Origin of the sequence: Leifsonia naganoensis, assembly GCF_013410615.1 — a bacterium.
GTDB classification, from domain to species: domain Bacteria; phylum Actinomycetota; class Actinomycetes; order Actinomycetales; family Microbacteriaceae; genus Leifsonia; species Leifsonia aquatica.
Genome location: NZ_JACCHJ010000001.1, coordinates 2816084 through 2929675, shown reverse-complemented (window position 1 = coordinate 2929675; position 113592 = coordinate 2816084). Strand labels below are relative to the sequence as shown.

101 protein-coding genes, 2 tRNA genes and 1 riboswitch (2 of these 104 only partly in view) are annotated in these 113592 nt (G+C 70.5%); of the genes, 41 read left to right on the top strand and 62 right to left on the bottom strand.

Going from position 1 to position 113592, the window contains the following annotated elements; translation table 11 throughout:
* The 4 genes from HNR14_RS14155 to HNR14_RS14140 form a co-directional block, all read right to left on the bottom strand.
* Positions 1 to 889 carry the 5' portion of a glycoside hydrolase family 35 protein gene (locus HNR14_RS14155; protein WP_179701542.1) on the bottom strand. 884 nt of this gene lie to the left of the window's left edge, so only the first 889 of its 1773 coding nucleotides appear in the window; it begins with the start codon at positions 887 to 889; the stop codon falls past the left edge of the window.
* Between the two features lie 72 nt (positions 890 to 961).
* The gene (locus tag HNR14_RS14150) at positions 962 to 2308 is read right to left on the bottom strand and encodes an ABC transporter substrate-binding protein (RefSeq protein ID WP_021757601.1); all 1347 of its coding nucleotides are present in this window, start codon (positions 2306 to 2308) and stop codon (positions 962 to 964) included.
* 64 nt (positions 2309 to 2372) lie between these two features.
* Entirely contained in the window at positions 2373 to 3311 is a 939-nt protein-coding gene (locus HNR14_RS14145) for a carbohydrate ABC transporter permease (protein WP_179701541.1), read from the bottom strand.
* Complete coding sequence (locus HNR14_RS14140; protein ID WP_039920940.1) at positions 3311 to 4243, bottom strand: carbohydrate ABC transporter permease; 933 nt, start codon at positions 4241 to 4243, stop codon at positions 3311 to 3313. The genes HNR14_RS14145 and HNR14_RS14140 overlap by 1 nt, the downstream gene beginning before the upstream one ends.
* Positions 4244 to 4387: 144 nt before the next feature.
* On the opposite strand from HNR14_RS14140, the gene HNR14_RS14135 reads away from it, so the two are divergent.
* Both HNR14_RS14135 and HNR14_RS14130 read left to right on the top strand, forming a co-directional pair.
* Positions 4388 to 5443 carry a LacI family DNA-binding transcriptional regulator gene (locus tag HNR14_RS14135; protein WP_179701540.1) on the top strand — a complete coding sequence of 352 codons (1056 nt, stop codon included), beginning with the start codon at positions 4388 to 4390 and terminating at the stop codon, positions 5441 to 5443.
* A gap of 218 nt (positions 5444 to 5661) precedes the next feature.
* The gene (locus tag HNR14_RS14130; RefSeq protein WP_179701539.1) at positions 5662 to 7320 is read left to right on the top strand and encodes a thiamine pyrophosphate-binding protein; all 1659 of its coding nucleotides are present in this window, start codon (positions 5662 to 5664) and stop codon (positions 7318 to 7320) included.
* An 83-nt stretch (positions 7321 to 7403) separates the two neighbouring features.
* On the opposite strand, the gene HNR14_RS14125 is transcribed toward HNR14_RS14130, so the two are convergent.
* Positions 7404 to 8798, bottom strand: a complete 1395-nt coding sequence (locus HNR14_RS14125; RefSeq protein ID WP_179701538.1) for an MFS transporter — start codon at positions 8796 to 8798, stop codon at positions 7404 to 7406.
* 91 nt (positions 8799 to 8889) lie between these two features.
* Positions 8890 to 10950, bottom strand: a complete 2061-nt coding sequence (locus HNR14_RS14120; protein WP_179701537.1) for an acyltransferase family protein — start codon at positions 10948 to 10950, stop codon at positions 8890 to 8892.
* A 241-nt stretch (positions 10951 to 11191) separates the two neighbouring features.
* On the opposite strand from HNR14_RS14120, the gene HNR14_RS14115 reads away from it, so the two are divergent.
* Entirely contained in the window at positions 11192 to 11857 is a 666-nt protein-coding gene (locus HNR14_RS14115) for a GntR family transcriptional regulator (protein ID WP_179701536.1), read from the top strand.
* A 54-nt stretch (positions 11858 to 11911) separates the two neighbouring features.
* On the opposite strand, the gene HNR14_RS14110 is transcribed toward HNR14_RS14115, so the two are convergent.
* Entirely contained in the window at positions 11912 to 12445 is a 534-nt protein-coding gene (locus HNR14_RS14110) for a phosphotransferase-like protein (RefSeq protein WP_179701535.1), read from the bottom strand.
* Between the two features lie 163 nt (positions 12446 to 12608).
* Here HNR14_RS14110 and HNR14_RS21190 point away from each other — a divergent pair, with 163 nt between their 5' ends.
* The gene (locus HNR14_RS21190; RefSeq protein WP_179701534.1) at positions 12609 to 14570 is read left to right on the top strand and encodes a cellulose binding domain-containing protein; all 1962 of its coding nucleotides are present in this window, start codon (positions 12609 to 12611) and stop codon (positions 14568 to 14570) included.
* Here the strand turns inward: HNR14_RS21190 and HNR14_RS14100 are convergent.
* From HNR14_RS14100 to HNR14_RS14085, 4 genes are all read right to left on the bottom strand, one after another.
* Positions 14537 to 14713 carry a hypothetical protein gene (locus tag HNR14_RS14100; RefSeq protein WP_021763187.1) on the bottom strand — a complete coding sequence of 59 codons (177 nt, stop codon included), beginning with the start codon at positions 14711 to 14713 and terminating at the stop codon, positions 14537 to 14539. The two genes, HNR14_RS21190 and HNR14_RS14100, sit on opposite strands and share 34 nt — an antisense overlap.
* Before the next feature lie 77 nt (positions 14714 to 14790).
* On the bottom strand, positions 14791 to 16692 hold the full coding sequence (locus tag HNR14_RS14095) for an FAD-dependent monooxygenase (RefSeq protein WP_179701533.1): 1902 nt from the start codon (positions 16690 to 16692) through the stop codon (positions 14791 to 14793).
* Between the two features lie 133 nt (positions 16693 to 16825).
* Positions 16826 to 16901 (bottom strand) — tRNA-Thr (locus HNR14_RS14090).
* A gap of 60 nt (positions 16902 to 16961) precedes the next feature.
* Positions 16962 to 17855 carry a DsbA family protein gene (locus tag HNR14_RS14085; protein WP_179701532.1) on the bottom strand — a complete coding sequence of 298 codons (894 nt, stop codon included), beginning with the start codon at positions 17853 to 17855 and terminating at the stop codon, positions 16962 to 16964.
* 299 nt (positions 17856 to 18154) lie between these two features.
* On the opposite strand from HNR14_RS14085, the gene HNR14_RS14080 reads away from it, so the two are divergent.
* Both HNR14_RS14080 and HNR14_RS14075 read left to right on the top strand, forming a co-directional pair.
* Positions 18155 to 19249 carry an ABC transporter ATP-binding protein gene (locus tag HNR14_RS14080; RefSeq protein ID WP_021763190.1) on the top strand — a complete coding sequence of 365 codons (1095 nt, stop codon included), beginning with the start codon at positions 18155 to 18157 and terminating at the stop codon, positions 19247 to 19249.
* 105 nt (positions 19250 to 19354) lie between these two features.
* On the top strand, positions 19355 to 20656 hold the full coding sequence (locus HNR14_RS14075) for a DUF4032 domain-containing protein (protein WP_179701531.1): 1302 nt from the start codon (positions 19355 to 19357) through the stop codon (positions 20654 to 20656).
* A gap of 256 nt (positions 20657 to 20912) precedes the next feature.
* Here the strand turns inward: HNR14_RS14075 and HNR14_RS14070 are convergent, their stop codons facing one another.
* Positions 20913 to 21899 (bottom strand): LacI family DNA-binding transcriptional regulator, encoded by a 987-nt coding sequence (locus tag HNR14_RS14070; RefSeq protein WP_179701530.1) that lies wholly within the window; start codon positions 21897 to 21899, stop codon positions 20913 to 20915.
* Between the two features lie 182 nt (positions 21900 to 22081).
* Here HNR14_RS14070 and HNR14_RS14065 point away from each other — a divergent pair, with 182 nt between their 5' ends.
* The 4 genes from HNR14_RS14065 to HNR14_RS14050 are packed head-to-tail and all read left to right on the top strand — an operon-like array spanning position 22082 to position 26445.
* Positions 22082 to 23749: an amidohydrolase family protein gene (locus HNR14_RS14065; protein WP_179701529.1), complete on the top strand. Its 1668-nt coding sequence runs from the start codon at positions 22082 to 22084 to the stop codon at positions 23747 to 23749.
* A 41-nt stretch (positions 23750 to 23790) separates the two neighbouring features.
* Positions 23791 to 24687 (top strand): ABC transporter substrate-binding protein, encoded by an 897-nt coding sequence (locus HNR14_RS14060; protein WP_179701528.1) that lies wholly within the window; start codon positions 23791 to 23793, stop codon positions 24685 to 24687.
* On the top strand, positions 24671 to 25666 hold the full coding sequence (locus HNR14_RS14055; protein WP_179701527.1) for an amino acid ABC transporter permease: 996 nt from the start codon (positions 24671 to 24673) through the stop codon (positions 25664 to 25666). Before HNR14_RS14060 ends, HNR14_RS14055 begins: the two co-directional genes overlap by 17 nt.
* A complete protein-coding gene (locus HNR14_RS14050) occupies positions 25663 to 26445 on the top strand; it encodes an amino acid ABC transporter ATP-binding protein (protein ID WP_281371292.1) in 783 nt (260 codons plus the stop codon). Before HNR14_RS14055 ends, HNR14_RS14050 begins: the two co-directional genes overlap by 4 nt.
* 78 nt (positions 26446 to 26523) lie before the next feature.
* Here the strand turns inward: HNR14_RS14050 and rlmB are convergent, their stop codons facing one another.
* The 5 genes from rlmB to HNR14_RS14025 all read right to left on the bottom strand — a co-directional run bounded on the left by rlmB (position 26524) and on the right by HNR14_RS14025 (position 35003).
* Positions 26524 to 27537 (bottom strand): 23S rRNA (guanosine(2251)-2'-O)-methyltransferase RlmB, encoded by a 1014-nt coding sequence (gene rlmB, locus HNR14_RS14045; RefSeq protein WP_179701526.1) that lies wholly within the window; start codon positions 27535 to 27537, stop codon positions 26524 to 26526.
* On the bottom strand, positions 27534 to 28967 hold the full coding sequence (cysS, locus tag HNR14_RS14040; protein WP_179701525.1) for a cysteine--tRNA ligase: 1434 nt from the start codon (positions 28965 to 28967) through the stop codon (positions 27534 to 27536). The genes rlmB and cysS overlap by 4 nt, the downstream gene beginning before the upstream one ends.
* Positions 28968 to 29001: 34 nt before the next feature.
* Positions 29002 to 30171 carry a 2-C-methyl-D-erythritol 4-phosphate cytidylyltransferase gene (ispD, locus tag HNR14_RS14035; protein ID WP_179701524.1) on the bottom strand — a complete coding sequence of 390 codons (1170 nt, stop codon included), beginning with the start codon at positions 30169 to 30171 and terminating at the stop codon, positions 29002 to 29004.
* A 66-nt stretch (positions 30172 to 30237) separates the two neighbouring features.
* Complete coding sequence (locus HNR14_RS14030; RefSeq protein WP_218875048.1) at positions 30238 to 34308, bottom strand: glycoside hydrolase; 4071 nt, start codon at positions 34306 to 34308, stop codon at positions 30238 to 30240.
* Between the two features lie 212 nt (positions 34309 to 34520).
* Positions 34521 to 35003, bottom strand: a complete 483-nt coding sequence (locus HNR14_RS14025; RefSeq protein WP_021763858.1) for a CarD family transcriptional regulator — start codon at positions 35001 to 35003, stop codon at positions 34521 to 34523.
* Positions 35004 to 35182: 179 nt separating this feature from the next.
* Here HNR14_RS14025 and HNR14_RS14020 point away from each other — a divergent pair, with 179 nt between their 5' ends.
* The gene (locus tag HNR14_RS14020) at positions 35183 to 35749 is read left to right on the top strand and encodes a hypothetical protein (RefSeq protein ID WP_343064491.1); all 567 of its coding nucleotides are present in this window, start codon (positions 35183 to 35185) and stop codon (positions 35747 to 35749) included.
* A 76-nt stretch (positions 35750 to 35825) separates the two neighbouring features.
* Here HNR14_RS14020 and HNR14_RS14015 read toward each other — a convergent pair whose 3' ends face one another.
* A complete protein-coding gene (locus tag HNR14_RS14015) occupies positions 35826 to 36509 on the bottom strand; it encodes a response regulator transcription factor (protein WP_021763856.1) in 684 nt (227 codons plus the stop codon).
* Positions 36506 to 37657: a sensor histidine kinase gene (locus HNR14_RS14010; RefSeq protein WP_021763855.1), complete on the bottom strand. Its 1152-nt coding sequence runs from the start codon at positions 37655 to 37657 to the stop codon at positions 36506 to 36508. The genes HNR14_RS14015 and HNR14_RS14010 overlap by 4 nt, the downstream gene beginning before the upstream one ends.
* A gap of 195 nt (positions 37658 to 37852) precedes the next feature.
* Between HNR14_RS14010 and phoU the strand changes: the two genes are divergently transcribed.
* Positions 37853 to 38509, top strand: coding sequence for a phosphate signaling complex protein PhoU (gene phoU, locus HNR14_RS14005; RefSeq protein WP_021763854.1), 657 nt, complete (start codon positions 37853 to 37855; stop codon positions 38507 to 38509).
* Positions 38510 to 38598: 89 nt separating this feature from the next.
* Here phoU and HNR14_RS14000 read toward each other — a convergent pair whose 3' ends face one another.
* A complete protein-coding gene (locus tag HNR14_RS14000) occupies positions 38599 to 39348 on the bottom strand; it encodes a phosphoglyceromutase (RefSeq protein ID WP_179701522.1) in 750 nt (249 codons plus the stop codon).
* Positions 39349 to 39388: 40 nt separating this feature from the next.
* Between HNR14_RS14000 and HNR14_RS13995 the strand changes: the two genes are divergently transcribed.
* Positions 39389 to 40207: a class I SAM-dependent methyltransferase gene (locus tag HNR14_RS13995; protein WP_179701521.1), complete on the top strand. Its 819-nt coding sequence runs from the start codon at positions 39389 to 39391 to the stop codon at positions 40205 to 40207.
* Positions 40208 to 40300: 93 nt separating this feature from the next.
* On the opposite strand, the gene ygfZ is transcribed toward HNR14_RS13995, so the two are convergent.
* The 3 genes from ygfZ to HNR14_RS13980 all read right to left on the bottom strand — a co-directional run bounded on the left by ygfZ (position 40301) and on the right by HNR14_RS13980 (position 42543).
* The gene (ygfZ, locus tag HNR14_RS13990) at positions 40301 to 41434 is read right to left on the bottom strand and encodes a CAF17-like 4Fe-4S cluster assembly/insertion protein YgfZ (protein ID WP_179701520.1); all 1134 of its coding nucleotides are present in this window, start codon (positions 41432 to 41434) and stop codon (positions 40301 to 40303) included.
* The gene (locus HNR14_RS13985) at positions 41434 to 42030 is read right to left on the bottom strand and encodes a heme-binding beta-barrel domain-containing protein (protein ID WP_179701519.1); all 597 of its coding nucleotides are present in this window, start codon (positions 42028 to 42030) and stop codon (positions 41434 to 41436) included. The genes ygfZ and HNR14_RS13985 overlap by 1 nt, the downstream gene beginning before the upstream one ends.
* 144 nt (positions 42031 to 42174) lie before the next feature.
* Complete coding sequence (locus HNR14_RS13980; RefSeq protein WP_246311573.1) at positions 42175 to 42543, bottom strand: hypothetical protein; 369 nt, start codon at positions 42541 to 42543, stop codon at positions 42175 to 42177.
* A 90-nt stretch (positions 42544 to 42633) separates the two neighbouring features.
* Here HNR14_RS13980 and HNR14_RS13975 point away from each other — a divergent pair, with 90 nt between their 5' ends.
* From HNR14_RS13975 to pstB, 9 genes are all read left to right on the top strand, one after another.
* Positions 42634 to 43326, top strand: coding sequence for a response regulator transcription factor (locus HNR14_RS13975; RefSeq protein ID WP_179701518.1), 693 nt, complete (start codon positions 42634 to 42636; stop codon positions 43324 to 43326).
* Between the two features lie 92 nt (positions 43327 to 43418).
* Positions 43419 to 45617: an RNA degradosome polyphosphate kinase gene (locus HNR14_RS13970; protein WP_179701517.1), complete on the top strand. Its 2199-nt coding sequence runs from the start codon at positions 43419 to 43421 to the stop codon at positions 45615 to 45617.
* A complete protein-coding gene (locus tag HNR14_RS13965) occupies positions 45614 to 46552 on the top strand; it encodes an NUDIX domain-containing protein (RefSeq protein WP_179701516.1) in 939 nt (312 codons plus the stop codon). The genes HNR14_RS13970 and HNR14_RS13965 overlap by 4 nt, the downstream gene beginning before the upstream one ends.
* 118 nt (positions 46553 to 46670) lie before the next feature.
* On the top strand, positions 46671 to 47480 hold the full coding sequence (locus HNR14_RS13960) for a hypothetical protein (RefSeq protein WP_179701515.1): 810 nt from the start codon (positions 46671 to 46673) through the stop codon (positions 47478 to 47480).
* Between the two features lie 68 nt (positions 47481 to 47548).
* A complete protein-coding gene (locus HNR14_RS13955) occupies positions 47549 to 48424 on the top strand; it encodes a L,D-transpeptidase (RefSeq protein WP_179701514.1) in 876 nt (291 codons plus the stop codon).
* Between the two features lie 164 nt (positions 48425 to 48588).
* Entirely contained in the window at positions 48589 to 49683 is a 1095-nt protein-coding gene (gene pstS / locus HNR14_RS13950; protein WP_179701513.1) for a phosphate ABC transporter substrate-binding protein PstS, read from the top strand.
* Between the two features lie 97 nt (positions 49684 to 49780).
* A complete protein-coding gene (gene pstC, locus HNR14_RS13945; protein WP_179701512.1) occupies positions 49781 to 50728 on the top strand; it encodes a phosphate ABC transporter permease subunit PstC in 948 nt (315 codons plus the stop codon).
* Positions 50728 to 51831: a phosphate ABC transporter permease PstA gene (gene pstA / locus HNR14_RS13940; protein WP_021762529.1), complete on the top strand. Its 1104-nt coding sequence runs from the start codon at positions 50728 to 50730 to the stop codon at positions 51829 to 51831. Before pstC ends, pstA begins: the two co-directional genes overlap by 1 nt.
* Positions 51832 to 51877: 46 nt before the next feature.
* The gene (pstB, locus tag HNR14_RS13935) at positions 51878 to 52657 is read left to right on the top strand and encodes a phosphate ABC transporter ATP-binding protein PstB (protein WP_179701511.1); all 780 of its coding nucleotides are present in this window, start codon (positions 51878 to 51880) and stop codon (positions 52655 to 52657) included.
* Between the two features lie 109 nt (positions 52658 to 52766).
* Here the strand turns inward: pstB and HNR14_RS13930 are convergent, their stop codons facing one another.
* The 3 genes from HNR14_RS13930 to HNR14_RS13920 form a co-directional block, all read right to left on the bottom strand.
* On the bottom strand, positions 52767 to 53552 hold the full coding sequence (locus HNR14_RS13930) for an anti-sigma factor (protein WP_179701510.1): 786 nt from the start codon (positions 53550 to 53552) through the stop codon (positions 52767 to 52769).
* Positions 53549 to 54109, bottom strand: a complete 561-nt coding sequence (sigK, locus tag HNR14_RS13925) for an ECF RNA polymerase sigma factor SigK (protein ID WP_021762532.1) — start codon at positions 54107 to 54109, stop codon at positions 53549 to 53551. The genes HNR14_RS13930 and sigK overlap by 4 nt, the downstream gene beginning before the upstream one ends.
* 204 nt (positions 54110 to 54313) lie before the next feature.
* Complete coding sequence (locus HNR14_RS13920) at positions 54314 to 54946, bottom strand: DNA-directed RNA polymerase subunit beta (RefSeq protein WP_179701509.1); 633 nt, start codon at positions 54944 to 54946, stop codon at positions 54314 to 54316.
* 59 nt (positions 54947 to 55005) lie between these two features.
* On the opposite strand from HNR14_RS13920, the gene HNR14_RS13915 reads away from it, so the two are divergent.
* A tRNA-Lys gene (locus tag HNR14_RS13915) sits at positions 55006 to 55078 on the top strand.
* A gap of 51 nt (positions 55079 to 55129) precedes the next feature.
* Here HNR14_RS13915 and HNR14_RS13910 read toward each other — a convergent pair.
* Both HNR14_RS13910 and HNR14_RS13905 read right to left on the bottom strand, forming a co-directional pair.
* The gene (locus HNR14_RS13910; RefSeq protein ID WP_343064490.1) at positions 55130 to 56407 is read right to left on the bottom strand and encodes a chloride channel protein; all 1278 of its coding nucleotides are present in this window, start codon (positions 56405 to 56407) and stop codon (positions 55130 to 55132) included.
* A 22-nt stretch (positions 56408 to 56429) separates the two neighbouring features.
* Positions 56430 to 57068, bottom strand: a complete 639-nt coding sequence (locus HNR14_RS13905) for a DUF4232 domain-containing protein (RefSeq protein WP_179701508.1) — start codon at positions 57066 to 57068, stop codon at positions 56430 to 56432.
* 120 nt (positions 57069 to 57188) lie between these two features.
* Here HNR14_RS13905 and HNR14_RS13900 point away from each other — a divergent pair, with 120 nt between their 5' ends.
* The gene (locus HNR14_RS13900; protein ID WP_179701507.1) at positions 57189 to 58298 is read left to right on the top strand and encodes a calcium:cation antiporter; all 1110 of its coding nucleotides are present in this window, start codon (positions 57189 to 57191) and stop codon (positions 58296 to 58298) included.
* A 51-nt stretch (positions 58299 to 58349) separates the two neighbouring features.
* Here HNR14_RS13900 and HNR14_RS13895 read toward each other — a convergent pair whose 3' ends face one another.
* Positions 58350 to 58931 carry a TetR/AcrR family transcriptional regulator gene (locus HNR14_RS13895; protein ID WP_179701506.1) on the bottom strand — a complete coding sequence of 194 codons (582 nt, stop codon included), beginning with the start codon at positions 58929 to 58931 and terminating at the stop codon, positions 58350 to 58352.
* An 86-nt stretch (positions 58932 to 59017) separates the two neighbouring features.
* Between HNR14_RS13895 and HNR14_RS13890 the strand changes: the two genes are divergently transcribed.
* A complete protein-coding gene (locus HNR14_RS13890) occupies positions 59018 to 59722 on the top strand; it encodes an SDR family oxidoreductase (protein ID WP_179701505.1) in 705 nt (234 codons plus the stop codon).
* Here HNR14_RS13890 and HNR14_RS13885 read toward each other — a convergent pair.
* Both HNR14_RS13885 and HNR14_RS13880 read right to left on the bottom strand, forming a co-directional pair.
* On the bottom strand, positions 59701 to 60636 hold the full coding sequence (locus HNR14_RS13885; RefSeq protein WP_179701504.1) for an aldose 1-epimerase family protein: 936 nt from the start codon (positions 60634 to 60636) through the stop codon (positions 59701 to 59703). The genes HNR14_RS13890 and HNR14_RS13885 overlap by 22 nt on opposite strands.
* A 9-nt stretch (positions 60637 to 60645) precedes the next feature.
* Positions 60646 to 61437, bottom strand: a complete 792-nt coding sequence (locus HNR14_RS13880; protein WP_179701503.1) for a DeoR/GlpR family DNA-binding transcription regulator — start codon at positions 61435 to 61437, stop codon at positions 60646 to 60648.
* Between the two features lie 81 nt (positions 61438 to 61518).
* Here HNR14_RS13880 and galT point away from each other — a divergent pair, with 81 nt between their 5' ends.
* The 4 genes from galT to HNR14_RS13860 are packed head-to-tail and all read left to right on the top strand — an operon-like array spanning position 61519 to position 65268.
* Positions 61519 to 62712 (top strand): galactose-1-phosphate uridylyltransferase, encoded by a 1194-nt coding sequence (gene galT / locus HNR14_RS13875; protein ID WP_179701502.1) that lies wholly within the window; start codon positions 61519 to 61521, stop codon positions 62710 to 62712.
* Positions 62709 to 63869 (top strand): galactokinase, encoded by a 1161-nt coding sequence (gene galK / locus HNR14_RS13870; protein ID WP_179701501.1) that lies wholly within the window; start codon positions 62709 to 62711, stop codon positions 63867 to 63869. The genes galT and galK overlap by 4 nt, the downstream gene beginning before the upstream one ends.
* Before the next feature lie 58 nt (positions 63870 to 63927).
* Complete coding sequence (locus HNR14_RS13865; protein WP_179701500.1) at positions 63928 to 64743, top strand: MBL fold metallo-hydrolase; 816 nt, start codon at positions 63928 to 63930, stop codon at positions 64741 to 64743.
* A gap of 9 nt (positions 64744 to 64752) precedes the next feature.
* A complete protein-coding gene (locus HNR14_RS13860; RefSeq protein WP_179701499.1) occupies positions 64753 to 65268 on the top strand; it encodes a gamma carbonic anhydrase family protein in 516 nt (171 codons plus the stop codon).
* A gap of 1 nt (position 65269) precedes the next feature.
* Here HNR14_RS13860 and HNR14_RS13855 read toward each other — a convergent pair whose 3' ends face one another.
* The 3 genes from HNR14_RS13855 to glyA all read right to left on the bottom strand — a co-directional run bounded on the left by HNR14_RS13855 (position 65270) and on the right by glyA (position 68083).
* Positions 65270 to 65788 carry a YbaK/EbsC family protein gene (locus HNR14_RS13855; protein WP_179701498.1) on the bottom strand — a complete coding sequence of 173 codons (519 nt, stop codon included), beginning with the start codon at positions 65786 to 65788 and terminating at the stop codon, positions 65270 to 65272.
* Entirely contained in the window at positions 65785 to 66666 is an 882-nt protein-coding gene (locus tag HNR14_RS13850; RefSeq protein ID WP_179701497.1) for a bifunctional methylenetetrahydrofolate dehydrogenase/methenyltetrahydrofolate cyclohydrolase, read from the bottom strand. The genes HNR14_RS13855 and HNR14_RS13850 overlap by 4 nt, the downstream gene beginning before the upstream one ends.
* Before the next feature lie 91 nt (positions 66667 to 66757).
* The gene (gene glyA / locus HNR14_RS13845; RefSeq protein ID WP_021765119.1) at positions 66758 to 68083 is read right to left on the bottom strand and encodes a serine hydroxymethyltransferase; all 1326 of its coding nucleotides are present in this window, start codon (positions 68081 to 68083) and stop codon (positions 66758 to 66760) included.
* A 33-nt stretch (positions 68084 to 68116) separates the two neighbouring features.
* Positions 68117 to 68215: riboswitch (ZMP/ZTP riboswitch) on the bottom strand.
* A 133-nt stretch (positions 68216 to 68348) separates the two neighbouring features.
* On the opposite strand from glyA, the gene HNR14_RS13840 reads away from it, so the two are divergent.
* Positions 68349 to 69860: a family 20 glycosylhydrolase gene (locus HNR14_RS13840; protein ID WP_179701496.1), complete on the top strand. Its 1512-nt coding sequence runs from the start codon at positions 68349 to 68351 to the stop codon at positions 69858 to 69860.
* Between the two features lie 25 nt (positions 69861 to 69885).
* On the opposite strand, the gene HNR14_RS13835 is transcribed toward HNR14_RS13840, so the two are convergent.
* Positions 69886 to 71127 carry a hypothetical protein gene (locus HNR14_RS13835; protein ID WP_246311572.1) on the bottom strand — a complete coding sequence of 414 codons (1242 nt, stop codon included), beginning with the start codon at positions 71125 to 71127 and terminating at the stop codon, positions 69886 to 69888.
* Between the two features lie 60 nt (positions 71128 to 71187).
* On the opposite strand from HNR14_RS13835, the gene HNR14_RS13830 reads away from it, so the two are divergent.
* From HNR14_RS13830 to HNR14_RS13820, 3 genes are all read left to right on the top strand, one after another.
* Entirely contained in the window at positions 71188 to 72159 is a 972-nt protein-coding gene (locus tag HNR14_RS13830) for an ROK family protein (RefSeq protein WP_343064489.1), read from the top strand.
* Between the two features lie 24 nt (positions 72160 to 72183).
* Entirely contained in the window at positions 72184 to 73344 is a 1161-nt protein-coding gene (gene nagA, locus HNR14_RS13825) for an N-acetylglucosamine-6-phosphate deacetylase (protein ID WP_179701495.1), read from the top strand.
* Positions 73345 to 73615: 271 nt separating this feature from the next.
* Positions 73616 to 75745: a sigma-70 family RNA polymerase sigma factor gene (locus tag HNR14_RS13820; protein ID WP_179701494.1), complete on the top strand. Its 2130-nt coding sequence runs from the start codon at positions 73616 to 73618 to the stop codon at positions 75743 to 75745.
* Here the strand turns inward: HNR14_RS13820 and HNR14_RS13815 are convergent.
* The 3 genes from HNR14_RS13815 to HNR14_RS13805 form a co-directional block, all read right to left on the bottom strand.
* On the bottom strand, positions 75726 to 76940 hold the full coding sequence (locus HNR14_RS13815) for an MFS transporter (RefSeq protein ID WP_179701493.1): 1215 nt from the start codon (positions 76938 to 76940) through the stop codon (positions 75726 to 75728). The two genes, HNR14_RS13820 and HNR14_RS13815, sit on opposite strands and share 20 nt — an antisense overlap.
* 131 nt (positions 76941 to 77071) lie before the next feature.
* Complete coding sequence (locus tag HNR14_RS13810; protein ID WP_179701492.1) at positions 77072 to 77620, bottom strand: isochorismatase family protein; 549 nt, start codon at positions 77618 to 77620, stop codon at positions 77072 to 77074.
* On the bottom strand, positions 77617 to 79101 hold the full coding sequence (locus HNR14_RS13805) for a purine-cytosine permease family protein (RefSeq protein ID WP_179701491.1): 1485 nt from the start codon (positions 79099 to 79101) through the stop codon (positions 77617 to 77619). The genes HNR14_RS13810 and HNR14_RS13805 overlap by 4 nt, the downstream gene beginning before the upstream one ends.
* A gap of 84 nt (positions 79102 to 79185) precedes the next feature.
* On the opposite strand from HNR14_RS13805, the gene purU reads away from it, so the two are divergent.
* Genes purU through nagA (HNR14_RS13790) form a run of 3 tightly spaced genes read left to right on the top strand, consistent with a single transcriptional unit; the run spans position 79186 to position 81597 of the window.
* Positions 79186 to 80061 (top strand): formyltetrahydrofolate deformylase, encoded by an 876-nt coding sequence (gene purU, locus HNR14_RS13800; RefSeq protein ID WP_021763983.1) that lies wholly within the window; start codon positions 79186 to 79188, stop codon positions 80059 to 80061.
* Positions 80062 to 80083: 22 nt separating this feature from the next.
* A complete protein-coding gene (locus HNR14_RS13795; protein ID WP_248616277.1) occupies positions 80084 to 80443 on the top strand; it encodes a YrdB family protein in 360 nt (119 codons plus the stop codon).
* On the top strand, positions 80443 to 81597 hold the full coding sequence (gene nagA / locus HNR14_RS13790; protein ID WP_179701490.1) for an N-acetylglucosamine-6-phosphate deacetylase: 1155 nt from the start codon (positions 80443 to 80445) through the stop codon (positions 81595 to 81597). The genes HNR14_RS13795 and nagA (HNR14_RS13790) overlap by 1 nt, the downstream gene beginning before the upstream one ends.
* Positions 81598 to 81682: 85 nt before the next feature.
* Here nagA (HNR14_RS13790) and nagB read toward each other — a convergent pair whose 3' ends face one another.
* The 12 genes from nagB to HNR14_RS13730 all read right to left on the bottom strand — a co-directional run bounded on the left by nagB (position 81683) and on the right by HNR14_RS13730 (position 94946).
* Positions 81683 to 82468, bottom strand: coding sequence for a glucosamine-6-phosphate deaminase (gene nagB / locus HNR14_RS13785; RefSeq protein WP_179701489.1), 786 nt, complete (start codon positions 82466 to 82468; stop codon positions 81683 to 81685).
* Positions 82461 to 83363: an ROK family protein gene (locus HNR14_RS13780; protein WP_179701488.1), complete on the bottom strand. Its 903-nt coding sequence runs from the start codon at positions 83361 to 83363 to the stop codon at positions 82461 to 82463. The genes nagB and HNR14_RS13780 overlap by 8 nt, the downstream gene beginning before the upstream one ends.
* The gene (locus HNR14_RS13775) at positions 83360 to 84898 is read right to left on the bottom strand and encodes a glycoside hydrolase family 3 N-terminal domain-containing protein (protein ID WP_179701487.1); all 1539 of its coding nucleotides are present in this window, start codon (positions 84896 to 84898) and stop codon (positions 83360 to 83362) included. Before HNR14_RS13775 ends, HNR14_RS13780 begins: the two co-directional genes overlap by 4 nt.
* Positions 84895 to 85794, bottom strand: coding sequence for a carbohydrate ABC transporter permease (locus HNR14_RS13770; protein ID WP_021762937.1), 900 nt, complete (start codon positions 85792 to 85794; stop codon positions 84895 to 84897). The genes HNR14_RS13775 and HNR14_RS13770 overlap by 4 nt, the downstream gene beginning before the upstream one ends.
* The gene (locus HNR14_RS13765; protein ID WP_039922186.1) at positions 85791 to 86759 is read right to left on the bottom strand and encodes a carbohydrate ABC transporter permease; all 969 of its coding nucleotides are present in this window, start codon (positions 86757 to 86759) and stop codon (positions 85791 to 85793) included. The genes HNR14_RS13770 and HNR14_RS13765 overlap by 4 nt, the downstream gene beginning before the upstream one ends.
* Positions 86760 to 86855: 96 nt before the next feature.
* Entirely contained in the window at positions 86856 to 88202 is a 1347-nt protein-coding gene (locus HNR14_RS13760) for an extracellular solute-binding protein (protein WP_021762939.1), read from the bottom strand.
* A gap of 98 nt (positions 88203 to 88300) precedes the next feature.
* Positions 88301 to 89584 (bottom strand): ROK family transcriptional regulator, encoded by a 1284-nt coding sequence (locus HNR14_RS13755; RefSeq protein WP_246311571.1) that lies wholly within the window; start codon positions 89582 to 89584, stop codon positions 88301 to 88303.
* Between the two features lie 106 nt (positions 89585 to 89690).
* The gene (gene nrdF, locus HNR14_RS13750) at positions 89691 to 90665 is read right to left on the bottom strand and encodes a class 1b ribonucleoside-diphosphate reductase subunit beta (protein WP_179701486.1); all 975 of its coding nucleotides are present in this window, start codon (positions 90663 to 90665) and stop codon (positions 89691 to 89693) included.
* A 62-nt stretch (positions 90666 to 90727) separates the two neighbouring features.
* Positions 90728 to 92809 carry a class 1b ribonucleoside-diphosphate reductase subunit alpha gene (nrdE, locus tag HNR14_RS13745; RefSeq protein WP_218875631.1) on the bottom strand — a complete coding sequence of 694 codons (2082 nt, stop codon included), beginning with the start codon at positions 92807 to 92809 and terminating at the stop codon, positions 90728 to 90730.
* Positions 92810 to 92880: 71 nt separating this feature from the next.
* Entirely contained in the window at positions 92881 to 93279 is a 399-nt protein-coding gene (gene nrdI / locus HNR14_RS13740) for a class Ib ribonucleoside-diphosphate reductase assembly flavoprotein NrdI (protein WP_179701484.1), read from the bottom strand.
* A gap of 7 nt (positions 93280 to 93286) precedes the next feature.
* A complete protein-coding gene (nrdH, locus tag HNR14_RS13735) occupies positions 93287 to 93523 on the bottom strand; it encodes a glutaredoxin-like protein NrdH (protein WP_021765659.1) in 237 nt (78 codons plus the stop codon).
* 205 nt (positions 93524 to 93728) lie between these two features.
* On the bottom strand, positions 93729 to 94946 hold the full coding sequence (locus tag HNR14_RS13730) for an NADP-dependent isocitrate dehydrogenase (protein WP_021765660.1): 1218 nt from the start codon (positions 94944 to 94946) through the stop codon (positions 93729 to 93731).
* A 146-nt stretch (positions 94947 to 95092) separates the two neighbouring features.
* Between HNR14_RS13730 and HNR14_RS13725 the strand changes: the two genes are divergently transcribed.
* The 3 genes from HNR14_RS13725 to HNR14_RS13715 all read left to right on the top strand — a co-directional run bounded on the left by HNR14_RS13725 (position 95093) and on the right by HNR14_RS13715 (position 96380).
* Positions 95093 to 95545, top strand: coding sequence for a GNAT family N-acetyltransferase (locus tag HNR14_RS13725; protein WP_021765661.1), 453 nt, complete (start codon positions 95093 to 95095; stop codon positions 95543 to 95545).
* Positions 95529 to 95870: an MGMT family protein gene (locus HNR14_RS13720; protein ID WP_179701483.1), complete on the top strand. Its 342-nt coding sequence runs from the start codon at positions 95529 to 95531 to the stop codon at positions 95868 to 95870. Before HNR14_RS13725 ends, HNR14_RS13720 begins: the two co-directional genes overlap by 17 nt.
* Positions 95871 to 95954: 84 nt before the next feature.
* Positions 95955 to 96380 (top strand): hypothetical protein, encoded by a 426-nt coding sequence (locus HNR14_RS13715; protein WP_179701482.1) that lies wholly within the window; start codon positions 95955 to 95957, stop codon positions 96378 to 96380.
* Positions 96381 to 96389: 9 nt separating this feature from the next.
* On the opposite strand, the gene HNR14_RS21395 is transcribed toward HNR14_RS13715, so the two are convergent.
* The 3 genes from HNR14_RS21395 to HNR14_RS13700 are packed head-to-tail and all read right to left on the bottom strand — an operon-like array spanning position 96390 to position 99222.
* Complete coding sequence (locus tag HNR14_RS21395) at positions 96390 to 98180, bottom strand: sensor histidine kinase (RefSeq protein WP_343064488.1); 1791 nt, start codon at positions 98178 to 98180, stop codon at positions 96390 to 96392.
* Between the two features lie 5 nt (positions 98181 to 98185).
* Positions 98186 to 98869 (bottom strand): response regulator transcription factor, encoded by a 684-nt coding sequence (locus HNR14_RS13705; RefSeq protein WP_248616302.1) that lies wholly within the window; start codon positions 98867 to 98869, stop codon positions 98186 to 98188.
* A 5-nt stretch (positions 98870 to 98874) separates the two neighbouring features.
* Positions 98875 to 99222, bottom strand: a complete 348-nt coding sequence (locus HNR14_RS13700) for a response regulator (RefSeq protein WP_021765666.1) — start codon at positions 99220 to 99222, stop codon at positions 98875 to 98877.
* A 136-nt stretch (positions 99223 to 99358) separates the two neighbouring features.
* Between HNR14_RS13700 and HNR14_RS13695 the strand changes: the two genes are divergently transcribed.
* A complete protein-coding gene (locus tag HNR14_RS13695; RefSeq protein WP_179701481.1) occupies positions 99359 to 100375 on the top strand; it encodes a type III PLP-dependent enzyme domain-containing protein in 1017 nt (338 codons plus the stop codon).
* A 72-nt stretch (positions 100376 to 100447) separates the two neighbouring features.
* Here the strand turns inward: HNR14_RS13695 and HNR14_RS13690 are convergent, their stop codons facing one another.
* On the bottom strand, positions 100448 to 102262 hold the full coding sequence (locus HNR14_RS13690; RefSeq protein ID WP_179701480.1) for an ABC transporter transmembrane domain-containing protein: 1815 nt from the start codon (positions 102260 to 102262) through the stop codon (positions 100448 to 100450).
* Positions 102259 to 104100 carry an ABC transporter ATP-binding protein gene (locus HNR14_RS13685; protein WP_039924379.1) on the bottom strand — a complete coding sequence of 614 codons (1842 nt, stop codon included), beginning with the start codon at positions 104098 to 104100 and terminating at the stop codon, positions 102259 to 102261. The genes HNR14_RS13690 and HNR14_RS13685 overlap by 4 nt, the downstream gene beginning before the upstream one ends.
* A 413-nt stretch (positions 104101 to 104513) precedes the next feature.
* Between HNR14_RS13685 and HNR14_RS13680 the strand changes: the two genes are divergently transcribed.
* Positions 104514 to 105863: an MFS transporter gene (locus HNR14_RS13680; protein ID WP_179701479.1), complete on the top strand. Its 1350-nt coding sequence runs from the start codon at positions 104514 to 104516 to the stop codon at positions 105861 to 105863.
* A gap of 107 nt (positions 105864 to 105970) precedes the next feature.
* Here the strand turns inward: HNR14_RS13680 and ddaH are convergent, their stop codons facing one another.
* From ddaH to HNR14_RS13645, 7 genes are all read right to left on the bottom strand, one after another.
* Positions 105971 to 107194, bottom strand: coding sequence for a dimethylargininase (ddaH, locus tag HNR14_RS13675; RefSeq protein WP_179701478.1), 1224 nt, complete (start codon positions 107192 to 107194; stop codon positions 105971 to 105973).
* Positions 107195 to 107219: 25 nt separating this feature from the next.
* A complete protein-coding gene (locus HNR14_RS13670) occupies positions 107220 to 108299 on the bottom strand; it encodes a Glu/Leu/Phe/Val dehydrogenase family protein (RefSeq protein WP_179701477.1) in 1080 nt (359 codons plus the stop codon).
* Positions 108300 to 108386: 87 nt separating this feature from the next.
* Complete coding sequence (gene purH / locus HNR14_RS13665; RefSeq protein ID WP_179701476.1) at positions 108387 to 109967, bottom strand: bifunctional phosphoribosylaminoimidazolecarboxamide formyltransferase/IMP cyclohydrolase; 1581 nt, start codon at positions 109965 to 109967, stop codon at positions 108387 to 108389.
* Positions 109964 to 110557, bottom strand: a complete 594-nt coding sequence (gene purN / locus HNR14_RS13660) for a phosphoribosylglycinamide formyltransferase (RefSeq protein ID WP_021759039.1) — start codon at positions 110555 to 110557, stop codon at positions 109964 to 109966. Before purN ends, purH begins: the two co-directional genes overlap by 4 nt.
* Positions 110558 to 110606: 49 nt before the next feature.
* Entirely contained in the window at positions 110607 to 111929 is a 1323-nt protein-coding gene (locus HNR14_RS13655) for a threonine/serine exporter family protein (protein ID WP_179701475.1), read from the bottom strand.
* Positions 111926 to 113167, bottom strand: a complete 1242-nt coding sequence (locus tag HNR14_RS13650; protein ID WP_179701474.1) for a cell division protein PerM — start codon at positions 113165 to 113167, stop codon at positions 111926 to 111928. Before HNR14_RS13650 ends, HNR14_RS13655 begins: the two co-directional genes overlap by 4 nt.
* A gap of 55 nt (positions 113168 to 113222) precedes the next feature.
* A protein-coding gene (locus tag HNR14_RS13645; RefSeq protein WP_179701473.1) for a hypothetical protein crosses the window boundary here: on the bottom strand, positions 113223 to 113592 show its end. It continues 1016 nt past the right edge of the window; the window shows 370 of its 1386 coding nt (coding positions 1017–1386); the start codon falls outside the window, past its right edge — the gene reads right to left on this strand; its stop codon occupies positions 113223 to 113225.

The following is a 113592-nucleotide window of genomic DNA, read 5'->3' as shown; positions in this document are numbered from 1 at the left end:
TGACGATGGGCTGGTAGACGCCCTTGTCGTTGGCGCCGTTGGTGAAGCCGAAGTTCGTGCCGCCGTGGAACATGTAGATGTTGACCGACGCGCCGAGGGCGAGCAGGTCGTCCAGGTCGGCGGCGGACTGCTCCACCGGCGTCGTGTGGTGGTGGGCGCCCCAGTGGTCGAACCAGCCGTCCCAGAACTCCGAGCACATGAGCGGGCCGGTCGGCTGGTGCTCGCGCAGGGTGGCGAGGCGCTCCTTCGAGCGCGAGCCGAAGGAGGCGGTCTTCAGCAGCTCCGGCAGCGAGCCGTTCTCGAGCATGTCGGGCTGCGGCTGGTCGACGGTCGTCAGCGGCACGGTGATGCCGGCGCCGCGGAACACCTCGACGAGGTGGCGCAGGTAGTCCTTGTCGTCGCCGTAGGCGCCGTACTCGTTCTCGACCTGCACGAGCAGCACAGGGCCGCCCTGGTGGATCTGGAACGGCTCGACGATGGCGAGCACACGCTCCAGGAAGGCGGTGACCGCGGCGACGAACACCGGCTCGGAGCGGCGGATGCCGACCGACGGGTCGGTGAAGAGCCAGGCGGGCAGGCCGCCGTTGTCCCACTCGGCGCAGATGTAGGGGCCGGGGCGCACGATGGCGTGCATCCCCTCCTCCTGGATCGTGCGCAGGAAGCGGGCGAGGTCGAGCGCGCCCTCGGCGGAGAAGGCGCCCGGCTGCGGCTCGTGCGCGTTCCACGGGACGTAGGTCTCGATGGTGTTCAGCCCCATGAGGCGGGCTTTGCGGATGCGGTCCGCCCAGTCGTCCGGGTGCACGCGGAAGTAGTGGATCGCTCCCGAGAGGATGCGGTACGGCTCGCCGTCGAGGACGAAGTCGTCGCCTGCGATCTCGAACGTGGTCATGAGGTGGGTTCTCCTGGTGGATCGGTGCAGACGCGTGGCCGGCCGCGGTGAGCGACCGGCCACGCGGGGCGGTCACTTGCCGGTGACGGTGAAGCCCTGCTTGTTGCCGTAGTCGACGATCGACTGCTGCCAGGCCTTCAGGCCCGTGTTCAGATCGCTGTTCGACGCGTAGGACTGGCCGACCGAGTCGGCGTAGATGCTGTTCGCGTACACCTGGTAGGGCAGGTACTGCCATCCGGTCGACACGTTCTTCGCGCCGTCGGCGAGCACCTCGTTGATCTTCTGGCCACCGAAGTACTCGGGGGCGTCGGAGAGGAACGCGTCGGAGCTGAGGTCCTTGGTGGTCGACGGGAAGCCGCCCGACTTCAGGAACACCTTGATGCTCGACTCGTCGTTGTTCAGCCACTTGAGGAAGCCAGCCGCGAGCGCCTGGTTCTTGCTCTGCTTCAGCACGACCTGGCCGCCGCCGCCGTTCTCGGCGTTGGCGGGCTTGCCGTCGTACGTCGGGATGGGCGCGACGCGCCACTGGCCGGAGGCCTCGGTGACCGACGACTCGAGGGTGCCGGGCATCCACGCGCCGGTGATCAGGGTCGCGATCGAGCCGTTGCCGAGCGCCTTGTACCACTCGTCGCTCCAGCCGGGAACGGAGGAGAGCAGCTTGCCCTCGACCAGCTTGTTCCAGGTGGCGGTCCACTTCTTGGTGCCCTCGTCCTGCAGGTTGACGGTCACCTTGGTGCCGTCGACGCTGAACGGACGGCCGCCGGCCTGCCAGATCATGCTGGTGGTGAAGCCGGAGTCACCCGAGTCGCTGGTGATGTAGGCGTTCGGGTCCGCGGCGTGCAGCTTCTCCGCTGCGGCCGTGTACTCGTCCCAGGTGGTCGGCACGGCGATGCCGTACTTGTCGAAGACCGTCTTGTTGTAGAACATCGCCATAGGCCCCGAGTCCTGCGGGAGGCCGACGAGCTTGCCGCCGACGTTCACCGAGCTCCACGGACCGGCCGTGTAGTCGCTCTTGAGCTTGTCGAAGCCGAACTGGGTCAGATCGACGAGGGAGTCGGAGAGGGCGAACTGCGGGATCGCGTAGTACTCGACCTGGGCGACGTCGGGGGCGCCGGAGCCGGCCTTGATCGCGTTCTGGAGCTTGGTGTACTCGGTGGTGTTGGTGCCGGCGTTGACCAGCTTGACCTTGACCTTCGGGTACTCCTTCTCGAACGCCGCGACCTGGGCCTCGGCGGAGGGGGTCCACGACCAGTACGTGATCTCGCCGCCGGCCTTGAGGGCGGCGTCGACGTCGGATCCGCTGCCGCTGGACGAGCTCGAACCGGACGAGCACGCGGCCAGCGAGGCGCCGACGACGGCCGTGGCGACGATCGCCGTGGCGACCCGCCGGAGCGACCGTGAACGCAGGATGCGCTTCATGGGTGTTCCTTTCACTTCATTGGGATTCAGGGTGATGCGGTGGTGCGAGGGATGGAGCCGTTGATCACTGCTTGACGCTGCCGGCGGCGAGGCCCGACTGCCAGAAGCGCTGCAGGAAGAGGAACGCGACGACGATCGGGACGATCGTCAGGAGCGATCCGGTGATGACCAGGTTGTAGATCGGTTGTGCCGCGACCCCGGTCGCCTGCGCGCTCCACTGGCTGAGGCCGACCGTGAGGGGGTACCAGGTCGGATCGCTCAGCATGATGAGCGGCAGGAAGTAGTTGTTCCAGGTCGCCACGATCGCGAACAGGGCGACGGTGACGACGCCCGGTGCGAGCAGTCGCAGCGAGATGGTGAAGAACGTGCGGAACTCGCTCGCCCCGTCCATCCGGGCGGCCTCGAGCAGCTCGGTCGGGATGGCCTCGGTGGCGTACGTCCAGATCAGGTACAGACCGAAAGGGCTGATGAGCGAGGGCAGGATGATCGCCCACGGCGTGTTCGTCAGGCCGACCTGGCTGAACATGAGGAAGGTCGGCACCGCGAGCGCCGTGCCCGGGACCGCGATGGCGCCGAGCACGATCGCGAACACCGCGCGCTTGCCCGGGAAGTTGAACTTCGCCAGCCCGTAGCCCGCGACGGTGGCGAGCAGGGTCGCTCCACCGGCGCCGACGACCACGTAGAGCAGGGTGTTGCCGAGCCACTTGAGGAAGATGCCGTCGCGGTAGGTCAGCGTGTCCGCGATGTTCTGGAAGAGATTGAAGTCCTTCCCGAACCAGAGACCGAACGACGAGAAGAGGTCCGGCTGGGTCTTCGTCGCGTTGACGATCAGCCACACGAGCGGCACGAGCGAGTAGACCGTGAAGAGCACCATCACGATGGTGAGCAGGATCGACCGGCGCGGGCGGCGGCCCTGCGTGAACGACTTCTCGGCTCGGCGCTCCGCCTTACGGGCGGCGGCGCGGTCGGAGCGGGTGGGGGCGACGTCGGTGAGCGTGGCCATCAGTTGACCTCCTTGCGGGAGCCGCGGAGCTGGACCACGTACGCGATCACCGCGGTGACCACTCCCATCACGATCGCGACCGTGGCCGCGTAGTTGAACTGCTGCCCGGCGAAGGACAGGTTGTAGGCGTACATGTTCGGGGTGAAGTAGCTGCTGATCGCGTTGGGGGCGATCTGCTTGAGCAGGTTCGGCTCGTTGAAGAGCTGGAAGCTGCCGATGATCGAGAAGATCGTGGCGATCACGATCGCGCCGCGGACCGCGGGGATCTTGATGCTGAAAACCTGGCGGAACGCGCCGGCGCCATCGATCTCCGCGGCTTCGTACAGCTCGCCGGGGATGACGCGGAGCGCCGCGTAGAAGATGAGCATGTTGTAGCCCATGAACTCCCAGGTGACGATGTTGCCGATCGAGCCGAGGATCCACGATCCGCTGAGCGGCGCGAGGCTCGTGCCGAACAGCTGGTTGACGCTCGCGGTGAGGCCGAACTGGTCGCCGTAGATGAAGCCCCAGATCAGGGCCGCCACGACGCCGGGGACCGCATACGGGAGGAACAGCGCGATGCGGAAGAAGCCGGAGCCGTGCAGACGCGCGCTGTCGAGGGCGAGCGCCGCGATCAGGGAGATCGCGAGCATGATCGGCACCTGGATGACCAGGAAGATCGACACCCGGCCGAGCGACTCCCAGAACTTCTCGTCCTGAAACACGGCGATGTAGTTGCTGAGGCCCACGAAGGCGTTGCCGCCGATGAGCTGCTGCCGGAACAGGCTGAGGTAGATGGCGTAGAGCACCGGCGCGATGATCATCGCGGCGAACACGACCATGAACGGAGCGACGAAGGCCCAACCGCGCCAGTCGCGACGGGCGCGGCGCTTGCGGGGCTTCGGAGAGACGGCCTGCCGGCTGGCCGGCGGCGTGAGGGACGTCGTTGTCATGGCCTTCCTTGGATGGTTCGGGGGCAACACGGTGATGTTTACGTCAACATCTGCTGGCATACCCTAACATGTTGACGTCAACATCGCGCAAGTCCGGTGTGCATATCCACGCAGAATGCGCGGAGTTCAGCAGAATGGGGAGCTATGACCGAGTCGATCGCCGAGCCCGCGCCCGGCACAGCGCCGCGCGGCCGGCGCAAGCGGGGCCCCTCCCTCGGCGACGTGGCCGCACATGCCGGCGTCTCGACCCAGACCGTGTCGCGTGTGGCCAACGGCCTCACCAACGTGGAGGCCGCCACCCGCGAGCGCGTGCTCGCCTCCATGCACGCGCTCGGCTACCGCCCCAATCACGCGGCGCGCGCCCTCCGCTCCGGCCGCTTCCGCAATCTCGGCGTCGTGATGTTCACCCTCTCGTCGTACGGCAACATGCGCACGCTCGACGCGATCGCCGTCAACGCGGCCACCGCCGGCTACTCGATCACCGTCGTGCCCGTCGAGCGGCCCACGCAGAAGGACGTCAGCATCGCCTTCTCGCGCCTGCTGGAGCAGGCCGTGGACGGCATCATCATCGTCATCGAGGCGCACATCGTCGACGGCGCCGACGTCGAGCTGCCCGAGGGCCTCTCGGTGGTCGTCATCGACTCCACCCAGCGCCCCGACTACCCCCAGGTCGACAACGACCAGGCGCTCGGTGCGCGCCTCGCCACCGAGCACCTCCTGTCGCTGGGCCACGAGACCGTGTGGCACATCTCCGGTCCCACCGAGTCGTACTCCGCGGGGCGGCGCGAAGAGGCCTGGCGCGAGACCCTGGAGGCCGCGGGCGCGCCCGTGCCGGAGGTCCTGCACGGTGACTGGTCGACGGCAACCGGCTACGAGCACGGTCTCGCGATCGCCGAGCGTCCCGAGATCACCGCGGTCTTCGCCGCCAACGACCGCATGGCGCTGGGCGTGCTGCGCGCACTCCACGAGGCCGGCCGACGCGTCCCGGACGACGTGAGCGTCGTCGGCTTCGACGACATGGCCGAGTCCGACTCGTTCTGGCCGCCGCTGACGACCATCCACCAGGAGTTCGAGGCCACCGGACGCCGCGCGGTCGAGCTGCTCATCGCCGAGATCGAGGGCCGGCCCGAGCCGGTCACCTCCACCGTCGTCCCGACCCGCCTGGTCGTGCGCGGCAGCACGGGCCCCGCCCCGCGCTAGCCCTCGCCGCTTCTCGCGAGACGTGAGTAGACACGGGTGCGGAGGTCGCATCACCCGCAACTACTCACGTCTCGCGGACCGCATCCGTGGCTATACTGCGAGAGTCCGGCGGGCCGCTCCCGCCGATGCTCGAAAAATGGGCACGAGGCGCGCGCGGGGATGCGCGCGCGAGACACATACGGAAGCTCACCATCCGTCCTGTCTCGAAAGGCTCCGCCATGCCCTCCGTCTCCGCACACGTCGCCGCCACCCTCGCCGCCCACGTCCAGCATGTCTTCGGGGTGATGGGCAACGGCAACGCCTACGTCCTCGACGCACTGGAGCGCCAGGGCGCCGTCCCGTACACGCCGATGCGGCACGAGGGAGGCGCGGTGGTCGCCGCCGACGCGTTCCACCGAGCGTCGGGCGGCCTCGCCACGGCGACCGCCACCTACGGCGCGGGCTTCACGAACACGCTGACCGCCCTGGCCGAGGCCGTTCAGGCGCGCATCCCGCTCATCCTGCTGGTCGGCGATGAGCCCACCTCGGGCCCGCGGCCGTGGGGCGTCGACCAGATCGCCCTCGCGTCCGCCGTCGGCGCCCGCACGTACACCGTGGGCCGCGCGGATGCCGCGGCGACCACGATGATCGCGGTCGAGCACGCGCTCACCTATCGCGTGCCGACGGTCCTGGCGATCCCTTACGACATCGCGACGCGGGAGGCGGGGCCGATCCCGGCCGCACCGCAGCCCGTGCTGCCCGCGCCCCTCGCGCCGACGGGACCCTTCGCCGCCGGTGCGGTGACGGCGGCGGCCGAGGCCCTCGCGCACGCGGAGCGTCCGCTCCTCTTGGCGGGCCGCGGCGCCTGGATCGCCGGGGCGGGCGAGGCGCTCGGCGCATTGGCCGACGCGACCGGTGCGATCACCGCCACGACCGCGCTGGGCCGCGGCGTCTTCCCCGACGACCGCTACGACCTGGGCGTGAGCGGTGGATTCGGCGCGGAGGCCGCGATGGAGCTCATCCGGGAGGCCGACGTCGCCCTCGTCTTCGGAGCCTCCCTCAACCAGTTCACGATGCGGTTCGGCGGACTGTTCGCGCCCGGAACGCGCATCATCCAGGTGGATGTCGCCGCCGCCGCGACGCACCCCTACGTCGGCAGCTACCTGCGCGGCGACGCGCGGGTGGTGGCGGAGGCGCTGGTCGCCGAACTGGGCGAGCGCGATGGCCGCCCGTCGGGCTGGCGCGAGTCGGTCGACGTCACTGCCCTGCGTGCGCACGAGCTGGGCCGGGCCGATGGTCTCGCCGACGACGGCCTGCTCGACCCGCGCGCCGCCGCCGCGCGCATCGGCGAGCTGCTGCCGGAGGACCGCGTCGTCGTCTCCGACGGCGGACACTTCATCGGCTGGGCGAACATGTACTGGCCCGTCGCCTCCCCGGACCGGATGATGATGGTCGGCACGGCGTACCAGTCGATCGGTCTCGGGTTCCCGAGCGTCCCGGGCGCCGCGGTCGCGCATCCCGAGTCCACCGTCGTGCTGAGTACGGGCGACGGAGGCGGTCTGATGGCCCTCGCCGACCTGGAGTCCGCCGTACGCGTCGCGGGAGGCCACGGCCTGGCCGTCGTCTGGAACGACGCCGCCTACGGCGCCGAGGTGCACGTCTACGGCCGGAAGGGCCTCGCACAGGCGCCCATGCTCATCCCGACGGTCGACTTCTCGGGGCTCGCCCGCGCCGTCGGCGCCGAGGCCGCGATCATCCGCACGCTCGATGACCTCGCGGTGCTCGCCGAGTGGGCCGCACGCCCGGCGGACGAGCGCCCGTTCCTGCTCCTCGACCTGCGCATCTCCCCCACCGTCGTGGCGCCGTACCAGCAGGAGATCTACCGCGTGAACAGCTAGCCCCACCGTCGAGGTTCACGAAAGGGCGCCCATTCCGTGCGGAATAGGCGCCCTTTCGTGAACTTCGCGTGCGGAGGCGGGTGTCAGCCGCGGGCGCCGTAGATGGGCGAGCGCGCCTGCTCGGCCTCGTTGTCCGGCCCGAGCGGGATGCCGGTGCGGTCGCGCAGCAGCAGCGTCGCGATCAGTCCGATCACCGTCATGCCAGCCAGATAGAGCGTCACGGCGAACGTCGATCCGGTCGCCTGCACCAGGGCCGTCGCGATCGTCGGCGCGAAGGCCCCGCCCAGGATGGCGCCGATCGCGTACGAGATCGACACCCCCGAGAAGCGCACCGACGCCGGGAAGAGCTCCGCGTAGTAGGCCGCCTGCGGTCCGTAGGTGAAGCCGAGCCCGATCGTCAGCACGGCGATGCCCAGGAAGAGCAGCCACACGCTGCCGGTGTTCACCAGCGGGAAGAGGGAGAAGACGCCGACGAGTTGGAGGATCCAGCCCGCGATGTAGGTCGTGCGGCGCCCGATGCGGTCGCTCAGCCGGCCCGCGTACCAGGTGGAGAGCAGCCAGGTGACCGCCGACGCGGCGACCGCCCAGAGCACGGGGCCGCGGTCGAGCGCGATCGGCCCGTCCGGGTTCGTCGCGTAGTTCTGGATGTAGCCGCCGGTCGTCATGTAGCCCACGGCGTTGTTGCCGGCGAAGATCAGCGCGGCGATCACCACGAGCAGCGCGTGCTTGCGGAACAACTGCACGATCGGGGTGCGGGTCTGCTCCTTGCGCTGGGCGATCTCGAGGAAGACCGGGCTCTCCTCCACCCGGCGGCGTACGTAGTAGCCGATCAGGATGAGGACGATCGACAGCAGGAACGGCACGCGCCAGCCCCACGCGAGGAAGGCGTCGCCCGGTGCGATCACGGCCATGAGCGCCATCGTGCCCGACGCGAGCAGGAGGCCGAGCGGCACGCCGATCTGCGGCGACGCTCCGAAGAGGCCGCGGCGCGCGGTCGGCGCGTGCTCGACGGCCATCAGCACCGCCCCTCCCCACTCGCCGCCGGCCGAGATGCCCTGCACGATGCGCAGGAGCACGAGCAGGATCGGAGCCGCGATGCCGATGGCGGCGTACGTCGGCAGGAGGCCGACGAGCGCGGTCGCGGCGCCCATGAGGATGAGCGTGATCATCAGCACGAATCGGCGCCCGTACTTGTCGCCCAGGTGCCCGGCGATGAAGGCGCCGAGCGGGCGGAACAGGAAGCTGACGCCCACGGTGAGGAACGACAGGATGGTCGCGAACTGCGGTCCTGCCGGCTCGAAGAAGAGCTGGCCGAAGACCAGCGCGGCGGCCGACGCGTAGATGAAGAAGTCGTACCACTCGACCGTAGTGCCCACCACGGTGGCGAAGACGACCCTCCGGCGATCCGTCCGGGCGGCGAAGCTCCCGGTCGGCGTGAACGCGGCGGGCGGGGGCGGGGATGGCTGCGACGTGCTCATGCGGGGTTCTCCTTCGATCGACGTCGTCGTCTGTCGAGTGGATGGGCTGCATCCGTCTCGATCGTATATTATATGATTTCGGATATGAACCCTACGGCGAGACCGAGGGCAGGGTCCGCGCGATCTCGTTCTGCAACCACGGGGCCATGAGTGCGAGCCCTTCCGGCGTGAAGTGGGCGCCGTCCGAATAGAGCTGAGCGCCGTCCGGCGTGGTCGTCCGGCACGTCCCGCCCGGGCAGACAGCGGCGTGCAGATCGAGGCGGACGACATTCGGATGGGCCGCGATGACCGCGTCCTCGATCGCGGTCTTGCAGCCGAGCCGCTTGCTCGTGAGCGACACCGTCCAATCACGGGGCCGGTCGTTCGAGAGCAGGATCAGCGGGGGCCGCTCCTGCTCGGCTCCGATGGCGACGAGCAGCTCGAGCTGCGACCGATAGCGCGTCGCCCACACGTCCGTGCACGGGCCGATCCAGGAGTCTTCGAAGAGCTGGTCGTCCGCGTCCCAGAGGTTGTGCAGGATGATCGCCTCGGGCGCGCTTCCGTTCTGGGCCGAGCGCAGCTTGTCCTTCCACGGCCAGCAGAGCCGTTGCGACTCGGTGATGAACCCACTGTCTGCGCGGGCCCGTGTGGCGTCGAAGATCCCGCAGCCGCCGTACGTGACGTTGACGGGCGTCAGGTCGGCCGTGCGGTGCTCCGCGAGCGAGGCGTACATGTTTCCCGCCACCGAGTCACCGACGACAGCGACGGTGAGGGGCCCGCCGTTCGGGGCCGTCGGGAACGGGAGGGGATCGCTGACGGCGAAGGCACCGTCGGTGTTCTGCACACCCGGCGCGGGCGCGGCACGAGGGGCGTTCGCCCGCTGGACGGGAAGACCCCAGGCGAGGCCGGCGACGAGTCCCGCACCGAGGAGGATGGCGATGGTCGCCCCGACCGGCTTCCACGCGCGGGTGCGCAGCGGTTCGGCGACGAGGTAGTGCAGGCAGGCGGCGGCGAGCCAGGTCGCGATTCCGCCGATCGCAAAGAGGGCAAGAGGGTGCAGATCGGGGCCGAAATTCTTCTGCACCAGCCAGAAGACGGGCAGGTGGAGCAGGAACATCGAGTACGACAGCATCCCGACGACACGGAACGGCTTCCAGGAGAACGGCCGGACGAGCGCGTTCTCCGGAAAGCAGAGCGTCGCAGTGAAGACGGCGATCGCCACTGCGACGAGAGCGAATCCGCCCAGGTACAGCCAGTCCTCGTGGTATCCGATCGTGGCGATGCTCACGGCGACCACGGCGGTGAGCGTCGCTGCGCTGAGCGCCGTCACCCCGGCACGGGCGAGCGGGCCGGGGGCGACCTGTGGAAGGCGTGACCGCCGCCGCAGGATCAGGAACACGACCGCGGCGGCCGCGCCGCCGGCGACGAACGCCACGATGCGCGAATCGGTCCCGAGGTAGAGCCGATCGGAGTTGGTGCCGTCGTACTGCAGAGGAGCGATGAGCGCCGTGGCGACGAGGGCGACGGACAGCCAGATGGCGAGGCCGCCGGGTCGGCGGCGACACACGAACCACCCGAGGAGGACGACCACGGGCCAGACGAGGTAGAACTGCTCGGTCACCGACAGCGACCACATCTGTCCCAGGGGGACCATCTGACCGGTCTGGTCCCAGTAGGCGGCGTTCGCCCCGATCTGCTGCCAGTTGGCGACCTGCAGCAGAGACGCGACGGCGGTCCCGGCGGCGGAGGTGAGCTCGTCGAGCGTTCCCTCCGCCCAGACGAGGAGGAGAACGGCGGCGAGGGTGAGGAAGAGCGACGGCAGGAGCCGCCGAGCGCGTCGGGCGTAGAACCTCCCGATCTGGATGCGCCCGGTGCGCGTGGCCTCGCGGATCATCAGCAGAGTGATCAGGAAGCCGGACACCACGAAGAACGCGTCGACGCCGAAGAGCCCACGGGTCGACCATCCGCAGTGGTAGAGCAGGACGGAGATGATCGCGACGCCTCGCATGCCGTCGACGGCGTCGAATCTCGTCGCAGGGGCGCTGGTTCGGTCGCGCGGCCGCGCGGCCTCCCGGGCGCTCCGTCGCGATTCGATCGGCGCCGCGTTGCGTCCCGCGGCACGCTCCTGCTCGCGCAACTCGCGTCGCGTCAGTGGGGGGCCGGTCACAGGCATGGGGGGGTCTCCTCGGGTCGCCGGGTGGCCGCTCGCAGGTCACGCAGGTGGCCGTTCGGGCACGCGGATCGCGCGGGCCCGGAACCCTGAGCCCTCATTTTTAGCAAGGCGGTGCGCGCCGTCTGCGTGTGAGGACCGTGCACCTCCGCACGCGCGGCGAGCGATTGCGTAGGGACGGTCGCGATTCACCGCAGTCCGGCGGGCGGCAACGGTAGCTCCGGTTCGCACTAGGATCGCCTCGATGACGACCGACGAACGAACGCAGAGCAAATCGCGGGCCGCATACGACTGGGTCAAGGCGAGGATCGCCCGGCGCGAGTACACCCCCGGCTACCGGCTGGTGCTCGGCTCGATCGCGGCCGAGCTCGACATGAGCGTCGTCCCGGTCCGGGAGGCGCTGCGGCAGCTCGAGGCGGAAGGGCTCGTCACCTTCGAGCGCAACGTCGGCGCCCGCGTCGCGATGGTCGACGAGTCGCAATACGCGTTCAGCATGCAGGCCCTCGCCATCCTGGAAGGGTCGGCGACGGCGCTCGCCGCCCGCGCCCTCACCCCGGCCGACCTGAAGCGGGCGCGTGACATCAACGACCGGATGGTCGCGAGCCTCGACCACTTCGACCCCGGAGCGTTCACGGCACTCAACCACGAGTTCCATGCGACGCTCTACGGCCCGTGCCCGAACGCGCGGCTGCTGGATCTCGTGAACGCCGAGTGGGGACGCCTGGGCAACCTCCGCAACTCCACCTTCGCCTTCGTACCCGGCCGCGCCCAGGAGTCGGTGCGCGAGCACGAGGGCATCGTGGCCCTCATCGGGTCGGGCGCTCCGCTCGACGAGATCGAGTCCGCCGCTCGCCGCCATCGCTCGGCCACCCTCGACGCCTACCTCGAGCACGAGCACACCCCCGCCTGACCCGAGCCACCGCGAGGCGGCACGAAGTGCACGCGATTCCGCCGAGAGGGCGGACTATTCGCCGCCTCGGCGGGGCGGATCGTCCCACCCGGCCGCCTCGCGCACACGTCGGGCGACCTCCTGAGGCGCCGCCACGGTCGTGTCGACGACCACGTCGTCGAGCGCGGCGGCCTCCAGGATCCCGGCGAGCTCCCCCGCCCGAAGGAGGTGCCACTCGAGGCCCTCGGGATCGTCGGCATGGCGCGAGCGCAGCCGCCGCTCGACGACCGCCGGCTCGGCGACGAGCCGGCAGACGAGCATTCCATCGGCGGCCAGCGCCTCGACGTAGCGCGGCACCTCCGCCGGTTCCTCGATCACCCCGGCCAGGATGAACCGGCGCGCTCCCGCCTCTCGGTAGTTCGCGGCGAGCGCGAGGAGGTTGCGCAACTCCAGCTCGTGGTTGAAGACGTCGGCCCTGGGCGCGGGATGCAGGCGGCGCAGCTGATCGAGGTCGACGACCGCGTGCGGACCGCGTTCGAGCGCGCTGATCGCGTCCGCGACCGTCGACTTGCCGACGCCGACCGTCCCGTTGAGAAAGACGCAGTCCATCCCCACATTCTCGCTCGCGAGGCGGCGCGAGGTGCACGGAAACAGGTCGAGGCGGCGGATGATTCGCCGCCTCGGCGCGGCGGACGGCGGGCACTGACCATCCGCGGCGAGCCGCCGATAGTCGGCAGGGACGGCACCGGCCGTCCCGAGTGGAGGTTCCCCCGTGATCGACTTCCCCCGCACCGACTCCCGCGCCACCGACTCCCGCCCCGCCGACTCGCCGCGCCGCCGGCGCTCCGCCCTCGCGGCCGCCATCCTCACCGCCGTCCTCGTCGTCGGGGGTGCGGTCGCCTCCACCGCGGCGAGCGCCGCCTCCGATCGCGTGGACGTCACCTGGACCACCACCAACACCTGGACCACCGGGTTCCAGGCCTCCGTGGATGTCGCCAACGGCTCGACCACGAAGCTGGCGCCCTGGCAGGTGCGCTTCACCTTCCCGCACACGCTGGTGAGCATCTGGTCGGCGGTGCAGCAGCCGTCGGAGCCGGGCACGCTCACGGTCGGAGCCCCCTCCTGGGCCACGGCCCTGACGCCGGGCGCGAAGACGAACTTCGGGCTCACCGCGACGAAGGCGGGGACGGCGGCGATCGTGCCGGCGGGCTGCACCATCGTCGATCTGCCCGCAGGCGTGTCCGTGCCGTGCTCGGTGAACGGCGGCCCGGTGGGTGGAGGCGGCACGACCACGCAGACCGCCACCCCGACCCCCACCGCCACCGCGACGCCGACGCAGACCCCGACGCCCACACCGACCCCGACGGCCACGCAGACTCCGACTCCGACGCCCACCACAGGCGGCCTCCAGGTCACCTGGAGCACCACCTCCGAATGGACGGCCGGCTTCCAGTCGGCCGTCCGGGTGCGCAACACCTCGGGCACCGCCCTCAGTCCGTGGCAGCTCTCCTTCGACACCGCGGCGACCGTCGTGAGCCTGTGGGACGGAACGGCCGCGACCACCGCCGGCGGATTCTCCGTGACGGCGCCGTCGTACGCGAAGTCGCTCCCCGCGGGCGGCGAGATCACGTTCGGACTCACGTCCAATAAGGCGGCGGGCGCCGGTCTCGTCCCGACCGCCTGCCGCGTCGTCGGAGCGGACCTCCCGTGCACGATCAACGGCACGACGAGCACGCCCGAGCCCACACCCACCCCCACAGCCACGCCCACCCCGACGCCCACGCCCACGCCCACGCCGACCGTCCCTGCGCCGTCCGGGTCCCTCCTCGTCGCCCCGTACGTCGACCTGGGCCTCTGGCCGACGGCCGACCTCACGGCCTTCAGCCAGGCGAGCGGCGTCTCCGCGGTGACCGCCGCGTTCGTCGTGGCCGACCGCAGCAGCGCGTGCTCCCCTACCTGGGCCGGCTACACGGCGTACACGATCGGCGGCACTCAGGACTTCCAGTCGAACATCGCGGCCTTCCAGTCGGCCGGCGGTCGCGTCGTGGCCTCGTTCGGCGGAGCCGTGAACGACGAGCTCGCACGGGTCTGCACCGATCCGGCGAAGGTCCTCGCCGCGTACACGAAGGTCGTCACCCGCTTCGGCCTCGACCGCGTGGACTTCGACATCGAGGGCGCCGACGTCTCCGACGCCGCGGCGAATCAGCGGCGCGCGACGGCGGTGGCGGCGCTGCAGAAGCAGCGCGCGGCCGCCGGGCACCCGCTGCAGGTCACCCTCACGCTCCCGGTCATGCCGTACGGTCTCCTGGACAGCGGGCTGCGCACCATCCGCGAGTTCACCGCCGCCGGCGTCCAGCTCTCCGCCGTGAACCTCATGACGATGGACTACGGGACGGGCGTCACCGACATGGCGAAGGCCGCCATCGATGCCGCGACGACGACCGCCGCGCAGTTGAAGACGGTGAGCGCGTATTCCGCGCTCTCCGACGCGCAGCGCCGCGCCCTCGTCGCCGTGACGCCGATGATCGGCGTGAACGACACGGGCGAGGTCTTCACCCTCGCGAACGCCTCGACGGTCGCGGCGTATGCGAAGGCGAACGGCCTCGCGGCGCTCGGCTGGTGGGAGCTCACCCGTGACCAGCCGTGCACCGGCGGAATCCCGGCCTACATGTGCACCGGGATGTCGTCCGCGCGCTGGGCCTACTCGAAGGCGTTCGTCGCGGCTGCACGCTGATCGGCCCCGACGACGGCGGGACCGGTGCCCTGACCGGCGCCGGTCTCGCCGTTCAGCACCGCCCAGGTCCCGAACCCGACCAGGGCGATGGCGACGAGCGCCAGGATGACGGCGACCACGACGGTCGCACGCTTGTGACTCACGGACCCTCCCCCGGGTGGACAACGGTGTCCACCCTACGGGGAGAACGGTAGGTTTCCGGAATCGAGCGCCGATCCGATCAGACCGTCGCCGTGCGGCGAGCCCCGAGGATCGGTGCGAAGAAGCCCGCGAGCGCGTCGGTCGCCCCGAGCGGCAGCACGTGCGCGACGTACTGGTCGGGCCGCACCACGACGATCGCACCGCCGCGGTCGATGCCGCGCGCCTCGAAGACGTCGTCGGCGGGATCCGCGGCGTAGACCTTCTCCTGGTCGATCAGCCCGAAGGGGCCGACCCGGGGCCGGAACACAGACGGCACCGCCCCGAGATCGACCTCGGTGTGCGGCTGCTGGTAGACCACCTTCACGTCGAAGTGGGCATCGAGGTCGGCGCCCTCCGGTGTGGAGACCACGATCGGCGACGCGGGCGCGTGCTCCAGCCACTCGGCCAGGTCGGCGACCGCTGCCGACTCCCCCGGCGCGGCCGCGTCGGCGAACACGTAGATCCGCCAGCGGCCGTCCGCCTTCGCGTGGTGACCGAGGTGCACGGGGTTGCCGTCGCAGACCCGCGTCGCCATCGGGGATTTGAAGCGTTTGCCGAGCGGGAAGCCGGAGGCGAGGTCCTGGTTCGCGGGCTCTCCGACGAGGAGGCTCGGCGGGTACTGCGTCATGAATCCGGCCGGGAACTCGGCGGTGCGCACGTAGAAGTCCTCCAGCTCCGTCGGGTCGCCGAGCTCCTCGGGCTTCGCCGCCATCAGCGACGACCACTCGCGGTCGAAGTCGATGAGGTTCTGCGCGATCACCTGGCGCTCCGCCGAGTAGGTGGCGAGCAGGCTCTCGGGGCTCCGGCCGTCGAGCACGTGCCCGAGCTTCCAACCGAGGTTGAAGCCGTCCTGCATCGAGACGTTCATCCCCTGGCCGGCCTTGGCGCTGTGCGTGTGGCACGCGTCGCCGGCGATGAACACGCGCGGCGTCCGGGTGCCGAGCTCCTCGGCGATCACGTCGTCGAACCGGTCCGTCAGGCGGTGCCCGACCTCGTAGACGCTGTGCCAGGCGACGTTCTTCACGTCGAGCACGTACGGGTGCAGGATCTCGTTGGCCTTCGCGATGATCTGCTCGATCGTCGTCGCCCGCACCGCGCCGTTGTCGCCCTCCCTGACCTCACCGAGGTCCACGTACATCCGGAAGAGGTGTCCGCCCTCGCGCGGAATGAGGAGGATGTTGCCCGCCTCCGACTGGATCGAGCACTTGGTCCGGATGTCCGGGAAGTCGGTGACGGCCAGCACATCCATGACACCCCAGGCGTGGTTCGCCTGGTCGCCGGCAAGCGTGCAGCCGATGGCCTCCCGCACCTTGCTGCGCGCGCCGTCGGCCCCGAGCACGTACTTCGCCCGGACGACCCGCTCCTCCCCCGCCCGCTCGCCCGCCGTGCGCACGAGCCGCACGCTCACGGGGTGCTCGGCGTCATCGTCGACGGTCAGCCCGGCGAATTCGTAGCCGTAGTCGGGGCGCATCCGGGCGGGAGCGTTCGCCATGTACTCGGCGAAGTAGTCGAGCACGCGCGCCTGGTTGACGATGAGGTGGGGCCACTCGCTGACGCCGGTGGGGTCGTCCACGGCGCGGGCGGCGCGGTGGATGCGCGACGGATCCGCCGGGTCCGGCTTCCAGAACGCCATCTCGGTGATCCGGTACGCCTCCGAGATGATCCGCTCGGCGAAGCCGAAGGCGTCGAAGGTCTCGACGCTGCGCGCCTGGATGCCGTCGGCCTGCCCGATCGCGAGCCGGCCCGGGCGGCGCTCGACGATGCGGGTCGTCACCCCCGGGAACTGCGAGAGCTGCGCCGCGGTGATCATGCCGGCCGGGCCGGTGCCGACGATGAGCACGTCGACCTCGTCGGGCAGCTCGTCGGGACGGTCGATGCCGGTCCCGGCCGCGGGCTGCACACGTGGGTCTCCGGACACGTAACCGTGGTGGTGGAACTGCACGGGTTCTCCTCACTTCGCTGTGGGGTCTGTTCGATTATCGAACAACAAATTCTGATATCGCACACCGATCATAGGCATACGACAGCAGCGCGACAAGGGCGCGACGAAGAGAGGGAGAAAGGATACGACGGAATGGAGCCGGCTGCGGGACTCGAACCCGCGACCGCTCGCTTACAAGGCGAGTGCTCTACCAACTGAGCTAAGCCGGCGACGACGGCTGGCCCGTCGCGCACCATCCTAGAGGATGGCGTGAGGATCGTCCGGAGGCGTCAGCCGGCGGACGGGGTCGGCGTGGGCGTCGCGGTCGAGGAGTACTCGTCGCCCTGCGCCTGGAGGATGAACGCCTTGAAGTCGTCAGCGCTGGTGAGGGAGCCGGTGTATGGCTTGCCGTTCACGAGCACGAGCAGCGCGTTCGTCATCTTCTTCACGTCGGAGTTCGGGATGGGGCCGCTCAGCGCGCGATCGCTCGCCGTGGTCACCCAGGTCTTGAAGCGGCCGTCGTCGATGCAGGAGTCGATGTTCGAGATGCTTCCCGCCTTCGCCTCCGCGACGCGCTTCTTCAGCTGCTGGTCGCTCAGGCCGGGGCTGCCCTCCTTGGGCTGCTTCTCGAACAGCGACGCGTTGAACGCCCAGAACGCGGCGGGCGAGTAATTGGCCACGCAGGCGGCCGCGTTCGCGGCCCGGAGGGAGTATTTCGTCCCGGCCGAGTGGCTCGTGTAGATCGCGACGGGATGCATCTCGACCGTGACCGCGCCATCCTTCACCAGCGGCTCCAGCTCCGAGAGGTTGGTGCGCTGGAAGTCGCCGCACAGGTCGCAGAGGTAGTCGGCGTAGATGCGGATGTCGACGGCAGCACCGTTGGGGTCAGGCGTGCTGGCGACCGGCTTCGAGTCGGCGGCGAGGGCGGGGGTCGTCGCGACCTTGAGGCCCGCACCGACCACGACACCGTCGCTGGCCATGTTCTTCGGGCCCGGCACGGTCGGGCGGATGGCGCCGACGATGACGACGGCGACGATGGCGATCACGGCGAGCACGCCGATCGCGATACCGCCGCCGATCAGGGCCCTGTTGCGACGGTCCTTGCGCTGCTGGGACGTGCGGAGCTGGCGGGCTTTCTCCCGTGCGGCCGCGCGGACGTCGCCGCTCTCGTCGGGATCGGTCATGGGGGAATCACACTCTCGGGGTCGATCGGGGCTGCGCAGGGGGACGCAGCGGCATCGTCGTGCACGAGTCGCACGCAACCGGACGATCGTATTGCGCCAGTCTGGGAATAGACCAGACGGTTGCTGGACGCGTGTGGCACGGCGTCGGCGCCTCGACCCACCGGGCGGTCGTCGACACCCTCGCCGATGCCATATTATGGGGGATTGCGGCGCCGATGCCCAACGGACGTCGACGCCACGTTCATCCATCACAACGGATCGTCCGGCACGTACCTGCCGGTGAAGGAGAAAAGAAAGAAATGGCGACTGTCACTTATGACAAGGCGACCCGGCTCTACCCGGGTTCCAACCGTCCCGCCGTGGACGCGCTCGACCTCGACATCGCGGACGGCGAATTCCTCGTCCTCGTCGGCCCGTCGGGCTGCGGCAAGTCGACCTCCCTCCGCATGCTCGCGGGTCTGGAAGAGGTCAACGACGGCAACATCTTCATCGGCGAGCGCAACGTCACCGACGTGCCGCCGAAGGACCGCGACATCGCGATGGTGTTCCAGAACTACGCGCTGTACCCGCACATGACCGTCGCCGAGAACATGGGCTTCGCGCTCAAGATCGCCGGCGTCGGCAAGGAGGAGCGTGCACAGCGCGTCCTCGAGGCCGCCAAGCTGCTCGACCTGGAGCCGTACCTCGGCCGCAAGCCGAAGGCCCTCTCGGGTGGTCAGCGTCAGCGTGTCGCCATGGGCCGTGCGATCGTCCGCTCCCCCCAGGTGTTCCTCATGGACGAGCCGCTGTCGAACCTCGACGCCAAGCTCCGCGTCCAGACCCGTACGCAGATCGCGTCGCTGACGCGTCGCCTCGGCGTCACCACCGTCTACGTCACCCACGATCAGACCGAGGCGCTCACCATGGGTGACCGCATCGCGGTCCTCAAGGACGGCGTCCTGCAGCAGGTCGGCACCCCGCGCGACCTGTACGCGCAGCCGAAGAACGTCTTCGTCGCCGGCTTCATCGGCAGCCCGGCCATGAACCTCTTCACGGCCGATGTCACCGATGGCGGCATCAAGTTCGGCAACGCGGTCGTCCCGGTCGAGCGCGACATCCTCGCCGCCGCCGGCACCGCCGTGACCATCGGCGTGCGCCCGGAGGACGTCGTCGTGTCGTCCACCGAGGGCAGCGGCCTCAAGGTGACGGTCGACCTCGTCGAGGAGCTCGGCGCCGACGGCTACCTGTACGGCCACTCGGACGTCGACGGCAAGCGCACCGACATCGTCGGCCGCGTCGACGGCCGCGTGCACCCGAACGCCGGCGACACCGTCTTCATCACGCCGAAGCCGGGCCACGTGCACGCCTTCCACGCGGAGTCGGGCGAGCGCCTCGGCGGCGCCGTCGTCGACTGAGGTCGCGCGCACTAGGCTCCAACAGGAATCACACTCTGCCGCAGTCCGTTCCCGGGCTGCGGCAGAGTGCTTTCCCCCTCAGCACCGACACCGGAAGGCACGCTCATGCCCGGCTCCGTCAACATCACCGCCGCGACCGTCGACCCCGCACTGCTCGACCTCCCGTGGAACATCCCACTGGACCAGTGGTCGGCCGAGCACATCGCGCTTCTGCCGAAGGGCATCAGCCGGCACCTCGTGCGCTTCGCGAACCTCTCGGGCTACGTCATCGCCATCAAGGAGACGACGGCCGAGATGGCGCAGCGCGAGTACGACATGCTCCGCACCCTGCAGCGCCTCGACGTGCCCTGCGTCGACCCGGTGGCGGTCATCAAGAACCGCACCGACGACGACGGCAACGAGCTGAACGCCGCCCTCGTCACCCGCCACCTCAAGTTCTCGCTCCCCTACCGCGCGCTGTTCTCGCAGACGCTGCGCCCCGACACCGCCACGCGGCTCGTGGATGCGCTGGCCGTACTGCTCGTGCGCCTCCACATCGTCGGCTTCTTCTGGGGCGACGTGTCGCTCTCCAACACGCTCTTCCGCCGCGACGCCGGTTCGTTCGCCGCGTACCTCGTCGACGCCGAGACCGGCCAGCTGTACGACGGCCTCTCGAACGGCCAGCGCGAGAACGACCTCGAGATCGCCCGCGTCAACATCGCCGGCGAGCTGATGGACCTGGAGGCCGGCGGCCGCATCGACGAGGAGCTCGACCCGATCAGCGTCTCCAACGGCATCGTCGCGGCGTACCGCTCGCTCTGGAAGGAGCTGACCGGCAGCGAGTCGTTCTCGTCGTCCGAGCGCTGGCGCATCAGTCAGCGCGTCGAGCGCCTCAACGAGCTCGGCTTCGACATCGAGGAGCTCGCGATCAAGACCTCCGATGCCGGCACGACGGTTCGCATCCAGCCGAAGGTCGTCGACGCCGGGCACCACCAGCGCCGCCTGCTGCGCCTCACCGGTCTCGACACCGGCGAGAACCAGGCCCGCCGCCTCCTGAACGACCTCGACTCCTACTCCGCCACCCTGGGCAAGCAGGGACTCGACGAGGAGGCGATGGCGCACGAGTGGCTGCTGCGCGTCTTCGAGCCCGTGGTCCGCGCCATCCCGGCGGACCTGAAAGGCAAGCTGGAGCCGGCCGAGGTGTTCCACCAGCTGCTCGAGCACCGCTGGTTCATGTCGCAGCGGGAGGGCCGCGACGTGCCGCTCGCGGAGGCCCTCACGTCGTACATCAACGACGTGCTCCGCCACCGCCGCGACGAGGCCACCGTGATCGCGCCGCCGACGGACACCATGAGCATCCCGACCATCCGGCGCGCCGCCGGCCTCGATGACGACGAGGACGACGACGACTGGCGCTCGAAGGTCTGACCGGACCACGCGCATCTCCTCCGTTGCCCGCGCCCGCACCCGCGAGCGCTAACGGAGGAGATCCTGCGCGCACCACCGCGCGCCTCCTCCGTTCCCTGCGTTCCGGCACCCGGCGAGCGTAGATCTCCTCCGTTGCCCTCGCGGTCGGTAGCGGAGGATCCGGGGTCCGAAATCCGTCCGGATCGAGGGTTGCGGAGGAGATCCGGGCCGTGGTGGAGGGCATCTCCTCCGTTGTCCTCGCGGCGCCCGGGGGCGGTCAGCCCGAGTCGCGCACCCGCAGGATCGCGTCGAGGCCGCGCCGGACGGTCTCGGCGGGCCGGTCCCCCTCCATCAGCTCCAGCAGGAGTTCGCCGCAGGCCCGGCCGAACTCGCGGGGCTGGAGGTCGACGGACGTGATCGGCGGGGTGTGGAACTCCATGATGAGACTGTCCACGCCCGAGACGAGCTTGATGTCGGCGCCCGGCCGCAGACCCAATGACCGGAGCAGGCCCGCGACGCGCACGGCGACCCCGTCGGCGCCGACCAGGATGGCGTCAACGCCCTGCCCCCTCGTCCAGTCCCCCAGTCGAGCAGCGAGCGTCGCGTTCTCTTCGTGGATGGTCGTGAGCAGCACGCGCGGCTCGAGCCGGCGCTCGGCGCACCAGGCGCGGTAGGCCGCCTCGAGCTCCTGCGCCCAGGCGGAGACCTGCTCCACGAGCAGCAGCCCGGGCTTCTGCGCTCCGTGGGCGACGAACCGGTCGAGCACCTCCCGGGTCGTGCGCGTGTTGGGCGACTCGACGATCCCCCACGGGTCGGGGAACCCGGGAGGCGGCGAGTCGCCGGTGACGACGGGCAGGCCCTGACCCAGGATCATCGCCGCGCCTTCGTCGTCGGAGTGCGGCTCGATGAGGATGAACCCGTCGACGGGAGGGAACGACTCGATCCGCGGACTGGTGGGGGTGCTCGGGACGATGAGGAGCGAGAGGTCGGCCTCGTGGAGCCGCTCGGTCAGGCCGAGGGTGGTCTCGGTGTAGTAGCCGAAGTGGACGGCCGACTCGGGCAGGTAGAGCCCGACCGCGCCCGCGCGGGACTGGCGCAGCGCGCGGCCCAGCCGGTTGATGCGGTAGCCGGACTCCTTGGCGATGGCGAGGACCCGCGCGCGCGTCTCTTCCGAGACGCCCTTTTTGCCGTTCAGGGCGAGGGAGACGGCGGCCGCGGAGATGCCCGCGCGCTCGGCGATGTCGGCCAGCGTTGTGGTCGGCATCGTCGCTCCTCTCCTCCGCTGGACGGCCCGGGCGGCGGGTGTCGGGCCCCGATTGCATCCGGGCTCCATCGCATTGTATAGTCCCAGATTAATCGATCAAGTTCTTAATCGATTCAGTTCGGATTCCCCGAGCGATTTCCTCCTTCGCCGCGCAGGTGCGGCGACGAAGAGATGGGTGGCACGTGGCAGTGGAGCTCGACCTCGCGTTCGTCGACGGCATGGTCTTCGACGGCCTCTCGGATGCGCCGCAGCGCCTCGACGTCGGCGTCGCCGGCGGCCGCATCGCCGCTCTCGGTGCGGATGTCGCCGCGGGCATCACCGAGCGCACCCGTGTCGTCGACCTCACCGGCCGCCTCCTGCTCCCCGGGCTCATCGACTCCCACGTGCACCCCGTAGAAGCCGGCGTCGAGCGGCTCAACTGCGACCTCTCGTCCGGCTGGAACCGGGAGGACTACCTCCGCATCATCCGCGAGTACGCGGACGCGAACCCCGAGCGCGAGTGGATCGTCGGCGGCGGCTGGCAGCAGGCCGCCTTCGAGGGCGGCGCGCCGCTCGCTGCCGACCTCGACGCGATCTGCCCCGACCGCCCGATGGTCATCTCCAACCGCGACCACCACAGCGCGTGGGTCAACTCCGAGGCGCTCCGCCGCGCCGGCATCGACCGCGACACCCCGGACCCGGTCGACGGCCGCATCGAGCGCGACGCCGATGGCACCCCCACCGGCACACTCCACGAGGGCGCGCGGATGCTCGCCCTGCGCCTCGCGCCGCACGCCACCGCGGAGGAGCAGTACGCCGGCCTCCTCGAAGCCCAGCGCCACCTCCACTCGTTCGGCATCACCGGCTGGCAGGACGCCCTCATCGGCGACTACGGCAACCACTCCGCCGCCATCGTCGACGCCTACCAGCGCGCGATGGACGAGGATGTTCTGCGCGCCCGCGTCAACGGCGCGATCTGGTGGGAGCGGGAGCGCGGCGAGGAGCAGATCGCCCGCATCGAGGCGCTGCGCGAACGGTTCCAGGACGAGCGGTTCCGCATCACGACGGTCAAGGTGATGCAGGACGGCATCGTCGAGAACCGCACCGCCGCCATGATCGAGCCCTACCTCCACCGCTGCGGCCCGGGCGAGGTGCACGACGACGGCATCTCGTTCGTCGACCCCGACCTCCTGGCCGGCTACGTCTCGCGCCTCGACGCCCTGGGGTTCCAGGTGCACTTCCACGCGATCGGCGACCGCGGCGTGCGGGAGTCGCTGGATGCCGTGGAGGCCGCGCGCGCGGCGAACGGCGATAGCGGCGTGACCCATCACATCGCCCACCTGCAGGTCGTGCACCCCGACGACCGCGCGCGGTTCGCCTCCCTCGGCGTCGCCGCGAACATCCAGCCGCTCTGGGCGTGCTACGACCCGCAGATGGTCGAGCTCAACGTGCCGCTGCTCGGCGCCGAGCGCACCACGACCCAGTACCCCTTCGCCTCGCTCCTCGCCGGCGGCGCGAACCTCTGCGCCGGCTCGGACTGGCCGGTCACGAGCCCGGACCCGTGGCTCGGCATCCACGTCGCGGTCAACCGCCGGATGCCCGCGTGGCACCCGGATCACAACACCGAGGCGTTCCTCCCGAGCGAGGCCCTGCGCCTCGCCGACGCCCTGCGCGCCTACACCCACGGCGCCGCACGCATCAACGGCCGCGACGACCTCACCGGGTCGATCGCGGTGGGCAACTGGGCCGATCTGGCCGTCGTCGACCGCGACCCGTTCGCCCACCCGGCGGACACGATCGCCGACACCCGCACCATCGAGACCTTCGTCGCCGGGGAGTCCGTGTACGCGGCCGTCCCCGCCGCGATCTGACGGTCGCGCCCCGCACAGCACACCCCCAAGGAGACAGCACCATGAGAAATCGCACCCTCACCGTCCTCGCCGTGGCCGCCGTCGCCGCCGTGCTCACCGGCTGCTCCAGCGGCGCCGCGGGCAGCGCGGACCGGCAGACCGCCCTCACCGACCTGAAGATCGAGAAGAGCTCCGCCGCGGCCGAGCTGCTGCCCGCCGACATCCAGAAGGCCGGCAAGCTCGTCATCGGCGTCGACCCGACCTACGCGCCCAACGAGTTCAAGGACAAGAACGGCGACCCCATCGGCTGGGAGATCGACCTGATCGATGCCGTCGCCGCGAAGCTCGGCGTGAAGACCGACTACCGTGTCGCCAAGTTCGACAACATCGTCCCGAGCATCCTCGGCGAGAAGTACGACATGGGCCTCGGCGGGTACTACGACACCAAGAAGCGGGAAGAGACGCTCGACATGGTCGACTTCTTCACCGCCGGCAACCAGTTCGCCTCCCCCTCCGCCAAACCGATCACCGACGAGCTGGACGTCTGCGGCCTGAAGGTCGCTGTGCAGAACGGCGGATCCGCGCCGCTCGTCTACCTGCCCGAGGTCGACAAGAAGTGCGAGGCGGCCGGCAAGGAGAAGGTCACGCAGCTCGGCTACGACACGCAGGACGACGCGACCGCGGCCGTCACGCTCGGGCGCGCGGACGCGATGGTCGCCGACTCCCCCGTCATCGGCTACGCCGCGAAGCTCAGCAAGGGCAAGCTCGTCACCTCGCCGATCTACGACTCCCTGCTGTCGGGCACCCCGGTGAAGAAGGACCGCGGCGACTTCGCCAAGGCCATCCTCGCCGCGCTGCAGGACCTGCAGAAGGACGGCAGCTACACGAAGATCCTCACCTTCTGGGGCGTGGAGAACGGCGCCCTCGACACCATGCAGATCAATGGCGCGACCGAATAGCGCCTCCGGCGCCGGTCTCCACCCGGTGACCGGCGCCCCGGCGATCCGCTCGACCCCGGTGCGCCACCCGTGGCGTGCCGTCGCCGGCGTGGTCATCATTCTCGCGATCGTCCTCTTCGTCATCGACGCCGGCCGGCGGGAGGCCTATGACTGGAGCGCGTTCGCGGAGTACCTCTTCGACCCGCGCATCGTGCAGGCCGCCGGCGTGACGCTCCTGCTCACGGTGCTGTCGATGGTCATCGCCGTGCTGCTCGGTGTGCTGCTGGCGGTCATGCGCCAGAGTCCGAACCCCATCCTGCGCTGGGCGTCCGGCGTGTTCATCTGGATCTTCCGCGGCACCCCGGTCTACGTGCAGCTCGTCTTCTGGGGACTCCTCTCGACGATCTACCGGACCATCGAGATCGGCATCCCGTTCCAGCAGCCCTGGCTCGTCTTCGAGAGCATCGACCTGTTCGACGTGTTCTGGATCGCCGTGTTCGGTCTCGCGCTCAACGAGGCCGCCTACATGGCCGAGATCGTGCGCGCCGGCCTGCTCTCGGTCGACCTCGGGCAGAAGGAGGCGTCGACCGCCCTCGGCCTCACCCGGTCGCAGATGATGCGCAAGATCGTGCTGCCGCAGGCGATGCGCGTGATCATCCCTCCGACCGGCAACGAGGTCATCTCGATGCTGAAGACCACGTCCCTCGTCACGGCCGTGCCGTTCAGCCTCGATCTCTACACCCGCTCGCGCGACATCTCGGCGGAGACGCTCAACCCCATCCCCCTGCTCCTGGTGGCGTCGGTCTGGTACCTGGCGTTCACCTCGCTGATGATGATCGGCCAGCACTTCTTGGAGCGGCGATTCGCCCGCGGCTTCGACCAGCGCAGCGGCGAGCACCTCCCCGAGCCGATGCCCGAGACGGCGGCGGTCGGCGCGACGGGTGCGGACCCGTCGGCCCCTCCGGCTCCCCCCACTCAGACGGAAGGAGCGGGACGATGACCGACACCGCGAGCGGCGCCCGGCCGATGGTCCGGGCCGAGGAGGTCCACAAGGCCTACGGCAACCACCACGTGCTCAAGGGCGTCTCGCTCGACGTTCACCAGGGCGAGGTGGTCTGCGTGATCGGGCCCTCCGGCTCCGGCAAGTCGACCTTCCTGCGCTGCATCAACCATCTCGAGAGCATCGACGGTGGACGCATCCTGGTCGACGGCTCCCTGATCGGGTACCGCCAGGCGGGAGACCGGCTGCACGACCTCAAGCCCAAGGAGGCCGCGGCGCAGCGCCGGGACATCGGGATGGTGTTCCAGCGGTTCAACCTGTTCCCCCACCTCTCGGTGCTCGAGAACGTGACGACCGCCCCGATCATGGTCGGCGGGCAGAAGCCCGAGCAGGCCGCCGCCCGTGCCCGTGAGTTGCTCGACCGGGTCGGCCTGGGTGCCAAGGCCAACGCCTATCCCGGGCAGCTCTCCGGCGGTCAGCAGCAGCGCGTGGCGATCGCGCGCGCGCTGGCGATGGACCCGAAGCTCATGCTGTTCGACGAGCCGACCTCCGCACTCGACCCGGAGCTCGTCGGCGAGGTGCTCGACGTCATGAAGGGGCTCGCCCAGTCGGGCATGACGATGGTCGTCGTCACCCACGAGATCGGCTTCGCCCGGGAGGTCGGCGACACCCTCGTCTTCATGGACGGCGGCGTTGTGGTCGAGTCGGGTGACCCGCGCGCGATGATCGCCGACCCGCAGCACCAGCGCACCCGCGCATTCCTCTCACACGTGCTCTGACGCCGCCATCCGTTCCGGACTTCTGCACGCTCGCGCACCGCGTGTCGCGTACGCAAGTCCGGAACGGATGGCGTCGTGCTACTTCGCGGACTCGGCGCGCAGCTTCGCGATCTCGTAAAGGGTGACGCTGACGGCGATGCCCGCGTTGAGGGACTCCGTCGCGTCGCTGATCGGGATGGAGACGACGGCGTCGCAGGTCTCGGTGACGAGGCGGGACAGGCCCTTGCCCTCGCTGCCGACGACGATGACGACCGGCCGGTCGGCGAACGACAGGCCGGGCAGCGAGACGTCGCCGCCGCCGTCGAGACCGAGGACGAAGACACCCGCCTGCTTGTACGCCTTGAGCGTCTGGGTCAGGTTGGCGGCCATCGCGACGGGCGTGCGGGCGGCGGCACCGGCGGAGGTCTTCCACGCGGAGGCGGTCATGCCGACCGACCGGCGCTGCGGCACGATGACGCCCTGGCCGCCGAACGCGGCGGTCGAGCGGATGATCGCGCCGAGGTTGCGCGGGTCGGTGATGCCGTCGAGGGCCACGAACAGCGGCGTCTCACCCTTGCGCAGGGTGAGATCCAGCAGCTCACCCGGGTGCGCGTACTCGTACGGCGGCACCTTGAGCGCGACGCCCTGGTGCACGGCATCGCGGCCGGCGAGGCGGTCGAGCTCGGGGCGCATGATCTCCAGCACCGGGATGCCGCGGCCGGTCGCGATGGAGAGGATCTCCTTCATCCGGTCGTCCATCTCCACACGCGCGGCGATGTACAGCGTCGTGGCCGGGATGCGCGCGCGCAGAGCCTCGAGCACGGAGTTGCGGCCGGTGACGATCTCGCTCTCGTCTCCAGACTTGGCGCGACGTGCAGCGCCGGAGGCACCGCGCGGTGCGGCGTCACGACCGCCGCGCCCCGCCTGCTTGGCCGCGGCGCGCTCGCGCAGCACCTTGGCCTTGTGCGCGACGTGGTACTCGCGGTCCTCCGCCTTCGGCGTCGGGCCCTTGCCCTCGAGCGCCCGGCGCCCGTTGCCGCCGCTGCCGACCTGGGCGCCCTTGCGCCCCTTCCTCACGGCGCCGCCGCGGGACTTGCCACCCGAACTCTTCATGCTTCGATACTCCAATGCGACCCCGTCGGGGTGTCTTCGATGGTGATGCCCGCGCCGATCAGCTCGTCGCGGATGCGGTCGGCAGAGGCGAAGTCGCGCGCCTGCCGGGCGGCCTGACGGTCGTCGAGCAGTCGCGAGACGAGCTGGCCGAGCGCCGCGTCGGCGGCGGACGAGCCCGAACGGCTCCACTGCGGGGACAGCGGGTTGATGCCCAGGACCTCGGTCATCGCGAGGGCCTGACCGCGCGCGGATGCGGCGGCCTCCAAGTCTTCCGCATCCAGCGCCGCGTTTCCTGAGCGCACGGTGTCGTGCAGCACGGCGAGCGCCTGCGGCACGGCGAGGTCGTCGTCCATCGCCGCGGCGAACGCGTCGGGGACGACCTCGGCGCCGCTGCCGGCGAAGCGGGTGCCGGCGAGCCGGCGGTCGACGCGCTCGAAGAAGCCGGCGATGCGGTCGAGGGCCGCCTCCGCCTCGGCGAGCGAACCGTCGTGGAAGTCGATGGTGGAGCGGTAGTGCGCCGAGCCGAGGTAGTAGCGGACGACGAGCGGGCGCGCGGCGCCGAGCAGGTCGGCCGCGTAGACCGAGTTGCCGAGCGACTTGCTCATCTTCTGCCCGTTGACGTGCACCAGGCCGTTGTGCACCCAGTAGTTGGCGAAGGCGTCGCCCGCCGCGGTCGACTGGGCCAGCTCGTTCTCGTGGTGCGGGAAGCGCAGGTCGAGGCCGCCGCCGTGGATGTCGAACTGCGGTCCGAGGTAGCGCCGCGACATCGCGGAGCACTCGATGTGCCAGCCCGGACGTCCGTCGCCCCACGGGGAGGGGAAGGCCGCCGACTCGGGCTCGTCCGCCTTGCGGCCCTTCCAGAGGGCGAAGTCGCGCGGGTCGCGCTTGTCGCGCGGGTCGGCGTCGGCCGCCGCCTCCATGTTGTCGATGCTCTGCCGGGTGAGCTCGCCGTACGCGGCCCAGCTCTTCACGTCGAAGTAGACGTCGCCGGAACCGTCGGCGGCGGCGTACGCGTGCCCGCGCTCGATCAGCCGCGCGATGAGCTGCTGCATCTGCGGGATGCTGGCGGTCGCACGCGGCTCGTACGTCGGCGGCTGCACGCCGAGCGCCGTGTAGCCGGCGGTGAACTCCAGCTCGAAGCGGTAGGCCAGCGCCCACCACTCCTCGCTGCTGCCCTCGGCCTGCGCCGCGGCGGCGTTGATCAGGATCTTGTCGTCGATGTCGGTGACGTTGCGCACGAGGGTGACGTCGAGCCCGCGATAGGTGAGCCAGCGGCGCAGCTGGTCGTAGACCAGGGCCGAACGCAGGTGCCCGATGTGCGGCGACGACTGGACGGTGGGACCGCACACGTACATCCCCACGGCGCCGGGGCGGAGGGGGACGAAGTCGCGCAGGGCGCCGGCCTTCGTGTCGTAGAGTCGCAGAGTCACGGCATACAGCCTACGGGCCGCGCGCCTCCGCCGCTCAGCGCGGGAGCAGCAGGGCGGTCGCGAAGACGGCGACGCCCTCCCCGCGGCCGGTGAAGCCGAGACCGTCGGTGGTCGTCGCACTGACCGCGACCGGGGCTCCGAGCACCGCCGAGAGCACCTCCTGCGCCTCCGCCCGCCGGGGCGAGAAGATCGGTCGGTTGCCGACGATCTGCGCGGCGACGTTGCCGATCCGGTAGCCGACCTCCTCGACGAGGCGGCGGGTCTCGGCCAGGAAGACCTCGCCGCGCGCGTCGGCGAAGCGCGGGTCGCCGGTTCCGAAGACGCTGCCGATGTCGCCCAGGCCTGCCGCCGACAGCAGAGCGTCGACGATGGCGTGCGCGACCGCGTCGCCGTCGCTGTGCCCGGCGAGGCCGCGCTCGCCCGGCCAGTGCAAGCCGGCGAGCCAGAGCTCGGCGTCGGCGTCGAACGCGTGGGTGTCGCTGCCGAACCCGGTGCGCGGGGCGGCGGAGGCGCCGAGCAGCTCTTCGGCCCGGCGCAGATCCCACGCCGTGGTGATCTTGAACGCGTGCGCGTCGCCCGGCACGACGGAGACGGGATGGCCCGCTGCGGCGACGAGTCCGGCGTCGTCGGTCTCGTCCCGCTCGGCGGCGGCGTACGCGGCCAGCAGCTGGTCGCGCGGGAAGCCCTGGGGGGTCTGGATGGCCGAGAGCGCCGAGCGGTCGACCGTCTCGTGCACCGCGCCGTCGCCCGAGACGCGCTTGATCGTGTCGCTCACCGGCAGACCGGGGATGATGCCGTGCCCGGTCGCGCGGACCGCGGAGACGACGGCGTCGAAGAGGGAGGGCGGGGTCAGGGCGCGCGCGGCGTCGTGGACGAGCACGATATCCGCACTCGGCACCAGGGCGGCGAGCCCCGCGGCGACGGACTGCTGCCGGGTGTCCCCGCCGGCCACGACCACGACCGGCGCGAGATCGCCGAGCGTCGCGTCGGCGAGCGCCCGTGCCTCGTCCACCCGTTCGCGCGGCGCGACCACGATCGTCTGCACCGGCTCGGCCAGGCCGCGCACGGCGGCGAGCGAGCGCTCGAGCAGGGTCCGGCCGGCCAGCCGGACGAACGCCTTGGGGAGCCCGGCGCCCAGCCGGGTGCCGCTCCCGGCGGCGACGACGACGACGGCCACGCGAGGGTCCGGGATGCTGCTGTTCACCCCACGAGACTACCGGGACGCCCCTGCCGCCCGGCGTGGGCCGGACGGCAGGGGCGCCGGGAGGGGTCAGGCCGCGCGGCGGCGTCGTCCCCGGATCAGCAGCGCCGTCGCGCCGCCCCCGATCAGGAGGAGCGCCAGTGCCGCGGCCGCGACCGGGAGCGTGCTGCCCGTGTCGGCGAGGCCGCCGGCGGCCGCCGCGCCTCCACCGGTCGCACCGGTCGTGCCGGTCGCCTCGATCACGACGCCGATGCTCCACAGCTCACCGGCCGCCGTGCGGACGACGAGTCGGTGGGAGCCGGCCGTCGCATCCACCGGGATGGTGCCGAGCAGGGTGACCGCCCGGCCGTCGCCGACCGCGGACGCAATCGTGACCGGCGTCGAGTGGAACTCGAGCGCGTACTCCGTCCCGACCACCGTCGGGTCGACCGCGACGGTCACGGCATCCCCCGGCTTCAGTGTCGCTCCGTCGGTCAGCGCGTGTCCGGCGGCGTCCGTCACTCCCGAGACGGTTGCGACCGGGTCGGGTGCCTTGGCCCCCACCACCACCGTGTTCGAGGCGATCGTGGCGGGCGCGAACCCGTCCGCGGTCGCCGTGACGGAGACGCTCAGCGGCAGTCCCTCGTCCGCGGGCTGCGGCGTGTAGGAGGCTGCAGCCGCGTCGGTCACGACCGCGACGCCGTCCACCAGCCAGGTGTACCGCAGGGTCGCCCCCGCGGGATCCGTCGACGGAGTCGCCGTCACCGGCTCGGCGACACGAGCGCCGGCGAGGTCGGGCACCATGAGCACGATCTCCCGCGCCAACGTCACCGTGTAGGTGCTCGTCGCGGAACCGTCCTCACTGGTGACGACGACGGAGCCGACGTAGCCGTTGGTCGCGGAGGGCTGGGTGACGACGGTCTTCGCCTTGGCGTCCACCGGCACGGCCGCGACCTGCGGAACGGCCGCCCCGCGGGTCGCGACGGTGTAACCGGTGGTGCCGGTCGCGAACCCGGCGACCGGGTCGCCGCCGACGCTGAGCGCGGCGAGGCCGGCGACGGTTCCCGCGCCCGCGGTCCGGGCGTAGATCTGCACCTCGGCGATCGTCATGTGCGTGTTGGCGTACGCGGTCATCACGATCCGCACCTTCGAGGTGTTCACGCCGCCGAGCGCGACGTCGACGATCGGCGCCGTCCCGTCGGCCGGGATCGGCACGGCGGTCGGCGAGCCCGGAGCGTCGAGCCAGTTGCCGGAGGCGTCCGCGTACTGGACGGTGATCTGGCTCGGCCAGCTCGTGGTCGAACCGTCCTTGTAGGCGTAGAGCGTGACGTGGTTCACCGTCTGCGTGCCGCCCAGGTCGTACGTGAGCGTGCTCGAGGTCGGCTTGTTCGTCGACACCCAGTTCGACCAGCCCTTGTCGGCGAGGTTGCCGTTGCGGGTGTTGTCGGCGGAGTAGCCGGACTCGGTGGAGGTCGCGGTCGCCTTCGTCGTGGTGTCGACGGCGACGTTGCGCTCCGACGGGGTGGTGACGATCAGCGACAGGGTCGCCGGGAGCGCCGGAGCCGCCGGGTCGTTGGACGCCGCGGTCCCCGGGACCGTCACGACGCCGGGGTTCGCGAGCGTCGCATCCGTGACGCCGCTCCAGTCCCAGGTCACGGCGGCATCATGCGTCGCACCGGAGGCTCCGACGTGGGCGGGCACCGTGGCGGGGGCCGCCGCGCGAACCGTTGCCGCGGACGCGCCCGCGAACGTGGTGAGCGACACCGGGTCCGTGCGGCTGTAGCCGCCGACATCCACCGTCGCGATCGCGGAGTCGAAGGCCTGGCCGTAGAGGTCGGTCCCGGAGCCGTGCACCGTGATCGTGCCCGGCGTGCTCCAATCGATGCCGGCCGTGTTCCAGGTGACCAGGACGGGCGAACCCGCACCGCCGCGGTAGACCGGGACCACCGTCGACGGGAGAGCCGGAGCAGTCCCCGCGAGGGTCGCGACGGCGACCGGCTGCACCGAGACGAGCGCCGTGTCCTGGAGCGTCCAGAGCTGGTTCGCGCCCGTATTCGATCCGTAGACGCCGACCGGGGCGTTCTCGGCGGTCGACTGACCGCCCACGTCGAGCACCGAGCCGGCGGCGACGCTCAGGAGGCTGTACCGCGCGCCGTCGACGGTGGACAGCATCCACTGCGCCGACGCGTCGGTCGCGGCCGCACCGTCCGCGAGCGCCTTCACGGCGGTCCCGGCGGAGGTCGCCGTGAGGTACCGGCCGGAGCCGTCCTGCAGGGTGTAGCGCTCGGTGTTCGCCGCGCCGGACGTCAGCTTGCGCACGGTCCACGCCTGGGTGGAGGCCGCCGACGCCGTGGTCGCGGACGAGGTGATGGTCGCGGTGCCGGTGGCGCTGCCCGTCAGGTTCTTCCCGCTCTGCACGCCGCGCAGCTGGTAGGAGTGGCCGTCCTGCAGCGGGACGGCCGTCTCGGCGACACCGTGCACGCCGCGCACGACGAGGGTGGTGACCGACTTCGCCGGCACCGTGACGCGGGCGGATTTCGCCCCCGCGTCGACCGGGATCGCCGCCTTCTCCACCAGGGCGTTCGCCGTCGGATCGCTGGCGGGCGACTCGGTGGTGACGATCGGGGTGACCGTCGCACCGGCGTCGACGACGCCGAACTTCGTGAGGTCGAGAGTGAGGTCCTCGGGCGTGGTGCCGGCGTTCGTGTGGACGAGCGTGACCGTCGTGCCGTCCGCACCGAGGGCGGTCGTGGTCGCGGTGTTCGTCGACGGGATGATGTGGTCGCCCGGGCGGATGTAGTGCGTGAAGTTGCGCACGGTGTTGTACTTGGCGTTCGTCACGACCTTGCACGACGGGTCCGCGTCGCCGTCGGCGAGACGGCGCACCGAGTTCCCGTCGGCGTTGCAGTCGAAGTCGATGTCGATGCTGCCCCAGTTGAGCTTCTCGACCTTCTGCATGTTGTAGTAGTCCTCGACCGGCTGCCAGAAGACCCAGGCGCTCGGCTCGAGCTCGCGCAGGTCGTCCGTGATGTGCGTCGCCATGCCGATGCCGTTGTTGATGTTGGTCTGGTTGTTGACGCCGGTGCCGTCCCAGTCGCCCTCGACCTCGCTCATCCAGAGGTCCTTGCCGTTGGCCTTCGCGACGTCGCGCACCTGGGTGCGGCCGCTCGTCCCGTAGGTGTGCACGTTGAGCTGGTCGACGGCCGCCTTCGACTGCTGCGACCAGCCGTTCCAGTCGGTGATGAAGGTGGAGGGGTTGGTCTCGTCCATCGCCGAGATGCTGGCGTCGGTGGTCGTCCCGCTCTTCGCGAGCTCGGCCTGCAGCGCCTTGATCACCGTGTCCTGCAGCGCGGGCCCGATGTGGGCGCCCTCCTGGCCGCCCTTCTTCGGCCAGCCGGTCGCGGAGTCGATGGTCGTGCCCCAGTAGTTCGTGTTCGGCTCGTTGAACGGGTCGATGGTGTCGAAGCTGATCCCGCTGGTCTGCTCGATGTGCTGCACGACCGTCTTCAGGTACGTGACGTAGTCCGAGACGCTCGAGGTCTTCAGCTGGTCGCTCGAGGCGTTGAAGTTGCCGGAGACGTAGCCGCTGTTGGTCATGAAGTACGGCGGGGAATTGCTGAACGCCTCCCACTTCGTGATCTTGTCCTTCAGCGCGTCGATCCACCAGCGCTGGGTCGCATCGGCGGTGAAGTCGTAGGAGGCGGGGTCGTCCGCATCCCAGGCCGCGGCGAGGCGGTCGCGGTCGGCGTAGGTGCTCGTGATGGCGCCCTGGGCGTCTGTGGCGGTCACGTCCGGGTTCCACCAGCCGTCGACGGCGCCGCCGGCCCGCAGGTAGGAAGGCACGTCGGTGGCGTTGCCGCCGCCGATGTTGTACCGAGCGATGTTGAGGTTGAGCCCGTCACTGCCGAAGACCTTGTCGAACAGGTCCTGGCGCACGGCCTCGGGATACCCGCCGGTCGCGTTCGCGAACCAGACGAGGCTGGTGCCCCAGCCCTCGAACGCGGCGTTCTGATAGGCGGGGTTCGGAGTGATGCTGACCGCGGTGGCGGTGGCTGCTGCGGCGGGGTTCGGAGGAGCCGGGATGCTGACCACGCTTCCGGCCGCGGCGAGGGAGCCGACGGCGAAAGAGGCGAGCAGCAGCCGTCGAAGACGTGACGACACTGTCAGGTGACCTTTCGATTCTGGTGATGTTGACGTCAACATGTTTACGTCAACATGGCCGAGTCTGGCCTACGCCTCCCGCCGAAGTCAACGCCTGATCTCGGAGCGGGCGTCACATGACGGCGCGCATTCCCGCGGCGACATGTCCCCACAACGTATGCGGCCCCGCGACCAGGAAGGTCGCGGGGCCGCAGGAAAAAGCAGGTGAGTCGCTAGGACGCGAGGACCTCGTCGAGCAGGCTGGAGGCCTTCTCGTCATCGGTCTTCTCCGCCAGGGCGAGCTCGGAGATCAGGATCTGGCGAGCCTTCGCCAGCATGCGCTTCTCGCCGGCCGAGAGGCCGCGGTCCTGATCGCGGCGCCAGAGGTCGCGCACGACCTCCGAGACCTTGATGACGTCGCCCGACGCCAGCTTCTCCAGGTTCGCCTTGTATCGGCGGGACCAGTTGGTGGGCTCCTCGGTGAACGGAGCGCGCAGGACCTCGAAGACGCGGTCCAGGCCCTCTTTGCCGATCACGTCGCGGACGCCGACGAGGTCGACGTTCTCAGCGGGGACCTCGATGGTCAGGTCTCCCTGGGTCACGTTGAGCTTGAGGTACAGCTTCTCTTCACCCTTGATGATTCGTTTCTTGACCTCGGTGATCGTTGCAGCACCGTGATGGGGGTAAACGACGGTTTCGCCAACCTCGAAAAGCATAGATATGTTGTCCCTTCAGCAAAGAATAGGATACCACACGAGGCACATGCTAAGGTTCGCCCTCGCACCCTCCCGGGCCCCCGAAGCGCCCTCGCGCATACGCTAAACTCGACTCGAATCTCCGCTTTCTGACAAGGCTGCACCGCGCCGTCGAGCGGAACGATCGGGAGGGTCATCCAGTGAAAGCTCGAGTCGCGGCGTCCGTCGTCCTCGCCCTGACGGTTGCATTCGGCACCGCGGGCTGCGGCCTCATCGCCCCGCAGGCCACCACCAAGCACTACGACGCGAGCGACGGCGTCAGCGGCAGCGTCGGCACCATCGACGTGCGCAACGCGATCATCGTCACCGACGCGTCCGGCGGCACGGTCGGCAGCCTCGTCGTGACCCTCGTGAACACCGGCTCGACCGCTCAGCGCGTCACCGTCACGGCCGGTGACAAGAGCACCGAGCCCGCGTACGTGACCGTCGACGCCGGCCAGACCAAGAAGGTCGGCACCGAGCCGAAGTCGACCTCCGGCAACGTCTTCTTCTCGCCGTTCTCGACGCTCCCCGGCAGCCTCTTCCCCGTCTACTTCCAGTACGGCGACCAGACCGGCGTCCAGCTGCAGGTGCCCGTCCTCGACGGCGCGCTCCCCGAGTACGGGGACCTCGTCCCGCCGACCGCACTGCCGACGGCCACGCCGACCGCCGTCCCGACGCCGGGAGAGACGTCGACTCCGGCTCCGACGGAGACCGCTGCTCCGTAGTCCGCGCCACCACGTACGACGAAGCCGCCCCTCACTGCGAGGGGCGGCTTCGTCGTTCCGCGGTCGAGACCGCGCGTCAGGCGTTGAAGCGGTAGCCGAGGCCGCGCACCGTCACGAGCATCTGGGGCTCGGAGGGGCTCTCCTCGATGCGCGACCGGATGCGCTTGATGTGCACGTCGAGCGTCTTCGTGTCTCCGAAGTAGTCGCTCCCCCACACCCGGTCGATGAGCTGACCGCGGGTGAGCACGCGCCCGGCGTTGCGGAGCAGCAGCTCCAGCAGCTCGAATTCCTTCAGCGGCATGGAGATCTCGGAGCCGTTCACGGCGACGGTGTGGCGGTCCACGTCCATGCGGACGGTACCGGCCTCCAGGATGCCGTCGTCCTCGAGCTCCTCCGCGTCGACCCGGCGGCGGAGCACCGCGCGGATGCGGGCGAGCAGCTCGCGCGACGAGTACGGCTTGGTCACGTAGTCGTCGGCCCCGAGTTCCAGCCCCACGACGATGTCCACCTCGGAGTCCTTGGCGGTCAGCATGATGATCGGCACGTTCGAGCGCGAGCGGATCTCGCGGCAGACCTCGGTGCCCGGGATGCCCGGGAGCATCAGGTCGAGCAGCACCAGGTCGGCGCCGCCCTTGTCGAACTCGGCGAGGGCGGTCGGGCCGTCCTCGGCCACGGTCACCTCGTAGCCCTCACGGCCGAGCAGGTACGCGAGCGGCTCGCTGAGCGCGGCCTCATCCTCGACGAGCAGGATGGATGTCACAGGTTCTCTCCTATCGGGGGACGAACGGTGGAGGCTTCGGGCAGCCGGATGGTGAAGGTGGAGCCGCGGCCGGGCTGCGACCAGACGCGCACCTCGCCGCCGTGGTTCTGCACGGCGTGCTTGACGATCGACAGGCCGAGGCCCGTGCCGCCCGTGTTGCGCGAGCGGGCCTGGTCGACCCGGAAGAACCGCTCGAACACGCGGTCCAGGTCGTCCTCCGGGATGCCCTCGCCCTGGTCGGTGACCGCGATCTCGACGACGCCGTCGAGGGTGCGGACGCCGATGCCGACGCGGGACTCGTCCGGCGAGTACTGGATGGCGTTGGAGATGAGGTTGTCGACCGCGGTGACGAGCAGGCTCTCGTTGCCGAGCACCTCCGCGGCCTTCTCCCCGCGCATGGCGATCTCGATGCCGCGCGCCTCCGCCGCCACCCGGTTCTGGTCGATGGCGGCCTTCACGATCTTCGCGGCGGAGAGGGTGCGGGCGTCGCCGAGCGCATCGGTGGCCTGCAGCCGGCTGAGCTCGATGATGTCGCGGGTGATGCGGGCCAGGCGGTCCGCCTCCTCGCTCAACCGGTGCGCGAACCGCCGTACCTGCTCGGGATCGTCGGAGGCGCCGTCCAGGGCCTCTGCGAGCAGGCCGACCGCGCCGATCGGGGTCTTCAGCTCGTGGCTGATGTTCGCCACGAAGTCGCGGCGCACCGAGTCGAGGCGGAACGACTCCGTGCGGTCCTCCGCGAGCAGCAGGATGTAGCGGGACCCGAGGCGGGCGACCCGCACGCTCAGATGGATGTTCGCGTCGCCGAACGGGCCGCGGGCCAGCTCGCACTCCTCCGTCACCGGTTCGCCGGAGCGGCGGACGCGGTCGACGAGCTCGACGAGGTGCGGGTGCACCAACGTCCCCCCCCACACCAGGCCGATGGCGTGCGCGCCCGGGGAGGCCTTGATCACGTTGTTGGACGGGTCGATCACGACGCCGGCCGACTCCATCGCGTCGAGCACCTGGTCGACGCCGTCGGGCACGGCCGGGTTCACCACGGCCGCGGCGTGGTCGCCGCGCCGGGCGGCGATGTGCAGGATCCACACGAATCCGGCGCCGACGGCGAGGCCCAAGCCCAGCGAGAGCAGCACCAACCAGGCGGAGTCCATGCGGCAAGCGTATGGGATGGCGGAACGCGCGGGTGGCCGCGTGCCCCGTTCCGCCGCGTGTTTTCGCGGGTACGTTAGACAGTGTTCGGGCTCAGGTCACCCACTGTTAACCTGGTGCGGCGAACATGCTGAGCGGGGTCATTCGACCCCCGCATCCCGCGTGCCCGCGCACGCCCAGGAAGGATCCCACCCCCCATGCGCGAAGTTTTCCAGCAGGAGCTGGCCGAAGTCCAGGACCGCCTGGTCGAGATCGCCGAGCTCGTCGTCCGCTCGATCCAGGATGCGACGCGGGCCTTCAACGAGTCCGACGTGTCGCTCGCCGAGGACGTCATCGCCAACGACAAGAAGATCGACGAGCTCACCGTGCTCCTCGACGAACTCTCCATCCAGATCCTCGCCCGGCAGCAGCCGGTCGCGCGCGACCTGCGCATCGTCGTGAGCGCGCTGCGCATCAGCGCGTCGCTCGAGCGGATGGGCGACATGGCCGAGCACATCGCCCAGCTCTCCCGCTACCGCTTCCCCGACAAGGTCGTGCCGAAAGGCCTGCGCAGCACCTTCGCCGAGATGGGGCGCCTCGACGTCGCCATCGCGGAGAAGCTCGCCGAGCTCCTGCGCTCCCAGGACATCCGACTCGCGGACGAGATCCGCAACGACGACGACGACGTCGACGAGCTGCACGCCAGCGTGTTCGACAAGGTCCTCGGCGAGACCTGGAAGGGTCAGGCCGTCGACACCGTCGACGCGACCCTCGCCTCCCGGTACCACGAGCGCTTCGCGGACCACGCGGTCTCGATCGCCAAGAAGGTGCAGTACCTCGCGACCGGCGACTGGGCTCCCGAGCTCGCCTCCTGAACCCACCCGCTCCGTAGCCGCCGAGCACAGGAAAAGGGCTCCCGAATCGTCGATTCGGGAGCCCTTTTCCTGTGCTCGGGGGCTGGCGGCTACTTCTTGCCCTGCGCGGCGACCGCGGCGGCACCGGCGGCGGCGGCCTCCGGGTCGAGGTAGTAGGCCGGCTCGGTCGGGCGGAAGTCCGCGTCGAGCTTGTAGACCAGGGGGATGCCGGTCGGGATGTTGAGCTCGGCGATGTCGTCGTCCGAGATGCCGTCGAGGTGCTTCACCAGCGCCCGCAGCGAGTTGCCGTGCGCGGTGACGAGCACCGTCTTGCCCTCCGCGAGGCTGACCGTGATGTCGGACTCCCAGTACGGGAGCATGCGCTCGATGACGTCCTTCAGGCACTCGGTGCGCGGCAGGTCGTCGCCGAGGCCGGCGTAGCGAGGGTCGTGCGCCTGCGAGAACTCGCTGTCGTCGTCGAGGGGCGGCGGCGGCACGTCGAACGAGCGGCGCCAGAGCTGGAACTGCTCGGGGCCGTACTTCTCCAGCGTCTCGGCCTTGTCCAGGCCCTGCAGGGCGCCGTAGTGGCGCTCGTTGAGTCGCCACGTGCGCTTCACGTCGATCCAGAGCCGGTCGGAGACGTCGAGCGCGTAGTTCGCGGTCTGGATCGCGCGCGTGAGCACGGACGTGTAGAGGATGTCGGGCTGCAGGCCGGACTCGGCGAGCAGCTCGCCGGCACGCTTGGCCTCGGTGACGCCCTGCTCGCTGAGCCGGACGTCCACCCAGCCGGTGAACAGGTTCTTCTGGTTCCACTCGCTGTTGCCGTGGCGGAGGAGGATCAAAGTGTAGGGCGCGGACATGGCTCCTAATCTACCGTGCCGGGTACGGCAGACTGGAGCGATGGCTTCCGGTGCGATCGGCACGGTGACGCGTGGCACGACCAACACCAACCGGCTGCGCCGTGTCGACCGCTGGGTCGCGGCCCAGCCGGTGCTCCGGCGTACCCACGACCCGCTCGTCGTCGACCTCGGCTACGGCGCCAGCGGCGTGACCGCGCTCGAACTGCACCAGCGGCTGGCGAAGGCGCGACCGGATGTCGAGGTCGTCGGCCTGGAGATCGAGCCGGCCCGGGTGCGCACCGCCGAGGAGCAGCTCGTGGCGGTGCGCGCCGGGCAGACCGGCTTCGCGCCCGACGCGCGCATCCGCTTCGCCCTCGGCGGCTTCGAGGTGCCGCTACCGGACGAGCGACGCGCGGCCGTGATCCGCGCGTTCAACGTGCTGCGGCAGTACGACGAGGGGGAGGTCGCGGCCGCGTGGAACCGGATGCTGGCGCGGCTCCAGCCCGGCGGACTGCTCGTCGAGGGCACGTGCGACGAGATCGGGCGCATCGCGAGCTGGGTCGCGCTCGATCCCGGCGGACCGGTCTCCCTCACGGTGTCGCTGCGCCTCCGCGGGTTGGAGGCGCCGTCCGTGGTGGCGGAACGCTTACCGAAGGCGCTCATCCACCGCAACGTGCCGGGCGAGCGCGTGCACGCGTTCCTGACCGAGCTGGACCGGTTGTGGCGCATCCACTCGCCACTGGCGGCCTACGGACCATCGCAGCGCTGGATCGCCGTCGCGCAGGGCATGCGCGACGCCGGCTGGCCCATCAGCGGCGGCCGCTCGCGCTGGCGGCTCGGCGAGCTGACCGTCGCGTGGAGCGCCGTCGCGCCCGCGTGACGCCTCGGCCGCCCCACATTTGGCCCAAATGTCGAGTTTGGGCGCCGCATTCGCGACATTTGGTGCAAATGTGCGGGAGGGATGCGGTAATGCTCAGTCGCGCGGGCGGCGCGTGACCGCGCCGAGGCGCGGGAGGTGCGGGATCTGCGCCTCGGCCCCGGCACCGGGAGGCACGACGACCTCCTGTGCGGCCGCCACCAGCGTGCCGTCGGCGTCGACCGTGAGCGTCTCGTCCGGGGCGGTGCTGCGCTTCACGACGGCGAGCGCGATCGGCCCGAGCTCGTAGTGCAGGGCGGTGGAGGTCACCGTGCCGACCTCCTTCTCGCCCAGCGAGACCGAGGCGCCGCGCACCGGGTGCGCACCCTCGGAGCCGTCCAGGTGCAGCATCACGAGGCGGCGGGGCGGGTGGCCGAGGTTGTGGACCTTCGCCACCGTCTCCTGCCCGCGGTAGCAGCCCTTGTCGAGGTGGACGGCGCTGCGCAGCCAGTCGAGCTCATGCGGGATGGTGCGCTCGTCGACCTCGGTGGAGAACCGCGGCCGCCAGGCGGCGATGCGCAGAGCGTCGGCCGCCGAGGCGCCGGCGGCGGTCAGCTCGCCGCTCTCGACGCGGGCGACGATCGACTCCAACGCGTCCCGCGGGACGAGCCGCTCGCTCCAGGTCCAGCCGGCTCCGGGATGCTCGCCCTGCGCGTACTGGTGGCCTCCGACCGCCACGGCGCGCCACGGATCGTGCCAGATGAGCGGCACCCCGTTCGGCGCGGCGATGGGGAGGGGCGGATCGCCGAGGGTGCCGACCGTCGCGAGGTCGTCGCTGCGGTCGGCGAGTTCGACGCGGAGCATGAAGCGCATCCGGTCGAGCCACGACAGCAGGCCCTCGGCCTCGGGGCGGTCGACGAGCAGCCAGAGCGTCTCGCCGTCTTCGACGAGCCGGACCGCGTGCTCGACCCGGCCGGTCACATCCAGCAGCAGCGTCTCGGACGACTCCCCGGGCTGCAGGCGGGTGAGCGCCTGGCTGGTCAGCGAGTTAAGCCAGCTCAGCCGGTCCGGTCCGGTGATGGTGAGGACGGCGCGGTCGGAGAGGTCGACGATGGCACGGCCCTCGGCGAGCGCGCGCTGCTCCCCGAGCGGGTTGCCGTAGTGGGCGGGGACGCCGGCCTCGGCCGTCGCTCCCGGAATCGCGGCAGCGTCGACGGCGCCGGGCAGGCGGAGGAACGGCGAGGGGGTCATCACTCCGCCTTGGCGAGGCGGGCGGACGCGTGCGTCCGGAGCTCCTGGCCGAGCGCGGCGATGTCCCACGCCCAGAGGAGGTGGTTCTCGACGAGCCCGTACAGGCGAGTGGCCGCCGTGTACTCCTTGGCGCCTGCGGTGCGCACGACGGCGTCGGTCGCCAGGTCGATGCGCGGCCCGCTCACCTGGCCGAGGTAGAGCTCGCTGACCCCGTCCGGGTGGATGACGGAGACGTCGATGTCGAAGGCGCCGTTGGAGTTGCGCAGCGTCTCGACCGCCTGCGCCGTGCCAAACGGCCTCGGGCCGGAGCCCGGCAGCATCGCCGGCCCCTGGTCGCCCTCGATCAGTTTGCGACTGAGCCGCCAGTAGCCGGTCTCGGCCGCGAGCGGGGTCTTCTCCTCGTCGAGGATCCAGGAGGTCGACGAGTAGTTCAGGTACGGCTGGCCGTCGTGGCTGAAGCTCACGCGCTGGCCGAACTCGAGCTCGGTGTGCTCGTCGCCGATGGCGTAGTCGAGCACGCCGGTGCCCTCCCAGACGCCGATGAGCCAGGAGAGCGGCACCAGCTCGGAGGGGAGGTCGGTCGGGATCTCGATCATGACGTGACCGCTCCCCCGCCTAGCGCTGGCCGCGGAAGAGGTTGTAGACGACCAGTCCGGAGACGCCGAGGATCGCGAGGGTGGCCAGGCCCAGCAGGCCGACGAAGAGGAGTTCGAGAGCGACGAGCATACGGAGAGTCTATGTCAGCCGGCGGCCGAGACGATGGCGAGGACCGCTCCGGTGACCCCGAGGATGACGAAGCTGCCCGTGAGCGTCGCCGCCAGGCGGTTGACGAAGCCGTCCTTGCGCTGGGTCGCGAGCTGGGCCGCGAACGCCAGGAGCACGCTCACGCCCAGGGCGAGCGAGAGCCAGGAGGCGTATGCGCTGTGCGGTGAGAGGACGCCGATGAGCACCGCGAGCACGATCGAGACGGCCCAGACGGAGCCGACGCTGCCGTAGAGAGCGGGTCGCGGCATCGGCTCCGGCGGCTCGACGGCCGCGGCGGGGCCCTGCGGATGCGGACCGGGACCGGGCAGATCCGGCCCGGGCGCGCCGTTCGCGATGTCGCTCATGAACCCATTGTGCCCTGAGCGCGGCCCCCGCGGACGGCCGGGGCATGCATTTCGGGTAGCATTACGGCACCGAGAGGGTGGAGGACCTGGGTGGCGCAGCTGTTGATCCTCACCTCTGCGCCCGACGTGGAGGTGCTGCCTTCGCTCGCCCTCCTCAGTCATCGCACGCGCCAGATCCCCGCCGAACCGGCGGCGCTCGTGAACGCCCCGAGCTGCGACCTCATCTTCGTCGACGCCCGCCGCGACCTGGCCAGTGCGAAGTCGCTCTGCAAGATCCTGACCACGACCGGTGTGACCGTGCCGCTTCTGCTGGTCCTCACCGAGGGCGGCCTGACCGCCGTGAGCGCGGACTGGGGCGCGAGCGACGTGGTGCTCGACTCCGCCGGCCCCGCCGAGGTGGATGCCCGCATCCGTCTCGCCATCGGCCGCCAGACGCAGGAGCACTCGCAGAGCAAGATCCAGGCCTCGGGGATCACGATCGACGAGGCCAGCTACTCGGCCAAGGCGCACGGTCGCCAGCTCGACCTGACGTTCAAGGAGTTCGAGCTGCTCCGCTTCTTCGCGACCCACCCCTCCCGGGTGTTCACCCGCGAGCAGCTGCTCAGCGAGGTGTGGGGCTACGACTACTTCGGCGGCACCCGCACCGTCGACGTGCACGTGCGACGCCTGCGCGCGAAGCTCGGCGACCTGGAGTCGCTCATCGGCACGGTGCGCAACGTCGGCTACCGGTTCAACGTGTACGACGACGACAACGACCGCGTGCCGTCGAGCGTCCACCACTGACCGGCGTCCAGCGCCGCACTGTGGAGAGCGCGTTTATCCACCGTTAACCGGACCCCGTCCCCGACGTCGCAGGCGAGTGCCAAGATGGGGGGATGGACGCCGATGACATCCTCCTCGACAGCGGGCTGACCGGAAGCCTGGGCAGCGATTTCGACGACGACTTCGCGCCCTTCATCTACGAGCCCGACCCGGACCTGCCGGACGACCGGTACCTCGACCGCGAGATCAGCTGGCTGGCGTTCAACCAGCGCGTGCTCGAGCTCGCGGAGGATCCGCTGGTGCCCGTGCTCGAGCGCGCCAACTTCCTCGCCATCTTCGCGAGCAACCTCGACGAGTTCTTCATGGTCCGCGTGGCCGGACTCAAGCGCCGCATCGCGACCGGTCTGGCCGTTCCCACCAACGTGGGGCGCGCCCCGCAGGACGTCCTCGCCGACATCTCCCTGAAGGCGCACGAGCTGCAGGAGCGGCACGCCCGCGCCTACCGCGAGCTGGTGGAGCCCGACCTCGACGCCGCCGGCATCTCCGTCGTGCCGTGGGACCAGCTCGACGAGGCCGATCGCGCCCAGATGCGCGAGGTGTTCTCGCAGCAGATCTTCCCGGTGCTGATGCCGCTCGCGGTCGACCCGGCGCACCCGTTCCCCTACATCTCGGGACTCTCGCTCAACCTCTCCGTGCGCGTGCGCAACTCCCGCACGGGCAAGGAGCAGTTCGCGCGTCTCAAGGTGCCCCAGATGCTCCCTCGCTTCGTGCGCATCGACCAGCGCGAAGGGCTCGGCGAGGTGCGGTTCATCCCCCTCGAGGACCTGATCGCCAACCACCTCGGCGACCTCTTCCCCGGCATGGAGATCCTCGATCACCACGTCTTCCGGGTGACCCGCAACGAGGATGTGGAGGTCGACGAGGACGAGACGGAGAACCTCATCCAGGCGCTCGAGCGCGAGCTGCTGCGCCGCCGGTTCGGGCCGCCGATCCGGCTCGAGGTCACCGACGACATGGACGACGTGACGCTCGGGCTGCTCGTGCGCGAGCTCGACGTCACCGAGCAGGAGGTCTACCGCCTCCCCGCGCCGCTGGATCTCGGCGGACTCTTCGATCTGGCCCGCATCGACCGGCCGGACCTCCACTACCCGAACCACGTGCCGACCACGGCCGCGCAGCTCATGCCGACCGAGCCGAACGCCAAGCCCAACGTCTTCGCGGCGGTCTCGCGCGGCGACATCCTGCTGCACCACCCCTACGAGTCGTTCGCGACCAGCGTCCAGGCGTTCCTGGAGCAGGCCGCAGCCGACCCGCACGTGCTCGCCATCAAGCAGACGCTGTACCGCACGTCGGGCGACAGCCCCATCGTGGAGGCGCTCATCGATGCGGCCGAGGCAGGCAAGCAGGTCCTCGCCCTCGTGGAGATCAAGGCACGGTTCGACGAGCAGAACAACATCTCGTGGGCCCGCAAGCTCGAGAAGGCCGGCGTGCACGTCGTCTACGGTCTCGTCGGGCTCAAGACCCACTGCAAGCTCGCGCTCGTCATCCGCGAGGAGAAGGGCGTCCTCAAGCACTACAGCCACATCGGCACAGGCAACTACAACCCCAAGACGTCGCGCATCTACGAGGACCTCGGCCTGCTGACGGCCGACGACCAGGTGGGCAAAGACCTCACGCGTCTCTTCAACGAGCTCTCGGGCTACGCCATCGAGAAGAAGTTCAAGCGACTCCTCGTGGCGCCCCTCCACCTCCGCAAGGGACTGCTCAAGCGCATCGATACCGAGCGCGCGAACGCCGCCGCGGGCAAGCCGTCCGGCATCCGGATCAAGCTCAACTCCATCGTCGACGAGGCGATCATCGACGCGCTCTACCGTGCCAGCCAGGCCGGCGTGCCGATCGACCTGTGGGTGCGCGGCATCTGCGGCCTCGTCCCCGGCCGTGAGGGGCTGTCGGAGAACATCCGCGTCCGCTCCGTGCTGGGCCGCTACCTCGAGCACTCCCGCGTGTTCTCCTTCGTCAACGACGGCGACCCCCAGGTCTACATCGGCAGCGCCGACATGATGCACCGCAACCTCGACCGCCGCGTCGAGGCCCTCGTGCGCCTGACGTCGCCCGAGCACATCGCCGAGCTCGACGGTCTGTTCGACCTCGCCTTCGACGGCCGCACCGCCTCGTGGTCGCTCGCCGAGGACGGCGACTGGACCCGGCACCACCTCGACGAGGACGGCAAACCGCTGATCGACCTGCAGAATAAACTCATGCAGCAGATCAGCCACCGTCCGCGAAGCCAGCGCACGGGAAGCAGGCGGTGAGTCCGGCCATCTACGCCGCTGGTGCCCTGTGCTGGCGGGTCGTCGACGATCGCATCGTCGTGCTCGTCGTGCACCGCACCAAGTACGGCGACGTCACCATCCCCAAGGGCAAGGTCGACCCCGGCGAGACTCTGCCCCAGACGGCGATCCGCGAGATCCGCGAGGAGACCGGGCTGAAGGTCGGTCTCGGCCTCCCCCTCGGCGTCTCCCGCTATCCGCTCAGCAGCGGACGCGAGAAGATCGTCCACTACTGGGCCGCCGAGGTGTCCCCGAAGGCCATCGAGCAGTCGACCTTCGTGCCGAACAACGAGATCGCCGCCGTCGAGTGGGTCACGATCAAGAAGGCGCGCGGCTACCTCACCTACGAGCGCGACGTCGAGATCCTGGACGCGTTCGACGGCTTCCTGCGCCAGGGCATCACGTCGACGTTCTCGCTCATCGCCCTGCGCCACGGCAAGGCGGAGCCGCGTGGCGGCTGGGACGGCTCCGACGCCTCCCGCCCCCTCACCGACCGGGGCGTCAAGCAGGCCGCCGGAGACGTGCCGACCCTGGTGGCCTGGCGGCCGAAGCGCATCGTCACGAGCGACGCGGTCCGCTGCGTCGCGACGGTCGCGCCCCTCGCCGCAGCGACGGGGATCCAGCCGCATCGCACCCACGACATCAGCCAGGAGGCATACGAGGAGGGTCAGGGCGACGTGCGCTCCGTCGTCGGCAAACGCATCCGAGCCGGCAAGAACGCGGTGCTCTGCAGCCACGGCCCGGTGCTCCCGGAGATCCTGCGCGAGATCGCGCTCGCGACGGGGACGATGCCCGGCGCGTACCTCAACGACGCCGCCGATCTCGACACCGGCGGCTTCTCCGTCGTGCACCTGTCGTCGACGAACCCCGCCTCCGGCATCATCTCGATCGAGACCTACGCGCCCGCGGCGGTGTGAGTACGTGCATTCGTGATGAAATCTTCACCGCTGCAACTCTCCGGCTCGTGCACCCCTCTGCCATGATCACTGGTGGGGGACATCGGGTCCGCACCACACAACACAACAAGGGGGAAGAATGAGCCATCGATTCGCTGCACGGATCGGGATCGTAGCCGTGGCGGTGGGGGCCGTCCTCGGAGGGCTTTCGCTCGCCGCTCCGGCGAACGCCGCCGGCGCGGCCATCACCGTCGATGACGCGGTCTACCGAGCGGGGAGCTGGGGCTCCGGCATCACCGTCAGCGGGACCGGCTTCGCCGCGAGCGCGGACGTCACCATTGAGGTGACCTACAACGGCACGACTCCGCTCGGGAGCACGACCACCACGACCACCGCGGCGGGCGACTTCCCGTCGGTCACGTTCAGCCCCGCCACGCCGCCGTTCGCGGCCGGTCCCGCCGACCACTACTTCGTCACCGCGACCGACACCGACGGCACGGCCTCGGCGCCGGTCGAGCTCGACGTCCGCTGGCCGGCCGCGATCCTGCCGAACCTGCTGGAGCTCACGACCGACCAGTTCGTGAACCCGTCGAGCGGTTTCGCCTTCACCCTCTCGGGCTTCGATCCCGGCGAGCGGATCACCGGCACCGCCGTCTACGCATCGACCCCGGTCCCGGGGATCGCCGACCAGACCGCGGACTCGGACGGCAACCTGACGACGGGTTACTACTACCTCGCCCAGGGGCAGGCGGTCGCCGGCCCGATCACCTTCACGTTCACCGGCGCGACCTCGAACCTCGTGCTCACGGCGACCGTCTCGGTGACCGGGCCGACCGTCGCCTCCGCGGGAGGCGGGACCTCGCCGCGATTCGCCGTCGGCGACGGGATCGATCCCGCAGCCGGTCAGGCGAACGCGCCGACGACGCACCTCCCGGTCGTCAGCGGCTGACCGTCGCACGATCATCCGCCGGGGCGGGACGCGCGCGTCCCGCCCCGGCCTTGTCGAGAACGCACACCATGAGACGCCTCCTGTTCGGCCTGACCGCACTTCTGCTCGGGTGCGCGCTGGCCGCGTGCTCTCCGGCCGGCGCGACACCGACGGGCCACGCGCCCTCGCCGGCTCGGACGACGACACCGACGCCGACGGCACCCGCCGGGCCGCCACTCCCCGCAGCCCTGTCGCCCGCGCAGCTCGCCGCTCTTCCGGCCGCCGTCTACGACGCGGTCGTCCCGGGGCTCCTCGCCGCCCCGGCGAACCCGCACTTCTCCCTCGCCATGACCGTCGGCTTCGACTCCGCCGTGTACGGCGCGGACTTCAGCACGCCGGTGGCACGCGTCCCGGCGAAGGACTTCCTCGGCGAGCCGACCATCGTCGTGCCGGTGACGACCGACGGCGCCTGGTCGCTCATCCTCACCGCGAGCAGGCAGACCCTGCCGTCGGCCGCCACACCCGGATCGCCGGCGCCGGCGCAGACGGCTGCCTGGATCCCTACCGCCGCGCTCAAACCCGTCGGCGGCCTCCCGGACAGGATCGTCGTGTCCGTCTCCGCTCAGACCCTCACCATCACCGACGCCGCCGGCACGGCCAAGCAGACGTTCCCCGTCGGGGTGGGGACGCCGGAGACGTCCACGCCGACGGACGTCACGGGGTACCTCCAGGCCCGCTACCTCGACCCGGCCCAGGGCCAGGCCGAGCACCGGATCCAGCTCACGTCGCTCCACGCCACCGGTGCCGACGAACCCTACGGAGGGAGTGACGGCGGCCTCATCGGGATCCACTACGAGGACGATCGGCAGGGAGCGATCTCGCACGGCTGCATCCGCGTCGGGGCCGACGCCGTCGCGGCCATCGACGCCCTGCCGCTCGGGACACCCGTCCGCATCGTGGCGTAGACCCCGGAAACGCGCGGATCCCACCGAGGCGCCGACGAAGAAAACACCCCTCGTTCACCTTCCGTTTACCGTTGCGGGGGACGCTGGTCAGACACCGGGAATAGCGTCACACGCGGGTCGCACCGACCCCGTCCTGTTGTTACTGATCCCCGGAAGGGACAACTGTGAAACTGAAGCGTCTTGGCGCTCCTCTGGCCGTTCTGGCCGCTGCCGCCATCTCTCTGACCGCGTGCGCGTCGAACGAGGGCAGCACCCCGTCGACCACGTCGGCCGCGCCTTCCAACCTCTCCGGCACGCTGAACGGCATCGGTTCGTCCGCCCAGGGCGCCGCGCAGACCGTCTGGGCCGCCGGCTTCCAGGAGGCCAACCCCAAGGTCACCATCAACTACGACCCGCAGGGCTCCGGCGCCGGCCGCAAGTCCTTCATCTCAGGCGCAGCCGACTTCGCCGGCTCCGACGCCGCGCTCAAGACCGAGGAGCTCGCCTCCGACTTCGCGGGCTGCGCCGCCGGCAGCAAGGGCATCGACCTCCCCGTCTACATCTCCCCGATCGCCATCGCGTACAACGTCGACGGCGTGAAGGACCTCAAGCTCGACGCCGACACCATCGCGGGCATCTTCTCGGGCAAGATCACCACCTGGGACGACGCGAAGATCAAGGACCAGAACTCGGGCGCCACGCTCCCGTCGGCCCCGATCACCGTCGTGCACCGCTCCGACGACTCGGGCACCACCCAGAACTTCACCGAGTACCTCGCGGCCAACGCCGCGGACGTCTGGACCGCCCCGGCCTCGCAGACCTTCCCGTTCCAGGTCGGTGACGCCGCCAAGGGCACCTCGGGTGTCGCGGACGCCACGAAGAACGCCAAGAACTCGATCACGTACATCGACGAGTCGGGCTCGGCCGGTCTCTCCATCGCGCAGCTCAAGGTGGGCGACACCTACACCAAGCTGAGCGCCGACGGTGCGGCCGCGGTCGTCGCCGCCTCGCCCATCGCCGATGGCCGCACCGCCAACGACCTCGCCATCGCGATCGACCGCAAGGCCGACAAGAAGGGCGACTGGCCGCTGGTCCTCGTCTCCTACATCGTCGCCTGCCAGGAGTACAAGGACTCCGCCAAGGCCGACCTGGTGAAGGGCTACGTCGACTACATCGTCAGCGCGGACGCGCAGAAGGCCGCCGCCGAGCAGGCCGGCTCCGCCCCGCTCGCGACCGACCTCGCCGCCAAGGTGAGCAAGGCCGTCGCCAGCATCAAGTAACACCCCGCCGCTCGGCCTGGGCTGTCTGCAGCCCGGGCCGAGCGTGCGTCTCCCCTCACCCGCCTCGCGCGGGAAACCCGATGAGAGAAAGCCACGAATGACCGCCGGAACCGCAGGAGCCATCAGACCGAGAGCGAAGGTCCGCCTCGGCGACCGCGTCTTCTCCACCAGCACCGTCGTCGCGGGATCCCTGATCCTCGCCATCCTGGCCGCGGTCGCGATCTTCCTCGTCGTCCAGAGCATCCCGGCCCTCTTCGCCGGTGCGGGCGATCTGCCCAACAACGCCACGAACTTCTGGTCGTGGGTGTGGCCACTGGTGTTCGGCACCATCTGGGCCGCCCTGATCGCGCTCCTCATCGCGACGCCGCTCTCCATCGGCATCGCCCTCTTCATCTCGCACTACGCCCCGCGCCGGGTCGCCCAGACCCTGGGCTACATCATCGACCTGCTCGCGGCGGTGCCGTCGGTCGTCTTCGGTCTCTGGGGCATCGCGACGCTCGCCTCGTTCGTGCAGCCGTTCTACGTGTGGCTGAGCACCTACCTCGGCTGGATCCCCTTCTTCGCCCCGCCGGTCTCCGGTACGGGCCGCACCATCCTGACCGCGGCGGTCGTCCTGGCCGTCATGGTCATCCCGATCATGACCGCCATCTGCCGCGAGATCTTCCTGCAGACGCCGCGCCTCCACGAGGAGGCCGCGCTCGCCCTCGGCGCGACGCGGTGGGAGATGGTCCGCATGGCCGTCCTGCCCTTCGCCCGCAGCGGCATCATCTCCGCGATCATGCTCGGCCTCGGCCGCGCCCTCGGCGAGACGCTCGCGATCGCGATGGTGCTCTCCCCCGCCCTGGTGGTCAAGTTCGCGGTGCTGCAGGCGCAGAGCCCGAACACCATCGCCGCCAACATCGCCCTGCAGTTCCCCGAGGCGACGGGCATCGGCGTCAACGCCCTCGTCGCCTCCGGCCTGGTGCTGTTCGTCGTGACCCTGCTGATCAACATGCTCGCCCGGTACATCGTCAACCGCCGCAAGGCCTTCTCGGGAGCGAACTGATGGCCGCCACGACCACCGCCACCGCCACCGCCGCACCGCGGCCCCTGGCCAACTCCTACACGGCCGGCAAGCTGCCCCGCTGGTCGCCCTGGACGATGCTCGTCGCGTCGTGGATCGTCTTCGGCGCGATCTTCGCCATCCTGGCCGCGAGCGGCATCACGAAGGACTTCAACATCGTCGGGGCGGTCTTCTTCGGCACCGTGTTCTTCGATGTCGCGATCTACACGACGTCGCTGCTGGTCGAGGGCCGGCGCAAGGCGACGGACCGCCTGATCACCTCGCTGGTGGCGACGGCGTTCATCATCGCCCTGCTGCCGCTCATCTCGCTCGGCTGGACCGTGATCGCCCAGGGCCTCGCCCGCTTCGACATCGCCTTCTTCTCGGAGTCGATGCGTAACGTCATCGGTGCCGGCGGCGGCGCCCTGCACGCGATCACCGGCACCCTGCTGATCACCGCCATGGCGGCACTCATCTCGGTGCCGATCGGCCTGCTGACCTCGGTCTACCTCGTCGAGTACGGGCGCGGGATGCTCGCCCGCGGCATCACCTTCTTCGTCGACGTGATGACGGGCATCCCGTCGATCGTCGCCGGCCTGTTCGCCTACGCCCTCTTCGCCCTGTTCTTCGGGCCGGCCATCCGCAACGGGTTCATGGGATCCGTCGCACTGTCGGTGCTGATGATCCCGGTCGTCGTGCGCTCGAGCGAGGAGATCCTGCGGATCGTCCCGAACGAGCTGCGGGAGGCCTCGCTCGCGCTCGGCGTGCCGAAGTGGCTGACCGTGCTGAAGGTGATCCTCCCGACCTCGCTCGCCGGCCTCGTCACGGGCATCATGCTCGCGATCGCCCGCGTCATCGGTGAGACCGCGCCGCTGCTCATCGTCGCGGGATTCACGACCAGCATGAACTACGACCTCTTCAGCGAACGCATGATGAGCCTGCCCGTGTTCGTGTACACGCAGTACACGCAGGCGGCGGGCCTGCACGCCCAGGACTCGATCGACCGGGCCTGGACCGGCGCGCTCGCCCTGATCATCATCGTCATGCTCCTGAACCTCGTCGGCCGGATCATCGCGAAGGCCTTCGCCCCCAAGTACGGCCGCTGACCCCGGCCTCCCACAGCTTCTCGAACCAACGCAGACAAGGAAAAACGTGTCCAAGCGCATCGAAGTCAACGATCTGAACGTCTACTACAGCAAGTTCCTCGCTGTGGAGGGGGTCTCGCTCACCATCGAGCCCCGCACGGTCACCGCGTTCATCGGCCCGTCCGGATGCGGCAAGTCGACGTTCCTCCGCACCCTCAACCGGATGCACGAGGTCATCCCCGGCGCCTACGTCGACGGCGAGGTGCTGATCGACGGCAACAACCTCTACGGCTCCGGCGTCGACCCCGTGCTCGTCCGCCGCCAGGTGGGCATGGTGTTCCAGCGACCCAACCCGTTCCCGACGATGAGCATCCGCGACAACGTGCTCGCCGGCGTCAAGCTCAACAACCGCCGCATGTCGAAGCCGGACAGCGACGACCTGGTCGAGAAGTCGCTCCGCGGCGCGAACCTCTGGAACGAGGTCAAGGACCGCCTCAACCTCCCCGGCTCCGGCCTCTCGGGCGGCCAGCAGCAGCGTCTGTGCATCGCCCGCGCGATCGCGGTCTCCCCCGACGTGCTCCTGATGGACGAGCCCTGCTCGGCCCTCGACCCGATCTCGACCCTCGCGATCGAGGACCTCATCGAGGAGCTCAAGGACGACTACACGATCGTGATCGTGACCCACAACATGCAGCAGGCCTCGCGCGTCTCGGACCGCACCGCCTTCTTCAACATCGCGGGCACCGGCAAGCCGGGCAAGCTCATCGAGTACAACGACACGAACCAGATCTTCTCCAACCCGAGCGTGCAGGCCACCGAGGACTACGTCTCCGGCCGCTTCGGTTGATCCCGCGACCGGCCGGCCGAGCGGCCGCCGAGCACGCGAAAAGTGCGCCGATCCGAGGGGGATCGGCGCACTTTTCGCATTTTCGGCGGCCGGCTGCGCGGTCGTGTCGTCAGGAGGGGATGGCGACGATCGGGTTGGTGGTCGGCTGCGGCGATCCGCCGCTCGGCTCGACCGTGACGCCGACCGTGTCGCCTGCCTTCATGGTGCCCGCGAGCACCTTCCAGGTCGAGCCCGCGCCGGCGGCATCCATCGTTCCGGCCGAGGTCGCCTTGCCGTCGCGGATGTACCAGAGCTCGTAGGTCTTGTCATTCGGGAGGTTCGGCAGGTCGTTGGCGATCAGCGCGGAGGTGCCGAGCTGAGCCGACCACACGAGGGTCGCCGTGCCGCCGCCGGTGACGGCCGCGCTCGCACGCTGGGCGTCCGGGGCGGCGTTGATCTGGGCGAGTGCCGACGCCTGCTGCTGGGTGGAGTCGTTGCCCGCGATGGTCCCGCCGACGATGGTTCCACCGAAGAAGAGGATGACGGCCGCCGCCGCAGAGGCGGCGATGATCGCGGGGCGGGCGAACCAGCGGCGCTGAGCCGTGCGCTCGGCCGGGGTGGCCTCCGGGGCTGGTGCTTCCGGGGCGGCGGGAGCCGTGGGTGCGGCTTGCACGGCCTCCGGGGCGGGCACAGGCGTGAGAACGGGTGCGGGAGCCGCCTCCGGCTCGGCCGGCAACTGCGGGGTCGTCTGGATGGCGGCGAACAGCGCGGCCTTGAGCTCCGGTCGAGGGGTGACCGGCTCCGCGGCGAGGCCGAGCTGGGCCGCGACGTCTTCGAAGTCGCGCGCCTCCTGCTCGTTCTCGGCGCCCAGTTCGGCGCCGAGGCGCGCGGGTGTCGGCCGGGTCTCGTCGGTCATCGTGTCACCCCCAGTTCCTCTCGCAGCCGTATCATCGCATCGCGCAGCCGTGTCTTCGCTGTGCCTAATGGAATGCCCAGTTCCGCCGCGACCTCGCTCTGGCTGAGGCCGCCGTAGTAGGCGAGCGTGATCGCTTGACGTTGCGCCTCGCTCAGCGTCGCCATGGCCACCTCCACTCTCTCGCTCTCCATCCGGACCTCGACCGTCTCGGCCACCTGGTCGTACGCCGTGGGGAGGTCTCGGATGCCCACGGCGGTGTCCCGGTCGCGGGACGCCTGGGACGCCCGGATCCGGTCGATCGCTCGACGGTGGGCCATCGTCATGATCCACGTCATCGCTCGACCTTTGTTCGGATCGAAACGCGAAGCGGATTGCCATGCCTCGAGAAAGACTTCCTGGGCGACTTCCTCGGACTGCGCGGCGTCGATGAGGACGCGGCGGATCAGGCCGAGGACGCGCGCCGCGGTGTGGTCGTAAAGGGTGGAGAACGCGTGCTGGTCGCCCGTGGCGGTGCGAACGAGGAGGTCGTCCAGATCCGGCGCCGCGGCGTCGTCCACGTCGTCTCCGCTCTGTCAGCTGTCCGGTGCGGGGGACAGTAGTGCCGGGCCGCAGAACGCCTCTCGGCGCGAGGCCGCTCGGAGCGGCAAGTTTTGGAGCCCGGGGTTACTGCGGCCCGGCTTCATCAATAGTACACAAGCCGCGGCGGACCTCCAGGGCGTGTCGTTCGCCGCCCGAGAACGGGGAATCCGCTGAGTGGCCGATCAGTCGAGGGAGTCGGAGCGCCAGAGGCGGGCACACGCCGCCAGTTCCTCCGCCGTGGTGGTGAACCGCAGAGCGCGCGTAGTGAGCTCGGCCGCGCGATCCGTGTCGAGCACGACGTCGCGGTCGTCCGCCACGGCGGCCGCGCCCGCTGCCGTCACCCGGCAGAACGCGGCGGCGCGGTCCAGGGCGCCCGCGAAGTCGCCCTCGAACAGCCCGCGCAGGATGCGGTCGGCGAGCTCGGTGATCTCGGCGGGCCCCGCCGGCGTGGGCGCCCCCGCGACGACCGGGTCGATGGAGGTGAGCACCTCGGTGCCGCGCTGGTACAGCAGTGCCGTGCCCTCGGCGTCCTGGCGGATCAGCAGCCGCAGCAGGTAGATGCGCCACAGGGCACCGGGCAGGCTCTTAGGATTGGACCGCGACCAGAGCTCAGCGAGCGCGTCGATCCCGTTCGCGTCGGTGTACGCGACGAGCCGGTCGACGACCTCGGGGTCGGGGTTCTCGCGCACGCGGGCGAGCAGCGCGCGGGCCGTCTCGTGCGCGACGCGGCTGATCTGGGCGGGGTCCTCCCCGCCCAGGAACGCCTCGAACATCCCGCCAGGGAAGGTGACCGGCTTGTGGTGTCGTTCCGCCATTGCCCCATTCTCCCCCGTGCGCGGGACGGGTGCGATCCACGGTAGATTAGTCAGCGATCGGGCCTGTAGCTCAGTTGGCAGAGCATCGGACTTTTAATCCGCGGGTCGTGGGTTCGAGCCCCACCGGGCCCACTTCGTGTTCGCGGCGCGGACGAGCGCCGCTCTCGCCTCCCGTGCGGGTCGCTACGCGACGCCCGTGACGCGGCCGCGCTCCATGAGATAGCCGACTGCGACGGCGCCCGCGATGCAGAGCATGATCGGGGCGAGGAGCTGGAGGCCCTGGTTCGTGAACTCCATGACGAGCACCAGGGCGGTGAACGGCGCCCGCATCGTGACGGCGAGGAAGGCCGCGGCGCCGATGAGGGCGAATCCGGCGAGCGGAGCGCCCGGCCAGATCAGGTTCCAGAGCGCCCCGATCGTCAGGCCCAGACCGGCACCGATCGCCAGGGAGGGGGTCAGGGTGCCACCGGCGGCACCGGCACCGATCGTGCCCGCGGTCGACGCCGTCTTCACCACGGTGATGGCGAAGATCAGCAGCACCGGCATCGCAGCGGTGAAGGCCAGCTGGCCGAGCGACCTCCCGTTGCCGAGGATGGCGGGGAGCCACAGCGAGACCACGCCGACGGCCGCGAAGACGAGCGGCATGACGATGAGGATGCCCCACGATCTCGGGCGGTGGCGCTGCGCGAAGCCCACGAGCTTCACGAACCCGACGGCGGCGAACCCGAGCAGGGGTCCGGCGAGCACGGACCAGAGCACGATCGTCGGCGAGAGCGGCACCTGCCCCACGGCGTAGAGCGGGTTCGCGGGCACGACGATGCGGGCGACGAGTGCGGCGATCGCGGAGGTCGCGAGGGCCGGCAGGATGGTGGCGAAGCTCACCTCGGCCAGCAGGATCTCGACGGCGAAGACGGCACCGCCGAGCGGCACGTTGTAGACGGCGGCCAGGCCGGCTCCGGCGCCGCACGCCACCAGGATGCGGCGCTCGCGAGCTGTCACGCCCGCACGGTCGGAGAGCCAGCCTGCCCAGAGCGCCGCAACCTCCCGTGGCGCCACCTCGCGGCCGATGGAGGCGCCGAGGCCGACGATGACGATCTGGAGGGCGGCGTTGACGAGCGTCACGATGCCGGGCATCCGGCGGCCTCCGACCGACGCCTCCACCGAGACGACGGCGTGATCGGGGCGACGCCGCCCCCACCACCGGAGCAGCCACCAGCCGACGCCGCCGATCACTCCGGCGACCACCAGCGCGACCACACGGCTGACGGGCGGGGCCTCCTGCAACCCTTCGAGGAACGAGCCCTCCGAGTAGCCGAACGCCAGATGCTGGATCGCGTGCAGCGCGAGGTAGACCAAGGCGCCGCCGATGCCTCCGCCCACACCCACGAGGGCGGTGACGACGACGAGACGGATCACCCAGGACGGAGCGCCGGGACGACGCACGGCTCGGGCGGAAGTCACCCGCTCAGCGTAACGGAGGCGGTCAGGCGCCCGGAACGAGTGCCTTCACCGTCAGCAGAGAGATGGAGCTCGACTGGCACGCGGTGACGTCCGAATCCTTCACGAAGAGGGACTCCGTCGAGCCGGGCGGGTAGACGCGGAAACCGTCCGCCTGCTTCGGGTCGCACTCCGACTCCGAGTAATTCCCCGCCTGCACGATCTTGAGCGCCGCCTGCGCGGTGCCGCCCGGCTGCAGGGTCACCGTCGGGTGCGGCGCGCTGCGGTCGAAGTCGGCCGGTGCACCGAGCTGGGTGCCGTTGCCGTCGCCGACGAACGACACTCCCGGCCAACCCTGCAGCGCGCACTGCGCGCTGCCGTTGTTGGTCAGCACGAGCGTGACCTCCACACTGCCCGCCGCACCGCCTCCGCCGGGCTGGATGCTGCCGCTCAGCGACCCCGTGTCGCACTGCCCATCGACCGGCGCCGAGCTGCTGGTGCCGGTCGGTCGCGGTGTCGAGGTCGCGGTCGACGTGGAGGTCGACGTCGACGCGGTCGGTGTCGAGGTCGGCGAGCCGGACGCCGAGCACCCGGCGACGGCCAGGACCAGAGCGCCGGCGGCGAGCGCGGCAGCGACGAGACGCGGGGCGGCGGGGCGGGACGAGAGGATCCGTGAGCGGGCCATGCGCCCATCCCACCAGCACGGGAGGCGGCAGCCGTGGCAGCGCGCCGGGTGTCGCCCGGATCGGTCGCCGGAGCGAAAGCACCCATGTGGTGTGGAGACGCGCCCTGGCAGGATGGACCTATGAAAGCGATCGCATCCTGGCTCACCCGCTATTGGGCGGTCGTCGTCCCGATCATCGGCGTCATCCTGCTCGTCGCCTTCTGGACGGTCGAGCTCCAGCCCTGGGCGGTCGTGCTGATCGCGCTCGTGCTCGGCGGCACCGTGCTCGCGGCGGTCCAGCACGCGGAGGTCGTGGCCCACCGGGTCGGCGAACCCTTCGGCTCCCTGGTGCTCGCGGTCGCCGTGACGGTGATCGAAGTGGCGCTGATCGTGACGCTGATGACCTCGGGCAAGGACTCCGAGACGCTCGCCCGCGACACCGTCTTCTCCGCCGTGATGATCACGATGAACGGAATCGTCGGTCTCTCCCTGCTCCTCAGCTCCAGCCGCGGGTCGATGACCTCGTTCAATCCCAAGGGCAGCAGCGCGGCCCTCGCCACCGTCACCGCGATGGCGACGCTGACGATGGTGGTGCCGACGTTCACCGAGACACCCGGCCCGCAGTTCTCGCCGAGCCAGCTGGTGTTCGCAGCCCTCGCCTCGATCTCCCTCTACGCGATGTTCGTCTTCACCCAGACCTTCGCGCATCGCGACTTCTTCCTGCCGGTCGCCCTGAAGCCCAGTGAGGGCAACGGCAACGAGGAGGACGAGGACAGCCACGCCGAGCGGCCGTCGAACCGCACCGCGCTGATCAGCCTCGGCCTCCTCCTGGTCGCCCTCGTCGCGGTCGTCGGGCTGGCGAAGCTCGAGTCGACGCCGCTGGAGCGCGCCGTCACCGCGGTCGGGCTGCCGCAGTCGTTCGTCGGTGTGATCATCGCGCTGCTGGTGCTGCTGCCGGAGGGCATCGCGGCCGCCAAGGCGGCGAAGCTCAATCGCATGCAGACGAGCCTCAACCTCGCACTCGGATCCGCGATCGCCAGCATCGGCCTCACCATCCCGGTGATCGCCGTCGCCTCGATCTGGCTTCCCGGTGCGCTGCATCTCGGTCTCGGCGCGAGTCAGATCGTGCTGCTGGCCCTCACCGTGGCCGTCAGCATCCTGACGCTCATGCCGGGGCGTGCGGTGCGGATGCAGGGCGGTATCCACCTCATCCTGTTCGCGGCCTTCATCTTCCTGTCGATCGCGCCGTGACCTACCTGCGTCGTCTGATCGCGGACGGCCACGCCGGCGACTGGCGGGCCATCACCGGCCGGCGCTGACCGCCGCGTCGAAGAGCTGCTCGGCAGCACGGCGTGCGGCGACCGGGGTCCCGCCGCACAGCGCCGCGCTCGCGGAGGCGCCGTCGAAGAGCAGCGTGAGCTGCACGGCGAGAAGGTGCGGTTCCGACGCCCCGGCGGCGACGGCCTGGCGCTCGAAGAAGGCGGTGAGCTCACCCTTGAAGTGCTGCGCGACCAGCGCGGCAGGATGTTCGCGGTCGCGCAGCTCGGTGGCGACGTTGACGAACGGGCAGCCGAAAAAGTCGCTCGCCTCGGCCGCGGCGTGCAGCGCGTCGTAGACGTGCAGGACGCGCTCGCGCGGGCTGAGGTCGTCGCTCTCGGTGAAGTAGCCGGCCACGACACGCGGTCCGTACTCGCGCAGCATCTCGGCGACGATCGCGTCCTTGCCGTCGAAATGCTGGTAGATCGAGCGCTTGGAGACCGCGGCCTCCTGAGCGATCCGGTCGACACCGACCGCGTTGACGCCTTCGCCGATGAAGAGCCGGGCGGCGGCGGCGAGCACGCGCTCGCGCGGTTTGGGCCGGGGCTCGACGGTGGCGGTGGTCATGAGCCGATTCTATGGGCGGCGGTGGACAAAGTAAACCGATCGGTGTACATTTCGAGTACACCGACCTGTTTACTTCTGGAGGAACCATGACCGACCTCACCGGACGCACCGCCCTCGTCACCGGAGCCAACCGCGGACTCGGAGCCGCCTTCGTCGCCGGGCTGCTCGAGCGCGGCGTCGCGAAGGTCTACGCGGCCGCGCGCCACCCCGAGACCGTCACGAGCGACGACCCCCGAGTGGTCCCCCTCGCGCTCGACGTGACCGACCCCGAGAGCATCCGGCGCGCTGCCGAGATCGCGAGCGATGTGACCGTGCTGGTCAACAACGCCGGCATCGCCGTGAACCAGTCGCTCATCTCGGGAGACCTCGACGAGATCCACCGCGAGTTCGACACCAACTTCTGGGGCCCCGTCCTGGTCACGCGCGCCTTCGCACCCGTGCTGGCGCAGAACGACGGCGGCGCGATCGTGAACATGCACTCCGCGCTGAGCTGGCTCGCGCTCGGCTCGTACAGTGCGACCAAGGCCGCGCTGTGGTCGGCGAGCAACTCCGCGCGCGTCGAGCTGGCGCCGCAGGGCATCCAGGTCGTCGGAGTGCACGTCGGCTACGTCGACACGGAGATGGCCGCGAACGCGGAGGGCGTGAAGGTCCCGCCGACGCAGGTCGTGGACGAGGCTCTGGATGCGGTGGCCGCCGGAGACGCGGAGGCCATCGTCGGCGACGTAGCCCGCCACGTGAAGTCGAAGCTCCACGAGGACGTGCGCGCCCTCTACCCCCAGCTGGCCAAGTAGGACGAGGCGGCGAAGCCCTCGGGCCGGATGCCCCAGCACACGGTCCACTCCTCGCCGGGCTCGATCCAGTGGAGACCCTGCCCGGTGTTGAGGGCGTTGGCCGGCGCCGTCATCGGCTCGACCGCGAGCGCGACCTCCCCCGGCGACTTCGTCGCGAAAGAGCGGTGCGTGAACACCTGCACGTAGGCGAACGCCGGATCGCTCCAGAGGATCACGCGACGGCCGTCGTCGGCCGCGAGCACGTGCTCCGGCCGCTCGGCGAGCCCGCCGAAGCCGTCGTTCACGTCCAGGTCGCTCACGCGCGCCCCCGCCGAGAGGTCGAAGCGCGTGCCGGCGACGGGCACTTCGCCCGCCACATTGAGCCGGTCGTCGGTCTCGAACCGCGAGGCCGCCGTCACGGTCAGCGTGAGCTGCTCGGCAGGGACCTCTCCGATCCGCAGGTACGGGTGGGCGCCGACGGCGACCGGCGCGGCGCGCTCGCCCCGGTTGACGATCGTGTGGGTGACCGTGAGGCCCTCGGTGTCCAGCTCATGCTCGACCGTCGTGTCGAGGAGGAACGGATAGCCCGCCTGCGGGTAGATACTCGCCGCCTGCGTGACGGAGGAGTCGGTGCGCGCGACCAGCGTGTACGGCTGGTAGCGCAGGAGGCCGTGGCTCGCGTTGCCGAGCTGCGGCTCGGTGAGCGCGAGCTGCTGCGCCACACCGTCGAGCTCCCACCGGCCGTCCTTGACCCGGTTGGGCCAGGGGACGAGCACGATGCCGTCGGCGGAGGGCGGAGTCGACTCCTCCGGGAACGGCTCCGTGAGGTCGACGCCCGCGTAGCGCAGGGTGCGGATCCCCGCCGCCACCTGGGTGACGGTCGCGCTCAGGTCGCCGAATTCGATGTCGTACTGGTCGCCGGTGGGTGCACGCATGGCCACAGCCTAGGCCCCGGCGACGGTGACCGGCAGACCGGTTTCGCGCAGCGCGGACAGCTCCTCAGGGGCCGCCGAGGCACCGGTGATGAGCGCCGAGATCTCGTCGATGCCGGCGATGCGTCCGAGGTGCGTGCGGCCGAGCTTGGAGCCGTCGGCGACGACGACGGCGCGCTCGGCGGTCGTCACCATCGCGCGCTTCAGGTCGGCCTCGGGCAGGTTCACGTTGGTGATGCCGCCGGCCGGGTGGACCCCGGTGCAGCCGATGAAGGCGAGGTCGGCGTGCACCCGTTCGAGCAGGCTGGAGGCCAACGGCTCGACCAGCGAGTGCTGCAGCGGCCGCAGCGTGCCGCCGGTGACGACGACCTGGAAACGAGGGATGGCGCGCTCCAGCTCGAGCGCGATCGTCAGACCGTTGGTGATCACGGTGACGTCGGTGAGATCGTCCCGGTCGGCGAGGGCACGCGCGATCGCCGCCGTGGTGGTGCCGACGTCGAGCAGCACGCTGCTCCCCGAGCCGACGAGCGCGGCCGCGGCGAGCGCGATCGCCCGCTTCTCGTCCGCCGACGCCTCCAGGGCCTCCTCGAAGCTCGCCTCGCGCATCCCCGTGCCACGGAGGACCGCGCCGCCGTGGACCCGGCGGATGCTCTGCCGCTCGTCGAGGGCGTCGAGGTCGCTGCGCACCGTGACGTCGGAGACCTGGAACTCCTCGCTCAGCTCGCTGACCCGGACGAAGCCGGCGCGGCCGATCAGTTCGAGCATGCGCTCCCGGCGGAGGGCGGCAGGCAGCGGTTCGCTCATACGCCCATCGTGTTCCGCTTGCGTTTGCTTGTCAATGCGAAAGCGAATGACTAGATTTGCTTTCGGAAACGAAAGGCTGGCATGGCTTCCATCACCAAGCGCCCGCACGTCCTCTCCGACGGCCGGGACCTCATCTACTACGACGACGCGGACTCGACGCTCGCGCCCGACCGCGCACCCGACCTCCGCGAGCCGTCCCCGCGCCCGCCGACGGCGACCATGCGACAGGACCCGCTGACCGGGGAATGGGTGTCGATCGCCGCCGCGCGCCAGAACCGGGTGATGCTGCCGCCCGCCGAGCTCGATCCGCTCGCGCCCGCCACTCCGAGCAACCCGTCTGAGATCCCGAGCGTGTACGACGTCGCGGTCTTCGAGAACAAGTCGCCGTCGTTCGGGCCGCTGCTCGAGGATGCGAACGCCCCCCTCGGTCTCGACGACCTGGCGGAGGTCGGGCTCGGCCGCACGCGCACCTCCGTCGGGCGCTGCGAGGTGGTGTGCTTCAGCCCGGCGACGAGCGGCTCCTTCGGCAGCCTCACGCCCTCCCGCGCCCGCACGGTCATCGAGGCCTGGGCGGACCGCACCGCGGTGCTGTCCGCGCTGCCCGGCGTGCGACAGGTGTTCCCGTTCGAGAACCGCGGGGAGGCCATCGGCGTCACCCTGCACCACCCGCACGGCCAGATCTACTCGTACCCGTACATCACGCCACGCACCAACGCGCTCATCCGCTCGCTCGACGCATACGGTCCGACGCTGTTCGCCGACATCCTGGAGCGCGAGCGCGCCTCCGAGCGCGTCGTCCTCGCCGGCGAGCACTGGACCGCGTTCGTGCCCTTCGCGGCCCGCTGGCCCATCGAGATCCACGTCCTCCCGCACCGGCACGTCGCCGACTTCGCCGAGACGAACGACGCCGAGCGGGACGAGCTCGCCACGCTCTACCTCCGCGTCCTGCGGGGAGTGGATGCGCTCTACGACTCCCCCACCCCCTACATCGCCGCCTGGCACCAGGCGCCCGTCGATGTGCGCCGCGACGAGATCCGCCTGATGCTGCAGATCACCTCCCCCCGCCGCGCCGCGGATAAGCTGAAGTTCCTGGCCGGCTCCGAAGCCGCGATGGGCGCGTGGATCGGCGACGTTCCGCCCGAGAAGGCCGCCGAGGCTCTCCGCGAGGCCGTCGCCCGCGCCGATCGCGAGAACCCCGTCGGCGAACTGCCGCGCGGCATCTCCGGCCTCGTCACCGTCCCACCCGCTCCCTCCGACCGAAAGGCCGACCGATGACCGATCTGCGCTCCGGCGTCCGCGACGACTTCGCCGAGGTGTTCGGCCGCCAGCCCGACGGCGTGTGGTCGTCCCCCGGCCGCGTCAACCTCATCGGCGAGCACACCGACTACAACGAGGGATTCGTCCTCCCGTTCGCGATCAATCGCCGCACGGTGGCCGCGCTCGGGCTGCGCGAGGACCGTATCGTCCGCGTCGGCAGCACCTTCGCCGACGAGCTCGTGGAGGTCGACCTCGACGCGATCGGGCCCGGCGCCCTCTCCGGCTGGTCGGCCTACCCGCTCGGCGTGGCGTGGGCGCTCGGCGAGTTCGGAGCCGACCTGGCCGCCGTTCCGGGCTTCGACGTGCTCATCGACTCCAACGTCCCCGTCGGCGCGGGGCTGTCGTCGTCCGCCGCGATCGAGGGTGCGGTCGCCCTCGCTCTCAACGACGTCTGGCGGCTCGGGCTCGACCGGCAGACCCTCGCCCGTGTCGGCCAGCGCGCCGAGAACGTGGCCGTCGGCGCCCCGACCGGGATCATGGACCAGTCCGCGTCGCTGCTGGGCGAGCCGGATTCCGCCGTCTTCCTCGACTGCCGCACGCTGCACTCCGAGATCGTGCCGCTGGGCCTGGCCGAGGCCGGGCTGGAGATCGTCGTGATCGACACGGGCGTGGAGCATGCGCACGCCACCGGCGGGTACGCCGAACGCCGAGCCTCGTGCGAAGCCGGCGCCGCCGCGCTCGGCGTGGAGTCGCTCCGGGATGTCTCGGTCGCCGACCTGGACCGCGCCCGCGAGCTGCTCGACGACGTGACCTTCCGCCGGGTGCGGCACGTCGTCACCGAGGACCAGCGCGTGCTCGACACCGTGCGCACCCTGCGCGAGCAGGGGCCGACCGCGATCGGCGAGCTGCTCGACGCCTCCCACGCCTCCATGCGCGACGACTTCGAGATCTCCGTGCCCGAGCTCGACCTCGCCGTCGAGACGGCGCAGTCGAACGGCGCCATCGGCGCACGGATGACCGGCGGCGGCTTCGGCGGCTCGGCGATCGCACTCGTGCCGTCCGACGCGGTCAGCCGGGTGCTCGTCGCGCTCGACGGAGCCTTCGCCGAGCACGGCTTCGGCCAGCCGAACCTCTTCACCGTGGTGCCGTCGGAGGGCACGCGCCGGGAGAGCTGACCTCCCCTCATCCCCGTCGTTAACCTCCCGGCAACCGTTCGGGAGGAAGATGGCGGGGATGACGGATCCCGAGATCACCTGGCTCGACGCCGACACCGTGCAGCTGCGGCAGCCGAAGTCGTCGCACTGGGAGGCGCCCTTCCTCTTCCTGCTCTTCGGCAGGAGGCGCGCACTCCTGCTCGACACAGGCGCCACGGCGGACGAGTCCGTCTTCCCGCTGCGCGCGACGGTCGACCGGCTCACCGACACCTGGTTGCGACGCAACCCTGCGGTGTTCCTGCGGCCGTATCCCCTGGTCGTCGCGCACACGCACGCCCACCGCGACCACATCGCGGGAGACCCGCTGCTCGCGGCACGACCGGCGACGACGGTGGTCGGGACCACCCCGGCCCAGGTCATCTCGTTCTTCGGGTTCCGCGCGTGGCCGGACGAGGTCGTGGAGTTCGACCTCGGTCAACGGCCGATCGACGTGATCGGCGGCCCGGGGCACGAGCCGTCCGCCGTCGTGTTCTTCGACCGCCGGAGCGGCATCCTGTTCACCGGGGACACCGTGCTCCCCGCTCACCTCTACATCCGGGACCGCGCGCAGTACAGCGCGACGATCGACCGGCTCATCCGGTTCCGCGACTCTGCGCCCGTGCGCGTGCGCGAGCTGCGGGGCGCGCACATCGAGATGTCGCCGGAGCCCGGCGTGGCCTACCCGCCCGGCACGATCGACCAGCCGGACGAGCCCGCGCTCGAGCTGCCTCCGCGCATCCTGAACCGTGTGCGCGCGGCCCTCGACGACCTGCCGGACTCTCCCGACGGTCGTGTGGTCCGCAAGCGCTTCATCGTCGTCGACGAGAGCCGGGAGCGCGCAGCCCACGCTGGCTAAGCTGACGGGATGAGCACCCTCGTCACCCTCGCCGACGGCTCGGCGCCCACCGTCTCCCCCGATGCCTTCGTCGCTCCCGGGGCGGTCCTCGCCGGGCGCGTGCGCCTGAGTGCCGCGTCGAGCGTCTGGTACAACGCGGTGCTCCGCGCCGAAGCGGAGGAGATCGTCCTCGGCGAGCGCAGCAACATCCAGGACAACGTCTCCTGCCACGTCGACGCCGGCTACCCGCTGACGATCGGCGCCGACGTGTCGGTCGGCCACAACGCCGTGCTGCACGGCTGCACGGTGGAGGACGGCGCGCTGATCGGGATGCACGCGACCGTGCTCAACGGCGCGGTCATCGGGGCAGGGTCGCTCGTCGCCGCCGGGACCGTGGTGCTCGAAGGGACGGTCGTCCCGGCCGGATCCCTCGTCGCCGGCGTACCCGGGAAGGTCCGCCGAGAGCTCATGGAGGAGGAGCGTGCGGGCCTCGTCGGCAACGCCTCCGCCTACCTGCGCCTGGTCGAGGCGCACCCGCGGAGCTGACTCAGGCTTCGGTCGCCGAAGCGTCCGTCGCGGACGGCTCGACCGGGCCCGGCGCTCCCCCCGTCAGTCGCACCAGCTCGGCGAACGTCGTGGGGAACACCGTGTGCGGGTGACCGGCCGCGGCCCAGACCTCGGGGTAGCCCGCGAGCGCCACATCGACGACCGTGCGGAGAGGCGCGGGGTGGCCGACCGGCGCGACACCGCCGATGGTCTGACCCGTGGCCGCCTTCACCGTCTCGGGATCGGCCCGACGGATGCGGCCGCCCAGCTGCTCGCCGAGGTAGGCCGTGTCCACACGGTGCGCGCCGGAGGTCATGACGAGCAGCGGCTCGCCGTCGATGGTGAAGACGAGGGAGTTGGCGATGGCGCCCACCTCCACGCCCAGCTCGGCCGCGGCGGAGACGGCGGTCGGCGTCGCCGCCTCGAACCAGCGGACCCGCGGCTCGACGCCGGCCGCGAGGAGGGCCGACTCGACCCGCTCCACGGCGGGATGCGTGCGCTCGGCGCCCTCGCCGCTCATGCCAGCGCCCGCTCCGCGGACTCGACCACGTTCTGCAGCAGCAGCGCGCGGGTCATCGGGCCGACGCCGCCCGGGTTCGGCGAGATCCACGCGGCGACCTCGGCGACATCCGGAGCCACGTCACCGGCGACGACGCTCTTGCCGGTCACCGGGTCCTCCACGCGGCTCACGCCCACGTCGAGGACGATCGCGCCCGGCTTCACGTTCTCGGCCGAGACCAGCCCCGCGACGCCCGCGGCGGCCACGATCACGTCGGCGCGCTTCAGGTGCTCGTCGAGGTCGACGGTGCCGGTGTGGGTGAGCGTCACCGTCGCGTTGTACTCGCGACGGGTCAGCAGCGAGCCGATCGAGCGGCCGACGGTGACGCCGCGGCCGACGACGACGACGTGCTTGCCGTTCAGCTCGATCCCGTGCCGCTCCATCAGCTCGATGACGCCGCGCGGGGTGCACGGGAGCGGCGTGCTGATCGGCCGGTTGACGTTGAGCATCAGGCGGCCGAGGTTCGTCGGGTGCAGGCCGTCCGCATCCTTCGCCGGGTCCACGAGCTCGAGGATCGCGTCGGTGTCGAGGTGCGGCGGCAGCGGGAGCTGGACGATGAACCCGGTGCAGTCGGGGTCGGCGTTCAGGTCCTCGATCACGGCCTCCAGCTCGGCCTGCGAGATGTCGGCCGGGAGGTCGCGGCGGATGGAGGCGATGCCCACCTCCGCGCAGTCGCGGTGCTTGCCGGCGACGTACCACTGCGAGCCCGGGTCGTCACCGACCAGGATGGTGCCGAGCCCGGGAACGACGCCCTGCTCGCGCAGGCGCGTCACGCGCTCGGTCAGTTCGCTCTTGATCGCGGCGGCCGTGGCCTTGCCGTCCAGAATTCGTGCGGTCACAGTTCCTCCGTCGTTACACCGCCGAGTACGCGGATCATCTGCGTACTCGGCGGCTTTCGCCCGATTTTCGTGTACTCGAGGGTGGGGAGTGTCAGATCGAGGAGGGGAGCTCGACCGGGAAGGCGTCCTGGCCCGAGGGCGTGAGGCCCGGGTAGAGCGGGAACGCCGCGGTCAGCGCGTCCACGCGCGAGCGCAGCGCGGCGGTGTCGGCGCCGGGGACGAGGGCGCTGCCGATGATGTCCGCCACCTCGGTGAACTCCGTGTCGCCGAAGCCGCGGGTCGCGAGGGCCGGCGTGCCGATCCGGAGGCCGGAGGTGACCATCGGCGGGCGCGGGTCGAACGGCACCGCGTTTCGGTTGACCGTGATGCCGACCTCGTGCAGCACGTCCTCCGCCTGCTGGCCGTCGAGCTGCGAATTGCGGAGGTCGGCGAGCACCAGGTGCACGTCCGTGCCGCCGGTGAGCACGTCGACGCCGGCCGCGCGCGAGTCGTCGGCGGTGAGGCGGGAGGCGAGGATCTGGGCGCCGCGGATGGTGCGCGCCTGGCGGTCCTTGAACTCCTCGGTCGCGGCGAGCTTGAACGCGGTCGCCTTGGCGGCGATCACGTGCATGAGCGGGCCGCCCTGCTGGCCGGGGAACACGTTGGAGTTGAGCTTCTTGGCGAGCTCGGTGTCGCGGCTGACGATGAAGCCGGAGCGTGGACCGCCGATGGTCTTGTGCACGGTCGAGCTGACGACGTCCGCGTAGGGCACGGGCGACGGGTGCAGGCCCGCGGCCACGAGGCCGGCGAAGTGTGCCATGTCGACCCAGAGCTTGGCGCCGACCTCATCCGCGATTTCGCGGAACGCGGCGAAGTCGAGGTGACGGGGGTAGGCCGACCAGCCGGCGATGATGACCTGCGGCTTGTGCTCGCGGGCCTTGTCGCGCACCACGTCCATGTCGACGAGGAAGGTCTCGGGGTCGACGCCGTACGAGACGGCGTTGTAGAGCTTGCCCGAGAAGTTGAGCTTCATGCCGTGGGTCAGGTGGCCGCCGTGGGCGAGCTCCAGGCCCAGGATGGTGTCGCCGGGGGTCGCGATCGCAGAGAGGACCGCGGCGTTGGCGGAGGCGCCGGAGTGCGGCTGGACGTTCGCGTACTCGGCGCCGAACAGGCTCTTCGCCCGGTCGATCGCCAGCTGCTCGGCGATGTCGACGTACTCGCAGCCGCCGTAGTAGCGGCGGCCGGGGTAGCCCTCGGCGTACTTGTTGGTGAGGACCGAGCCGACGGACTCCAGCACCGCACGCGGCACGAAGTTCTCGGAGGCGATCATCTCGAGATAGTCGCGCTGGCGGCCGAGCTCGAGCTGCAGCACCTCCGCGATCTCGGGGTCGACCTCCGCAAGCGGGGCGGTGAAGGTCGAGGGCAGGGTGTCGGTCACTACGGGCTCCTTCGGACAGGGATGGACAGTGTACGTATCGACCCAGGCGCGCGGCCGAATCCACCCATGCTTTCGAGGTACCGTCGTCGCTCCCCGATGGTGACCATCTGAGCGCCAGTCGCGACTCGCCCAGCATAGCAAAGGCGCGCAGGTCCCGGACCCTTGCCCATTAGTTAGGAGGCCTGCGATACTCGCTGGTGGCCGTCCGGGGGGTGGACGGACGCGGCCGCTGCCCGAGCAACACCCAGCCACATGAGGAGCCTCCGTGGTCATACCCCGCCCTGTCGAGCTCGTGAGCACGACCGACGCACCGTTCGTCCTCGGCCCGACGGCCCGGATCAGTGTCGCGGGCGCCGGAGCGGAGGGGGTGGCCGCCCTCCTGCGCGACGCGCTCCGCCGCGACTGCCACCGCGAACTCGTCGTGGTGATCGAGCCGCCCGAGTACGGTGACATCGCCATCGTGGTCGCCGAGCACGAGGGGCCGGACGGGCATCGCGAGGAGGGGTACTCGCTCGACGTCGCCCCGGAGGGCGTACGCATCGGCGCGGCCACCGCGGCCGGTGCGCTCCACGGCGTGCAGACGCTGCGCCAGCTCGTCCCCGCCTCCTGCTCCGACGACCCGCTGACGATCGAGGCCGTGCACGTGCGGGACTACCCGCGCTACGCCTACCGCGGCGCGATGCTCGACGTCGCGCGGCACTTCTTCCCGGTCCGGGATGTCGAGCGCTTCATCGACGCGATCGCGCTGCTGAAGGTCAACCACCTCCACCTGCACCTCACCGACGACCAGGGCTGGCGACTCGAGATCGCGTCGTGGCCCGAGCTGACGAGCGTCGGCGGGTCGACCGCCGCGGGCGGCGGCGCCGGCGGGTTCTACACGCAGGAGGAGTACCGCGACCTCGTCGCCTATGCGGCGGAACGCCACATCACCGTCGTCCCCGAGATCGACATGCCGGGCCACACGAACGCGGCTCTTGCGTCGTACCCGGAGCTGAATCCCGACGGTGTGGCGCCAGCCCTCTACACGGGAACGACCGTCGGCTTCAGCACCCTGATGACCGGCGACCCGGCGACGGAGCGCTTTCTCGCGGACGTCATCGGCGAGGTCGCCGCGCTGACGCCGGGTCCGTTCCTCCACATCGGCGGCGACGAGTGCCTGAGCACCTCGCGCGAGGACTTCGTCGCCTTCATCCGGCACGCTGCCCGCCTGGTCGCTGACGCCGGGAAGACCCCGGTCGGCTGGCACGAGATGGGCGCCTGCGACGCGCTGCCGGAGGGCACCGTCGGCCAGTACTGGGACTACCGCACGCCGCGCGGATCGGCCGCCGACGACATCCTGTCGTTCGTGCGGCAGGGCGGCGCGGCCATCCTCTCCCCCGCCGATGTCGCCTATCTCGACATCGTCTACGAGGAGGGCGACGCGATCGGCCAGGACTGGGCCGACGGCCCGACGACGCTGCGGGACGCCCTGGAGTGGGACCCGGCCCGCATCGTCCCCGGTCTCGCCGAGGCACACATCCTCGGCGTCGAGGCGCCGCTGTGGACGGAGACCGTCACGACCATCCAGGAGGCCGAGGAGATGGTCTTCCCACGGCTCGCCGCCGTCGCCGAGATCGGCTGGTCACCCGCGCCCGCCGACACCGAGCCGGTGGATGCCACCCGCGACTTCCCGGAGTTCGCGGTGCGTATCGCCGAACTGGCGGAGCACTGGGATGCCGCGGGCACCTCCTACCGTCGCACGACCGAAGTGCCGTGGCCGGAGAACGCCGCACGCTGATCGCGCGGACCGCGCGCCGACGCGATCAGGGGTAGCCGAGGAACCACAGCAGGATCAGCGCGACCGGCTGCAGTGCGACGCCCGCGACCAGCACGATGGTCCGCGCCCGCGGGCTGTGCGTGAGACCGCGCGCACCGCCGAGCGGCGCGAGCGGGAGCAGCAGCCGGAACAGGCTCTGCTGCGGCAGGAACACCGCCACCAGGTAGAGACCGTAACTGGCCGAGTAGGCCACCACCTCGGTGCCGAGGTCGCGGACGCCCGGCCTGCGCAGCAGCCACGCGAATCCGGCGATCACCGCGAGCACCAGCAGCACCCCGGCGATGCCCGCGTACTTCCAGGTGAAGAGGAACCACGGCGTCAGGGGCACGAACGACACGTGCCCGATGAAGCCGGTCCACCAGGAGAGCTCGGTGGACACGTAGGCGTCGGGCGTCCCGGTCGCCTGCGAGGCGATGAGCGGCCAGGCCAGGCCTGCGATCGCGGTGACCGAGCCGGCGACGAGCACGGCGACGCGCTCGCGCATCCCGAACGTGCCGATGCCCCGGCGCTCCTGCACGATGCGCACGACGAAGACGACCGCGAGCGCCAGCGGGATGGCGAGCGCTCCCGGTTTGGCGAACGCCGCCGCCACGGTGAACGGGATGACGAGCCAGTACCTCCGCCGGATCATCGCCAGCAGCGCGGCGAACATCAGGAAGAAGAACATGCTCTCCGCGTAGGTGATCTGCAGCACGAACGAGAGCGGGCCGAAGCAGAAGAACACCGTCGCCCAGAGGGCCGAGACCGTGCCGCCCCGCGCGTGGACGATGCGGTACAGCACGAGCGCCGCACCGGCTCCGAAGAGGGTCGCGACGAGCACGCCCGCGGGAGCGAACGGCAGGCCGGTCACAGCCATCAGCCCGCGGACCACGGCCGGGTAGAGCGGCAGGAACGCCCAGGGGTTCTGCTGCACGTCGCCCCCGCCGTCCGTCGGGAGCGTCGCCGGGTACCCGCCGGATGCGATGCGCTGGTAGAACGAGCCGTCCCAGGACGACGAGAACGTGAAGAAGGTCGGGTCCTGCCGCGAACTGGCGAACGGCCAGTTGCCGACCGTCGCCGCGACGTAGAGCGACAGCATGAAGACGGTCGTCAGCACCCGCGAGGAGGCGTAGACGATCAAGGTCGCGCCCCACCAGGGGAGGTCGCGACCGGCCAGGCGCACCCGGTCTCCGCGTACGCGCGTCCCGGCTCCCGGCGTGGGCGCTGTGCTCGTGATTCCCGCTGACATGCTCAGCGGGATACTACTCCGGTGAGCATGCGCGGGCGCCGGGGATGGGATCCTGTACATGTGAACGTACTCACCGACCCCTCTTCCGCTCCCTTGGGTCCCGGTGCGCCGGTGCTCGCCATCGATGTCGGCGGCACGGATATGAAGGCCGCGCTGATCGACGCCGACGGGCGGATCGTCGAGATCGTGCGGCGACCGACCCCGCATGAGGGCCCCGCGACGGCGGACGCCGTCGTCGCAGCCGTCGTCGCGATCGCCGACGAGTTCCGGGCGACGCATCCCGCCATCGAGCCGGAGGCGCTCGGTCTGCTGGTCCCCGGGCACGTGGACGACGAGCGCGGCGTGGGGGTCTTCGCCGAGAACCTCGGCTGGCGCGAGTACCCCTTCCGCGACCGCGCGGCAGCGGCCCTCGGCGTGCCGGTGTCGTTCAGCCACGACGTGCGCGGAGCCGGCCAGGCGGAGAAGCGGCTGGGAGCGGCGGCGCCCTACCGGGACGTGGTGTTCATGGCGATCGGCACTGGGATCGCCGGCGCCGTCTTCCTCGACGACCGGCTGCTCGTCGGCGGCGGTCTGGTCGGCGAGATGGGCCACTCCCGCGTCGCGGACGGCCCGGTGTGCGCGTGCGGCGGTGTCGGTTGCCTGGAGGCCGTCGCGTCGGCGGCGGCCATCGCGCGCCGGTACAACGCGGCGACCGGGGCGACGGTCCCGGGCGCCCGGGAGGTGCTCGAGCGCTCCGAGGCGGGCGACACCGATGCGATCGCCGTCTGGGCGAGCGCCCTGGACGCGCTCGCCCTCGACATCTCGCACACGGTCGCGCTGCTCTCGCCCGAGGCGATCGTGATCGGCGGCGGCCTCTCGCAGGCGGGCGACGCACTGTTCGTCCCGCTGGCCGAGCGGCTGGAGGGCATCCTCACCTTCCAGCACCGACCGGCGTTGCTCCCCGCGAGCATCGGCGAGAACGCCGGCGTGATCGGCGCGGCGCTGCGGGCGCGCGATCTGCTCGCCGCCGCGGTCCCGCAACCGGTCGCCTGACCCGGCGACGGTATCGTCGATGAAATGACCGCGCATGTGATCCATTCCGCCCGTCTCGTCAGCGACGGCCACGTCGTCCACAACGCCTGGGTGCGGTTCGACGGGGGCACGATCGCCGCCACGGGGACCGGAGACGACTGGCGTTCAGCGGTCGTCAGCGACGACACGGTCTCGGTCACGGACGCCGATGGCGCGTGGCTGACGCCCGGTTTCGTCGACATCCACGGGCACGGCGGCGCGACAGCGAGCTACGACGACGGTCCGGAGCGCATCCGGCGGGCGCTCGACCTGCACCAGCGCCACGGCACCACCCGCGCGGTCGTCTCCCTGGTGACCGCGCCCGTCGACCGCCTCGCCGAGAGCGTGCGGGAGATCGCGGCGCTCAGCCGCGAGGACTCCCGCGTGCTCGGGTCGCACCTGGAGGGCCCGTTCCTCGACGTCGGCCACAAGGGCGCGCACGAGCCGAGCCTGCTGCGCTCGGCGACGCCGGAGGACATCGACCTCCTGCTGGCGGCCGCCGACGGAACGCTGCGGCAGATCACGATCGCCCCGGAGCTGCCGGGCGGCCTGGACGCCGTGCGCGCCCTCAGCGCGGCCGGTGTCGCCGTCGCCGTCGGCCACACCGCCGCCGACTACGCGCAGACGATGGAGGCGTTCGCGGCGGGCGCGAGCATCCTGACCCACGCCTACAACGGCATGGACGGCGTGCACCACCGCGCTCCCGGCCCGGTCGCCGCGGCCACCCGCACGGCCGGCGTCACGCTGGAGATCATCAACGACGGCGTGCACGTGCACCCGGAGGTCGTCCGGATGCTGTTCGCCGCGGCTCCGGGTCGCGTCGCGCTCATCACCGACGCGATGGCCGCCGCTGGCGCGGAGGACGGCGACTATCTGCTCGGCTCGCTCGCCGTGCAGGTCAGGGACGGCGTCGCACGTCTCGCCGAGGGCGGCTCCATCGCCGGTTCGACGCTGACGCTCGACGACGCTCTGCGGCGCGCAGTGCAGGAGGTCGGCCTCCCCGTCGAGGACGCGGTGCTGGCGCTCACCCAGACGCCGGCGGCCGCGGTCGGGCGTGGCGACGATCTCGGCCGGCTCGCGCCGGGGTACGCGGCGGATGCCGTGCTGCTCGACGGCGACTTCCGCGTGCTCCAGGTCTTCACGGACGGTGATCCCGTCGCTCGCTGAGCGGGGCCCGGGGCCGGATCCGTGTTCTGGACCCGGCCCTCGAGGATCCCCTCGTCGACGGTGATCGGCGTTCGGGTCGTCGGTCACCATCGTGCTCGTGCCGGTTCGGGTCCGGCACGGGCGTGGCACGGACGCCCCCTGTGCGGCGGCCACGTCTTGAGAGACCGCGACCGCCGCGATCCATGACGCCGGTTCTGTGAAATATTTCGGCGACTCCCGCCGGCCCCTCTCCCACAGCCCTTTCGCGGCCGCGATACGGGAGAATCATGGGATGTCCGACGTGTCCGACCTCTCCGACCTCCAGCTGGTCGACGCGACGCGTGCGGGCGATCGGAACGCGTTCGCCGAGCTCTGGCGGCGGCACGCGCGCGCCGGGCTCACCGTGGCGCGGTCGCACAGCGATCTCGACGCCGACGACCTCGTCGCCGAGGCGTACGCGAAGATCTACCAGGCGATCGCGAACGGCCACGGTCCCACCTCCGGCTTCCGCGCCTACCTCTTCACGACGGTGCGCAATGTCGCCGCCTCCTGGGGGCGGCGAGCGCGCGAGACGCCGATCGACGACGCGGACACCATCGAGGACCCGGCGTTCACCGAGGCCGCCGGCCTGGAAGCGCTCGACCGCTCCCTGACCGCGAACGCATTCCGCACCCTCCCCACCCGGTGGCAGGAGGTGCTGTGGTACTGCGAGGTCGAGGGCATGAAGCCGGCCGACGTCGCCCCGCTCCTGGGCATGTCGGCGAACGCCGTCGCCGCGCTCGCCTATCGCGCACGGGAGGGTCTGCGCCAGGCGTGGATCCAGGCGCACCTGGCAGCGGTGCCGGAGGACTCGAACTGCCACTGGACCACCGAGCGGCTGGGCTCCTACGCGCGCCACGGGCTCGGCAAGCGCGAGACCGCGAAGGTGGAGGCGCACCTGCTCGACTGCGCGCGCTGCACCATCGTCGCCGAGGAGGCGAAGGACGTCGGCTCGCGGATGGCGCTCGTCCTCCTGCCGCTGATCGCGGGCGTCGGTGGCGCGACGGCCTACTCCGCCTGGATGCAGAGCGGAGCCCACACCGTCCCGTACGCCCTCGGTGCGGCCGGGGCCGCGATGCCCGCTGCCGCGACCGGGGGCGCCGGTGCCGGTGTCGGCGCGACGACGATGGGAGCGTCGAGCACGGCTTCGGGAGGCTCTACCGGAGGAGCCGGCGGTGCCGGCGCGAGCGCGGCCACCATCACGTCGTTCGCCGTGGGCGGCGTGCTCGTCGCCGCCGCGGTGGCCGGGGCCTTCGTCTTCGGGCCGGCCCTCTTCGCCTCGGCTCCCACGCCGACGAGCGCAGCCGTCGCCGACCCGGCGTCGCCCGCGGCTCCGGGGCCGTCCGATTCGTCCACGGGTCCGGACACCGCGCCCCCTGCGCCTGCCGCGCCCGCACCCGCCTCCCCGGCGCCGGTGACCCCTGACGCACCGTCGAGGGTGGTCGCGCCGACCGCGCCGACGCCGTCCGTTCCTGACGCGGCGACCCCCACGACGCCCGTCACCCCGACGACGCCGGTCACTCCCGTGGGGCCGCGCCCGCAGCCTCCCGTGCTTTCCGGGTCGTTCCCGGCCGACGGGTACACCACGAACGCGCAGACCATCGACGCATCCGGCACGGGAGCACCCTCAGCCGTGATCGCGGTGACCGCGGCGCGCACGCCAGGCTCGGAGGCCCGCGCCGTCGCCGCAGCAGCCCTCACTCTCGGCACCGCGACGGCCGACGCGTCCGGCGCCTGGGGCCTTGCGCTCGACCTGTCGGCGCTCGGCGACGGGAGCTGGACCGTGTCCGTCGCCCAGACCACGGCCGACGGAACGTCCGACGCCGTCACACGCACCCTCGTGGTGGACCGCACCGCACTCCCCCCGCAGATCACGAGCGTCGACACCGGCTCCGGTGGGTCCGCCGGTTCCGCCGCGCCGATCGTCTCCGGGAACGCGGAGCCGGGAGCGACGGTCGACGTCTCCGACGGCGACGTGCCGCTGGTCACCGTGACCGCCGACGCCGCCGGCGCGTGGACCACGCCCGAGCTCCTCCTCGCCTCACCGTCGTTCGCGCTGACCGCCCGTCAGACGGACGTGCTCGGCAACCGCTCGGACCCGTCCGTCCCTGCGACGGGGACCGTGCTGGCGCCGTCCGTGACCGCGACGACGTCGGGGATGTCCATCACGATGACCGCGGACGGCCTGCCCGGCGCGCGGCTGCTGCTCTATGTGAACGGACAGCCCGCCGGTCAGTCGCTCGAGACGAACACGGACGGCACCGCCTCGCAGGAGTACCTCTGGACGGGAGCACCCGGCACCTATCGCGTCGGGTTCGGCTACGACTTCGGCGACCGCCACGGGATCGTCGTGGACGCCACGGTCACGCCCGGGCTGCTCTGACGGCCATCCGGCCCACGACCAGTACCAGCACCAGCGAGACAGCCAGCAGCACGATGTAGACGATCGGCAGCAGCATCAGGCCGCCCGCGTCGAAGATCAGCGAGCCGAGGAGCGCTCCGCCGCCGATGCCGATGTTGAAGGACGTCGTGTAGAGCGCACTGGCGGTGTCGCGGAACGTCGGCGACGAGGTGTGCAGCAGACGCGTCTGCAGGAGGGGCGGGAGCGCGCCGAAGGCGAGTCCCCAGATCACGAAGGCGATCAGGGCGAGCACCGGTTGGCCGGCGAACGCCGCGAGACCCGCGACGGCCACGCCGGTCACGACGAGGGCGAGCAGCAGTCCGAACTGCGGCCTCGGCCCCAGGACCGAGCCGGCCAGCACGAGACCGATCGCGCCGGCGATGCCGTAGATGAACAGGAGCCCGCCGACGTCACCGGCGGCGACACCCATCGGGCCGGTGAGGAAGGGCACGACGAACGTGTAGAACGAGTAGTGCCCGATCATCGTCACGGCGGCGATGAGGCAGACCATGATGACGGTCGGGATGGTGCGGTCCTTCGGGCGCGGGAGGCTGCGGTCACGGCGACCGGCCGCATCCTCGTCCCGCTCGACCGCGGGCAGGAAGCGCCAGACGAGCAAGGCTCCCACGAACATGAGGCCCGCGAGGATCCCGAACGAGAGCCGCCAGCCGAAGAGGTGCCCGGCGAAGGTGCCGAGGGGGACGCCGAAGACGAACGCGAGCGTCCCGCCGCCGAGCGTGATCGAGACGGCGCGGCCGATCTGCTCCTTCGGGACGAGGTGCCCGGCGTAGGCGCCGACGATCGACCAGAACATGCCGTGGGCGATGCCGCCGATGATGCGGGAGGCGACGACCCAGGCGTAATCCGGCGAGAAGGCGGTGAGGAGGTTCGAGAGCCCGAGCACCACGAGCACGCCGACGATCATGCCGTGCCGCGGCCACCGCCGGGTGAGGGCGGTGAGCGGGGTGCTCGTGACGACGACGGTGAAGGCGAAGACGGTCACCAGGAGGCCGACCTGCGCCTCGCTGACGCCGAGAGAGGCGCTCATGTCGGGCAGCAGCCCGGTCGGGATCATCTCGCTCGTGACGGAGAGGAACACGGCGGCGGCGAGCGCGAGCAGGCCCACCCAGGGGAACTTCGGAACGGTTGCCAGTGGCGACGTTGAAGAGGCAGTCATGGAGGTGCTGTCCAACGAACGGCGTTTCCCCCTCGATCCGGCCGATCCATCGGCGAGAGAGGAAGAGAGGGTCGACTACGCGCTGATGTGCGCGCCCAGGGCCGCGCGGGACCCGGCGACCGCAGAAGAGTCTACCGGACCGTCCTGAGGATGGACTCGGTGGTCTCGATCTCGATGAGGGGAGCGTAGAGCGCCATGGCGTCGAGCGCGCGCTGGTGATCCTGCGCCGTCAGCCCGGCGCAGGCGTCGGCGGCCACCCGCACCCGCACCCCGGCGTCGGCGGCGGGGAGCGCCGTCGACAGCACGCAGCAGTCGGTCGAGACGCCGGCGAGCACGATCTCGTCCGCGTCCCCGATGGCGTCCCGCAGCGCGCTCCCCCACTTGCCGAAGGTCGTCTCGGTCACGACGGGGTGACCGTTGTCGCGGAAGGCCGGCACCAGGTCGTAGAGCGGGTCGTCCGGCGGGACGAGCGCGAACGGCCAGTCCTCGTAGTAGCGCACCCAGGCGCCCTGCGGCTGCTCGGGAGCCGTGAAGCGGGTGAAGACCACGCGGTCGCCGAAGGCGGGCAGCAGCCGCGCGGCGCCGAGCTCCGCGTCGGGGAAGCCCGGGGTCGACCAGCCGCTCGCGGGGCTCGCGAACACCTCCTGCATGTCGATGACGACCAGCACGGGAGCGGTCACCGCTCCTCCTGCCGCCGGATCGCGCCGCGCGAGAAGAGAGCGGTCCCGGCGAAGCCGATCACCAGGGCGACGAGCACGCCGAGGTTGGCGTACGCCCAGTCGCCCTGGGTTCCGCCGAGGCCGAGCGGACCGAGGAGGTAGCCCTGCCAGCCCAGCCACGCCGCAGCGCTGTTCGTCACCAGTCCCCACCCGATCGCCGTGCCGAGGACGATGAGGGTGATCGGCAGCCAGCGCACGGAGCCGTACCGGCCGCGCGCGTCGTAGAGGTCGGCCTCCGCGTAGTCGCGGCGCCGCAGGGCGATGTCGGCGACGAAGATGCCGCACCACGCCGCGATCGGCACGCCGAGCGTGATGAGGAAGCCCTGGAACGGGCCCAGGAAGTCGCCGGCGAAGAAGACGACGTAGATCGCGCCGGCCGTCATGATCACGCCGTCGATCCCCGCGGCGACGTACCGGGGCACCCGAACGCCCACGCTCAGCAGTGCGAGCCCGGACGAGTAGATGTCGAGCACCGCGCCGCCGACGAGGCCGAGCACGGCGACGATCACGAACGGCACGAGGAACCAGGTCGGCAAGAGCGACGCGAGCGCACCGATCGGGTCGGCCGCGATGGCCTCGGAGAGGGAGGTCGACGAGCCGGCGAGCAGGATGCCGAAGACCAGGAGCAGGACCGGTGCCAGCGACGAGCCGAAGGTCGTCCATCCCACCACTCCCCCGCTGCGGGTCGAGCGCGGGAGGTACCGCGAGTAGTCGGCAGCGGCGTTCACCCAGCCGAGGCCGAAGCCGGTGAGCATGAACACGAAGCCGCCGATCACGTGCGGCACATCGCCCGCGGGCAGCGCGCCGACCGCGGTGAGATCGATGTGGCCGAGCACCAGCGCGATGTAGAACAGCGTGAGCACCCCGGTGACGATGGTGATGACCATCTGCATGCGCATGATCAGGTGGAAGCCGATCACGCCGCCGACCACGACAAGGGCGACCACCACGATGAGCGCGACGAGTTTCGTGACGACGCCGCCCTCCCAGCCGAGCCGTTCGAAGACGGTCGCCGTCGCGAGCACCGCCAGCGCCGTGAGCACGGTCTCCCAGCCCACGGTGAGCAGCCAGGAGAGCAGCGACGGGACGCGGTTGCCCTGCACCCCGAAGACGGCCCGGCTGAGCACCATCGTGGGCGCCGAGCCGCGCTTGCCTGCGAGCGCGATCACGCCGCACAGCAGGAAGGAAGCCACGATCCCGATGACGCCGACGATCGTCGCCTGCCAGAACGAGATCCCGAACCCGAGCAGGAACGAGCCGTAGCTCAGGCCGAAGACCGAGACGTTCGCGCCGAACCACGGCCAGAAGAGACCGCTCGCGCGCCCCTTCCGCTCGCTCTCGTCGATCGTGTTGAGCCCGTTGAGCTCGACGCCGAACGCCGATCCGGGGGCGGGGAGGGAGGCGGGCGCCCGGTCGGGCGCGTCCTCGCCGGTGCTGGTCATGCACCGATCCAAGTGCACGCGCCGCGGCGCGTCAACAGCCGGGCGCGGCGCGAGGCGGACCCCGCGGGACGATATCCTGAGCCGATGACCGCGACCTCCGACACCCCCGGCCAGGCCAACCACTGGGTGCTGACCTTCAGCTGCGCCGACCAGCCGGGGATCGTGCACGCCGTCAGCGGGGCGATCGTCTCCGCGCGCGGCAACATCACCGAGAGCCAGCAGTTCGCCAGTCTCGACACCGGCCGCTTCTTCATGCGGCTCCAGGTGGAGTCGGGCGCGAGCCGCGAGGAGTTCGAGAGCGCGCTCGCGCCGGTCGTGGAGCGGTTCGGGATGTCGCACAACGTCGACTACGTCGGTCGCCCGCTGCGCACCCTGGTGCTGGCGTCGACCGCCGCGCACTGCCTCAACGACCTCCTCTTCCGCCAGCGCGCCGGGCAGCTCCCGATCGAGATCCCCCTGGTACTCTCCAACCACGGCACCCTGCGCGACCTCGCCGGGTTCTACGGCGTGCCCTTCGAGTCCCAGGCGGTGACCGACGCGGAGTCGAAGGCCGCGTTCGAGGCGCGCGTGCTCGCCGCTGTGGAGGAGCACGACATCGAGCTCGTCGTGCTGGCGCGCTACATGCAGATCCTCTCCCCCGAGCTCTGCGAGAAACTCGCCGGCCGCGCCATCAACATCCACCACTCGTTCCTCCCCGGCTTCAAGGGCGCCAACCCCTACCGCCAGGCGCACGCCCGCGGCGTGAAGCTGATCGGCGCGACCGCGCATTTCGTGACCAGCGACCTCGACGAGGGCCCGATCATCGAGCAGAACGTCGTGCGCGTCGACCACTCGCAGACGGTGCAGCAGCTCGTCGCGATCGGGCAGGACGAGGAGAGCCGCACGCTCACCCAGGCGGTCAAGTGGTTCGCGGAGGACCGTGTGCTGCTCGACGGCGCCCGGACCATCATCTTCCGCTGACCTCCGCCGGTAGAATGACGTGGTGACTTCCGCGCAAGACCAGCAGGCCCGCCTCCGGATCGGACCGAACGACATCCTCCGGTTCGTGCTCGAGCTGTTCGCCGTGGTCACGCTCGGCATCTGGGGGTTCGTGGCGTGGCCACTGCCCTGGAACATCGTCTTCGGCATCGCGACCCCGGTCGTCGCCATCCTGCTGTGGGCCCTCTTCCGCTCCCCGAAGGCCGTCCTGCACGTCGACGCGTTCGTGAAGGCGCTGGTCGAGGTGCTCGTGATGGGCGCCGCGGCGTTCGCCTGGTGGGATCTCGGTCAGCCGGTCGTCGCCGTGGTCTTCGCCGTCATCGCGACCGTGAGCGGCGTGATCAACGGGCGGCGCGAGTTCTGATGACCGCGCTCGTCGTCCACGACGCCCGCAAAGTGGATGCGGACGGGCTGGTCGACGAGTTCTGGCTGGTCGCCGAGGGCGGCACGATCGTCGCCACCGGTTCCGGCACGGGCTGGCACGAGGCCGCCCGTGCGCCCGGCGCGACCGTTGTCGATGCCGCCGGCCACTGGCTCACCCCCGGCTTCATCGACCTGCACTGCCACGGCGGCGGCGGGCACCCGTACGACGACGGTCCGGAGGAGATGCTCGCCGCTCTCGCGACGCACCGTGCGCACGGCACGACGCGCTCCCTCGTTTCGCACGTCGCCAATCCCCTCGCCTCCCTGCGCGAGAGTCTCGCCATCGTCGCCGATCTGGCCGAGGCGGACCCGCTCGTGCTCGGCTCGCACCTCGAAGGCCCGTTCCTGGCCGTCGAGCGCCGCGGCGCGCACGACGCGGAGTTCCTCCGCGAGCCGGGTCCCGCAACCGTCGAGGAGCTGATCGGCGCGGCGCGCGGCACCCTCCGCGCGGCCACCATCGCTCCCGAGCTGCCCAACGCCCTAGAGGCGATCGGCGTGCTGATCGAGGCGGGCGTCGTCGTCGGCGTCGGCCACACCGCCGCCGACTACGACCAGGCGGCGCGTGCATTCGAGGTGGGGGCGCGCCTGCTCACCCACGCGTTCAACGCGATGAACGGCATCCACCACCGCGCCCCGGGCCCGGTCATGGCCGCGATCGACAACCCCGAGGTCACGCTCGAGCTCATCCTCGACGGCCTGCATGTGCACCCCTCGGTGGCGCGGCTGCTCTTCACCGCCGCTCCCGGCCGCGTCGCGCTGGTGACCGACGCGATGGCGGCGGCGGGCGCCTCCGACGGCGACTACCGGCTCGGCGGGCTGAACGTCACCGTCAAGGAGGGCCTCGCGGTCCTCTCGGGAACGTCCACGATCGCGGGCTCGACGCTGACGCAGGACGCCGCCCTGCGCGTTGCCGTCGGTCAGGTCGGGCTCGACCCCGTCCACGCGGTCACCGCCCTGACGCACACGCCGGCGAAGGCCCTCGGCGAGGACCACCGCTTCGGCCGCCTGCAGCGCGGTTACGCCGCCGATGCGGTCGTGCTCGACCACGAGTGGCACGTGCGTACCGTGGTCGCCGACGGCCGCATCCTGAACTGACGCCGCCTACTACCCGGCCGAAACGCCGGAACTCCGGAGGTCGGCAACGACACCGCCGGAGTTCCGGTGGGAGCGCCTGCCGTTCCTACAGCTTCTGCCAGGCCGGCTTGTTCGCGTAGGCGTAGCGGTAGTAGTCGAGGTTGCGCAGGCCGGAGGCCGCGGCTTCGTCGACCAGCACGGTCACGCGCGGGTGCAGCTGGATGGCCGAGCCCGGGTTGGAGGCCGAGATCGGTCCCTCGACGGCGCCGGCCAGCGCCTCCGCCTTGCCCTCGCCGAACGCGAGCAGCAGCAGGTGGCGGGCCTTGAGGATGGTGGAGAGGCCCTGCGTGATGCAGTGCATCGGCACGTCGTCCTCGGAGTCGAAGAAGCGGGCGTTGTCCTTGCGGGTCTGCTCGGTCAGGGTCTTCACGCGGGTGACCGACGCGAAGGAGGAGCCGGGCTCGTTGAAGCCGATGTGGCCGTCGGTGCCGATGCCGAGGATCTGCACGTCGACCCCGCCCGACTCGGCGATGGCCTTCTCGTAGTCCGCGCCGGCGTGCTCGATGGTCTCCCGTGCGCCGTTGGGCACGTGGATGAGCGACGGCGTCAGCCCGAGCGGCTCGACGACCTCGCGGTGGATGACCGACCGGTACGACTCGGGGTGCCCGGCGGGCAGACCCACGTACTCGTCGAGCGCGTACCCGCGCACGTGCGAGACGTCGACGCCGCGCTCCGCGATCAGCGACGCCAGCGCCCGGTACACGGGCAGCGGGGTCGATCCGGTCGCGAGTCCGAGCACCGCGTCCGGCTTGCCGGAGATCAGGTCGACGATGCTCTCTGCGGCCAGGGCGCCCGCGGCGGCCTGATCCTTGACGACGACGACTTCAGCCATGCGTTCCTCCTACGATCGCGGCCCCGAGGGCAGCGACTGGTGATCCTGGTGGGACGAGGCGCACGCGCTGCGGCAGCGCGAGCGAGGCGAGGAACGGCGATGTGCGCTCCCAGTCCTCGAGCACCTCGTGGACGTCGCCGAGCAGCGGGTCGCCCAGATGGCTGAGGCCGCCACCGATCACCACGGTGTCGACGTCGACGGCCAGCACCAGGACGCGCACTGCGGCAGCGATGCCCTCGGCAAGCCTATCCTTGATCGCCTGCGCCGCGCCGTCCCCGGCTGCCGCCGCCGCGAAGAGCGAACGCGCCGGCAGCGGGTCGTCGGTGCGCCACTGACGCGCTATGCCCGAGCCGCTCGCGACGGTCTCAAGGCAGCCGCGCTGGCCGCACGCGCACTCCGCCCCCAGGGGGTCGATCGGGATGTGCCCGATCTCGCCGGCGATGCCGGACGTTCCTCGCCACAGCCTGCCGCCCACCACGATCCCGGCGGCCATCCCGGTGCCGAGGTTGAGGTACGCCATCGTGCCGGCCAGGCCGAGCACGTCGTAGGCGCCGAGCGCCGCGGCCTTCACGTCGTTCTCCACCCGCACGCGGACGCCGAGCCGTTCGGCCAGCTCGCCGCCCAGCGGGAGGCGGTCCACACCGAGGTTGACGGCGTGCGCGACCTCGCCGGACGCGGTGTCGACCAGTCCGGGGATGCCGATGCCGATCGAGGAGAAGCCGGGCGCATCGATGCCGGTCAGCTCGCCGATGCGCGAGACGGCCGTGAGGGCGGTCTCCACCACGGCGGGGCTCCCGAAGCCGGTGGCGAGGCGGATCCGGTGCGCGAGCACGCCGCTCTCGTCGACGGCGACCGCGTCGGTCTTGGTGCCGCCGATGTCGATCCCGAGCCTCATGAGCCGGGGCCGAGGAGGTCGAGCAGGGCGCGGCCGAGCAGGCGGGAGGCGCCGAACGTCGCGATGTCGGCGTATCGGCGGTCGTCGGCGGGCCAGCCCATGTCGACGACGAGCACGTCGTCACGCTCCGCGCGCAGCCGGTCGATCGTGTCGCGGGCGAACGCGTGCCGGTGGTTGTCCTTGCCGATCACGAGCACCGGGCCATCGGGGAGCCCGATCGGCGCAGCGTCGTCCTCGGTGACCACGGCGACGGGGAGGGCGGCGAACGCGGTGGCCGCGTCGTCGTCCGTGCCGGTCGCAGTCTCGGCGAACGGCCCCCACGGCGCCGTGCCCACCGCGATGTTGGCGACGGTCTCGAGCCGGACGACGGAGGCGGCCGTGCGGCCCTCCCCCAGCCAGGATCGGGCGGCGTCGGCCAGTTCGAAGGCGGGGACGACGGCGCGCGCCTCCTCGGCATCGACGGCGCTCGCGCCGGCGGTCGGCGCAGAGTCGGCCTGCGTGGGCGTCGGCTCGTCCCGGAGTTCTCCGGCGAGACCGATCACCCGGGCGGCGGCCTCCTCCACCCGCCCGGTGGACAGCCGGCCGGTGGCGATCGCGTCCGCGACCGCCTCCACGATCGCCGTCAGCTGCTCGTCGGTGTTCTCCGTGCCGAGGCACAGCAGGTCGCAGCCCGCGGCGAGCGCCAGCACGGCGGCCTCCGGGATGCCCCGCTCGCCGCTGGCGCCGAGCATGTCGAGCGCATCGGTGACGACGAGGCCGTCGAATCCGAGCTCGCCCCGCAGCAGCCCCTCGACGATCGGGTGGCTGAAGGTGGCGGGCAGCGCGGCGTCCAGCTGCGGCAGGAGGATGTGGGAGGTCATGACGGTACGGGTACCGGCCTCCACCGCTGCACGGAACGGGACCAGCTCGCGCTCGCGCAGTTCGGCGGCCGACAGATCCACGACAGGGAGCGCGAGGTGCGAGTCCTGGGCAGTGTCCCCGTGACCCGGGAAGTGCTTCGCGCAGGCCGCGACGCCGGCCGATTGGAGGCCGCGCACCCATGCGGCGCCCTGCTCGGCCACCACCTCCGGGGAGACGCCGAAGCTGCGCACACCGATCACCGGGTTGTCCGGGTTGGAGTTGATGTCGACGTCCGGCGCGAAGTCGAGGTTCACGCCGACGGCGCGCAATTCGGCCCCGACACGGGCCGCGACCTGTTCGGTGCGCTCGGCGTCGCCGAGGCGGCCGAGCACCGCGTTGCCCGGGTAGGGCGATCCGGTGGCGTAGTGGAGGCGGGTGACGTCGCCGCCCTCCTCGTCGATCGCCACGATCGCCTCGGGGTTGGCCGCGTAGATCGCGTCGGTCAGTGCGCGCAGCTGCTCGGCCGACACGATGTTCGGGCCGAACACGCACACGCCGCCGAGGCCGTCCCGCAGCCGCTGTTCCAGCCAGCCCGGCAGGGTCGTGCCGACGAATCCGGGGAGGAGGGTCGCGGCGATGCGGCGGGCGAGGCGGGGGTCGAGGAGGCGGGGTTCGGCGGCGGCCGTGCCGGTCACCCCTTCACCGCCCCGCTGACGAGCCCGCTGGTCATCCGGCCCTGCACGATGAGGAAGAAGATGATCACCGGCACGGCGACGAGGGTCGACGCGGCCATGACCTGGCCCCAGTCGGTCGCGCGGGAGGCGGACTGCTGGATGAAGCCGCGCAGCCAGAGGGGCAGCGTCTGGCTGCTGTTCTCCTGCAGGATGACGAGGGCGACCGTGAACTCGTTCCACGCCTGGAGGAACGCGTACACGCCGGAGGCGACGAGCCCCGGGGCGAGGAGCGGGAAGGTGATCCGCAGGAACGCCTGGGTGCGGCTGAGGCCGTCCACCATGGCGGCCTCCTCGAGGTCGGCCGGGATGCCGGCGACGAAGCCGCGCAGCATCCAGATCGTGAACGGCACGACGGCGGCGATGTAGAGGATGCTGACGCCGATGACGCTGTTCAGGAGGCCGAGGCTCCCCATCAGCTTGTACTGCGCGATGAACAGGCCTTCCGCCGGCAGCATCTGGATGAGCAGCACGGCGAGCACGAACGACGTGCGGCCGCGGAAGCGGAAGCGGCTGATGGCGAGGGCGGCGAGGAAGGCGAACGCGAGGCAGACGACGACCGTGATGAGCGCGATGGTGAGGCTCATCCCGAGCGCCGGGAAGAACGTGCCCCCGTCGATGACGGCGGTGAAGTTGTCGAACGAGCCGCCGAACGGCAGCCACGTGGGCGTGGAGTTCTGCAGCACGACGTTCGGCAGGAGAGACGAGTTGACCATCCAGTAGACCGGGAAGACCCAGATCAGGGCGAGGACGATCGCGACGACGCCGAGCACGATGCGGGAGGGGCGGACCTTCTGGCGCAGCTTGCGGGCGGGGGCCGCGGTGGCGGCGGTGGCGGATGCGGTGGATGCGGTGGTCACGACTCGTCCTCCTTGATCAGCGAGCGGACGTAGAACCAGCTCAGGGCGACGGTCAGGATGAGGACGAACACCGAGACGGCGCTGGCCATCGCGAAGTCGCTCGACCCGACGCCGAGCTGGTAGATGTAGGTGCCGAGCAGGTTGGTCTCGCTGGCGATGGAGCCTTTGTCCTGCAGCAGCTTGATCTGCGTGAAGACGCGCAGGTCCCAGATGATCTGCAGCAGCAGCACGATCCCGAGGACGGGTCGGATCATCGGCAGGATGATGTAGCGCAGCCGCTGGAAGCCCTTGGCGCCGTCCATCTGCGCGGCTTCGAGCACTTCACCGGAGACCTGGGTCAGGCCGGCGTAGACCGAGAAGGCCACGAACGGAACGCTCATCCACACCACGATGATCATGGCGACGAAGAAGAACGAGAGCGGGTTCTGCAGCCAGTTGTGGCCCTGGAAGTCGAGGCCCCAGGAGCTCAGCACGTTGTTGATGAGGCCGCGGCGCCAGTCGAACAGCCAGTTCCAGACGGTCATCGCGGCGACGACCGGCATGGCCCAGGCGAGCAGGAGGGCGATCTGGAGGATGACGCGCACGACGGCGTGCACGCCGGTCATCAGCAGGGCGAGGCCGACGCCGATGATCACGGTCACGGCGGCGGTGACGAGGCAGAAGGCGATCGACCGGCCGACGACGATCCACATGTAGGGGTCGGAGAACAGGGTGATGTAGTTCTGGAACCACACGAACGGGGCGGGCTGGCCGAACTGCTGCGCGAGCCCGAAGTGCTGCATGGAGGTGATGACCTGCCACACGATCGGGTAACCGAGGGCGAGCAGCAGGATGGCGATGGCCGGCAGCAGCAGCATGTAGGGGGCGAGCTGGCGCTTGCGGGGGCGGGGGGCTCCCTGCTTCGGGGTGCGCGCCGGGCGGGCCGGGCGGCCGGTCGCCGCGGGGGTCTCCTGGGTGGTGGTCACGTCGGTCCTCCTTCCGAGAATGATGGGGGCAGGAGCGAGGGCGCGGAAGGGGTGCCTTCCGCGCCCTCACCTGCTAGGTGGTGCGAGAGTGAACGACTAGTTCTTCTCGTTGAGGAGAGCGTCGATCTTCGTGTCGTACTCCTGGGCGAGAGCCTTCAGGTCCGACGCGTCGCGGATCTTGGAGAAGAACTCCTCCATGACGTTCGCGGCCTCGACCTTGGCCCAGCCCGGCGCGGCCGGGGTGAGCTTGGAGTTGGACGCGGACTCGATGAGCGCCTTCGCGAACTGGTCGTCGCCGAGCGAGGACATGTAGTCCGAGTTCGCCGGGCCGAGGCCGTTCTTGCCGAGCATCTCCTGGTACTCCTTCGAGAAGATGATCTTCAGGAGGGTCTTGGACAGGCCCGGGTTCTTGGACTTGGCCGAGATGCCGATGTTCGAGCCGCCGGCGAAGACCGGGGCGGGCTTGCCGTCGTTGCCCGGCAGGACGAACGTGCCGAACGTCTGGTCGTTCCAGGTGCGGACCGGCTTGCCGTCCTTCTCGGACAGGTCGCCGATGGACCAGTGCGCCCATCCCGGCGCCATGATCGTGGCGGCGGCGAGCGAGGTGTCACCGGTCTTGTTGCCGGTGGCGTCGACCGTCTGGTCGCTGTCGTTCAGGTAGATGTACTGGTTCGAGTCCTTGGCGTCGTTCGGGGCCTTGGACGCGTTCTTGTAGATGTCCTGCAGCTGCTGCAGACCCTTCAGCGAACCCTCGGAGTCGAGCGTGGCCTCCCACTTGTCGCCCTGCTTCTTGGCGATGTCTCCACCGTTGGCGAAGATCCAGGAGATGCCGTCGCGCCAGTCCTGACCGCCGAGGAAGAAGCCGGAGAAGTTCGGGATCGCCTTCGGGTTCTTCGCGGTGATGTCGGCGACCGTGGTGTTGAACTGGTCGAGCGTGGTCGGCACGGTGGCGCCGGCCGCCGCGTAGACGTCCTTGCGGTAGAACATGTAGCGCGAGCCGAAGTAGTACGGCAGCGTGTAGTTCTTGCCGTCGACCTTTCCGGCGTCCACGAAGGACTGGAGCAGCTTGTCGCCGCCGAGGTCCTTGTACTCGTCGGAGATGTCGAGGAACGCGCCGACGTTGGTGAACGTCGGGGACTGGGTGTTGCCCATCTCGGTCACGTCCGGCGTGTTGTTCGCGTCGGGGAGGGCCGTGGTGAGCTTGGTGACGATGTCGCCCCAGTCCTGCTGCTCGATCTTGAGCGTCGCGCCGGTCTCCTTGTTGAACTCGGTCTTGAGGTAGTTGCGCAGCTCATCCGGGGTGTCGGAGCCGACCAGCCACAGGGTGACCGTCTTGCCCTTCCCGTCGGTGCTGGGCGCCGATGATCCGCCGGAGGCGCATCCCGCGAGCACGAGAGCGGAAGCTGTAGCCACAGCGGCGAGGCCGACGAGCTTTCTCTTCATTGCACTGTCCTTTCAAAAATGATCGGGCTTTGTTCAGGTGGTCAGTGTGTGCGGTTGCCACACCGTGGTGCAGGGGTCGGTGGATCCGGATTGCTGTGTTACGAGACCCCGAGCCGTCCGGAGAGGACGAGTACGGCCGCGCCGCGCAAGACGATGTCCTGCCCCTGCGTGGTCATCCGGAGCGCGAGGTCGGCGTGGTTCTCGGCCATCGTCCGGCTCCGGAGCGTGTGGATGGTCGCCTCGGCGAGGGGGCCATCGAGAAGGTCCGTCGGGCCGCTGAGCACGATCTCCGACAGGTTGAGGGCGCCCACGACGGGGGCGAGGGCGATGCCGAGGCGCTGGCCGGCCTCGCGGAGAGCCGGCGTGACGTCCGCGCCGGAGGCCTGGGCCTGCGCCATCCCGCGCCGCAGCTGCGGGACGCTGAGCCAGTGCTCGAGCACCTGGTCGCGGCTGTAGGTGGCCTCGAGCCCGAGGTCCGTCCCGACCATGACCTGGCCGATCTCGCCCGCGGCGAAGTGGCTGCCGTAGACGAGGGCACCGGCGACGATCAGTCCGGCGCCGATACCGTGGCCGACCCGGATGAGCATGAGGTCGCCGGTCGCGCCGCCGTAGCTGTGCTCGGCGAGCACCGCGGCGTTGGCGTCATTGGCGACGATGACGGGCAGGCCGGTGGCGGCCTGGAGTTCCGCCTGGAGCGCGAGCCCGTGCCAGCCGAGGTTGGGGGCGGTGAGGATGGTGCCGGCGAGGTCGACGACGCCGGGCGAGCCCACACCGATCCCCAGTACGGGCGCGGTCGCGAGCCGGACCAGGTCTTCGACGAGGGCGCGGACCTTCGCGGTGGCCGCATCGCCGGTCGCGCTCTCGAGCGGCACCTCGGCCGAGGCGAGGATGGCCCCGTCGAGGTCCATCACCGCGCCGCGGAAGCGGTCGTGGTCGCTGAGGTCGACGCCGATGATCTGGTGGGCCGTGCGATTGATGTCCAGGAGCACGGCGGGCTTGCCCGGACGGGCGGACTCGCGCTGCCCCAGCTCGACGACCAGCCCCTCGGCGATGAGCTCGGCGACCAGGTCGGAGACGGTGACCCGGGTCAGGCCCGTCTCGCGGGCGATGTCGGCGCGGCTGAGCTCCCCCGAGCGGAACAGCGTCTGCAGGACGAGCGAGCGGTTGTGGCTGCGGGCGTGCTCCGGGAGCACCTTGGCCTGCGGTCGCAGCGCGCGGCCCGGGACGAGCGCCGCGCCGGTGACGCCGGCACCGGTCGCGCCGGTCGCGGTGCCGGCGACGGTCGTGCCATGCACGGCCACGACGCCCGGGACCACGGTCGCATCTGCGGCGATGGGAGCGGCTGTCGCGGCTCCCATTCCCTGCGTCTTCGTCGTGGTCATGTTTGTTAGTAAAGCTTACGAACAAAAGAATTGCAAGCAGAATTTCGGACGGAATTCACGTGGCGTTCGCCAGGGCGGGCGGAGTGCACTCAGCCCGCCCCGCGGATCAGAACGCCCAGTCCTCGTCCTCCGTCTCCACCGCGGTCCCGATGACGTACGACGACCCCGATCCGGAAAAGAAGTCGTGGTTCTCGTCGGCGTTGGGCGAGAGGGCGGACAGGATGGCCGGGTTCACGGCGGTCGCCGCGGCCGGGAAGAGCGCCTCGTAGCCGAGGTTCATCAACGCCTTGTTCGCGTTGTAGGCGAGGAACTTGGTGACGTCGTCCGTCAGGCCGACGCCGTCGTAGAGGTCGGCCGTGTACTCCAGCTCGTTCTCGTAGAGGTCCTGGAGCAGCGCGTACGTGTAGTCCTTCAGCTCCTGACGCGTGCGCTCCCCCACGCGCTCGAGCCCGCGCTGGTACTTGTAGCCGATGTAGTAGCCGTGCACGGCCTCGTCGCGGATGATCAACCGGATGAGATCGGCCGTGTTCGTGAGCGTCGCCCGACTCGACCAGTACATCGGCAGGTAGAAGCCGGAGTAGAACAGGAACGATTCCAGGAGGGTCGACGCGACCTTGCGCTTCAGCGGGTCGTCGCCGGTGTAGTAGTCGAGCACGATCCGCGCCTTCGTCTGCAGCGCCCCGTTCTCGGTCGACCAGTCGAATGCGGCGTCGATCTCGGGCGTGGAGGCGAGCGTCGAGAAGATCGACGAGTAGCTCTTGGCGTGCACCGACTCCATGAACGCGATGTTCGTGTAGACGGCCTCCTCGTGCGGGGTGAGGGAATCCGGGATGAGCGAGACGGCGCCGACGGTCCCCTGGATCGTGTCGAGCAGGGTCAGCCCGGTGAACACCCGCATGGTCAGCGTCTGCTGCTCCGGGGTGAGCGTCGCCCAGGACTGCACATCACCCGAGAGCGGCACCTTCTCGGGCAGCCAGAAGTTGGCGGTGAGGCGGTTCCACACCTCGACGTCCTTCTCGTCCTCCACCCTGTTCCAGTTGATGGCGTCGACGCGCCGGATGAGCGCGGCCTTCTCGGTCATGGTTCTCCTCGTTCGTTGGTGTGGTTCGTGTGATTCGTGCAGGTCGCGCACGGCGCGCAGGGTCAGAGCATGCAGCTGACGCAGCCCTCGACCTCCGTGCCCTCCAGGGCGAGCTGCCGGATGCGCACGTAGTAGATCGACTTCACACCCGACCGCCAGGCGTGGATCTGCGCCCGGTTGATATCCCGGGTCGTGGCGGTGTCGGGGAAGAACAGGGTGAGCGACAGCCCCTGGTCCACGTGCTGGGTCGCCGCGGCGTAGGTGTCGACGATCTTCTCGGGCCCGATCTCGTACGCGTCGCGGTAGTACTCGAGGTTGTCGTTCGTGAGGAACGGCGCCGGGTAGTAGACCCGGCCGAGCTTGCCCTCCTTGCGGATCTCGACCTTCGAGGCGATCGGGTGGATGGACGACGTCGCGTTGTTGATGTACGAGATCGAGCCGGTGGGCGGCACGGCCTGCAGGTTCTGGTTGTAGAGCCCGTGCTCGCGCACGCTGTCGCGTAGCGCCTCCCACTCGGCGATCGTCGGGATGCTCACGCCCGCCTCCGCGAAGAGCGCACGCACACGATCCGTCGCCGGCTCCCAGGCCCGGTCGGTGTACTTCTCGAAGAACGCGCCGGAGGCATAGGCCGACTCGGCGAAGCCGCCGAACGTCTCCCCACGCTCGATGGCGATCCGGTTGGAGGCGCGGAGGGCGTGGAACAGCACCGTGCAGAAGTAGATGTTCGTGAAGTCGATCCCCTCCGCGCTTCCGTAGTGGATGCGCTCCCGCGCCAGGTAGCCGTGCAGGTTCATCTGCCCGAGCCCGATGGCGTGGGCGCTGTCGTTGCCCCGCTCGACCGACGGCACAGCAGACAACCGGCTCTGGTCCGAGACGGCCGAGAGAGCGCGGACCGCCGTCTCCACGGTCAGCCCGAAGTCGGGCGAGTCCATCGCCATCGCGATGTTCAGCGAGCCGAGGTTGCACGAGATGTCGGTACCGACGTGCTGGTAGGTGAGGTCGTCGGAGTAGGTACTCGGGCTGTTCACCTGCAGGATCTCGGAGCACAGGTTCGACATGTTGATGCGCCCGGCGATCGGGTTCGCGCGATTCACCGTGTCCTCGAAAACGATGTACGGATAGCCGGACTCGAACTGGATCTCGGCCAGCGTCTGGAAGAACGCGCGCGCGTCGATGGTGGTCTTCCGGATGCGCGGGTCGGCGACCAGTTCGTCGTACTTCTCGCTCACCGCGATGTCGCCGAACGGCACCCCGTAGACGCGCTCGACGTCGTACGGGCTGAACAGGTGCATCGGCCGGTTGTCGCGCGCGAGCTCGAACGTGATGTCGGGCACCACGACGCCGAGCGACAGCGTCTTGATGCGGATCTTCTCGTCCGCGTTCTCGCGCTTGGTGTCGAGGAAGCGCAGGATGTCGGGATGGTGCGCGCTGAGGTACACGGCACCGGCGCCCTGCCGCGCACCGAGCTGGTTCGCGTAGCTGAACGAGTCCTCCAGCAGCTTCATCACGGGGATGACGCCCGAGGACTGGTTGCGCACCTGCTTGATCGGGGCGCCCGCCTCCCGGATGTTGGAGAGGAGCAGGGCGACGCCGCCACCGCGTTTGGAGAGCTGCAGGGCCGAGGTGATCCCGCGCCCGATGGACTCCATGTTGTCCTCCATACGCAGCAGGAAGCACGAGACCAGCTCGCCGCGCTGCGCCTTGCCCGCGTTGAGGAACGTCGGCGTCGCCGGCTGGAACCGGCCCGCCATCATCTCGTCCACGAGGCGGCCGGCGAACTCCTCGTCGCCTGCCGCGAGGGTGAGCGCGACCATCACGACTCGATCCTCGAAGCGCTCGAGGTAGGTGCCGCCGTCGAAGCTCTTGAGGGCGTAAGAGGTGTGGAACTTGAACGCGCCGAGGAACGTCGCGAACCGGAAGCGGTGCGACTCGGCGCGGGACGTGAGACGCTCGACAGCAGCCACGGAGTACCGGCCCAGGACATCGGAGTCGTAGTAGTCGTTGTCGACCAGGTAGGCGAGGCGCTGCGCGACGGAGTCGAAGCGGAGGCTGTTGGGCAGGATGTGCTGGCGGAAGTACTCGCGCGCCGCCTCGTGATCGCGCTCGAACTGGATGCGTCCCTCCTCGTCGTAGAGGTTCAGCATCGCGTTGAGCGCGTGGTAGTCGGCCGCGGGAGCCTCCGCGCTCAGGGGTTCCGCAGTCAGGGTGTCGGCGGTCAGTGTCGCCACAGTGTCTCCAATCCGTTCTGGACCGCGGCGACGTCCTCGGCGGTGCCGAAGAGCTCGAAGCGGTAGTGGTGGGGCACGCCGCACTTCGCCGCGACGATGTCGCCGGCGATGCCGTAGGCGGGCCCGAAGTTGGTGTTGCCGGCGCCGATCACGCCGCGCAGGAGGCGGCGGTTGCCGTCGTCGTTGAGGAAGCGGATGACCTGTTTGGGCACGGCCGCCCGATCCTCTCCCCCGCCGTAGGTGGGGAGGACGAGGACGAACGGCTCGGTCGCGTGCAGCCGAGGCTCGTGCGCCCGCAGCGGGATGCGCTGCGCCGGGACGCCGACCTTCGTCACGAAGCGGTGCGTGTTCTCCGACACGGACGAGAAGTAGACGAGGCGACTCACGGCCCGGTCACTTCCCGAGCTTCGTCGCGACCCGTCCGATCAAGTCGGGCCGGAACCCCGACCAGTGCTCGTCGTCGGCCACGACGACGGGCGCCTGCGCGTAGCCCAGCGCGCGTACCGCGGCGAGTGCCGCGTCGTCCGTGGTGACGTCGACCACCTGGTAGTCGAGCCCCTTCCGATCGAGGGCCGTGTACGTGGCCGTGCACTGCACGCACGCGGGCTTGCTGTAGACGACGATGCTCATGTCTGCGCCTTTCAGGTCAAGGGGATGCCGGAGCGTTAACACTACATATAGGGGCGATGCGACACGCCGAGCACTAGATGATGTGTTTATTTCCGGCATTGACGCGCGCAGATCGGAAACACTATGAGGCAGCGTGCCGCCACCGGATACAGGAAAGGGCCCGGCGGACCGAAGTCCGCCGGGCCCTTCCCGGTGCACGTGGAGGCTAGGCGCCCATGCGCGTCTTGAGGTTGTCGCTGATCGACTCGAGGAACTCCTCGGTGGTCTGGAACGCCTGCTCGGGACCGACCAGGAGCGCGAGGTCCTTGGTCATCTTGCCCTCTTCGACCGTCTTCACGACCACGTCCTCGAGGGTGTGGGTGAAGTCGATGAGCTCCTGGTTGCCGTCGAGCTTGCCGCGGTGCGCGAGGCCGCGCGTCCAGGCGAAGATCGAGGCGATCGGGTTGGTCGAGGTGGCCTTGCCCTGCTGGTACTGGCGGTAGTGACGCGTGACGGTGCCGTGCGCGGCCTCCGCCTCGACGACCTTGCCGTCCGGCGTGGTCAGGACGGAGGTCATCAGACCGAGCGAGCCGAAGCCCTGCGCGACGGTGTCGGACTGCACGTCGCCGTCGTAGTTCTTGCAGGCCCAGACGTAGCCGCCCTCCCACTTGAGGCTGGAGGCGACCATGTCGTCGATCAGGCGGTGCTCGTAGGTGAGGCCGGCCGCGTCGAACTTCTCCTTGTACTCGGTGTCGAAGACCTCCTGGAACAGGTCCTTGAACCGGCCGTCGTAGGCCTTGAGGATCGTGTTCTTGGTGGAGAGGTACACCGGGTAGTTGCGGTCGAGGCCGTAGTTGAACGACGCGCGGGCGAAGTCGCGGATCGACTCGTCCTGGTTGTACATCGCGAGCGCGACGCCGGCGCCCGGGGCCTGGTAGACCTCGAAGCTCTTGGCCTCGCCGCCGTCGGTCGGCTGGAAGCTGAGGGTCAGCGTGCCGGGGCCGTCGAACGTGAAGTCGGTGGCGCGGTACTGGTCGCCGAAGGCGTGGCGGCCGATGATGATCGGCTTGTTCCAGCCCGGGACCAGGCGGGGGATGTTCGAGATGATGATCGGCTCGCGGAAGACCACGCCGCCGAGGATGTTGCGGATGGTGCCGTTCGGGCTCCGCCACATCTTCTTGAGGCCGAACTCCTCGACGCGGGCCTCGTCGGGGGTGATCGTGGCGCACTTGACGCCGACGCCGTGCTTCTGGATGGCGTGGGCCGCGTCGATCGTGATCTGGTCGTCGGTCTCGTCGCGCTTCTGGATGCCGAGGTCGTAGTACTCGAGGTCCACGTCGAGGTACGGGTGGATGAGCGAGTCCTTGATCGCCTTCCAGATGATGCGGGTCATCTCGTCGCCGTCGAGTTCGACGACCGTTCCTTCAACCTTGATCTTGTCCACTGGTTCTCCTGCTTCTCTGCCGTTTTCAGCCGGATACAGCTTACCTGAGCCGGATAACTATCTTGACATCGAGACACTTTGCCGTCGCAGACGCGTCCAGCGGAGGCGACTATGCCAGTGTCCCCCGCGCACGTTACCCTTTCGTCATGGCTGAGTTGAGACTGGAAGAGTTGAGCGCGCGTACCGTCGTCGCGGCGAACGCGCTCACGTTGAAGCCGGGGCAGGAGCAGTTCATCGCTCCGGTCTCCTACTCGGCCGCGGCCGCCGTCGCCGACCCCACCACCTCCTGGCAGCGCGTCGTGCTCGACGGCGACGAGGTCGTCGGCTTCATCATGGGCGACTTCAATCCCGAGGCCGAGCACGACGAGTTCAAGGCGATCCTCTGGCGCATCAACGTCGACGCCGACGATCAGGGGCGCGGAATCGGCACTTTCGCCGTGCGCAGCCTGGCCGACGAAGCACGCCGGCGCGGCCACGAGCAGCTCTTCGTGATCTGGGAGTCGGGCGAGCTCGGCCCCGAGCAGTTCTTCCTGCGAAGCGGCTTCCAGCCGGTCGGAGAGACTCAGTACGGCGAGACGATCGGTGCCCTCGCCCTCTGAGCCCGGCGCCGACTCCTTCGTCGAGCGCGTGCTCGACGTCGTCGACGCGATCCCTCCCGGCCGGGTGATGACCTACGGCGACGTGGCCGCGGTCCTCGGATCACGCGCGGCCCGGATGGTCGGGCAGATCATGGCGTACTACGGCTCGACGGTGCCGTGGTGGCGGGTCGTGCGGGCCAGCGGCCACCCGCCGGCGGACCATGAGCAGATCGCACTGGAGCACTACCGCGAGGAGGGCACGCCCCTGCTCGGCGGGCCTCGCGCGGACGGCACGGCGACGACCTACCGCGTCGACCTCCGCGCCGCACGCCATGAGCCGCGCTAACATCATCCTTCCGGCCGATGAAGCGCCCAGCTTGATGGTGTTGACTGGCCGGGATCGCATTCGCCACATCCACAGGAGCTACCCGTGCCTCGTCCCCGAACCGTCGGTCTGATCGCTGCGGCGTCCGCCGCGGCCCTCGTGCTGTCCGGATGCTCGGTCGTCGAGGCGTTCAGCCCGCACGTCGACGCGCAGATCTTCGACACCGCGAAGGAGTTCAAGGCCGCCAAGGTGTCCACGTTCGGCTCACCCACGTTCGTTCCGGACGACGCCACCATCATCCGCGTCGACTACGACACGCAGACCGGCGCCGCGATCCTGACCTACACGTCGCCCACGATCCTCGCCAAAGACGTCTGCTCGGGCGGGGGTCCGACGCCCAAGCCGGGGATCCAGGACAGCTGGTGGCCGGTCGACGGCATCCCCGAGAAGTCCACGACCTGTCCCGGCGGCTGGTCGGTCTTCTCTCTGGGCCAGCAGGTGTGGGCCTCGCTGCCCGCGAAGGGCAAGTAGCCCCTCTGCTCACGCGGGCTCGGCGGTCACCATTTCGGTGTCCGACACCGGGATGGAGAGCTCGAGGATCGTCCCCAGCCCCTCCACCGAGCGCAGTTCGGCGCGCCCGTTGACGGCCTCGACGCGGTCACGGATGCCCTCCAGACCGCCTCCCGGCTCGAAGCGTGCGCCGCCCTTGCCGTCGTCCTTGACCACGACCGTCACCGTGTCATCCGTGCGGGTCACGAGCACCGCGCAATTACGGGCGCCGGCGTGCTTGCCCGCGTTCGCCAGGCATTCCGAGACCGAGTAGTAGATCGTCTCCTCGATCACGTTCGCGAACCGGTCCGTCGTCTCCACGCGCACCTCCACCGGTAGATGACTGCGCTGGCCCAGCTCCTCCAGCGCCGACGTCAGATCGCCGTCGGTCAAGACGGTCGGATGGATGCCGCGCGCCAGCTCGCGCAGTTCGCGCAATGCGTCCGCGAGCTGGGCCGACGCCCGCTGAAGATCTCCCGCGACCTCCGTGTTCCCCGCCGACTCCGCCTTGGCCGTCGCAATGCGCAGGCTGATCGCGAGAGACACGAGCTGCTGCTGCGATCCGTCGTGCAGGTCGCGCTCCAGTCTCCGCCGGGCGAGATAGCCCTCTTCCACGATGCGCAGGCGCGACTGGCGGAGCTCCTGGATCGTGCGCTCCAACCTGCGGCGCAAGCGGTCGTTGTCGACCGAGAGCAGTAGTGCCGACGAGACCGCGTCGAGCAGCCGGTCGTCCTGGCTGAGGGCGATGTCGTGCTCGATGAGCGCGATCGGCCCCTGGTCGGAATCGATGGCCAGCGTCGAGCGACCGGGACGAGCACTCTCCCCCTCGCCCGGGATGCGGTCGCCGTCGCTGGTGAGGAACGCCTTGCCCTGCTCGTCCCACCAGTACACGCGGAGGGAGCTGTCGTGCAGCGTCCGCGCCAGGCTCGACTCCCACAGCGTGCGGTCGACCTTGTCGCGAGCCACGATGACCAGGTCGGCGACACGGGAGCGCAGACCCCGCGCATAGAAGACCCCGCCGACGAACGCGGGTGGGATGAGCGCGATCGCGAACGGCGGGATGAACTGCAGCCACCCGCCGTCCCAGCCGAGCGCGAAACTCAGGGAATCCTGCACGGTGCCGTAGCACCACAGCACGATCGCCAGCGGCATGACGAACGAGACGCGGCGAGCAGGGAGGGAGCTGGTGAACCAGCGCACCGCCAGCCGGACGGCGATCGTGAGCATCAGAGCGAGCCCGATCGCGCGCCAGGCGACGCCGAACCAGAAGTCGGCGTCGTCGCTCGGGAGCACGGCGTAGGCGTTCTGCACGCAGCCGCACTCGGTGGACGCGGGCGAGGTGAAGAGCAGCGTGCCGATGAAGCGGGCCGCGATGGCGGCGCTCCCCACGAGGAGGACGACCCGGTCGAACTGCGAGAAACGTCCAGTCGGATAGCACAGCACCAGCGCGCCGACGAAGATCGCCCACAGGTCGGTGACGCCCATCAGCAGGGGCCACAGCCAGCCGATGCCGCGCGCGAGGGGATACCACGCACCGGCCGACCAGAAGAGCGCGGCGCCGATCATCAGCCAGCCGGGCACGGGGCTCCGGACGGCCCGCCACGCGATGATCGCGCAGACCACGTACACCAACGCCACCGTGACGAACACGATGGCCCAGCCGAGCCCCTCCGGACGCGGTCCGTAGTCGCCGGTCAGGCCGCTGATGACCTGGGCCAGCACGTTCGACGCGATCGTGACGGTCACCGCGAGCGCGCGGAGCCACCTGCGCGCGACGTTCACCGCGCTCAGCCGTCCTTGCCGAGGAAGCGCAGCACCGCGAGGACCCGACGGTGGCCCTCTGCGGAGTCCTCGACGCCGAGCTTGGCCATGATGTGCCCGATGTGCGACTCGACGGTACGGAGGCTGAGGTGCAGCTCGGCGGCGATGCCGACGTTCGACTTGCCCTCGGCCATGCGGCTGAGCACGTCGAGTTCGCGGGCCGAGAGCGTCTCGACGGTGCGCTCGGACGAACGTGAGGAGACGAGCAGCTGCACGACCTCCGGGTCGACGACGGAGCCGCCTGCGGCAACGGTGCGCACCGCGTTGACGAGCGTCTCACCGTCGGCGACACGCTCCTTGAGCAGATAACCGGTGCCGCTTCCGGCGGTCATCGCGCGGATCGCGTACGCCGCTGTCGTGTACATCGAGAGCAGCAGGATTCCGACCGTCGACCCGTCGGCACGCAGCGATTCAAGGGCGCGCAACCCCTCGTCGGTGTGGGTCGGCGGCATCTTGATGTCGAGCACGACGGCGTCGATCCCATCGTCGGCCGCCACCAGGTCGAGCACTTCCTCGGCCGTGTCGACCGAGGCGACCACATCCACACCGCCCGCGCGCAGGATCTGTCCGATGCCTTCGCGGAGGAGAACCGCGTCGTCGGCGACCGCGACCCGAAGCGGGCGGGAATCAGAACTCTCTCCCGCTGCCACGGGCATTACCGTAGCAGACTGCGGATCGCCGGGCCGGTCAGGTCCCCTTTCGTGATGAACCCTTCTGCACCGCTGTCGGCCACCCGGCGACCGTAATCCCGGAAGGAGCGGCTGGAGGTGAGGACGACGGCCGCTCCGGTGGCGTGCATGTCGGCGACGAGGTCGAAGCCGCTGGCGTCGGGGAGGCCGACGTCGAGCAGCACGATGTCGGGAGCGAGCCGACGGCTCAGCTCCACCCCGCGGGCCCCGGTGTCGGCGTCGCCGACGACGGCGAACCGCTCCAATTGCAGCAGTTCGGCCGCCTGTGCACGGAAGCGCGCGTGGTCGTCGACGATCACAACGCGGAGGTACATGCATCCATCCTCCCCGGGTGTTGATCGATCCTCATCCGTGGACGCACGCAATCGGTTCGGGTGGCCCCCCGGATGCGGGTCAATCCCGCTCACGAGGATGATCTGAGACAAGCTCACCAATCCCGAGGAGAACCCGATGCCCGCCGTCACCCGAACCGCCGACCCGACCGGCGCCCCCGCGGCGCCTGCGGCGGGGACGGCGGGCGACCCCGGCGACCTCCCCCTCGTCGTGATCGACGTGGAACGAGCGGTCGCGCGTTACCTCGACCTGCGGACGGCATTTCCCTGGGTGGATGTCCACTACGACGTGAGCGCCCTCTCGCATCCCGCACTCCTGGACGCGATCGCCGCCGCCCAGGGCGCTTTCGAGGTGGCGCAGCCGGCCTCGCTGCAGACGGTCGTCACCTGCGAATCACGTCCGCGGCTGCTCCACACGGCTCCGATCACCGGTCTCCACGACGTCGAGACGGCGTATCGGGCCGGGGTGCGCCGATTCGTCGTCGACGGCGGCGCCGAGCTGTTCGCCTTCGCGGGTGCGCCGGACGATGTGCGACTGCTGCTCCGGCTCCGGTCGCTCGCGGATTCCCGCTGCGCGCACCGCGCTCGACGCGGCCTCGAGCCCGACGAGATCGTCCGCGCAGTGCGCGCGGCGGCCGAGCAGGGGGTGTGCGTCGGCGGCCTCTCCCTCCAGCTTCCGGCGCACTCCTCCCCCGCGGACTACGTCGCCGAGATCGTCCACGCCGCGGCCGTCACGGCCGATGTGCACTCCGCCACCGGCACACGATTCGACGTGCTGGACCTCGGCGACGGCTTCCCGGGCCGCGCGGTGTTCCGCCCGGTCGAGCAGGTCGAGCTCGCGCGAGCGATCCGCGCCATCGTCGCACCGGCGACGTCTCATGTCTCGATCATCGCGTCGGCCTCCCTCGCGGTCACAGCGGGCTGTCTCAGCGCCGTCGCAGGCACCGCCGAGCGCGACATCGATCCGTCGTACGCGAGCGAGTGCATCGACGCCGGCGCCGACGTCCTCGTGCTCGCGCACGACCTGCGCTCCGGGATTCTCGGGCGCTTCTCCTTCTTCCGCGGCGGCGCGGAGCGGGGACATCGCGTCCTCCGCCCGCGCCGGTCGCGCACGACCTGGTCGCCCGCGGGCTGACAACCCCTATACCGCGGGGGGATCATGGCGGAGGGGCGGTGCGTACCGATACGCACCGCCCCTCCGGAACCTTCAGACCAGCGAATCGCGCCAGGCTGCGTGCAGCTGGGCGAACCGGCCCGTTCCGGCGATCAGATCGTCGGGGGTGCCGTCCTCGACCACACGGCCGTGTTCCATCACGAGCACGCGGTCCGCGATCGCTACTGTCGACAGGCGGTGGGCGATGATCACGGCCGTGCGGTCGGCGAGCAGCGTCTGCAGCGCCTCCTGCACCAGGCGCTCGCTCGGGATGTCGAGCGAGCTGGTCGCCTCGTCCAGGATGAGCACCGCCGGGTCGGCGAGGAACGCCCGGGCGAACGAGATCAGCTGACGCTGACCCGCGGACACCCGGCCGCCGCGCTTGTTCACGTCCGTGTCGTACCCGCCGGGCAGACCCTCGATGAACTCGTGCGCGCCGACCGCCTTCGCCGCCCGCACGATCTCGTCCCGCGTCGCATCCGGTTTGCCGAGGGCGATGTTGTCCGCCACGGATCCGCTGAAGAGGTAGGCCTCCTGCGTCACCATGACGATGGCGCGCCGCAGGTCCTTCGGGTGCAGATCGCGCAGGTCGACGCCGTCGATCGAGACCTCGCCGTCGCTCGGGTCGTAGAACCGCGAGATCAGCTTGGCCAGGGTCGACTTGCCGGCACCGGTCGAACCCACGAGGGCGATCGTCTGCCCTGCCGGGATGTCCAGACTGAACTCCGGCAGGATGACGCGGTCCTCCTTGTAGGCGAAGGTGACGTCGTCGAACCGGACGTGCCCTTCGGCCGTCCACAGGTCGACCGGCTTCACCGGGTCGGGGACGCTCGGCTCTTCCTCCAGGACGCCCGAGATCTTCTCGAGCGCGGCGGCGGCCGACTGGTAGGAGTTGTAGAACATCGCCATCTCCTCCATCGGGTCGAAGAAGCGCCGTGTGTAGAGCAGGGCCGCCAGCAGCACGCCGATCGCGAGCTGGCCCTCCGCGACGCGGAACCCGCCGACCAGGAGGACGACGCCGACCGTCAGGTTGCCGATCATCACGAGGCCGGGGTCGAAGATCCCGAACAGCTGGATGACGCGCGCGTTCACGTCGCGGTAGTCCTCGACGAGGCCGCCGAACTCCTTCTCGTTGCGCTTCTCCTTGCGGAACGCCTTGACCGCGCGGATGCCCGTCATGGTCTCCACGAACTGCACGATGAGCTTCGCCGACGCCACCCGCGAGATGCGGAACAGCACCTGCGACCGCTTCTGGAACCAGCGCGTGAGCAGGTAGAGCGGCACGAGCGAGACCAGCAGCACGATGCCACTCACCCAGTCCAGCGCGAACAGGGCGATCGCGATGAACAGCATGTACAGGAAGCCCTGGACGAGCTGGTTGATGCCGGAGTCGAGCAGCTCGCGGATCGAGTCGAGGTCGCTCGTCTGGCGCGAGATGATGCGGCCCGACGTGTACGACTCGTGGAACTCGAGCGAGAGCCGCTGCGTGTGCAGGAACACCCGCTTGCGCAGGTCGATCAGGATCGCCTGGCTGATCCGCGCGCTCAGGATGGTGTACCAGGCGATCAGGACCGCGCCGATGATCCCCGTCACGAGGTAGGCGATTCCCGCGGCGGCGACGGGCATCCAGTTCTGCGACTGCAGGGCCGTGATGCCGTTGTCGATGCCGAAGGCGATGATCGCGGGGCCGGCCACCTGCCCGGCCGTGCTGACCACGACGACGATCGCCGTCAGGATCAGCCGGACGCGCAGGGGCTGCATGAGCGAGCCCAGCAGACGCAGCGAGCGTCTGCGGACCTGCCTGCTCTCCTCCTTCGTGAGGTCGTTGCGCTCTTCGCCTTCGACGCCCAGGACGGTTGCGGTGCTCACAGGTTCACCTCCTGCAGGATCTCTTCGTTCTCGTCGTCCTCCAAGCTGGAGATGACGAATCGGTAGTGCTCGCTCGTGGCGAGCAGGTCGTGGTGCGTTCCGACGGCCGTGATGCGACCCTCCTCCAGCAGCGCCACCCGGTCGGCCAGCGTCACCGTGGAGGGGCGATGCGCGACGATGAGGGCGGTGGTGGAGGCGAGGACGCGTCGCAGGGCGGCCTCGACGAGGGCCTCGGTGTCGACGTCGAGCGCCGACAGCGGGTCGTCCAGCACCAGCACGCTCGGCGCCGCGGCGACCGCACGCGCGAGCGCGAGGCGCTGACGCTGACCGCCGGAGAGGCTCAGCCCCTCCTCGCCGACCTTCGTGTCGAGCCCCTCGGGGAGGTCGTACACGAAGCCCGCCTGCGCGATCTCGAGCGCCTCGGTGAGCACGCGATCGGCCTCTGGGGAGGCCGGGTCGAGCTCGTCGCGGCCGAGCAGCACGTTGTCCCGCACGGAGGCCGAGAACAGGGTCGCGTCCTCGAACGCCATGGCGATGGCCTTGCGCAGGTCGTAGCGGGTCAGGTCGCGCACGTCCACGCCGTCGATGCGCACGGCGCCGCCGGTCACGTCGTACAGGCGCGTTGTGAGTGCGGTCAGGGTGGACTTGCCGCAACCGGTCAGGCCGACCAGCGCCATCGTCTCCCCCGGCTCCACCGTCAGGCGGATACCGTCCAGCAGGTCCGGGAACCGCTCCGGCGAGTCCTGGTACCGGAAGTGCACGTCGTCGAAGACGAGCTCGCCCTTCGGGTCCACGATCCGCTTCGGTTCGGCGGGGTCGGTGATCGTGTTGACCTCGTCCATGACCTCGAAGAAGCGGTCGGCCGCGGTGCGCGTGTCGAACGTCATCGAGAGCAGGAAGCCGATGGACTCGATCGGGAAGCGCAGCACCGTCGCGGTCGCGAAGAACGCGACCAGCTCGCCCACCGACAGCTGCCCCTGCGAGGCGAGCCACACGCCCACGACGAGGCTGATGCCGAACGCCACGTCGGGGATGAGCAGCAGCCAGAGCCAGATGCCTGCGATGGCCTTCGCCTTCTCGATCTCCGTGCCGCGCAGCTGCTCGGCCTGCGACGCGAAGTTCTTGAGGGCGTGCTTGCCCCGGCCGAACGCCTTGAGGACGCGGATGCCGTGCACCGACTCCTCCACCGCGGTGGCGAGGTCGCCGGCCTGGTCCTGGCTGCGGCGGGCGATGATCGAGTACTTCGCCTCGAACACGAACCCGTAGATCCACAGGGGGATGGAGCAGACCAGGAAGATCAGCCCGAGGATCCAGTTCCAGCTGATCAGGATGCCGAACCCGACGACGATCGTGACGACGTTGACGACGAGCAGCACGATGCCGAACGACAGCCACCGGCGGATCAGGCCGAGGTCGCTCACCGCTCGCGAGAGCAGCTGACCGCTCGGCCACCGGTCGTGGAACGCGACCGGGAGGTCCTGGAGCTTGGCGTACAGCCCGTTGCGCATGCGCGCCTCGACGTGCGTGCCCGGCGTGAGCACGAACCAGCGGCGCAGGGAGATGAACACGGCCTCCGCCGCGCCCAGTCCGACGACGAGCAGCGCCGCCGGCCAGACCGCCGAGGCGTCGCCGGTCGACAGCGGGCCATCGACCAGCCAGCGCAGCACCTGCGGGATGCTGAGCGCGACGAGGCTCGCCAGCAGCGCGGCGACCATGCCGAGCACGATGCGCGGCGCGGCCGACTTCGCGAACGGCAGGATGCGCAGCAGCGTGCGGACGGTGCCCGCGCGCTTCTTGTTCTCTTCTCTTTGAGGTGGGTGCTGATGTGTTTCAGCCATGAGACTTCCGTTTTCTAGTGATTTTCCGACTTCTGCGGCGGGTCACCGAGGACCCGCGGGAACAGTGCTGAGAGGTCGCCGCCGGGGTCGACGAAGGCACGCCGAAGTGTGCTCGACCCTCGAGAACAGTGCTGTCAGTGGGGCGGCGGCGACAGTCAGCCGGAGACGCAGACCTTCCTGGGACCTACCAGGTGCGGGCCGGCTCCGAGGACGCGCGCGCGACAAGTCCGAACACCGTCACGATTCGTGCGTATCCAGTCTTTTTCATTGCGTCCTCCCGGCCTCGATGCGTTCACGTAATGCCGCGACAAGGCAGCCCTACAGCTTATTGCCAGGTTCCGCACGATCGCAAGAACTTTTTCGCAGACGATCACTCGGAGTGCGCGGGCGACCTCGGGCGTACCCTGACCGCCATGCGTCGTGGATCCGTTCCCGTCCTCTGCCTCGTGCAGTTCGTCGACGTCCTCGGGGTGACGAGCGCGACGACCGCGGTCCCGTCGATCCTCCGGGGTCTGGGCGCGGACGCTGCGCTCGCCGGGCCCCTCGCCACCGTCTACGCGATGTTCTTCGGCGGTCTGCTGATCCTGGGCGCCCGGCTCGGGGACCGCTTCGGTCACCGACGCATCCTGCTGACGGGGATCGCCCTGTTCGACGCCGTCTCCGTTCTCGGTGCCGCAGCCGGGGCGCTCGGGGGCGCCGCGATCGGAGCCGTGCTGCTGTCGCGCGCCCTGCAGGGAGCCGCCGCCGCGATCTCGGTCCCGTCCGCACTGCGGCTGCTGCTCGAGGCCGCGCCGGCCGGCGATGCCCGTCGGCGCGCTGTCGCCGCGTGGAGCGCGACCGGCGCCGCAGCGGGGGCGTCCGGCTTCCTGGTCGGCGGCCTGCTGGTGCAGGCGCTCGGCTGGCCGGCCGTCTTCTGGATCAACCTCCCACTCGCGGCAGCGCTGTTCGCCGGCGTCCTCCTCGCTGTGGCTCGCTCATCGCACCCCCGCGATGAATCGCCCCTGGACGTGGCCGGCGCTGTTCTGTTGATCGCCGCCGTGATGGCGGTCATCGCCGGCGCCGCGCTGATGGAGTCCCCGTCGACGGTGCTCGCCGGCGTTCTGCTCGTCGTCGTCGGAGCGGGGATCGCCGCCCTGCTGGTGGTGCGGCTGCGAACCGCGCGCTACCCGCTCATCCCCCGCGCGGCATTCACGTCACGGCCCCTGCGCCAGGGCACGGCGATCTCGTTCGTCAACACGGCCACCACCAGCTCGTCCGCCGTGCTCGCCACCCTCTTCCTGCAGCAGACGTTGAAGATCGGTCCCATCGCCACCGGTCTGACCCTCATGGCGTTCAGTGTCGCGGTCATCCTCACGTCGTCGAGCACCGGCACGGTTTTCGGGAAGTGGGGAGCACACGCCCTGGCGGCCACGGGTCTGGCGACGATCGCGATCGGACAGCTGGTGCTCGCCCTGACGACGGGAGCCTGGTGGGGCGTGCTGATCGGCGTCGCCCTCGCGGGCGCGGGCCTCGGGCTCTCCTCGGTCGCCGGGACCTCGATCGGCACGTCCGTCCCGGAGCAGCTCGAAGGCAGCGCCAGCGGCATCCTCAACACCGGCGCCCAGCTCGGAACGGCGCTGGGGACCTCCGTGATCGTGCTGATCGCAGCATTCGGCGGCGCGACGGCGGGCTGGCTGACGGCTGCCGCAGCGGCCGCCGTCACCGCAGCGTGGTGCGCGCTCCCCCGGACACGCGCACGTGGATCCGGATCCACCGTCGACTGAGGCGGGCGCGAGACGGAACAGCCGAGGGGCACGTCGTGGCGCTCATTCCGGGCGGAATGGCGACCACGACGTGCCCCTCGGCAACGGTCAGGTCGGACGGACGCGCCTCAGCGGATCCGGATCGACAGGCAGGTGACGCAGCCCTCGAGCTTCTCGAACTCGGAGATGTCGACGGCGATCGTCTTGTAGCCGAGGTCCGCGAGCAGCTCGGCGGTCTGGGGTGCGGCGGACGAGATGAGGAGCGTCTCGTCGTCGAGCACGACGACGGCGGTGCCGTGCGCCTCGGGCACCGGCAGGAAGCGCTCGAAGATGCGCGGCTCGTCGACGAGGGGCTCGTAGCCGATGACGGTGCCGTCGGGCAGCGCGGTGACGGCGGTCTTGAGGTGGAGCGCCTTCGTGACCGGGACGCCGACGACCGTGTAGCCGAGCGGCGCCACGATCGCGCGCAGCTGGCGGATGCCCTCGCCGTTGGTGCGGCCACCGCGGCCGACGTAGACGGTCGAGCCGACCTTGAGGACGTCGCCGCCCTCCAGCGTTCCCGGCTCCTCGATGCGCTCGAGGCGGAGGCCCTGGGCGCGCAGAGCGGCCTCGGTGCCGGTGACCTCCGGCTTGCGCGAGTCCGCTCCCGGACGGGTGATGACGGCGGTGTCGCCGAAGACGACCGCGGTGTCCTCGACGAAAACCGAGTCGGCCAGGTTGTCGGCCGAGGCGACCTCGACCGTCTGCCATCCCGCCTGCGAGAGGGCGCTGACGTAGCCGTCCCACTGGGTGTCGGCGAGCTCGGCATCCACGGCCGTGCGATCGATGTGGGTGACGAGGCCGTCCTGGAGGTTCTTGGCCGGGATGCGGACGAGCGCGACCTTGCGCTCCGTCTCGAAGCGGCTGCGCACGCCCTCGATGATGCGGAACAGCCAGCGACCGAAGGTCGGGGTCAGCACGGCGATGCTGACGCCGTAGAGCAGGTTGATGCCCAGGAGGGTGCCGAGCACGGCGACGATGAGCTCACCGCTGAACGGCGACCCGCCCGAGGTGGCCGTCACGAGCGTGCCGACCGCGGGCGACAGGAAGCCGACCAGGAGTCCGGCGATGAGCGCCGTCCACCAGCGGTCGAACGCCCCGACCACGCCCGCGACGAAGAGCAGCACGAACGCGAGCACGCTCGTCAGCGAGAAGTAGTTGCTGACGGCGACGATCAGCGCCCCCGAGGGGGCCGACGACCCGGCGAGGCTCCCCACGTAGAACGCGGCGATCATCGCCGCGTGCACGACGAAGGCCACCACGAAGGCAACGACAAGGGATGCGATGAGCCGGCGGCCCCACGAAGACGTCATGGGAAACAACCCTAGCGGAGCGTTTCTATGCGTTGGCTGGTTCGCGCAGGCGGCCGAGCGCGAGCTCGTCGGCGGCCTCGAGCGTGGTGATCCCGCGCTCCTCCGCGACGTCGAACACCTCGGCGACGATGTCGCCGATCCGGTCCACGCGCTCGGCCGTGGCCTCGGCGGACGGCTGCTCCTCGTTCATCATGGCGAGGAAGATCACGCCGCCCGCGTTGACGACGAAATCGGGCGCCCACAGGATGCCGCGCTCCGCGAGCCTCCCCGCGCCCGACCGGCTGGCGAGCTGGTTGTTCGCCGGCCCGACGACCGCCTTCACGCGCAGCTCGTCGATGACCGTGTCGGTGAGCACGCCGCCCACACCGGCGGGGACGAACAGGTCGCCCTCGACCCGGTGGGCCTCCCCCGGCTCCACCCAAGTCGCGCCGATCGCGTCCGCCAGCGCACGCTTGGCCGGGTTGACGTCCGTGACGGTGAGCACGGCGCCCTCGCTGGCGAGGCGCATCGCCAGCAGCGAGCCGACGTGGCCGAGACCGAGGACCGTTATGCGACGACCGGCGACCGAGCGGGTGCCGACCGCGCGCTCCAGCGTCGCGAGCAGGCCTGCGTAGACGCCCGCCGCGGTCGCATCGCTGGGTTCTCCGACGCCGCCGTCGGCCGAGGGAAGACCGCAGACGTGCGCGGTGCGGGTGGCGACGACGGCCATGTCCTCGGCGCTCGTGCCGACATCCTCCGCGGTCATGTAGCTTCCGCCGAGGCTCTCGATCGCGTCGCCGAGGTCGAGCATCGCCTGGTAGCGCAGGGTGGGCGTCAGCTCGACGTCACGCGGCACGTAGACGACGGTCTTGCCCCCGCCGCGGTTGAGGCCCGCGGCGGCGTTCTTCAGCGTCATCCCCTCGGCGAGGCGCAGCGAGTCGGCGACCGCCTCGAGCCAGGAGTCGTACGTCCACACCCGGCAGCCGCCGAGAGCGGGACCGAGCACGGTGGAGTGGACCGCGATGCTGATCGTGAGACCGCTCCGCCTCCCCTTGACCACGTGCAGTGTTTCGTGCGGCAGGTCGGTTCCGGTGGACTCGACCAGGGTTGCGGGCAGGACGGACATCGGTGTCTCCTCGTGGGATCGCGGTGGAATCAGTGCGGTCTTGTGGACCGCCCTCCATTCTCCCGTGACCCCACGAGGGACGCAATGTCAGTGGAAGAAGTGGCGCTCGCCCGTGAAGTACATCGTGACGCCGGCCGCCTTCGCCGCCGCGATCACGTCCTCGTCGCGGATGGAGCCGCCCGGCTGCACGATCGCGCGCACACCGGCGGCGATCAGGATCTCGGGGCCGTCCGCGAACGGGAAGAACGCGTCGGACGCGGCGACCGAGCCCGACGCCCGCTCCCCCGCCCGGCTGACGGCGAGGTGGCAGGAGTCGACGCGGTTGACCTGACCCATCCCGACGCCGACGGAGGCGCCGTCGTGCGCGAGCAGGATGGCGTTGGACTTCACCGCGCGGCAGGCCTTCCAGGCGAACTCGAGGTCGGCACGGGTCGCCGCGTCGGCCTCGTCGCCCGAGACGAGCGTCCAGGACGACGAGTCGAACTCGTCGAACCGGTCGGCGTCCTGCACGAGCACGCCGCCGGAGATCTGGCGGAACTCGGTCGTCGCGCGCGCGTAGCCCTCCGGCAGCTGGAGGATGCGGAGGTTCTTCTTGGTCTGCAACAGCTCGAGCGCCTCGGGCTCGAACCCGGGCGCGATCAGGACCTCGGTGAAGATGCCCTTGACCGTCTCGGCCATCGCGAGGGTCACGGTGCGGTTGGCGGCGATCACGCCGCCGTAGGCCGACACCGGGTCGCACTCGTGCGCCTTGCGGTGCGCGTCGGCGATGTCGTCGGCGACCGCGATGCCGCAGGGGTTGGCGTGCTTGATGATCGCGACGGCGGGCTCGGCGAAGTCGTACGCGCTGCGCAGGGCCGCGTCGGCGTCCACGTAGTTGTTGTAGGACATCTCCTTGCCGCCGAGCTGGGTCGCCTGCGCGATGCCGCGGCCGGTGGGATCGGTGTAGATCGCGGCGGCCTGGTGCGAGTTCTCGCCGTAGCGCAGGGTGTGCGCGAGCTCGGCGCGAACTTCCAGGCGCTCCGGGAAGTCGTCCGTGCTCGGCCCCTCGCCGGCGAACCACGCGGCCACGGCTCCGTCGTACGAGGCCGTGTGCGCGAAGGCGCGGGCCGCGAGCTCCCGGCGCTGGTCGAAGGTGGTGCCGCCCGCGGCGACCGCGTCGGCGATGGCCGCGTAGTCGGAGGGCGAGACGACGATCGCGACGTTCGCGTGGTTCTTCGCGGAGGCGCGGACCATCGCCGGGCCGCCGATGTCGATCTGCTCGACGACGTCGTTGCCGACCGCCCCCGACGCCACGGTCTCCACGAACGGGTAGAGGTTGACGACGACCAGCTCGAAGGGCTCGATACCGAGGTCCTTCAGCTGCTCCTCGTGCGAGGCGAGGCGGAGGTCGGCGAGCAGACCCGAGTGGATGGCGGGGTGCAGCGTCTTCACCCGGCCGTCGAGCGACTCGGGGAATCCGGTGACCGCGGCGACGTCGGTGACGGCGTGGCCGGCGTCACGGATGGTCTGGGCGGTGGAGCCCGTCGAGACGATCTCCACGCCCGCCTCGGCGAGCGTCCGCGCGAGGTCGAGGAGGCCGGTCTTGTCGCTGACCGAGATCAGCGCGCGGCGGATCGGGACGACATCCCGTTCGCGGTAGAGGCTGGAGTCGTGACGGGGTCCGCTCATGCTCGGGAAAGCTCCTTGAGGTCGATGTGTCCGTTGGCGATGTCGAGGACGGCGTCGATGAGAAGCCGTCGCTCCACGGGTTTGATGCGCTCGTGCAGGGCGGCCTCGGTGTCGCCCGGCAGGATCGGCACGCGCTCCTGGCTGATGATGGGGCCGGCGTCCACGCCGTCGTCGACGACGATGAGGCTCGCGCCGGTCTGCGTGGCGCCCGCGGCGAGCGCGTCGCGCACCCCGTGCGCCCCGGGGAACTCGGGGAGGTACGCGGGGTGGGTGTTGATGAGGTTGGGCGAGAAGGCCTCGACGACGCGCGGCGGCACGAGGCGCATGAAGCCGGAGAGGATCACCAGGTCGGGCTCCCACTGGCGGATCTGGGCGAGCAGCTCGTCGCCCCACTGCTCGCGGTCGTCGAACGACGAGAACGGCACGGTGAAGGACGGGATGCCGAACTCCTCCGCGTGAGCGAGACCGTCGGCGTCGCGGTCGGCCCCGACGGCGACGACCCGGGCGGGGAACTCCGCGTCCTGGGACGCCTCGAGCAGTGCGCGGAGGTTCGAGCCTCCACCGGAGATCAGCACGACAATCGAGAGCACGCGACCAGCCTACCGGCGCTCGGATGAGCAGGCGGACCAGCCCGGGCGCTCAGACCAGCCGGAGCTTCCAGCGGGCGGGCGCGATCGTGTAGATCTGGCGGAACAGGGCCGTCCCGACCAGGACCCCCAGCGCGATCGAGACGATCGAGCCGAGGAGGTTCGGCACGCTGCTGGCATCGAAGTCGACCCCGGTGGCGCTCTGCGTGAGGCGGATCAGGCCGGTGGCCCCCGGCACCAGCAGCCAGAACGCGGGCAGGAAGCAGACGACGGCCGGCGGCGCCCCGGGCACGGACTGCACCAGGTAGGCGACGACGGTCAGCGCGAACGCTCCGAAGAAGCCGCTGAACACGTTGCCCATGAGCAGGGCGCCCACCACCTGCCCGCCGTAGGCGACGAGCAGCACGAACGTGAGGAAGTACAGCGATCGGCGCGGGCCGCAGTAATAGAAGAAGATGCCCACCGAGAAGAGCAGGACGCCGACCCACGGCTGGAAGGCGCCGAGCGGGGGCTGCGTGCTCAGCAGCGCGGCCGAGGCCGGCACGCCGGTGATGGTCAGCGCGGCGAGGATGCCGATGGCCAGGAAGCCGAGCTGCGCGATCCCCGAGACCAGACGGCTCGCCCCGGCGACCATGTCGCCCGCCGCGAGCTCCTGGATGCCCGTCGTCAGCAGCGCTCCCGGAAGCAGCGTCACCAGGGGCGGGATGAGCACCTGCAGCGGCTCCCCGATGACGACGGTCTTGCCCAGCGCGAAAACGAGGAGGGCCAGGAGGAACGCGGTGGCCACGGGCAGGAGGATGGCCGCATACGTTCCCGGCCGCACCAGCAGCTTGGCCGCGCCGACGAGCATGCCGAGCACCAGCGCGTACAGCATGCTGGTGGTCTCGGCCCCGAGCAGCACCAGGGCGACGCCCGCCGCCGCGACGCCGTGGCCGAGGACGCGGACGACGCGGTTGAAGCGCGGCTTCGTCGCGATGACGGCGCGCACGGCCGTCGATCCGTCGGCGGCGGAGATCTTTCCGGCGAGTGCGAGGTCGACGATGCTATAGATCTGCGCGGCCCGATCGAACCGCACCTCCCCACCGGTCGGCATCGCCACCTCGAACCGGGTCTGCGACTCCCCCGGCATCCCGACGAAGATCAGGGTCGGGAAGACGATGAGGCTGGCCTTGCGCGAGCCGAGGGCGATCGCGACGCGGGTGAGGGTGTGCTGGATGTCCGTCGCTGCCGTGCCGATGGCGAGCAACGCGCTGCCGAGCAGCACCAGGAACTCCTGCAACTGGGCTGACGGCGTCTCGACGATCTGCTCCGCCTCGATCGACCGCCGGCGGAGTGTGACCTTCGGGAGGTGGAACCGCGGCAGCCAGGAGCTCATCTGCGCGCCCGCCCTCCCGCCAGCAGCCCGATGACCGCCGCGACGGCGACCTCCACCGTCGCGATCGCACCGACCAGCCACGGGTTCGGCCCCACGTCGTGCAACCGGCCGGGGCCGAGCGCACCGGAGGACCACCAGGCCAGCAGTCCGAGCTCGATGCCCGCAACGATACCGATCCCGACCGCGGTCAGGAAGAGCGGGAGCGTCCCGTCGGGCAGTCGCAGCCAGGGGCGGGAGCGCAGCAGGACGGCGGCGAGGAACCCGGCGAGAAGCGGCACCACGACGCCGACGAGTCCGAAGGCGAAGCCGCCCGGAGGGATGACGCCGAAGAGCGGGAGGGCCGGCAGCGGACCCAGCTCCGTGCCGAGGGGGCTCACCGACGAGCCCGTCCCGATCGCGAACCCGGGGCCGACGAGCCAGGACGCCATCCAGATCACCAGGTTGGGGAGGAACGCCAGCTGACCGAGCGTGAGGGCGAGCCCGCCGAGCGCCCCCGCCTGGAGCTGCTCGTACATGGTGATGATCGTGCCGTAGTTGCCGAAGATCAGGAGCGCGACGATCAGCGCCGCTCCGCCGATGACGATCGCCGTGGCCGCCGAACCGGCGCGCAGGGCGGCGAAGGCCCCCGACCGGATGCTCTCGGGGATGGTCGCCAGCCGGTCCCGCACGGCGACGAGCGCCCGAGGAGGGGCGACGGCCTCCGCCTCGCCGTCCACTGCGACCCGGGAGGAGCGCAGCGCTGCGAAACCGAAGCCCGCCGCAATCCCGACCGCATAGACGAAGGGCGGGAGCACGATCCCCTGCCACACCGACGGGCGCGCCACCTCGCTTCCCGCCGTCAGCGTCACCAGCGTTGCGATCGCGGCGAAGGCAGCCAGCGCGCTGAGCGCTCCGGCGAGACGGAAGGGCGTCTCCGCGGCCCGCGACCCGGTGCGCACGCCGAGACCCGCGGTCAGCACGGCGAATCCGAGCAGCGCGATGGTCACCTGGAAGGGCGTGCCGGCGCCGGGCAGCCCGAGCGTCGCCACGGTCTGCGCATCGAGCGTCACCGTCAGGTTGGCGCCGTGACCGACGAGCCAGATGTCCGCGGCCGCCCGCCAGACCACGATCCAGTCGGCGCCGAGCTGGTACTGGACGGCCCAGAGGATCGTCAGCGGGACGAGGGCGATCGCGAGACCGATCGCGGCCACGATGACCGCCTCCAGCGCGGCGAGCAGGGAGACGGTTGTGCGAGTCATGACCGGATGGAGCCTACCGGCCGCGGGCCACGCCCCGCCCGCGACACTTCGGCCGTCAGGAGACGGTCATGACCGGGGTGTCGTCGCCCGCGTTCTCCGGCACCGTGATGACCGGGCGCTGGACGAGTTCGAGGATCGCGATGACGAGTGCGGCCAGCACGAGCGTCCAGATGATCAGCGGAGTGGTGAGCGGGCGCACGAAGAGCACCAGGGCCGCAGCGATCAGGGCGACGACCGCACGCAGGAGCGCGCGCTGGGCGTAGATCCACTCGCCGGTCCTGCCCGTGCTGATGCCGTGCCGTTCGGCCGCCTCCCGCACCCAGGTCACGCCCGAGCCGAAGAATCCCCGCAGCTTGCGCGGCACGGCGAACGGGCCGGAGTACCAGCCCACCACCGCGACCACGATGGCGAGGACGAGCACGGCG

Excerpts from the sequence above, each read along its gene's own strand:
- HNR14_RS14150 (WP_021757601.1), bottom strand. The coding sequence starts at position 2,308 with ATGAAGCGCATCCTGCGTTCACGGTCGCTCCGGCGGGTCGCCACGGCG.
- HNR14_RS14145 (WP_179701541.1), bottom strand. The coding sequence starts at position 3,311 with ATGGCCACGCTCACCGACGTCGCCCCCACCCGCTCCGACCGCGCCGCC.
- HNR14_RS14140 (WP_039920940.1), bottom strand. The coding sequence starts at position 4,243 with ATGACAACGACGTCCCTCACGCCGCCGGCCAGCCGGCAGGCCGTCTCT.
- HNR14_RS14135 (WP_179701540.1), top strand. The coding sequence starts at position 4,388 with ATGACCGAGTCGATCGCCGAGCCCGCGCCCGGCACAGCGCCGCGCGGC.
- HNR14_RS14130 (WP_179701539.1), top strand. The coding sequence starts at position 5,662 with ATGCCCTCCGTCTCCGCACACGTCGCCGCCACCCTCGCCGCCCACGTC.
- HNR14_RS14125 (WP_179701538.1), bottom strand. The coding sequence starts at position 8,798 with ATGAGCACGTCGCAGCCATCCCCGCCCCCGCCCGCCGCGTTCACGCCG.
- HNR14_RS14120 (WP_179701537.1), bottom strand. The coding sequence starts at position 10,950 with ATGCCTGTGACCGGCCCCCCACTGACGCGACGCGAGTTGCGCGAGCAG.
- HNR14_RS14115 (WP_179701536.1), top strand. The coding sequence starts at position 11,192 with ATGACGACCGACGAACGAACGCAGAGCAAATCGCGGGCCGCATACGAC.
- HNR14_RS14110 (WP_179701535.1), bottom strand. The coding sequence starts at position 12,445 with ATGGACTGCGTCTTTCTCAACGGGACGGTCGGCGTCGGCAAGTCGACG.
- HNR14_RS14085 (WP_179701532.1), bottom strand. The coding sequence starts at position 17,855 with ATGACCGATCCCGACGAGAGCGGCGACGTCCGCGCGGCCGCACGGGAG.
- HNR14_RS14080 (WP_021763190.1), top strand. The coding sequence starts at position 18,155 with ATGGCGACTGTCACTTATGACAAGGCGACCCGGCTCTACCCGGGTTCC.
- HNR14_RS14075 (WP_179701531.1), top strand. The coding sequence starts at position 19,355 with ATGCCCGGCTCCGTCAACATCACCGCCGCGACCGTCGACCCCGCACTG.
- HNR14_RS14070 (WP_179701530.1), bottom strand. The coding sequence starts at position 21,899 with ATGCCGACCACAACGCTGGCCGACATCGCCGAGCGCGCGGGCATCTCC.
- HNR14_RS14060 (WP_179701528.1), top strand. The coding sequence starts at position 23,791 with ATGAGAAATCGCACCCTCACCGTCCTCGCCGTGGCCGCCGTCGCCGCC.
- HNR14_RS14055 (WP_179701527.1), top strand. The coding sequence starts at position 24,671 with ATGGCGCGACCGAATAGCGCCTCCGGCGCCGGTCTCCACCCGGTGACC.
- HNR14_RS14050 (WP_281371292.1), top strand. The coding sequence starts at position 25,663 with ATGACCGACACCGCGAGCGGCGCCCGGCCGATGGTCCGGGCCGAGGAG.
- rlmB (WP_179701526.1), bottom strand. The coding sequence starts at position 27,537 with ATGAAGAGTTCGGGTGGCAAGTCCCGCGGCGGCGCCGTGAGGAAGGGG.
- HNR14_RS14025 (WP_021763858.1), bottom strand. The coding sequence starts at position 35,003 with ATGCTTTTCGAGGTTGGCGAAACCGTCGTTTACCCCCATCACGGTGCT.
- HNR14_RS14010 (WP_021763855.1), bottom strand. The coding sequence starts at position 37,657 with ATGGACTCCGCCTGGTTGGTGCTGCTCTCGCTGGGCTTGGGCCTCGCC.
- phoU (WP_021763854.1), top strand. The coding sequence starts at position 37,853 with ATGCGCGAAGTTTTCCAGCAGGAGCTGGCCGAAGTCCAGGACCGCCTG.
- HNR14_RS14000 (WP_179701522.1), bottom strand. The coding sequence starts at position 39,348 with ATGTCCGCGCCCTACACTTTGATCCTCCTCCGCCACGGCAACAGCGAG.
- HNR14_RS13995 (WP_179701521.1), top strand. The coding sequence starts at position 39,389 with ATGGCTTCCGGTGCGATCGGCACGGTGACGCGTGGCACGACCAACACC.
- ygfZ (WP_179701520.1), bottom strand. The coding sequence starts at position 41,434 with ATGACCCCCTCGCCGTTCCTCCGCCTGCCCGGCGCCGTCGACGCTGCC.
- HNR14_RS13985 (WP_179701519.1), bottom strand. The coding sequence starts at position 42,030 with ATGATCGAGATCCCGACCGACCTCCCCTCCGAGCTGGTGCCGCTCTCC.
- HNR14_RS13980 (WP_246311573.1), bottom strand. The coding sequence starts at position 42,543 with ATGAGCGACATCGCGAACGGCGCGCCCGGGCCGGATCTGCCCGGTCCC.
- HNR14_RS13970 (WP_179701517.1), top strand. The coding sequence starts at position 43,419 with ATGGACGCCGATGACATCCTCCTCGACAGCGGGCTGACCGGAAGCCTG.
- HNR14_RS13960 (WP_179701515.1), top strand. The coding sequence starts at position 46,671 with ATGAGCCATCGATTCGCTGCACGGATCGGGATCGTAGCCGTGGCGGTG.
- HNR14_RS13955 (WP_179701514.1), top strand. The coding sequence starts at position 47,549 with ATGAGACGCCTCCTGTTCGGCCTGACCGCACTTCTGCTCGGGTGCGCG.
- pstC (WP_179701512.1), top strand. The coding sequence starts at position 49,781 with ATGACCGCCGGAACCGCAGGAGCCATCAGACCGAGAGCGAAGGTCCGC.
- pstA (WP_021762529.1), top strand. The coding sequence starts at position 50,728 with ATGGCCGCCACGACCACCGCCACCGCCACCGCCGCACCGCGGCCCCTG.
- HNR14_RS13930 (WP_179701510.1), bottom strand. The coding sequence starts at position 53,552 with ATGACCGACGAGACCCGGCCGACACCCGCGCGCCTCGGCGCCGAACTG.
- HNR14_RS13920 (WP_179701509.1), bottom strand. The coding sequence starts at position 54,946 with ATGGCGGAACGACACCACAAGCCGGTCACCTTCCCTGGCGGGATGTTC.
- HNR14_RS13905 (WP_179701508.1), bottom strand. The coding sequence starts at position 57,068 with ATGGCCCGCTCACGGATCCTCTCGTCCCGCCCCGCCGCCCCGCGTCTC.
- HNR14_RS13900 (WP_179701507.1), top strand. The coding sequence starts at position 57,189 with ATGAAAGCGATCGCATCCTGGCTCACCCGCTATTGGGCGGTCGTCGTC.
- HNR14_RS13895 (WP_179701506.1), bottom strand. The coding sequence starts at position 58,931 with ATGACCACCGCCACCGTCGAGCCCCGGCCCAAACCGCGCGAGCGCGTG.
- HNR14_RS13890 (WP_179701505.1), top strand. The coding sequence starts at position 59,018 with ATGACCGACCTCACCGGACGCACCGCCCTCGTCACCGGAGCCAACCGC.
- HNR14_RS13885 (WP_179701504.1), bottom strand. The coding sequence starts at position 60,636 with ATGCGTGCACCCACCGGCGACCAGTACGACATCGAATTCGGCGACCTG.
- HNR14_RS13880 (WP_179701503.1), bottom strand. The coding sequence starts at position 61,437 with ATGAGCGAACCGCTGCCTGCCGCCCTCCGCCGGGAGCGCATGCTCGAA.
- galT (WP_179701502.1), top strand. The coding sequence starts at position 61,519 with ATGGCTTCCATCACCAAGCGCCCGCACGTCCTCTCCGACGGCCGGGAC.
- galK (WP_179701501.1), top strand. The coding sequence starts at position 62,709 with ATGACCGATCTGCGCTCCGGCGTCCGCGACGACTTCGCCGAGGTGTTC.
- HNR14_RS13865 (WP_179701500.1), top strand. The coding sequence starts at position 63,928 with ATGACGGATCCCGAGATCACCTGGCTCGACGCCGACACCGTGCAGCTG.
- HNR14_RS13860 (WP_179701499.1), top strand. The coding sequence starts at position 64,753 with ATGAGCACCCTCGTCACCCTCGCCGACGGCTCGGCGCCCACCGTCTCC.
- HNR14_RS13855 (WP_179701498.1), bottom strand. The coding sequence starts at position 65,788 with ATGAGCGGCGAGGGCGCCGAGCGCACGCATCCCGCCGTGGAGCGGGTC.
- HNR14_RS13835 (WP_246311572.1), bottom strand. The coding sequence starts at position 71,127 with ATGTCAGCGGGAATCACGAGCACAGCGCCCACGCCGGGAGCCGGGACG.
- nagA (WP_179701495.1), top strand. The coding sequence starts at position 72,184 with ATGACCGCGCATGTGATCCATTCCGCCCGTCTCGTCAGCGACGGCCAC.
- HNR14_RS13820 (WP_179701494.1), top strand. The coding sequence starts at position 73,616 with ATGTCCGACGTGTCCGACCTCTCCGACCTCCAGCTGGTCGACGCGACG.
- HNR14_RS13815 (WP_179701493.1), bottom strand. The coding sequence starts at position 76,940 with ATGACTGCCTCTTCAACGTCGCCACTGGCAACCGTTCCGAAGTTCCCC.
- HNR14_RS13805 (WP_179701491.1), bottom strand. The coding sequence starts at position 79,101 with ATGACCAGCACCGGCGAGGACGCGCCCGACCGGGCGCCCGCCTCCCTC.
- purU (WP_021763983.1), top strand. The coding sequence starts at position 79,186 with ATGACCGCGACCTCCGACACCCCCGGCCAGGCCAACCACTGGGTGCTG.
- nagA (WP_179701490.1), top strand. The coding sequence starts at position 80,443 with ATGACCGCGCTCGTCGTCCACGACGCCCGCAAAGTGGATGCGGACGGG.
- nagB (WP_179701489.1), bottom strand. The coding sequence starts at position 82,468 with ATGGCTGAAGTCGTCGTCGTCAAGGATCAGGCCGCCGCGGGCGCCCTG.
- HNR14_RS13780 (WP_179701488.1), bottom strand. The coding sequence starts at position 83,363 with ATGAGGCTCGGGATCGACATCGGCGGCACCAAGACCGACGCGGTCGCC.
- HNR14_RS13760 (WP_021762939.1), bottom strand. The coding sequence starts at position 88,202 with ATGAAGAGAAAGCTCGTCGGCCTCGCCGCTGTGGCTACAGCTTCCGCT.
- HNR14_RS13755 (WP_246311571.1), bottom strand. The coding sequence starts at position 89,584 with ATGACCACGACGAAGACGCAGGGAATGGGAGCCGCGACAGCCGCTCCC.
- nrdF (WP_179701486.1), bottom strand. The coding sequence starts at position 90,665 with ATGACCGAGAAGGCCGCGCTCATCCGGCGCGTCGACGCCATCAACTGG.
- nrdE (WP_218875631.1), bottom strand. The coding sequence starts at position 92,809 with ATGCTGAACCTCTACGACGAGGAGGGACGCATCCAGTTCGAGCGCGAT.
- nrdH (WP_021765659.1), bottom strand. The coding sequence starts at position 93,523 with ATGAGCATCGTCGTCTACAGCAAGCCCGCGTGCGTGCAGTGCACGGCC.
- HNR14_RS13725 (WP_021765661.1), top strand. The coding sequence starts at position 95,093 with ATGGCTGAGTTGAGACTGGAAGAGTTGAGCGCGCGTACCGTCGTCGCG.
- HNR14_RS13700 (WP_021765666.1), bottom strand. The coding sequence starts at position 99,222 with ATGTACCTCCGCGTTGTGATCGTCGACGACCACGCGCGCTTCCGTGCA.
- HNR14_RS13695 (WP_179701481.1), top strand. The coding sequence starts at position 99,359 with ATGCCCGCCGTCACCCGAACCGCCGACCCGACCGGCGCCCCCGCGGCG.
- HNR14_RS13685 (WP_039924379.1), bottom strand. The coding sequence starts at position 104,100 with ATGGCTGAAACACATCAGCACCCACCTCAAAGAGAAGAGAACAAGAAG.
- HNR14_RS13680 (WP_179701479.1), top strand. The coding sequence starts at position 104,514 with ATGCGTCGTGGATCCGTTCCCGTCCTCTGCCTCGTGCAGTTCGTCGAC.
- ddaH (WP_179701478.1), bottom strand. The coding sequence starts at position 107,194 with ATGACGTCTTCGTGGGGCCGCCGGCTCATCGCATCCCTTGTCGTTGCC.
- HNR14_RS13670 (WP_179701477.1), bottom strand. The coding sequence starts at position 108,299 with ATGTCCGTCCTGCCCGCAACCCTGGTCGAGTCCACCGGAACCGACCTG.
- purH (WP_179701476.1), bottom strand. The coding sequence starts at position 109,967 with ATGAGCGGACCCCGTCACGACTCCAGCCTCTACCGCGAACGGGATGTC.
- HNR14_RS13655 (WP_179701475.1), bottom strand. The coding sequence starts at position 111,929 with ATGAGCTCCTGGCTGCCGCGGTTCCACCTCCCGAAGGTCACACTCCGC.
- HNR14_RS13650 (WP_179701474.1), bottom strand. The coding sequence starts at position 113,167 with ATGACTCGCACAACCGTCTCCCTGCTCGCCGCGCTGGAGGCGGTCATC.